This is a genomic window from Variovorax raffinosi, from assembly GCF_051216615.1.
In the GTDB taxonomy this organism is placed as follows: domain Bacteria; phylum Pseudomonadota; class Gammaproteobacteria; order Burkholderiales; family Burkholderiaceae_C; genus Variovorax.
Genome location: NZ_JBPJZR010000011.1, coordinates 1 through 109640, shown reverse-complemented (window position 1 = coordinate 109640; position 109640 = coordinate 1). Strand labels below are relative to the sequence as shown.

The 109640-nt window shown below is 66.9% G+C and carries 111 protein-coding genes and 1 tRNA gene (1 of these 112 running past the window's edge); 55 read left to right on the top strand and 57 right to left on the bottom strand.

The genetic code is table 11. The annotated features are described in order from the left end of the window. The 5 genes from ACSFB7_RS27840 to hemA form a co-directional block, all read right to left on the bottom strand. A protein-coding gene (locus tag ACSFB7_RS27840) for a cupin domain-containing protein (RefSeq protein WP_435475558.1) crosses the window boundary here: on the bottom strand, positions 1 to 105 show its 5' portion. Its footprint begins 408 nt before the window's first position; the window shows 105 of its 513 coding nt (coding positions 1-105); the start codon lies at positions 103 to 105; the stop codon falls past the left edge of the window. Between the two features lie 19 nt (positions 106 to 124). Further along, positions 125 to 451 carry a Grx4 family monothiol glutaredoxin gene (gene grxD / locus ACSFB7_RS27835; protein WP_013543189.1) on the bottom strand — a complete coding sequence of 109 codons (327 nt, stop codon included), beginning with the start codon at positions 449 to 451 and terminating at the stop codon, positions 125 to 127. A 29-nt stretch (positions 452 to 480) separates the two neighbouring features. Beyond that, positions 481 to 1329, bottom strand: a complete 849-nt coding sequence (prmC, locus tag ACSFB7_RS27830; protein WP_435475557.1) for a peptide chain release factor N(5)-glutamine methyltransferase — start codon at positions 1327 to 1329, stop codon at positions 481 to 483. Next, positions 1329 to 2417 (bottom strand): peptide chain release factor 1, encoded by a 1089-nt coding sequence (gene prfA / locus ACSFB7_RS27825; RefSeq protein WP_187111857.1) that lies wholly within the window; start codon positions 2415 to 2417, stop codon positions 1329 to 1331. Before prfA ends, prmC begins: the two co-directional genes overlap by 1 nt. A 99-nt stretch (positions 2418 to 2516) precedes the next feature. Continuing rightward, positions 2517 to 3788 carry a glutamyl-tRNA reductase gene (gene hemA, locus ACSFB7_RS27820; RefSeq protein WP_435475556.1) on the bottom strand — a complete coding sequence of 424 codons (1272 nt, stop codon included), beginning with the start codon at positions 3786 to 3788 and terminating at the stop codon, positions 2517 to 2519. 113 nt (positions 3789 to 3901) lie between these two features. Between hemA and ACSFB7_RS27815 the strand changes: the two genes are divergently transcribed. After that, positions 3902 to 4180 carry a hypothetical protein gene (locus tag ACSFB7_RS27815; RefSeq protein ID WP_435475699.1) on the top strand — a complete coding sequence of 93 codons (279 nt, stop codon included), beginning with the start codon at positions 3902 to 3904 and terminating at the stop codon, positions 4178 to 4180. A gap of 7 nt (positions 4181 to 4187) precedes the next feature. On the opposite strand, the gene ACSFB7_RS27810 is transcribed toward ACSFB7_RS27815, so the two are convergent. The 4 genes from ACSFB7_RS27810 to ACSFB7_RS27795 all read right to left on the bottom strand — a co-directional run bounded on the left by ACSFB7_RS27810 (position 4188) and on the right by ACSFB7_RS27795 (position 7390). Further along, a complete protein-coding gene (locus ACSFB7_RS27810; RefSeq protein WP_435475555.1) occupies positions 4188 to 4700 on the bottom strand; it encodes a GNAT family N-acetyltransferase in 513 nt (170 codons plus the stop codon). Next, positions 4700 to 5494, bottom strand: a complete 795-nt coding sequence (locus tag ACSFB7_RS27805; RefSeq protein ID WP_435475554.1) for an ABC transporter ATP-binding protein — start codon at positions 5492 to 5494, stop codon at positions 4700 to 4702. Before ACSFB7_RS27805 ends, ACSFB7_RS27810 begins: the two co-directional genes overlap by 1 nt. After that, complete coding sequence (locus ACSFB7_RS27800; protein ID WP_435475553.1) at positions 5494 to 6390, bottom strand: ABC transporter permease; 897 nt, start codon at positions 6388 to 6390, stop codon at positions 5494 to 5496. The genes ACSFB7_RS27805 and ACSFB7_RS27800 overlap by 1 nt, the downstream gene beginning before the upstream one ends. A 73-nt stretch (positions 6391 to 6463) precedes the next feature. After that, complete coding sequence (locus tag ACSFB7_RS27795) at positions 6464 to 7390, bottom strand: ABC transporter substrate-binding protein (protein ID WP_435475698.1); 927 nt, start codon at positions 7388 to 7390, stop codon at positions 6464 to 6466. A 264-nt stretch (positions 7391 to 7654) separates the two neighbouring features. On the opposite strand from ACSFB7_RS27795, the gene ACSFB7_RS27790 reads away from it, so the two are divergent. Continuing rightward, positions 7655 to 8125: an Lrp/AsnC family transcriptional regulator gene (locus ACSFB7_RS27790; protein ID WP_435475697.1), complete on the top strand. Its 471-nt coding sequence runs from the start codon at positions 7655 to 7657 to the stop codon at positions 8123 to 8125. A gap of 319 nt (positions 8126 to 8444) precedes the next feature. On the opposite strand, the gene ACSFB7_RS27785 is transcribed toward ACSFB7_RS27790, so the two are convergent. From ACSFB7_RS27785 to ugpB, 6 genes are all read right to left on the bottom strand, one after another. After that, entirely contained in the window at positions 8445 to 10865 is a 2421-nt protein-coding gene (locus ACSFB7_RS27785; protein WP_435475552.1) for a DUF3772 domain-containing protein, read from the bottom strand. 51 nt (positions 10866 to 10916) lie between these two features. Further along, the gene (gene ugpQ, locus ACSFB7_RS27780) at positions 10917 to 11663 is read right to left on the bottom strand and encodes a glycerophosphodiester phosphodiesterase (RefSeq protein WP_435475551.1); all 747 of its coding nucleotides are present in this window, start codon (positions 11661 to 11663) and stop codon (positions 10917 to 10919) included. 3 nt (positions 11664 to 11666) lie between these two features. Then, complete coding sequence (gene ugpC / locus ACSFB7_RS27775; RefSeq protein WP_187111849.1) at positions 11667 to 12674, bottom strand: sn-glycerol-3-phosphate ABC transporter ATP-binding protein UgpC; 1008 nt, start codon at positions 12672 to 12674, stop codon at positions 11667 to 11669. Between the two features lie 3 nt (positions 12675 to 12677). After that, on the bottom strand, positions 12678 to 13529 hold the full coding sequence (gene ugpE / locus ACSFB7_RS27770) for a sn-glycerol-3-phosphate ABC transporter permease UgpE (RefSeq protein ID WP_435475550.1): 852 nt from the start codon (positions 13527 to 13529) through the stop codon (positions 12678 to 12680). Positions 13530 to 13565: 36 nt separating this feature from the next. Then, positions 13566 to 14447, bottom strand: coding sequence for a sn-glycerol-3-phosphate ABC transporter permease UgpA (gene ugpA / locus ACSFB7_RS27765; RefSeq protein WP_435475549.1), 882 nt, complete (start codon positions 14445 to 14447; stop codon positions 13566 to 13568). Between the two features lie 99 nt (positions 14448 to 14546). Next, positions 14547 to 15857 (bottom strand): sn-glycerol-3-phosphate ABC transporter substrate-binding protein UgpB, encoded by a 1311-nt coding sequence (ugpB, locus tag ACSFB7_RS27760; protein ID WP_435475548.1) that lies wholly within the window; start codon positions 15855 to 15857, stop codon positions 14547 to 14549. A gap of 227 nt (positions 15858 to 16084) precedes the next feature. On the opposite strand from ugpB, the gene serA reads away from it, so the two are divergent. The 20 genes from serA to ACSFB7_RS27660 all read left to right on the top strand — a co-directional run bounded on the left by serA (position 16085) and on the right by ACSFB7_RS27660 (position 36435). Continuing rightward, positions 16085 to 17317, top strand: coding sequence for a phosphoglycerate dehydrogenase (gene serA / locus ACSFB7_RS27755; RefSeq protein WP_435475547.1), 1233 nt, complete (start codon positions 16085 to 16087; stop codon positions 17315 to 17317). A gap of 662 nt (positions 17318 to 17979) precedes the next feature. After that, entirely contained in the window at positions 17980 to 21858 is a 3879-nt protein-coding gene (locus tag ACSFB7_RS27750; RefSeq protein WP_435475546.1) for a DUF3683 domain-containing protein, read from the top strand. Beyond that, the gene (locus ACSFB7_RS27745; RefSeq protein ID WP_435475545.1) at positions 21855 to 22292 is read left to right on the top strand and encodes an HIT family protein; all 438 of its coding nucleotides are present in this window, start codon (positions 21855 to 21857) and stop codon (positions 22290 to 22292) included. Before ACSFB7_RS27750 ends, ACSFB7_RS27745 begins: the two co-directional genes overlap by 4 nt. Further along, positions 22292 to 22705: a gamma-butyrobetaine hydroxylase family protein gene (locus ACSFB7_RS27740; protein WP_435475544.1), complete on the top strand. Its 414-nt coding sequence runs from the start codon at positions 22292 to 22294 to the stop codon at positions 22703 to 22705. Before ACSFB7_RS27745 ends, ACSFB7_RS27740 begins: the two co-directional genes overlap by 1 nt. Positions 22706 to 22862: 157 nt before the next feature. Then, a complete protein-coding gene (gene ubiE / locus ACSFB7_RS27735) occupies positions 22863 to 23594 on the top strand; it encodes a bifunctional demethylmenaquinone methyltransferase/2-methoxy-6-polyprenyl-1,4-benzoquinol methylase UbiE (RefSeq protein WP_124463039.1) in 732 nt (243 codons plus the stop codon). A 32-nt stretch (positions 23595 to 23626) separates the two neighbouring features. After that, positions 23627 to 24664 carry a Tim44 domain-containing protein gene (locus tag ACSFB7_RS27730; RefSeq protein ID WP_435475543.1) on the top strand — a complete coding sequence of 346 codons (1038 nt, stop codon included), beginning with the start codon at positions 23627 to 23629 and terminating at the stop codon, positions 24662 to 24664. A gap of 59 nt (positions 24665 to 24723) precedes the next feature. After that, positions 24724 to 25293, top strand: coding sequence for a ubiquinone biosynthesis accessory factor UbiJ (locus ACSFB7_RS27725; RefSeq protein ID WP_435475542.1), 570 nt, complete (start codon positions 24724 to 24726; stop codon positions 25291 to 25293). Continuing rightward, complete coding sequence (gene ubiB, locus ACSFB7_RS27720; protein WP_435475541.1) at positions 25290 to 26855, top strand: ubiquinone biosynthesis regulatory protein kinase UbiB; 1566 nt, start codon at positions 25290 to 25292, stop codon at positions 26853 to 26855. The genes ACSFB7_RS27725 and ubiB overlap by 4 nt, the downstream gene beginning before the upstream one ends. A gap of 13 nt (positions 26856 to 26868) precedes the next feature. Next, positions 26869 to 28317 (top strand): high affinity choline transporter 1, encoded by a 1449-nt coding sequence (locus ACSFB7_RS27715; RefSeq protein ID WP_435475540.1) that lies wholly within the window; start codon positions 26869 to 26871, stop codon positions 28315 to 28317. Positions 28318 to 28421: 104 nt separating this feature from the next. Further along, positions 28422 to 28742 (top strand): FmdB family zinc ribbon protein, encoded by a 321-nt coding sequence (locus ACSFB7_RS27710; protein ID WP_435475539.1) that lies wholly within the window; start codon positions 28422 to 28424, stop codon positions 28740 to 28742. 9 nt (positions 28743 to 28751) lie between these two features. Further along, positions 28752 to 29387 (top strand): DUF502 domain-containing protein, encoded by a 636-nt coding sequence (locus ACSFB7_RS27705; protein WP_435475538.1) that lies wholly within the window; start codon positions 28752 to 28754, stop codon positions 29385 to 29387. 37 nt (positions 29388 to 29424) lie between these two features. After that, positions 29425 to 31233 (top strand): aspartate--tRNA ligase, encoded by a 1809-nt coding sequence (gene aspS / locus ACSFB7_RS27700; protein ID WP_435475537.1) that lies wholly within the window; start codon positions 29425 to 29427, stop codon positions 31231 to 31233. A gap of 7 nt (positions 31234 to 31240) precedes the next feature. Continuing rightward, positions 31241 to 31714: a dihydroneopterin triphosphate diphosphatase gene (gene nudB / locus ACSFB7_RS27695; protein ID WP_435475536.1), complete on the top strand. Its 474-nt coding sequence runs from the start codon at positions 31241 to 31243 to the stop codon at positions 31712 to 31714. After that, positions 31711 to 32466 (top strand): endonuclease/exonuclease/phosphatase family protein, encoded by a 756-nt coding sequence (locus tag ACSFB7_RS27690; protein ID WP_435475535.1) that lies wholly within the window; start codon positions 31711 to 31713, stop codon positions 32464 to 32466. Before nudB ends, ACSFB7_RS27690 begins: the two co-directional genes overlap by 4 nt. A gap of 137 nt (positions 32467 to 32603) precedes the next feature. Beyond that, a complete protein-coding gene (gene folE / locus ACSFB7_RS27685) occupies positions 32604 to 33335 on the top strand; it encodes a GTP cyclohydrolase I (protein ID WP_435475534.1) in 732 nt (243 codons plus the stop codon). A 4-nt stretch (positions 33336 to 33339) separates the two neighbouring features. Beyond that, a complete protein-coding gene (locus ACSFB7_RS27680) occupies positions 33340 to 33762 on the top strand; it encodes a BLUF domain-containing protein (protein ID WP_435475533.1) in 423 nt (140 codons plus the stop codon). A 16-nt stretch (positions 33763 to 33778) separates the two neighbouring features. Next, positions 33779 to 34660 (top strand): EamA family transporter, encoded by an 882-nt coding sequence (locus ACSFB7_RS27675; RefSeq protein ID WP_435475532.1) that lies wholly within the window; start codon positions 33779 to 33781, stop codon positions 34658 to 34660. Between the two features lie 4 nt (positions 34661 to 34664). Further along, complete coding sequence (locus ACSFB7_RS27670; protein ID WP_435475531.1) at positions 34665 to 35486, top strand: DUF429 domain-containing protein; 822 nt, start codon at positions 34665 to 34667, stop codon at positions 35484 to 35486. A 126-nt stretch (positions 35487 to 35612) separates the two neighbouring features. Next, entirely contained in the window at positions 35613 to 35810 is a 198-nt protein-coding gene (locus ACSFB7_RS27665; protein ID WP_394478934.1) for a CsbD family protein, read from the top strand. Between the two features lie 106 nt (positions 35811 to 35916). Next, the gene (locus ACSFB7_RS27660) at positions 35917 to 36435 is read left to right on the top strand and encodes a BON domain-containing protein (protein WP_435475530.1); all 519 of its coding nucleotides are present in this window, start codon (positions 35917 to 35919) and stop codon (positions 36433 to 36435) included. 85 nt (positions 36436 to 36520) lie between these two features. Here the strand turns inward: ACSFB7_RS27660 and ACSFB7_RS27655 are convergent, their stop codons facing one another. From ACSFB7_RS27655 to ACSFB7_RS27635, 5 genes are all read right to left on the bottom strand, one after another. Then, a complete protein-coding gene (locus ACSFB7_RS27655; RefSeq protein ID WP_435475529.1) occupies positions 36521 to 37018 on the bottom strand; it encodes a hypothetical protein in 498 nt (165 codons plus the stop codon). Then, entirely contained in the window at positions 37005 to 37388 is a 384-nt protein-coding gene (locus ACSFB7_RS27650; protein ID WP_435475528.1) for a hypothetical protein, read from the bottom strand. The genes ACSFB7_RS27655 and ACSFB7_RS27650 overlap by 14 nt, the downstream gene beginning before the upstream one ends. A gap of 35 nt (positions 37389 to 37423) precedes the next feature. After that, on the bottom strand, positions 37424 to 37798 hold the full coding sequence (locus ACSFB7_RS27645) for a hypothetical protein (RefSeq protein ID WP_187111819.1): 375 nt from the start codon (positions 37796 to 37798) through the stop codon (positions 37424 to 37426). Positions 37799 to 37852: 54 nt separating this feature from the next. Further along, positions 37853 to 38017, bottom strand: coding sequence for a DUF1328 domain-containing protein (locus ACSFB7_RS27640; RefSeq protein ID WP_013543146.1), 165 nt, complete (start codon positions 38015 to 38017; stop codon positions 37853 to 37855). 186 nt (positions 38018 to 38203) lie between these two features. Next, on the bottom strand, positions 38204 to 39523 hold the full coding sequence (locus ACSFB7_RS27635; protein ID WP_435475527.1) for a CHASE3 domain-containing protein: 1320 nt from the start codon (positions 39521 to 39523) through the stop codon (positions 38204 to 38206). A gap of 131 nt (positions 39524 to 39654) precedes the next feature. Between ACSFB7_RS27635 and ACSFB7_RS27630 the strand changes: the two genes are divergently transcribed. Then, positions 39655 to 40287, top strand: a complete 633-nt coding sequence (locus ACSFB7_RS27630) for a response regulator (protein ID WP_007837167.1) — start codon at positions 39655 to 39657, stop codon at positions 40285 to 40287. 43 nt (positions 40288 to 40330) lie between these two features. Here the strand turns inward: ACSFB7_RS27630 and ACSFB7_RS27625 are convergent, their stop codons facing one another. Then, positions 40331 to 40735, bottom strand: coding sequence for a response regulator (locus tag ACSFB7_RS27625; protein WP_435475526.1), 405 nt, complete (start codon positions 40733 to 40735; stop codon positions 40331 to 40333). 237 nt (positions 40736 to 40972) lie between these two features. Between ACSFB7_RS27625 and ACSFB7_RS27620 the strand changes: the two genes are divergently transcribed. After that, positions 40973 to 42985, top strand: a complete 2013-nt coding sequence (locus ACSFB7_RS27620; RefSeq protein WP_435475525.1) for an AsmA family protein — start codon at positions 40973 to 40975, stop codon at positions 42983 to 42985. A 30-nt stretch (positions 42986 to 43015) separates the two neighbouring features. Here ACSFB7_RS27620 and ACSFB7_RS27615 read toward each other — a convergent pair whose 3' ends face one another. The 3 genes from ACSFB7_RS27615 to gpmA all read right to left on the bottom strand — a co-directional run bounded on the left by ACSFB7_RS27615 (position 43016) and on the right by gpmA (position 46146). Beyond that, positions 43016 to 43774 (bottom strand): HesA/MoeB/ThiF family protein, encoded by a 759-nt coding sequence (locus ACSFB7_RS27615; protein ID WP_435475524.1) that lies wholly within the window; start codon positions 43772 to 43774, stop codon positions 43016 to 43018. An 81-nt stretch (positions 43775 to 43855) separates the two neighbouring features. Next, a complete protein-coding gene (locus tag ACSFB7_RS27610; protein WP_435475696.1) occupies positions 43856 to 45298 on the bottom strand; it encodes a S41 family peptidase in 1443 nt (480 codons plus the stop codon). Between the two features lie 104 nt (positions 45299 to 45402). Beyond that, positions 45403 to 46146, bottom strand: a complete 744-nt coding sequence (gene gpmA, locus ACSFB7_RS27605) for a 2,3-diphosphoglycerate-dependent phosphoglycerate mutase (RefSeq protein WP_435475523.1) — start codon at positions 46144 to 46146, stop codon at positions 45403 to 45405. Positions 46147 to 46252: 106 nt separating this feature from the next. Between gpmA and ACSFB7_RS27600 the strand changes: the two genes are divergently transcribed. The 6 genes from ACSFB7_RS27600 (at position 46253) to nadA (ending at position 50612) form a co-directional block, all read left to right on the top strand. After that, complete coding sequence (locus tag ACSFB7_RS27600; protein WP_435475695.1) at positions 46253 to 46636, top strand: rhodanese-like domain-containing protein; 384 nt, start codon at positions 46253 to 46255, stop codon at positions 46634 to 46636. A gap of 20 nt (positions 46637 to 46656) precedes the next feature. Continuing rightward, entirely contained in the window at positions 46657 to 46917 is a 261-nt protein-coding gene (gene grxC / locus ACSFB7_RS27595) for a glutaredoxin 3 (protein WP_435475522.1), read from the top strand. Between the two features lie 127 nt (positions 46918 to 47044). Then, positions 47045 to 47509: a protein-export chaperone SecB gene (secB, locus tag ACSFB7_RS27590; RefSeq protein WP_435475521.1), complete on the top strand. Its 465-nt coding sequence runs from the start codon at positions 47045 to 47047 to the stop codon at positions 47507 to 47509. A 25-nt stretch (positions 47510 to 47534) separates the two neighbouring features. Next, a complete protein-coding gene (locus ACSFB7_RS27585; protein WP_435475520.1) occupies positions 47535 to 48578 on the top strand; it encodes an NAD(P)H-dependent glycerol-3-phosphate dehydrogenase in 1044 nt (347 codons plus the stop codon). Between the two features lie 26 nt (positions 48579 to 48604). Continuing rightward, positions 48605 to 49483 carry a carboxylating nicotinate-nucleotide diphosphorylase gene (nadC, locus tag ACSFB7_RS27580; protein WP_435475519.1) on the top strand — a complete coding sequence of 293 codons (879 nt, stop codon included), beginning with the start codon at positions 48605 to 48607 and terminating at the stop codon, positions 49481 to 49483. 7 nt (positions 49484 to 49490) lie between these two features. Further along, complete coding sequence (gene nadA / locus ACSFB7_RS27575; RefSeq protein WP_435475518.1) at positions 49491 to 50612, top strand: quinolinate synthase NadA; 1122 nt, start codon at positions 49491 to 49493, stop codon at positions 50610 to 50612. A gap of 124 nt (positions 50613 to 50736) precedes the next feature. Here the strand turns inward: nadA and ACSFB7_RS27570 are convergent, their stop codons facing one another. The 7 genes from ACSFB7_RS27570 to ACSFB7_RS27540 all read right to left on the bottom strand — a co-directional run bounded on the left by ACSFB7_RS27570 (position 50737) and on the right by ACSFB7_RS27540 (position 56308). Beyond that, positions 50737 to 51099: a 6-pyruvoyl trahydropterin synthase family protein gene (locus ACSFB7_RS27570; RefSeq protein ID WP_093198488.1), complete on the bottom strand. Its 363-nt coding sequence runs from the start codon at positions 51097 to 51099 to the stop codon at positions 50737 to 50739. 35 nt (positions 51100 to 51134) lie between these two features. After that, positions 51135 to 51773: a 7-carboxy-7-deazaguanine synthase gene (gene queE, locus ACSFB7_RS27565; RefSeq protein ID WP_435475517.1), complete on the bottom strand. Its 639-nt coding sequence runs from the start codon at positions 51771 to 51773 to the stop codon at positions 51135 to 51137. After that, the gene (panC, locus tag ACSFB7_RS27560) at positions 51770 to 52609 is read right to left on the bottom strand and encodes a pantoate--beta-alanine ligase (RefSeq protein WP_435475516.1); all 840 of its coding nucleotides are present in this window, start codon (positions 52607 to 52609) and stop codon (positions 51770 to 51772) included. The genes queE and panC overlap by 4 nt, the downstream gene beginning before the upstream one ends. Positions 52610 to 52618: 9 nt before the next feature. Beyond that, positions 52619 to 53518 (bottom strand): 3-methyl-2-oxobutanoate hydroxymethyltransferase, encoded by a 900-nt coding sequence (gene panB / locus ACSFB7_RS27555; protein WP_435475515.1) that lies wholly within the window; start codon positions 53516 to 53518, stop codon positions 52619 to 52621. A 73-nt stretch (positions 53519 to 53591) separates the two neighbouring features. Then, positions 53592 to 55163, bottom strand: coding sequence for an L-aspartate oxidase (nadB, locus tag ACSFB7_RS27550; RefSeq protein WP_435475514.1), 1572 nt, complete (start codon positions 55161 to 55163; stop codon positions 53592 to 53594). A gap of 26 nt (positions 55164 to 55189) precedes the next feature. Beyond that, positions 55190 to 56026, bottom strand: coding sequence for a segregation and condensation protein A (locus tag ACSFB7_RS27545; RefSeq protein ID WP_435475513.1), 837 nt, complete (start codon positions 56024 to 56026; stop codon positions 55190 to 55192). Between the two features lie 75 nt (positions 56027 to 56101). Beyond that, the gene (locus tag ACSFB7_RS27540) at positions 56102 to 56308 is read right to left on the bottom strand and encodes a DUF3460 family protein (RefSeq protein WP_435475512.1); all 207 of its coding nucleotides are present in this window, start codon (positions 56306 to 56308) and stop codon (positions 56102 to 56104) included. Positions 56309 to 56377: 69 nt separating this feature from the next. Here ACSFB7_RS27540 and ACSFB7_RS27535 point away from each other — a divergent pair, with 69 nt between their 5' ends. Beyond that, complete coding sequence (locus ACSFB7_RS27535; RefSeq protein ID WP_435475694.1) at positions 56378 to 56854, top strand: outer membrane protein assembly factor BamE; 477 nt, start codon at positions 56378 to 56380, stop codon at positions 56852 to 56854. On the opposite strand, the gene ACSFB7_RS27530 is transcribed toward ACSFB7_RS27535, so the two are convergent. After that, complete coding sequence (locus tag ACSFB7_RS27530) at positions 56851 to 58503, bottom strand: SulP family inorganic anion transporter (RefSeq protein WP_435475511.1); 1653 nt, start codon at positions 58501 to 58503, stop codon at positions 56851 to 56853. The genes ACSFB7_RS27535 and ACSFB7_RS27530 overlap by 4 nt on opposite strands. A 146-nt stretch (positions 58504 to 58649) precedes the next feature. Between ACSFB7_RS27530 and ACSFB7_RS27525 the strand changes: the two genes are divergently transcribed. After that, positions 58650 to 60362, top strand: coding sequence for an enoyl-CoA hydratase-related protein (locus tag ACSFB7_RS27525; protein ID WP_435475510.1), 1713 nt, complete (start codon positions 58650 to 58652; stop codon positions 60360 to 60362). 12 nt (positions 60363 to 60374) lie between these two features. Here the strand turns inward: ACSFB7_RS27525 and ACSFB7_RS27520 are convergent, their stop codons facing one another. Together ACSFB7_RS27520 and metG are read right to left on the bottom strand one after the other, a co-directional pair. Continuing rightward, a complete protein-coding gene (locus ACSFB7_RS27520; RefSeq protein ID WP_435475509.1) occupies positions 60375 to 60590 on the bottom strand; it encodes a hypothetical protein in 216 nt (71 codons plus the stop codon). A gap of 13 nt (positions 60591 to 60603) precedes the next feature. Beyond that, positions 60604 to 62700 (bottom strand): methionine--tRNA ligase, encoded by a 2097-nt coding sequence (metG, locus tag ACSFB7_RS27515; RefSeq protein WP_435475508.1) that lies wholly within the window; start codon positions 62698 to 62700, stop codon positions 60604 to 60606. A gap of 92 nt (positions 62701 to 62792) precedes the next feature. Here metG and ACSFB7_RS27510 point away from each other — a divergent pair, with 92 nt between their 5' ends. The 6 genes from ACSFB7_RS27510 to ACSFB7_RS27485 all read left to right on the top strand — a co-directional run bounded on the left by ACSFB7_RS27510 (position 62793) and on the right by ACSFB7_RS27485 (position 67090). Next, positions 62793 to 63464, top strand: coding sequence for an LbetaH domain-containing protein (locus tag ACSFB7_RS27510; protein ID WP_435475507.1), 672 nt, complete (start codon positions 62793 to 62795; stop codon positions 63462 to 63464). Further along, positions 63461 to 63814 carry a DUF4180 domain-containing protein gene (locus tag ACSFB7_RS27505; RefSeq protein WP_435475506.1) on the top strand — a complete coding sequence of 118 codons (354 nt, stop codon included), beginning with the start codon at positions 63461 to 63463 and terminating at the stop codon, positions 63812 to 63814. Before ACSFB7_RS27510 ends, ACSFB7_RS27505 begins: the two co-directional genes overlap by 4 nt. Before the next feature lie 113 nt (positions 63815 to 63927). Continuing rightward, positions 63928 to 64959: an isocitrate/isopropylmalate dehydrogenase family protein gene (locus ACSFB7_RS27500; RefSeq protein WP_435475505.1), complete on the top strand. Its 1032-nt coding sequence runs from the start codon at positions 63928 to 63930 to the stop codon at positions 64957 to 64959. A gap of 34 nt (positions 64960 to 64993) precedes the next feature. Further along, positions 64994 to 65695, top strand: coding sequence for a phosphodiester glycosidase family protein (locus tag ACSFB7_RS27495; RefSeq protein ID WP_435475504.1), 702 nt, complete (start codon positions 64994 to 64996; stop codon positions 65693 to 65695). Positions 65696 to 65751: 56 nt separating this feature from the next. After that, complete coding sequence (locus ACSFB7_RS27490; protein WP_435475503.1) at positions 65752 to 66438, top strand: YceH family protein; 687 nt, start codon at positions 65752 to 65754, stop codon at positions 66436 to 66438. A 169-nt stretch (positions 66439 to 66607) separates the two neighbouring features. Further along, on the top strand, positions 66608 to 67090 hold the full coding sequence (locus ACSFB7_RS27485; protein ID WP_435475502.1) for a hypothetical protein: 483 nt from the start codon (positions 66608 to 66610) through the stop codon (positions 67088 to 67090). Positions 67091 to 67104: 14 nt separating this feature from the next. Here the strand turns inward: ACSFB7_RS27485 and ACSFB7_RS27480 are convergent, their stop codons facing one another. Further along, positions 67105 to 67695: a TMEM175 family protein gene (locus ACSFB7_RS27480; RefSeq protein WP_435475501.1), complete on the bottom strand. Its 591-nt coding sequence runs from the start codon at positions 67693 to 67695 to the stop codon at positions 67105 to 67107. 114 nt (positions 67696 to 67809) lie between these two features. Here ACSFB7_RS27480 and ACSFB7_RS27475 point away from each other — a divergent pair, with 114 nt between their 5' ends. Next, entirely contained in the window at positions 67810 to 69012 is a 1203-nt protein-coding gene (locus ACSFB7_RS27475; protein WP_435475500.1) for a M20 aminoacylase family protein, read from the top strand. Positions 69013 to 69020: 8 nt separating this feature from the next. Here ACSFB7_RS27475 and ACSFB7_RS27470 read toward each other — a convergent pair whose 3' ends face one another. Then, positions 69021 to 70214, bottom strand: coding sequence for a patatin-like phospholipase family protein (locus tag ACSFB7_RS27470; protein WP_435475499.1), 1194 nt, complete (start codon positions 70212 to 70214; stop codon positions 69021 to 69023). Positions 70215 to 70289: 75 nt separating this feature from the next. Between ACSFB7_RS27470 and apbC the strand changes: the two genes are divergently transcribed. Both apbC and ACSFB7_RS27460 read left to right on the top strand, forming a co-directional pair. Continuing rightward, on the top strand, positions 70290 to 71381 hold the full coding sequence (apbC, locus tag ACSFB7_RS27465) for an iron-sulfur cluster carrier protein ApbC (protein WP_435475498.1): 1092 nt from the start codon (positions 70290 to 70292) through the stop codon (positions 71379 to 71381). 338 nt (positions 71382 to 71719) lie between these two features. Further along, complete coding sequence (locus ACSFB7_RS27460; protein WP_435475497.1) at positions 71720 to 72673, top strand: LysR family transcriptional regulator; 954 nt, start codon at positions 71720 to 71722, stop codon at positions 72671 to 72673. Here ACSFB7_RS27460 and ACSFB7_RS27455 read toward each other — a convergent pair. Next, positions 72670 to 73257, bottom strand: coding sequence for a hypothetical protein (locus tag ACSFB7_RS27455; protein WP_435475496.1), 588 nt, complete (start codon positions 73255 to 73257; stop codon positions 72670 to 72672). The genes ACSFB7_RS27460 and ACSFB7_RS27455 overlap by 4 nt on opposite strands. A gap of 112 nt (positions 73258 to 73369) precedes the next feature. On the opposite strand from ACSFB7_RS27455, the gene ACSFB7_RS27450 reads away from it, so the two are divergent. Then, positions 73370 to 73717 carry a winged helix-turn-helix domain-containing protein gene (locus ACSFB7_RS27450; protein ID WP_187111785.1) on the top strand — a complete coding sequence of 116 codons (348 nt, stop codon included), beginning with the start codon at positions 73370 to 73372 and terminating at the stop codon, positions 73715 to 73717. Beyond that, on the top strand, positions 73714 to 74211 hold the full coding sequence (gene tsaA / locus ACSFB7_RS27445; RefSeq protein ID WP_435475495.1) for a tRNA (N6-threonylcarbamoyladenosine(37)-N6)-methyltransferase TrmO: 498 nt from the start codon (positions 73714 to 73716) through the stop codon (positions 74209 to 74211). The genes ACSFB7_RS27450 and tsaA overlap by 4 nt, the downstream gene beginning before the upstream one ends. Here tsaA and ACSFB7_RS27440 read toward each other — a convergent pair. After that, positions 74172 to 74822, bottom strand: coding sequence for a nitroreductase family protein (locus ACSFB7_RS27440; protein ID WP_435475494.1), 651 nt, complete (start codon positions 74820 to 74822; stop codon positions 74172 to 74174). The two genes, tsaA and ACSFB7_RS27440, sit on opposite strands and share 40 nt — an antisense overlap. Before the next feature lie 17 nt (positions 74823 to 74839). Continuing rightward, entirely contained in the window at positions 74840 to 75079 is a 240-nt protein-coding gene (locus ACSFB7_RS27435) for a hypothetical protein (RefSeq protein WP_435475493.1), read from the bottom strand. A gap of 103 nt (positions 75080 to 75182) precedes the next feature. Here ACSFB7_RS27435 and modB point away from each other — a divergent pair, with 103 nt between their 5' ends. From modB to fdhD, 8 genes are all read left to right on the top strand, one after another. Beyond that, complete coding sequence (gene modB, locus ACSFB7_RS27430; RefSeq protein ID WP_435475492.1) at positions 75183 to 75866, top strand: molybdate ABC transporter permease subunit; 684 nt, start codon at positions 75183 to 75185, stop codon at positions 75864 to 75866. Between the two features lie 37 nt (positions 75867 to 75903). After that, on the top strand, positions 75904 to 76653 hold the full coding sequence (gene modA, locus ACSFB7_RS27425; RefSeq protein ID WP_435475491.1) for a molybdate ABC transporter substrate-binding protein: 750 nt from the start codon (positions 75904 to 75906) through the stop codon (positions 76651 to 76653). Next, a complete protein-coding gene (locus tag ACSFB7_RS27420) occupies positions 76650 to 77438 on the top strand; it encodes an ABC transporter ATP-binding protein (protein WP_435475490.1) in 789 nt (262 codons plus the stop codon). The genes modA and ACSFB7_RS27420 overlap by 4 nt, the downstream gene beginning before the upstream one ends. Positions 77439 to 77476: 38 nt before the next feature. Beyond that, a complete protein-coding gene (locus tag ACSFB7_RS27415; RefSeq protein ID WP_435475489.1) occupies positions 77477 to 77764 on the top strand; it encodes a YlcI/YnfO family protein in 288 nt (95 codons plus the stop codon). Continuing rightward, complete coding sequence (locus ACSFB7_RS27410; protein ID WP_093238154.1) at positions 77761 to 78075, top strand: type II toxin-antitoxin system RelE/ParE family toxin; 315 nt, start codon at positions 77761 to 77763, stop codon at positions 78073 to 78075. Before ACSFB7_RS27415 ends, ACSFB7_RS27410 begins: the two co-directional genes overlap by 4 nt. A gap of 105 nt (positions 78076 to 78180) precedes the next feature. Continuing rightward, positions 78181 to 80529 carry an FdhF/YdeP family oxidoreductase gene (locus ACSFB7_RS27405; protein WP_435475488.1) on the top strand — a complete coding sequence of 783 codons (2349 nt, stop codon included), beginning with the start codon at positions 78181 to 78183 and terminating at the stop codon, positions 80527 to 80529. After that, entirely contained in the window at positions 80526 to 80816 is a 291-nt protein-coding gene (locus ACSFB7_RS27400; protein WP_093238157.1) for a hypothetical protein, read from the top strand. The genes ACSFB7_RS27405 and ACSFB7_RS27400 overlap by 4 nt, the downstream gene beginning before the upstream one ends. Before the next feature lie 19 nt (positions 80817 to 80835). Continuing rightward, positions 80836 to 81747: a formate dehydrogenase accessory sulfurtransferase FdhD gene (gene fdhD, locus ACSFB7_RS27395; protein ID WP_435475487.1), complete on the top strand. Its 912-nt coding sequence runs from the start codon at positions 80836 to 80838 to the stop codon at positions 81745 to 81747. Here fdhD and mnmH read toward each other — a convergent pair. From mnmH to ACSFB7_RS27370, 5 genes are all read right to left on the bottom strand, one after another. Then, complete coding sequence (mnmH, locus tag ACSFB7_RS27390) at positions 81681 to 82751, bottom strand: tRNA 2-selenouridine(34) synthase MnmH (RefSeq protein ID WP_435475486.1); 1071 nt, start codon at positions 82749 to 82751, stop codon at positions 81681 to 81683. The genes fdhD and mnmH overlap by 67 nt on opposite strands. A 37-nt stretch (positions 82752 to 82788) precedes the next feature. Beyond that, a complete protein-coding gene (gene phnE / locus ACSFB7_RS27385) occupies positions 82789 to 83589 on the bottom strand; it encodes a phosphonate ABC transporter, permease protein PhnE (RefSeq protein ID WP_435475485.1) in 801 nt (266 codons plus the stop codon). Continuing rightward, entirely contained in the window at positions 83586 to 84443 is an 858-nt protein-coding gene (locus tag ACSFB7_RS27380; RefSeq protein WP_435475484.1) for a PhnE/PtxC family ABC transporter permease, read from the bottom strand. The genes phnE and ACSFB7_RS27380 overlap by 4 nt, the downstream gene beginning before the upstream one ends. After that, a complete protein-coding gene (locus ACSFB7_RS27375) occupies positions 84440 to 85258 on the bottom strand; it encodes a phosphonate ABC transporter ATP-binding protein (RefSeq protein WP_435475483.1) in 819 nt (272 codons plus the stop codon). Before ACSFB7_RS27375 ends, ACSFB7_RS27380 begins: the two co-directional genes overlap by 4 nt. 142 nt (positions 85259 to 85400) lie before the next feature. Then, the gene (locus ACSFB7_RS27370; RefSeq protein ID WP_435475482.1) at positions 85401 to 86258 is read right to left on the bottom strand and encodes a putative selenate ABC transporter substrate-binding protein; all 858 of its coding nucleotides are present in this window, start codon (positions 86256 to 86258) and stop codon (positions 85401 to 85403) included. A gap of 106 nt (positions 86259 to 86364) precedes the next feature. On the opposite strand from ACSFB7_RS27370, the gene selD reads away from it, so the two are divergent. Next, complete coding sequence (gene selD, locus ACSFB7_RS27365; protein WP_435475481.1) at positions 86365 to 87444, top strand: selenide, water dikinase SelD; 1080 nt, start codon at positions 86365 to 86367, stop codon at positions 87442 to 87444. A gap of 150 nt (positions 87445 to 87594) precedes the next feature. On the opposite strand, the gene ACSFB7_RS27360 is transcribed toward selD, so the two are convergent. The 11 genes from ACSFB7_RS27360 to ACSFB7_RS27310 form a co-directional block, all read right to left on the bottom strand. Further along, positions 87595 to 87687, bottom strand: a tRNA-Sec gene (locus ACSFB7_RS27360). Positions 87688 to 87698: 11 nt separating this feature from the next. Then, a complete protein-coding gene (gene selB / locus ACSFB7_RS27355; protein ID WP_435475480.1) occupies positions 87699 to 89606 on the bottom strand; it encodes a selenocysteine-specific translation elongation factor in 1908 nt (635 codons plus the stop codon). Positions 89607 to 89619: 13 nt separating this feature from the next. Next, complete coding sequence (locus ACSFB7_RS27350) at positions 89620 to 90834, bottom strand: ferritin-like domain-containing protein (protein WP_435475479.1); 1215 nt, start codon at positions 90832 to 90834, stop codon at positions 89620 to 89622. After that, a complete protein-coding gene (locus ACSFB7_RS27345) occupies positions 90800 to 91660 on the bottom strand; it encodes a phosphate/phosphite/phosphonate ABC transporter substrate-binding protein (protein WP_435475478.1) in 861 nt (286 codons plus the stop codon). The genes ACSFB7_RS27350 and ACSFB7_RS27345 overlap by 35 nt, the downstream gene beginning before the upstream one ends. Before the next feature lie 13 nt (positions 91661 to 91673). Then, a complete protein-coding gene (locus ACSFB7_RS27340; RefSeq protein ID WP_435475477.1) occupies positions 91674 to 92789 on the bottom strand; it encodes an acyl-CoA dehydrogenase family protein in 1116 nt (371 codons plus the stop codon). Between the two features lie 33 nt (positions 92790 to 92822). Then, on the bottom strand, positions 92823 to 94271 hold the full coding sequence (selA, locus tag ACSFB7_RS27335) for an L-seryl-tRNA(Sec) selenium transferase (RefSeq protein WP_435475476.1): 1449 nt from the start codon (positions 94269 to 94271) through the stop codon (positions 92823 to 92825). Then, complete coding sequence (gene fdhE, locus ACSFB7_RS27330) at positions 94271 to 95302, bottom strand: formate dehydrogenase accessory protein FdhE (protein WP_435475475.1); 1032 nt, start codon at positions 95300 to 95302, stop codon at positions 94271 to 94273. The genes selA and fdhE overlap by 1 nt, the downstream gene beginning before the upstream one ends. Before the next feature lie 162 nt (positions 95303 to 95464). After that, positions 95465 to 96088: a formate dehydrogenase subunit gamma gene (locus ACSFB7_RS27325; protein WP_394478838.1), complete on the bottom strand. Its 624-nt coding sequence runs from the start codon at positions 96086 to 96088 to the stop codon at positions 95465 to 95467. A gap of 10 nt (positions 96089 to 96098) precedes the next feature. Beyond that, positions 96099 to 97079, bottom strand: a complete 981-nt coding sequence (gene fdxH / locus ACSFB7_RS27320) for a formate dehydrogenase subunit beta (protein ID WP_435475474.1) — start codon at positions 97077 to 97079, stop codon at positions 96099 to 96101. 183 nt (positions 97080 to 97262) lie between these two features. After that, positions 97263 to 100340 (bottom strand): formate dehydrogenase-N subunit alpha, encoded by a 3078-nt coding sequence (gene fdnG, locus ACSFB7_RS27315; RefSeq protein ID WP_435475473.1) that lies wholly within the window; start codon positions 100338 to 100340, stop codon positions 97263 to 97265. An 88-nt stretch (positions 100341 to 100428) separates the two neighbouring features. After that, positions 100429 to 100719: a hypothetical protein gene (locus ACSFB7_RS27310; protein WP_435475472.1), complete on the bottom strand. Its 291-nt coding sequence runs from the start codon at positions 100717 to 100719 to the stop codon at positions 100429 to 100431. 200 nt (positions 100720 to 100919) lie between these two features. Here ACSFB7_RS27310 and ACSFB7_RS27305 point away from each other — a divergent pair, with 200 nt between their 5' ends. After that, the gene (locus ACSFB7_RS27305) at positions 100920 to 103436 is read left to right on the top strand and encodes an ABC transporter permease (protein WP_435475471.1); all 2517 of its coding nucleotides are present in this window, start codon (positions 100920 to 100922) and stop codon (positions 103434 to 103436) included. Positions 103437 to 103528: 92 nt separating this feature from the next. Next, entirely contained in the window at positions 103529 to 105352 is a 1824-nt protein-coding gene (locus ACSFB7_RS27300; protein WP_435475470.1) for an AAA family ATPase, read from the top strand. 25 nt (positions 105353 to 105377) lie between these two features. Here the strand turns inward: ACSFB7_RS27300 and ACSFB7_RS27295 are convergent, their stop codons facing one another. Then, complete coding sequence (locus tag ACSFB7_RS27295; RefSeq protein ID WP_435475469.1) at positions 105378 to 106283, bottom strand: LysR family transcriptional regulator; 906 nt, start codon at positions 106281 to 106283, stop codon at positions 105378 to 105380. A 142-nt stretch (positions 106284 to 106425) separates the two neighbouring features. On the opposite strand from ACSFB7_RS27295, the gene ACSFB7_RS27290 reads away from it, so the two are divergent. Further along, the gene (locus ACSFB7_RS27290) at positions 106426 to 107937 is read left to right on the top strand and encodes an MFS transporter (RefSeq protein WP_435475468.1); all 1512 of its coding nucleotides are present in this window, start codon (positions 106426 to 106428) and stop codon (positions 107935 to 107937) included. Between the two features lie 16 nt (positions 107938 to 107953). Here the strand turns inward: ACSFB7_RS27290 and ACSFB7_RS27285 are convergent. After that, positions 107954 to 109640: DUF2345 domain-containing protein (locus tag ACSFB7_RS27285; protein WP_435475467.1), on the bottom strand; the 1687-nt coding region annotated here is incomplete at its 5' end.

Sequence of the window (109640 nt, the reverse complement as noted above, 5' to 3'; positions counted from 1 at the left end):
GTCGAGCTGATTGGCTGCGACCACGCGCACGCCATCGTGCTTCCAGGCCGCGTCGTCATCGTGCGAATGCGAATGGCCGTGATCTTCTGCGTGATCGTGGCTCATTGCAGGCCTCTTCGTGCAATCAGGCAGGGTTGCCGTTGAGCACTTGCTGCAGTTCGCCCGACTCGTACATCTCCATCATGATGTCCGAGCCGCCGACGAATTCGCCCTTCACGTAGAGCTGCGGAATCGTGGGCCAGTTGCTGTATTCCTTGATGCCCTGGCGGATGCCGTCGTCTTCGAGCACGTTGACGGTCTTGAGCGTCTTGGTGTCGACGCCGACGGCCTTGAGGATCTGGATGGCGCGGCCCGAGAAGCCGCACATCGGAAAGCTTGCATTGCCCTTCATGAAGAGCACGAGTTCGTTGGTTTTGACGAGATCGTCGATGCGTTGTTGAGCGTCGGACATGGGGACTCCTGAAAAGTGGGCTGGGGGGATTATTTCACCGTGCGCCAGATTCCGCCGGAGCAGCGCTGGATGCCGGCCAGGTCTTCCCGGCTTTGGACGTCGGTGAAACCGCGTTCGGCGAGCAACTGGCGCACGGCTTGGGCCTGGTCGTGGCCGTGTTCGAGCAGCAGCCAGCCGCCTTGCGCGAGGTGATCGGGGGCGTTTCGGATGATCTGGCGGATGTCGTCGAGCCCATCGGCGCCGGCGACCAGCGCCGTGGAGGGTTCGTGGCGCAGCGCGGGCAGATGCGGGTCGTTGGCGGCGATGTACGGCGGGTTGCTGGCGATGACTGTGTAGCCGTCGGCGGCGCCATCGAGCCAGTGGGCTTGGGCAAAGCGCACCGGCAGGCCCAGGCGCCGTGCATTGGCCTGAGCGACCGCCAGCGCATCCGCACTGGCATCGACCGCATCGATCTGCGCATCGGCGCGGGCATGTTGCAGCGCCAGCGCGATCGCGCCGCTGCCCGTGCCGAGGTCGAGCGCGCGCGGGGCGGCATGGCCTTCAAGGCACTGCAGGGCCCATTCGACCAGCGTCTCGGTGTCCGGACGCGGCACCAGCACCCGTGCATCCACCTGCAGGCTGAGGCCGTGAAACTCTTTCTCGCCCAGCAGATAGGCGACCGGTTCGTCCGCCAGCCGGCGCGACAACTGCGTCGCGAGCGTGGACCATGCCGCATCCGGCAGCGTATCGGTGTCGTGCGCCAGCAGCCATGCCCGGTCATGGGGCGCGCGGCCCAGCGCGTGCAGCAGCAGCAACTGCGCATCGAGCCGGTCGATGCCCAGCGCGACCGCCGCAGCCAGCGCCTGCGCCACGGTGGAGGGCGTGGTGACTTTGCTCATCACGCCGGCAGGCTCGATTCCAGCTCGGCCAGTTGCTCGGCCTCGCGCGCGGCGCGCAGCGCCTCCAGCACGTCGCCGAGGTCGCCTTCCATGATCGCCAGCAGCTTGTAGAGCGTGAGGTTGATCCGGTGGTCGGTGAGCCGGCCCTGCGGAAAGTTGTAGGTGCGGATGCGGTCCGAGCGGTCGCCGCTGCCGATCAGGCCCTTGCGCATCGCCGCGTCCTTGGCGGCGCGCTCGCTGCGGTCTTTTTCCTGGATGCGCGCCGACAGCACCTGCAGCGCCTTCGCCTTGTTGCGGTGCTGGCTGCGGTCGTCCTGGCACTCGGCCACGATCCCGGTCGGGATGTGCGTGATGCGCACGGCCGAGTCGGTCTTGTTGATGTGCTGCCCGCCGGCGCCGCTCGCGCGGTAGGTATCGATGCGCAGGTCGGCCGGGTTGATCTGCACCGCCACGGTCTCGTCGGGCTCGGCCAGCACGGCGACCGTGCAGGCGCTGGTGTGGATGCGGCCCTGCGTCTCGGTGGCCGGCACGCGCTGCACGCGGTGGCCGCCCGATTCGAAGCGAAGCTTGCCGAAGACGTCGTCGCCGACGATGCGGATCACCACTTCCTTGTAGCCGCCGAGCTCGCTCGCGCTCTCGCTCACGACCTCGCAACGCAGGCCTGCGCGCTCGCAGTAGCGCGTGTACATGCGCAGCAGGTCGCCTGCGAACAGGGCCGATTCGTCGCCGCCCGTGCCCGCGCGGATTTCCATGAAGGCGTTGCGCGCGTCGTCGGGGTCCTTGGGCAGCAGCAGGCGCTGCAGCTCTTCTTCGAGCTGCAGCAGCTCGGCCTCGGCACCGGCGATTTCGTCCCGGGCCATCTCGGCCATGTCGGGGTCGTCGAGCATGTCCTTCGCCCCGGCGATGTCGGCTTCGCGCTGCTTGTAGCGCTCGTAGCGGCCGGCGATCTGGGTGATTTCGGCATGCTCGCGCGAGATGGTGCGGTACTGCGCCATGTCGCTCATGATGTCTTCGCGCGAGAGCAGGAAGTCGAGCTCGCCCAGGCGCTGGGCGTAGCGTTCGAGTTGGTGGCGCAGGAAGGATTTCACGTCGAAAGGGGCTCGGAAAAATGGGAAGAGGGGGCCGCGGTGCAACGGCTGTGCGCGTGGAAGCCGCGGCACGCAGGGCCGGGCCGCTGACCAGCGTCGCTAACGCTCTTTGCGCAGGAACAGGCGCGAAATGGTCTGCGCCGTCTGCTCGCGCGATGCGGCATCGCCCGCATGCAGCTCGGCCATGGCGCCGTGCATCATCTTCTGCGTGAGCCCGCGCGACATGGCTTCGAGCACCGCATCGACCGATTCGCCCTTGGCGAGCAGCTTGCGCGCACGCGCCATCTCGGCGGCGCGCCACTCGTCGGCCTGTGCATTGAGTTGCTGGATAAGCGGCACCGTGCCGCGCTGGCCCAGCCAGTGCATGAAGCTCTGCACGCCGGCGTCGATGATCACCTCGGCCTGCGCCACGGCGGCTTGCCGGTTGGCCTGGCCCTGCTGCACCACTTGCGCGAGGTCATCGACGGTGTAGAGATAGATGTCTTCGAGCGCCTTCACTTCGGGTTCAATGTCGCGTGGCACGGCCAGGTCGACCATGAACATCGGGCGGTGCTTGCGCGCCTTGAGCGCGCGCTCGACGGCACCCAGGCCGATGATCGGCAACGTGCTCGCGGTGCAGCTCACCACGATGTCGAACTCGGCGAGGCGCGCCGGCAGGTCGGCCAGTCGCATCGCCTCGCCGCCGAAGCGCGAGGCCAGCTTCTCGCCGCGTTCGAGCGTGCGGTTGGCAATGGCGATGGACTTCGGGTCCTTGGCTGCAAAGTGCGTCGCGGCCAGGTCGATCATTTCGCCCGCGCCGACGAACAGCACGCGCGTCTGGTGCAGGTCTTCGAAGAGTTGGCCAGCCAGCCGGACGGCCGCGGCGGCCATGCTGATCGAATGCGCGCCGATCTCGGTGGCGGTGCGTACTTCTTTCGCGACCGCGAACGAGCGCTGGAACAACTGGTTGAGCGTGCTGCCGAGCGCACCAGCGGTTTCGGCCGCGCGCACGGCGTCTTTCATCTGGCCGAGGATCTGGGCTTCGCCCAGCACCATCGAGTCGAGCCCGCTGGCCACGCGGAAGGCGTGGCGGGCGGCTTCGTCGTCGTGCAGGGTGTAGGCGTGCGAGCGCAGCAGGGCAGGAGCCACGCCGCCGCTCTGGGCCAGCCAGCCGAAGGTGTGGTCCAGCGCGATGTGCTCGGAGGCGCAGTAGATCTCGGTGCGGTTGCAGGTGGAGATGATCGCGGCTTCGACCTGGGGGTGGCGGCCGGTGGCGAAAGAGCTGCGCAGACTCTGCAGCGTGGGGGCGATCTGATCGAGCGCGAACGCGAAACGACCGCGCAGATCGAGCGGCGCGGTCGTGTGGTTCAAGCCGAGAGCCCAGACTGACATGGCCGTGATTATAAAATCAGCAGCCGCTCCAGGGTTGCCGAGGGACAAATGGCATTCCCTATGACAGCCATAACCTCTGCCGCATGACGCGACGCCTGCGCGTGGCCCACCCGATGGACCTGCTGGACCTCCTCAACCACCTGCTCAATTTCGTCGCACCCGCGGCCTTCATCGCCCTTGTGCTGGCCTTCGCAGGCCGGTACCTGGGAGGGCGGCGCGCCGGCGTTCCGCGTTGGTGGGTGCAGTGGGCGCTGACCTTTGCGGCCGGCGTGGGGGTGTCGCTGGTCGGTCTGGTCGTGTTCGGTCGCGACGGGATGATGGCGACCTATGCGGCGCTGGTGGTGGTCTGCGGCACCGTCCAATGGCTGGCGATGCGCGGCTGGCGCCGCTGAAATCCGGTCAGTCCAGCCGCCGGGCCATGTAGACCGAGGCGCCGGGGTAGGTCGCGAGCCGGGCCTGCTGGTCGGGGCCCGCAGGTTGCACCGCCGCATAACCCTGTCTCTCCCAGAAACCCACCGAGGCCTGCACCGACACCAGCGTCGAATGCCGCCAGCCCGCTTGCGCGGCATGGGCCCAGGCGTGGCGCACCAGCCCTGGCCCCAGGCCCAGCCCCGAAGCCTCGGGATGAACCGCCAGGTCATGCAGGTACAGCGAATCCGGTTCCTGTGCGACCTCGAACTCGCCGTGCAGCGGCGTGAGTTTGCCGGCCATCGACGGATAACCCGCCAGATAGGCCCGCACGCCGCCCGCGTGTTCGGCGACCCAGCCCGTGTGCGGCGCGGTCGCGAGCCGCCGCGCGATCAGTGCGCCGTCTTCCACGAACCCCGCGCCGTAGCAGGCGAGCTGGATCGCGAGCACGGCGTCGAGGTCGTCCGCGCGCATCGCACGCACGAAGACGGCATCCGTCACCATCAGGCCAGCAGCAGCTTGTCGTCGTCGAGCTTTTCGCCGCGCGTCTGCTCGAACATGCGCAGCAGGTCAGGCACATCGAGGCCTGCGCGCTGCGGCCCGGCCACGTCGAGGATCACCTGGCCTTCGTGCAGCATCACCGTGCGCGAACCGTAGTCCAGTGCCTGCCGCATGCTGTGCGTGACCATCATCGCGGTCAGCTGGCTGCCTTCGACGATCTTGGCCGTCAGCTCCAGCACGAAGGCTGCGGTCTTCGGGTCCAGCGCCGCCGTGTGCTCGTCCAGCAGCAGGATGCGCGAGGGCTTGAGCGACGCCATCAGCAGGCTCACCGCCTGCCGCTGCCCGCCCGACAGCAGGCCGATGCGGTCGGCCAGCCGGTTTTCGAGCCCCAGCTTCAGGATCGACAGCTTCTCGCGGAACAGCTCGCGCAGGTTGCGGTTGAGCGAAAAGCCGAAGCCGCGCCGCTCGCCGCGCTTCCATGCCAATGCCATGTTCTCCTCGATGGTCAGCGCCTCGCAGGTGCCGGCCATCGGGTCCTGGAACACGCGGGCCACCATGCCCGAGCGCTGCCAGGCGTTCATGCGGGTCACGTCCTTGCCGTCGATCTCGATGCTGCCCTTGTCGACGATCAGGTCGCCGCTCACCGCATTCAGAAAGGTCGACTTGCCCGCGCCGTTCGAGCCGATCACGGTGACGAACTGGCCGGTGGGAATCTCCAGGCTGAGGCCGCGCAGCACGCGGTTCTCGATCGGCGTGCCCGGGTTGAACGTCATCTCGAGTTGTTGGGCGCGCAACATCAGTTCTTCCCCTTGAAAAGCGCGCCCAGCTTGCGCTTGTAGGCAGGCACCAGCAGCGCGAACGCCACCAGCACGGCCGTGACCAGGTTCAGGTCTTGCGCCTGCAGGCCCATGAAGTCGGTGTTCAGCGCCATCGCGATGAAGAAGCGGTACAGCAGCGCACCCAGCACGCAGGCCAGCGTGGTGATGATCATGCTGCGCGCGGGCAGCAGCGTCTCGCCGATGATCACCGCGGCCAGGCCGATCACGATCGTGCCCACGCCCATCGAGATGTCGGCCGTGCCCTGGCTCTGCGCGAACAGCGCACCAGCCAGCGCCACCAGCGCGTTCGACAGGGCCAGGCCCGCCATCGTGTGAAAGTCGGTCGAAATGCCCTGCGCCCGCGCCATGCGCGCATTGCCGCCGGTGGCGCGCATCGCGAGGCCGGCTTCGGAGGCGAAGAACATGTCGACGACGATCTTGGCCGCGATCACGATCAGCAGAAGCAACAGCGGCTTGGCCCATTGCTCGGGCATGCCGCCGAAGCTGACCATGCTGAACACGGTGGGTTCGGTGATGAGCGCCACGTTGGGCTTGCCCATCACGCGCAGGTTGATGGAGTACAGCGCAATCATCACCAGGATGCTCGCGAGCAACTGCATGATCTTGAGCTTGACGTTGAGCCAGGCGGTGACCCAGCCGGCGGCGGCACCGGCGATGCAGGCCACGACGGTGGCGGGCACCGGGTTCCAGCCGGCGACGATCAGCGTCGCGGCCACGGCGGCGCCCAGCGGAAAGCTGCCGTCCACCGTGAGGTCGGGGAAATTGATGATGCGAAACGACATGAAGACGCCCAGCGCGACCAGTCCGAATATCAGACCGATCTCGATGGCGCCCAGCGATGCAATGAGGGACATGTGGGGGCTTCCGGCGAGGCAGGAACAGGCCGGCCGCCCTCGTTGAAAAGAGGGTGGTCGGCCTGCGCAGGGCTTACTTGGTGCTCACGACCTTCGCCGTCTTCAGCAGCGCGTCGGACAGCGTCACGCCCTGCAGCTTGGCGGCATCGGGGTTCACCACCAGCTCGAAGTTGGTGCTGGTCTGCGAGGCGATCGTGCCGGGCTTTTCGCCCTTGAGGATGCGCACGACGATCTTGCCGGTCTGGCGGCCGATGTCGCTGTAGTTCAGGCCGAGGGCGGCCACGGCGCCGCGCTCGACGGTGGCGGTATCGGCGGCCACCACGGGCAGCTTGGCCTGCTGCGCCACCTTCACGATGCCCTCGAAGGCCGACACCACGTTGTTGTCGGTCGGCGTGTAGATCACGTCGGCCTTGCCCACCAGGCTCTGCGCGGCGGTCGGCACGTCCACGGTGCGGGCGGCAGCGGCTTCGACCACGGTCATGCCCGCGTCGGCGGCGGCCTTCTTCAACGCGGCGACGATGGCCACCGAGTTGGCTTCACCGGGGCTGTAGATCACGCCGATGCGCTTGGCGTTGGGCACCACCTGCTTGATGAGGGCGACGTGCTTTTCGAGCGGCGACAGGTCCGACACGCCGGTCACGTTGGTGCCGGTGGCGTCCCAGTTCTTCACCAGCTTGGCGGCGACCGGGTCGGTGATGGCCGAGTACACGACCGGAATGGTCTTGGTGGCGGCCACCACGGCCTGCGCCGACGGCGTGGCGATGGCAACGATCACGTCGGGTGCATCGCCGATGTACTTGCGGGCGATCTGGGCGGCGGTGCCCACGTTGCCTTGTGCGCTCTGGTAGCTGAACTTGAGGTTCTTGCCTTCTTCGTACCCGGCGGCCTTGAGCTCGGCCTTCACGCCGTCGCGCACGGCATCCAGGGCCGGGTGTTCGACGATGGCGGTCACGGCCACCGACTTGGTGTCGGCCGCGAAGGAAGGCGCGGCGGCCAGCATGCCGAGGGCCAGGGCCACTGCGCTGAAGGGAGTGCGAAGCAAAGCGTTTTTCACGTGAGAGGTCTCCGGATGGGGGTGGATGCGTCTGATGAGGCTGCCGGCGTGGGCCGGGGCCGGGAATTCAGCGGCCTGGAATCGCGGCATGCAATTCCGGCAGCTTCGGAGTCTAGATCGTACTTTGCACAATTAAGGTGCATGAACCCCTCGGGCTTACCCCGCTTTGAGAAATACAATTTCATCAATTGGAGGTTGTGAGAGATGAAATTGCATGAGATTGAACTCGACAGAATCGACCGGAGGATTCTTGAGCACTTGCAGGTGCATGGCCGTGCATCGAACCTGGAATTGTCGGAAGTGGCCAATCTCTCGCCTGCCCAGTGCCTGCGGCGGCATCGGCGACTGGAAGAGCTGGGGTTGATCAGCGGTTATGCGGCGCGGCTGAATGCGCGCCATGTCGGGCTGGGGGTGATCGCCTTCATCCACGTGACGATGGCCCGCGGCCATGTCGATGAGCTGCCCAAGTTCCAGGACCTGATTGCAGACATGAAGCAGATCCTGGAGTGCTATTCGGTGACGGGCGACTTCGACTACGTGCTCAAGGTTGTCGCGCAGGATCTGGAGGCGCTTTCGCAGTTTCTGATGCATACGTTGATGCACATGCCCGGTGTTTCTGCTGTGCGCTCGAGCGTGTGCCTCAATGAGATCAAGTGCACTACTGCGTTGCCGCTGGATTGAATCTCTGGTGCTTTTCAGGCGGGTTCGTTCGGGGCTTGTGCGAATGACACCAGGAGCTCCCCTCCGCGAATGTCCCCCGCTTCGCTCCTCCTTTATTTCGCTGCGGGGAGCACCTGGTGTCATTCGCACAGGGGCACGCTGCTATTGATCCTGCGATCAACGACCGCTCTGCATAGCGCTCACGTCGATACGGGGCTCTTTTTCGCGAAATAAAGGAGGAGCGAAGCGGGGGACATTCGCGAAAAAGAGCACCGTGTCGGCGTGAGCGACGCCCTGAACGAACAGCAGCAACAGCGCCCCAGCCAGCCTGAAGACAAGCTCAGGTCGGCATGCCAGGTATCGGCGAGTTGGAAGTCGCAGGCGCCGGGGCAGCCGCAGCCGGCTCGGTGGGCGCCATCATGAACGTGGTCGGCGTCGCCATCGGCAATGCGGCCTTCTTGAGTTCGTCGAGGATCACGAACAGCAGGTCGCTGCGCACGCCGCCCGCCAGACGGGGGCTCGCCACATAAGCGATCGCCTGAAAGATCAGCAACCCGTTCTCGATGCCTTCGAGCGTGAGCGATGGCGCGGGCGTCTCCAGCACGCCTTCGTGCGAACGGCAGGCCGCAAGGATCAGCTCGCGCACGCGCTGCGCGTCAGTGGTCAGTGGCATCGGCAGGCGGATCAGCACGCGGCCTTCTGCATTGGCCAGCGTCATGTTGCGCACGGTCTTGGTGATGAACTCCGAGTTCGGCACGATCAGCGTGGAGCGATCGCCCAGCTGGATTTCGGTGGCGCGCACGTTGATGCGCCGCACGTCGCCTTCGGCCGTGCCCAGCACCACCCAATCGCCCACCTTCACCGGTTGCTCGGCCAGCAGGATCAGGCCCGAGATGAAGTTCTGCACGATGGCCTGCAAACCGAAACCGATACCCACCGACAGCGCGCTCGCCACCCACGCGATGCGCTCGATGCCGATGCCCAGCGCCGACAGCGTGAACGCGATCACCAGGATGCCGCCGACGTAGCCCAGCAGCGTGGTGATCGAGCTTTGCATGCCCGGTTCGAGCTGCGTGTTGGGCAGGTAGCTGCGTTCGAGCCAGCGCTTGAAGACGCGCAGAACGACAAAACCGATCACCGCCACGGAGATGGCACTGAAGATCGCGCCCGGCACCAACTGGAACTCGCCCACCTTCACGCCGGAGCCGAACTTGCCGCTGCGCTGGAACACCTCGCCGGGGCCGGTGCCCAGCGGGGCGGCCAGTGCGATCAGCATGTAGAAGAACAGCGCGACCCGGCTGATCGCCGAGAGCACCGTCGCGGCCTGGTCCAGCGTCTGCGGCGCGAGGTTGAAGCTCTTCTGCAGCCGCTGGCCGAAGGTGCTGCGCGACGACACAACCGCCATGAACACGTCGTCCGCGAACTTGAACAGCACGTAGAAGGCCGCGGCCACGATGCCGCTCCAGGTGATCTGCGAGGCCAGGAAGCTTGCGAGCGCCACATAGCCGAGCGCGACCAGCACCCAGATCGTGATCATCAGCAAGCCGATCAGCGCGACCAGCAGGCCGACCCACATCGGCCGCTCGGGCAGTCCGGCTTCCGGTGCATCGGCGCGCAGCGGCTTCACCAGATAGAGCACCGAGGCAACCAGCGCCGTGAGCATCAGCGCCGTGAGCACATGCGTGGCGACCACAGCCGCGAAGCTGGCGTCGATCAGCGCATTGACCTCGGCCGGCGTCCACGCCAGCGCCGCCACCAGCGCGACCAGCCAGGGCAGGGCGGCCAGGCGCGTGGCCATGGCATCGGGAATCGGCGGCAGCCGCCACGAAGGCCGGCGCGTGGCCAGCAGCCCGCGGCCCAGCCCGATCACGAAGGCCATGAACACCAGCGCCTGCGCCATCGACTGCAGCGCCTTGCGGGCCTGCGGCTCCCAGGTGGCGTATTCCTTGAGCACTGCGACGAAGCCGTGCGCGGCCACGGCGACCAACAGCACATGGCTCGCGACGATGCCGATCACCAGCACCGAGCGGCGCAGGCGCCCCGCCGGCAGGAAGCGTGCGGCGAGGCGGGTCAGGGCGTGTTCGGCGGCCCAGTTGCCGAGCACGGCGAGCAGCAAGGCGGCAATGAGAGCGGCGATTACCTGCAGGCGGGTTTCGGGCTGGGTGGCGGTCAGCAGGCCGTCGTTGACCGCGGAGGCCATGGCTTTGAAGCGCTCCAGGTCGTCGGGCCAGGCTTCCTTCAGGTCGCTCCAGAACTCGCCGGTCAACGGCGAGGCTGCGCGCTCAGTCAGTTGCGCTTCGAACAGCGCGCGGCGCTGGCTCACCAGGTCGGTGCCGCGCTGCCGCACGTCGACGGACAACAGGCGCGCCAGACGGATGTCTGCGTCCAGTGCGTTGCGCTCCTTGGTCAGGCGCGTGCGCTGGCGTGTGATGTCGGGGTCTTCGGTGGCGCCTGCAGCGGGCGGGTTGCCGAGTTCACCGAGCCGCGCATTCAGGTCGGCCAGCTCGCCGGTGCGCGCGGCGACGAACTTGTCGGCCTGCGTGCCGATGTCGTTGATCTGCGTGAGCAGCTTGCGCGCGTCTTCGTCGGTTTCGGCGGCGGCCGAGATCTTGGTGAACTGTGCGCGCAGCTCGGCCACCGTGGGGGCCGGCGTGGTTGTGACGGCCCCGCTGCTGTTGCTGCTGTCGGGTTGCGCCAGCGCGCCGCCACACATCAGGAGGGCGGTGAAGCAGAAGGTCGCGAGGCGTAGGGTCCAACTCATGGCCGCATCATAGAAGCCGCCATGTCGTAAGCGCCGGTAAGAAATGCAGCGTCAGCCGGCGGGACTGAACAGGTCCACCCTGTCGGTGATGATGCCGTCGGTGCCCAGGTCGATCAGCCGCTGCGCGGCCCAGTCGTCGTTGACGGTGTAGCTCAGCGCGCGCATGCCGGCGCCGTGCACCTTGGCGACCACGGCCGCATCCCACAGCGCATGGTTGCAGACGACGGCCACGCAGCCGAGGTCTTGCGCGGTCTGGAGCCAGTTGCCGCGCAGCGTGTCGAGCAGCAGGCCGCGCGGCAGTTCGGGCTGCACGGCGAGCGCGCCCTTCAGCGACTCGACCTGGAAGGACGTGAGCAGCGGGGGAATGGCCGCGCCCTGCCACAGGCGCGCGGCTTCCTGAGCCACCACTTCGCCGGTCTCGCGCTCGGTGCCGGGCGTCGGCTTGATCTCGATGTTGAGCAGGTACTCGTTGGCCCGGCAGAAGCGCGCGACGTTCTCCAGCGTGGGCAGAGGCTCGCCCGCGAAGCTGCGCGAATGCCAGCCGCCCGCGTCGAGCTGCGACAGCGCGCTCCAGGGCTGCGCGCCACCCGTGCCGTGGCCGCTGGTGGTGCGGTCGAGCGTGGCGTCGTGCATCAGGAAGGGCACGCCGTCCGCGCTGAGCTTGGCATCGCACTCGAACATGCGGTAGCCGTGCGAGGCGCCGAGCTTGAAAGCCGCGAGCGTGTTTTCAGGCGCGAGCTTGCCGGCGCCGCGATGGGCGACCCAGCGGGGGTAGGGCCAGGGTTTCAGCGCCGCCATCGCTCAGTCCGCGCGCTTGCCGGAGCCGGCGTCGAACCAGTGCAGCTTTTCTTCGCGTGCGGCGATCTTCACGGTGTCGCCAGCCACTGGCGGATGGTCGCCTTCGTCGGTGCGCATGATGATCTGCTCTTCGCCGATGCGGCCATAGACCAGGCGCTCGGCGCCCAGCAGTTCGACCTGCTCGACCTGCACCGTCCAGCCGTTTTCGTCGAGCTTCATGTGCTCGGGGCGAATGCCCAGGATCTGGCCCGGGCGCACGCCCGGTGCGTGCTTGAGCAGGTTCATCGGCGGCGAGCCGATGAAGCTGGCCACGAAGGTGGTGGCGGGGCGGTTGTAGACCTCTTCTGGCGTGGCGAACTGGTCCATCACGCCGCCATTCATCACGATGATGCGTTGCGCCAGCGTCATCGCCTCGACCTGGTCGTGCGTGACGAACAGCGAGGTGATGCCGAGTTCGCGGTGCAGCTTCTGGATTTCAAGGCGGGTCTGCGCGCGCAGCTTGGCGTCGAGGTTCGACAGCGGTTCGTCGAACAGAAAGACCTGCGGCTGGCGCACGATCGCGCGGCCCATGGCCACGCGCTGGCGCTGGCCGCCCGAGAGTTCGCGCGGCTTGCGCTCCAGCAGATGGCCGAGTTCGAGGATCTTCGCGGCCTTGTCGACGCGCACCTTGATCTCGGGCACCGGCACCTTGGCGATCTTCAGGCCGTAGGCCATGTTCGCGAACACGCTCATGTGCGGGTAGAGCGCGTAGTTCTGGAACACCATCGCGATGTCGCGCTCGGAGGGTTCGAGTTCGTTCACCACCTTGCCGCCGATGGCGATCTGGCCGGCGGAGATTTCTTCCAGACCGGCCACCATGCGCAACAGCGTGGACTTGCCGCAGCCCGAGGGCCCGACGATCACGATGAATTCATGGTCTGCAATCTCGGCGCTCACGCCGTGGATGACCTGGTTGGCTTTCGGCCCGTGGCCGTAGCGCTTGATGACGTTGCGTAAAGAGAGAGCTGCCATTTTTTATTTCTCGGTATCCACCAGGCCCTTGACGAACCACTTTTGCATCAGGATCACCACCAGCGCGGGCGGCAGCATCGCAAGGATGGCGGTGGCCATCACGACGTTCCATTCGTTCTGTCCGTCGCCGCCGGCAATCATTCGTTTGATGCCGACCACCACGGGGTACATGTCTTCGCTCGTGGTCGCCAGCAGCGGCCACAGGTACTGGTTCCAGCCGTAGATGAACTGGATCACGAACAGCGCCGCAATCGAGGTCTTTGACAGCGGCAGCAGCACGTCGAAGAAAAAGCGCATCGGGCTGGCGCCGTCCATGCGCGAGGCCTCGGTGAGTTCGTCCGGCACCGTGAGGAAGAACTGGCGGAACAGGAAGGTGGCCGTGGCCGACGCGATCAGCGGCACCGTCAGGCCCGCGTACGAGTTCAGCATGTTCAGGTCCGACAGCACCTTGTAGGTGGGCAGGATGCGCACCTCCACCGGCAGCATCAGCGTCACGAAGATGGCCCAGAAGCAGATCTTCTTGAACGGGAAGCGGAAGTAGACGATGGCAAAGGCCGACAGCAGCGAGATCGTGATCTTGCCGATGGCGATCACCATGGCCGTCACGAAGCTCACCCACATCATGTGCGCCACCGGGGCGTTGGAACCGGCGCTGTTCTCGCGGCCGAAGAGCGCGCCCTTGTAGCTGTCGACGATGTTGGCACCGGGCAGGAGCGGCATCGGCGCCTGCACGATCTCTTGCGCGGTGTGCGTGGAGGCCACGAACGCCAGGTAGAGCGGGAAGGCGACGATGAGCACGCCCAGGATCATCACCACATGGGCCAGGATGCCGTGGGTGCCGCGTTTCTCAACCATGGTGCACCCCGCCGAGTTTGTTTTTCTGCTGTTTCATCAGTACTGGACCTTCTTCTCGACGTAGCGGAACTGGATGACCGTGAGTGCCACCACGATCACCATCAGCACGACCGACTGCGCGGCCGAGCCGCCCAGGTCCAGGCTCTTGAAGCCGTCGTGATAGACCTTGTAGACCAGGATGGTCGTGTCCTGGCCCGGGCCGCCCTGGGTGGCCGCATCGACGATCGCGAAGGTGTCGAAGAAGGCGTAGACCACGTTGATCACCAGCAGGAAGAAGGTGGTGGGCGACAGCAGCGGGAACTGCACGGTCCAGAAGCGGCGCCACGGGCGCGCGCCGTCGATGGCCGCGGCCTCGATCAGCGACTTCGGGATCGACTGCAGGCCGGCCAGGAAGAACAGGAAGTTGTAGGAGATCTGCTTCCACACCGAGGCCATCACGATCAGCGTCATGGCGTGGCCCGAGTCGAGCAGGTGGTTCCAGTTGATGCCGATCTTGCCCAGCGCATAGGCCACGACGCCCAGCGAAGGCGAGAACATGAACACCCACAGCACGGCCGCCACGGCGGGCGCCACGGCGTAGGGCACGATCAGCATCGTCTTGTAGAAGGTGCCGCCGCGCGTGATGCGGTCGGCAAACACCGCCAGCATCAGCGACAGGCTGATGCCGATGGTCGCGACCAGCACCGAGAACACGGCCGTGGTCTTGAACGACGCGGCATAGCTCGAGTCGCTCAGCAGGTGCCTGAAGTTGTCGAGCCCGACGAACTCGACCGAGGTGCCGAACGCATCCTGCTGCTGCAGCGACTGCAGGATGGCCTGCCCCGCCGGCCAGAAGAAAAACACGAGGATCACCGCCATCTGCGGTGTCAGCAGCAGCCAGGGCAGCCAGCCCGAGCGAAAGAAAACGCGTTTTTCCATGAACCCTCTACATAAAAAATCCCGCCCGGCTCGCCCTTGGGGAAGGGGGAGCGGGGGCGGGCGATATTAGCCGGACACGGGTGCCCGGAGCTTCAATCGTTAGCTTTTGTTCGCTTTTTGGAAGCGTTCGAGCTGTTCATTGCCGCGCGTCACGATGGCGTCGAGGGCTTCCTTGGCCGTCTTCTTGCCGTTCCAGACCTGTTCGAGCTCTTCGTCCTCGATGGCGCGGATCTGCACGTAGTTGCCCAGGCGGATGCCGCGGCTCTTGTCGGTGACCTTGCGGATCATCTGCGTCACGGCCACGTCGGTGCCCGGGTTCTGCTTGTAGAAGCCCGAGTCTTCGGTGAGCTTGTACGACGCGGTGGTCACGGGCAGGTAGCCCGTGCGCTTGTGGCTGGCGGACTGCACTTCAGGCGTCGAGATGAAGCTGAAGAACTTGGCCACGCCCTTGTATTCGGCGGCCTTCTTGCCCGACATGACCCAGAGGCTGGCGCCGCCGATCACGGTGTTCTGCGGTGCGCCCGGCACGTCCGGGTAGTAGGGCAGGGGAGCCAGGCCGTAGGCGAACTTGGCGTTCTTGGCCACGTTGCCGTAGAAGCCCGACGAGGTGTTGATCATGGCGCACTCGCCCGAGACGAACGAGGCTTCAGGCACGTTGCCGCGGCCCTTGTAGACGAACAGGCCCTGCTTGGCCATGCTGGCCAGGTTCTCGACGTGGCGCTGGTGCAGCGGCGAGTTGACCTTCAGGCGCGTGTCCAGGCCCTGCAGGCCGTTGGCCTTGGTGGCGAACTCCACGTTGTGCCAGGCCGAGAAGCTCTCGAGCTGGGTCCAGTTCTGCCATGCCGTGGTGAACGGGCACTTGTGGCCGCTCGCCTTGAGCTTGGCGGCCGCGGCCACCACTTCGGGCCAGGTCGACGGCGCCTTGTCGGTCGGCAGGCCGGCCGCCTTGAAGGCGTCCTTGTTGAAATAGAAGATGGTGGTCGAGCTGTTGAACGGGAAGCTCAGCATCTGGCCGTTGGGGGCGGTGTAGTAACCGGCCACGGCGGGGATGTAGGCGCTCGGGTCGAACTTCTCGCCCGCGTCCTTCATGACCTGGCCGACCGGAACGATCGCGCCCTTGCTGGCCATCATGGTGGCGGTGCCCACTTCGAACACCTGCAGGATGTGCGGTGCGTTGCCGGCGCGGAAGGCTGCGATGGACGCCGTCATGGATTCGTCGTACGTGCCCTTGAAGGTCGGCACGATCTTGTATTCCTTCTGGCTCTCATTGAACTGCTTGGCCAGGTCGTTGACCCACTCGTTGTTGACGGCGGTCATGGAATGCCACCACTGGATCTCTGTCTGGGCCTGGGCTGCATTGAACAGCGTGGCGGCCAGCGCCGATGCCAGCGCGAGCGTCTTGAATCGCATGAAGACTCCTGAAGGGAAAAATAGTAAGCGCGGATGCTAGGGCATGTGGATGACACAGCCGCGTCACATTGGCGCACGGAGCCGGGGTCTATTCCAGTCGGGGAAACCCCTTTGGCGTCAAGCCCGGCGCGGGCTGCGGCCCTGCATGTTGCGCTGCACCATGCTAGCATCGCCCTCCCTTTTTTGGCCTAGCTTGTCGCCGTGGCCGGGGCTTCCTTGAGTACGTCATGAGCAGCAAAACCTCCCTCGACAAAAGCAGGATCAAGTTCCTTTTGCTCGAGGGCATCCACCCTTCGGCCGTGGAGGTGCTGCGCGCCGCCGGCTACACCAACATCGAGTCGCTGCCGGGTGCCTTGCCCGACGCCGAACTCAAGGCCAAGATCGCCGACGTGCACTTCGTGGGCATTCGCTCGCGGACCCAGCTGACGGCCGAAGTCTTTGCCGCTGCGCACAAGCTGGTGGCAGCCGGGTGCTTCTGCATCGGCACCAACCAGGTCGACCTGGAAGCTGCCCGCGAGCATGGCGTGGCGGTGTTCAACGCACCGTTTTCCAATACCCGCTCGGTGGCCGAGCTGGTGCTGGCCGAAGCCATCCTGCTGCTGCGCGGCGTGCCCGAGAAGAGCGCGGTGGCGCATCGCGGCGGCTGGCTCAAGTCGGCCGACAACGCTTTTGAAATCCGCGGCAAGACGCTGGGCATCGTGGGCTACGGCTCGATCGGCGCGCAGCTGTCGGTGCTGGCCGAGGCGCTGGGCATGCACGTGGCGTTCTTCGACGTGGTCACCAAGCTGCCGCTGGGCAACGCCCGCCAGGTGCGCGATCTGCACCAACTGCTGGCGCAAAGCGACATCGTGACGCTGCACGTGCCCGAGACGCAGGCCACGCAATGGATGATCGGCGCGGCCGAGATTGCGGCGATGAAGCCGGGTTCGATCCTCATCAACGCCTCGCGCGGCACCGTGGTCGCGATCGACGCGCTGGCCGCTGCGCTGAAGGAAAAGAAGCTGCTGGGCGCCGCCATCGACGTGTTCCCGGTGGAGCCGCGCAGCAACAAGGACGAGTTCCTGTCGCCGTTGCGCGGCCTGGACAACGTGATCCTGACCCCGCACATCGGCGGCTCGACGATGGAGGCGCAGGCCAACATCGGGCTGGAAGTCGCCGAGAAGCTGGTGAAGTACAGCGACAACGGGACGTCGACTTCGTCGGTCAACTTCCCCGAGGTGGCGCTGCCTGCGCATCCGGGCAAGCACCGGCTGCTGCACATTCACCGGAACGTGCCGGGCGTGCTGTCCGAGATCAACAAGATCTTTTCGGACAACAACATCAATATCTCCTCGCAGTTCCTGCAGACGAACGAGAAAGTCGGCTACGTGGTGATGGACATCGACGCTGCTTCTTCGGATCTGGCGCTGGAGAAGCTGGCGAAGGTGAACGGGACGATTCGGAGCCGCGTGCTGTTCTGATGTTCTGATTCGTCGGGGGCTCGGCGATGGGCACTGTGCCCTCGGGCGGCCGACGTCACCGGCCGCTTCGCGGCTTCCCTGCGCTGCTCACGACGGGCGGGGTCTCGCAGAACTCGCTTCGCTCAAACAGCTGCGAGCCCTGATCCGCCCGTCGCTGCGCTGCTCGGCGGTGCCTCAACGGCCGCCCAAGGGCACAGCACCCATCGCCGTGGTGACAGCGGTTGTTGATCCCCCCTCTTCGGAGCCCGTTCCCTGTCGTATTACTCCCTCTCCCCCTGGGAGAGGGCTGGGGTGAGGGCAGTCGGCCTCAAAGAAGTGCAGGGTTCTCGCTAACCCCCTGAGCCCGGTACGCGGTGCGGTGTGGTCAGCCCCTCTGGGCCGCCGAGGAGCGCAGCGTTTCGCGGATCAGGGCTCGCAGCTGTTTGAGCGAAGCGAGTTCTGCGAGACCCCGCGAGACGCGAGCACCGCAGGGAAGCCCGAAGGGCCGGCACAGTGGGGCTGACCGCGCCGTACCGCGTACCGGGCGCTCTCCACAAGAAGCGCTCCGCAGCGCCCTTAGCACAAGGGCAACAAAAAACCCACAGGCAAAGCCCCCAAGCCCTGCCCTAAAATCCACCCCCCGGCTACATGGGCGCGCAGCGCCTGGCCAAGGGCCCCACCCGATGAATGCTCCGACCGCGTTGAACGCGTTGTTGTCGCAGGCCGCAGAGCCCGCACGACTTCGCGAGATCCCGTACAACTACACCAGCTTCTCCGACCGAGAGATCGTGATTCGCCTGCTGGGCGAACGCGGCTGGGACCTGCTGCAGACCCTGCGCGCCGAGCGCCGCACCGGCCGATCGGCGCGCATGCTCTACGAAGTGCTGGGCGACACCTGGGTCGTGCAGCGCAACCCCTACCTCGTCGACGATCTGCTGGACAACCCGCGTCGCCGCGGCCAACTGGTCGATGCGCTCAAGCACCGGCTGACCGAGGTGCAGAAGCGCCGCACCCCCGACAGCGACCTGCCGCGCGACCAGCTCGTCGGCGAGCTGACCCACCTCGTGGGCAACGCGGTGTCCAGCTTCGACACCATGTTCAGCAACGTCGCCGCGCTGCGCCGCAAGGCCACCCGCGTGCTGCGCCGGCTCACGGCCAAGGACAACATCAAGTTCGACGGCCTCTCTCGCGTGTCCCACGTGACCGACGCCACCGACTGGCGCGTCGAGTACCCCTTCGTCGTCTTGTGCCCCGACACCGAGACCGAGATGGCGCTGCTGGTCAAGGGCTGCATCGAACTCGGCCTGACCATCATTCCGCGCGGCGGCGGCACCGGCTACACCGGCGGTGCGATTCCGCTGACCTGGAACAGCGTCGTCATCAACACCGAGAAGCTCGAAGCCATGACCGAGGTCGAGCACGTCTCGCTGCCCGGCCTCGAAGCGCCCGTGCCCACCATCTGGACCGAAGCTGGTGTGGTCACACAGCGCGTGGCCGATGCGGCCGAGCGTGCGGGCTTCGTGTTCGCGGTCGATCCGACCTCGGCCGAAGCCTCGTGCGTCGGCGGCAACGTCGCAATGAACGCCGGCGGCAAGAAGGCCGTGCTGTGGGGCACCGCGCTCGACAACCTTGCCTCGTGGCGCATGGTCACGCCGCAGGCCGAATGGCTCGAAGTCACGCGCATCGGCCACAACCTCGGCAAGATCCACGACGCCGAGCGCGCCGTGTTCGAGTTGCAGTACTTCGCGGCCGACGGCAAGACGAAACTGCGCACCGAGCAACTCGACATTCCCGGCAAGACCTTCCGCAAGGAAGGCCTTGGCAAGGACGTGACCGACAAGTTCCTCTCAGGCCTGCCGGGCATCCAGAAAGAAGGCTGCGACGGCCTCATCACCAGTTGCCGCTGGGTCGTGCACCGCATGCCCGCCCACACGCGCACGGTGTGCCTCGAATTCTTCGGCAACGCAAAAGACGCGGTGCCCAGCATCGTCGAGATCAAGGACTTCATGTTCGCCGAGCAGAAGCGCTCGGGCGTGCTGCTGGCCGGCCTCGAACACCTGGACGACCGGTATCTGAAGGCCGTGGGCTACGCGACCAAATCGAAGAAGCACGGCGGCCTGCCGAAGATGGTGCTGTTCGGCGACATCGCGGGCGACGACGCCGATGCGGTGGCGCGCGTCACCTCGGAAGTGGTGCGCATCGCCAACTCGCGCAGCGGCGAAGGCTTCATCGCCATCAGCCCCGAGGCGCGCAAGAAATTCTGGCTCGACCGCAAGCGCACGGCCGCCATCAGCAAACACACCAACGCCTTCAAGATCAATGAAGACGTGGTGATCCCGCTGCCGCGCATGGCCGAGTACAGCGACGGCATCGAGCGCATCAACATCGAGCTGTCGCTGCAGAACAAGCTCGCGCTCACCGACGAACTCGAAGCCTTTCTCACGCGCGGCAACCTGCCGCTGGGCAAGACCGACGATGCGCACGAGATTCCGGCGGCCGAGCTGCTGGAAGACCGCGTGGCGCAGGCGGTGTCGCTGGTACAGGAGACACGTGTGCTGTGGGCCGGCTGGCTGCAGAACGTCGATGCGCTGTTCCCGCAGCTGCAGGACCACAGCCTGCGCGCGAGCTGGAAGACGCAACTTCGCCAACCGCTGCAGGAGATTTTTTCGGGCGGCGAGTTCGCGCCGATCCTGGCCGAGTGCACGGCCATTCACAAGCGCGTGCTCAAGGGCCGCGTGTGGGTCGCGCTGCACATGCACGCGGGCGACGGCAACGTGCACACCAACATCCCCGTCAACAGCGACAACTACGACATGCTGCAGACCGCGCATGCCGCGGTGGTGCGCATCATGGCGCTGGCGCGCAGCCTCGACGGCGTGATCTCGGGTGAGCATGGCATCGGCATCACCAAGCTCGAATTCCTGAGCGACGAAGAGCTGCAACCCTTCACCGACTACAAGAAGCGGGTCGACCCTGAAGGCCGTTTCAACAAGGGCAAGCTGCTGCGCGCACCCGCGGGCGAAGCCGTCACGCTGCATGCCGACCTGACCAACGCCTACACGCCGAGCTTCGGCCTCATGGGCCACGAGTCGCTGATCATGCAGCAGAGCGACATCGGCGCCATTGCCGACAGCGTGAAGGACTGCCTGCGCTGCGGCAAGTGCAAGCCGGTGTGCGCCACGCACGTGCCGCGCGCCAACCTGCTCTACAGCCCGCGCAACAAGATCCTTGCGACCTCGCTGCTGGTGGAGGCCTTCCTCTACGAAGAGCAGACGCGGCGCGGCATCAGCATCAAGCACTGGGAGGAGTTCGAGGACGTGGCCGACCACTGCACCGTGTGCCACAAGTGCCTCACGCCGTGCCCGGTGAAGATCGACTTCGGCGACGTGTCGATGAACATGCGCAACCTGCTGCGCAAGATGGGACAGAAGAGCTTCCGTCCCGGCAACGCGGCCGCGATGTTCTTCCTCAACGCGACCAATCCGCAGACCATCAAGGCGGTGCGCGCGGGCATGGTGGGGGTGGGCTTCAAGGCGCAGCGCCTGGCCAACGACCTGCTGCGTCGCGTTGCGAAGAAGCAGACCGGCGCGCCGCCGGCCACGCTGGGGCCTGCGCCGATCAAGGAGCAGGTGATCCACTTCATCAACAAGAAGATGCCGGGCAACCTGCCGAAGAAGACGGCACGCGCGCTGCTCGACATCGAGGATGCGGACTACGTGCCGATCATCCGCAATCCGAAGTCGACCACCTCGGAAACAGAAGCGGTCTTCTACTTCCCGGGCTGCGGGTCGGAGCGGCTGTTCTCGCAAGTCGGCCTGGCCACGCAGGCGATGCTCTGGCATGCGGGCGTGCAGACGGTATTGCCGCCGGGCTACCTGTGCTGCGGCTATCCGCAGCGCGGCAGCGGCCAGTTCGACAAGGCCGAGAAGATGATCACGGACAACCGCGTGCTCTTCCACCGTGTCGCCAACACGCTCAACTACCTCGACATCAAGACGGTGGTGGTGAGCTGCGGCACCTGCTATGACCAGCTGCAGGGCTACCAGTTCGACAAGATCTTCCCGGGCTGCCGCATCATCGACATTCACGAGTACCTGCTCGAAAAGGGCATCACGCTGGCCGAGGCCGGCGGTGGTGGCTACCTGTACCACGACCCCTGCCATTCGCCGATGAAGCAGCAGGACCCGATGAAGACGGTGAAGGCGCTGGTCGGCGACAACGTGCTCAAGAACGATCGCTGCTGCGGCGAATCGGGCACGCTCGGTGTGTCGCGGCCCGACATCTCCACGCAGATCCGCTTCCGCAAGGAAGAAGAGTTGAAGAAGGGCGAGGCCGCGCTGCGCGAGAGCGGCAACGTGGGCGCGACCGACAACGTGAAGATCCTCACCAGCTGCCCGAGCTGTCTGCAAGGCCTCTCGCGCTACGGCAACGACCTGAACAACGGCCTGCTCGAAGCCGACTACATCGTGGTCGAGATGGCCAACAAGATCCTCGGCGCCGACTGGATGCCGCAATACGTGGCCGCCGCCAATCACGGTGGCATCGAACGGGTGTTGGTATGAAGGTGCAGGGCTGTGTCCTGTGCGAAGGCGCCGGTGGCCGCGTCGTTTTCGAGGGCGCGAAGCTGCGCGTCATTCATGCGGAAGAGGCCGGCTTTCCGGCGTTCTATCGCGTGATCTGGCGCGAGCATGCGGCCGAGTTTTCCGATCTCGAAGCGTCTGACCGCGTGCTGTGCATGGAGGCGGTGACGGTGGCCGAGCAATGCCTGCGCGAGCACCTGAAGCCGGCCAAGATCAATCTTGCCGCGCTCGGCAACATGGTGCCGCACCTGCACTGGCACGTGATCGCGCGCTTTGCGGAGGACAGCCATTTCCCCGGCTCGGTCTGGGCGCCGGTGCAGCGCGAAGTGAATGCTGCGCAGCAGGCGGACATCGCTTCGCGTCTTCCGGCCATCGAGGCTGCGATGATCGAGCGTCTGGGCACAAGGAGTTTCTGATGGCAGGTTTGAAACCGGGCGCACCGACGCCGCAAGCGATCACCGTGCATGGCCAGTCGCGCGTGCTCGAAGTGGGCTTCTCGGATGGCGCGACCTTCCGCATTCCCTTCGAGCTGATGCGCATCTATTCGCCATCGGCCGAAGTGCAGGGCCACGGCCCGGGCCAGGAAGTCCTGCAGACCGGCAAGCGCGAGGTCGAGTTGGCCAACCTGGAGCCGGTCGGCAACTACGCCGTGCAACCGACCTTCAGCGATGGCCACAACACAGGCATCTACTCGTGGGACCTGCTCTACGAACTGGGTGCGAAGCAGGCCGAGCTGTGGGCCGAGTACGAACGGCGCCTTGCCGTGGCGGGCGTCGATCGCGACGCGCCGATGATCGAAGACAGCGGCCACGCCTGCAGCAGCCACTGAAGCCCGAAGTCGGCTTGTGCTATTGAAAAGATAGCCCCGCAGGCAGGGAGGGCGCGCGTTTCGGCGCGTCCGCGTTTGAATAAAAAAGCAACAAATGTCCGCCGTGCGCGCGGGGTCGTCAGCTTGATGTGCAGGCTTCCGGCCTAACATCGGTTGCATGAGCACCACACACTTCGGCTTCGAGAAAGTCGACGAAAGCGAGAAGGCGACACGCGTTCGCGGCGTCTTCGACTCGGTAGCCTCGCGCTACGACATCATGAACGACCTGATGTCGGCCGGCCTGCATCGCGCCTGGAAGGCGTACACCGTGATGGTTGCGAACGTGGGCGAAGGCTCGCGCGTGCTCGACATCGCGGGCGGCACCGGCGACCTGGCCATGGCCTTCGCCAAGAAGGTCGGCGCCACCGGCCAGGTGGTTCACACCGACATCAACGAAGCCATGCTGCGCACCGGACGCGACCGTCTGCTCGACGCCGGCGTGTCGCTGCCCACGATGGTTTGCGACGCAGAAAAACTGCCCTTCCCCGACAACCATTTCGACGTGGTCACGGTGGCCTTCGGCCTGCGCAACATGACGCACAAGGACATCGCGCTCAAGGAAATGAACCGCGTGCTCAAGCCGCGCGGCAAGTTGCTGGTGCTCGAGTTCTCGAAGGTCGCGAAGCCGCTTGCCAAGGTCTACGACTGGTACTCCTTCAACGTGCTGCCGCGTCTTGGCAAGCTCGTGGCGGGTGACGATGCGAGCTATCGCTATCTCGCCGAATCGATCCGGATGCATCCCGCGCAAGAGGAACTCAAGACCCTCATGAAAGAGGGCGGTTTCGGACATGTGGACTATCACAATATGACTGGTGGCGTGGCCGCCCTCCATGTTGGAATCAAGTGTTGATGAAGCGAATCTTTCGCTCAAGAGGAGACGACATGAAGAGTTTGGGTACTTTGTTTTTGGCGGCTGCGATGGTGCTGGGCAGTGTCCAGGCTGAAGCCGCTCGCATGGGTGGTGGCAAGTCCGTGGGGCGTCAGTCGTCCAACGTGACGCAACGCCAGGCCACGCCGCCCGCAGCGCCGGGCGCACCCGCGCAGCAGAACGCGACCAACGCAGCAGCGGCCAAGCCCGCAACGCCGGCCGCGGCCGCCGCACCGAAGCGCCCGTGGGGCGCAATGCTCGGCGGCCTCGCAGCAGGCTTGGGCCTCGCATGGCTTGCGCATTCGCTCGGCCTTGGCGCCGGCTTCGGCAACATCCTGCTGATCGGCCTGCTGGTGCTGGCCGGTGTGGTGGTGTGGCGCATGATCAAGGCGCGCTCGCAGCAAGCCTCGGGTGGCAACAACCAGGGCGGCTTCGCGTTCCAGGGCGCAGGCGCCAGCCCCGCCAACGCCACCGCCCCCGCGCAATACAGCCCGGCCAACGTGGGCAACGATGCATCGGCCCGTCCGTGGGAGCGCAGCGCTACCGCCTTCGACGCCACGCCCGCGGCGGACACAGATCGCCACGGCAGCAGCCTCTCCGCAGCAGGTGCTGCGGCCGGCGGCAGCATGATCGGTTCGGCACTGGTCGGCTCGCAGGCCTGGGGCACGCCCGCAGGTTTCGACGTGGAAGGCTTCCTCGGCGCCGCCAAGCGCAACTTCGTGACGCTGCAGGACGCATGGGACCGCGCCGACGTATCGACGCTGCGTTCGATGATGACCGACAGCATGGTCGACGAGATCCGTACGCAACTGGCCGATCGTGCCGGCCACACCGGTGGTGCCTCGAACAAGACCGAAGTCGTGATGCTCGACGCCAAGCTGCTCGGCATCGAAGAGCTGCCTGATGCCTACATGGCCAGCGTGGAGTTCTCCGGCATGATCCGCGAAGACGCCTCGGCAGGCCCGGGCCCGTTCCGCGAAGTCTGGAACATGACCAAGCCGACCAGCGGCAACAGCGGTTGGCTGGTTGCTGGTGTGCAGGCACTGCAGTAAAGCAAAAAGCTGAAGCGCGCCCGTCGCAGGGCCGCGGCAGTGACGGGATAATGGGGACCATGGCTACACCATCGTCCCCTTTTTCTTTTCTCGGCGACCTTTTCAATCGCATCGGCGAACGTCTCCAGCCTCCGGGCTGGGCGGTCCACGAGATCCAGCACCGCGCGGTCCTGTTCCTGAACCATGTGCTGCAGCAGGAGCCCGAAGCCCAGCAGCGGCTGCTGCGCCAGCAGGGGCGGGTGGTGCGCTTCCAGTGGCGCTTCGTGACGATGGAGCTGGTGGCCACGCCGGCCGGGCTGCTCGACCTGGCCCCTGAAGGCTCGGTCCCCGAACTCACCCTGACCGTGACCGACGACTCTCCCTTCGACATCGCCCGCGCCACGCTGCGCGGCGACAAGCCTTCCGTACAGATCGTGGGCGACGTGCAGCTGGCCGCCGAGGTCAACTGGCTGGTCGATCACGTGCGCTGGGATGTCGAGGACGACCTGGCCCGCGTGATCGGCGATGTGCCTGCGCACACCCTGGGCAATGGCGTGCGGCGTGTCGTGGGCGCGCTGCGCCAGTTCGTCGGCGACCGCACGGCACGCGCCGGCGGTTCGGCGGCCGGCTCGGCGGGCAAGGCCGAATGAGGCGCTTCTACCGCGGCGTGTTCATCGTCTGGATCGCGCTGCGCTACGGCCTCGACGAGCTCGTGCTCACGAGCTTCCAGAAGCCCTGGCTGCGCGTGGTCGCGCGCGTTGTCTCGTTCGGGCGCAAGCTCGATGCGCCGCGCGGCCAGCGGCTGCGCGAAGCCCTCGAGCGGCTCGGCCCCATCTTCGTGAAGTTCGGCCAGGTGCTGTCGACCCGGCGCGACCTGCTGCCACCCGACATCGCCGACGAACTCGCCTTCCTGCAGGACCGCGTGCCGCCGTTCCCTTCGGCGGTGGCCATTGCCACCATCGAGCGCGCGTTCCGCCGTCCCGTGGGCGATGTTTTCGTGCAGTTCGACGAAACCCCGATCGCCAGTGCGTCGATCGCGCAGGTGCACTTTGCCGTCATCCGCACCAAGGAGGGCGAGCTGCGCGATGTCGCCGTCAAGGTGCTGCGGCCCAACATGCGTGGCGTGATCGAGAAAGACCTGGGCTTGATGGCCATGATGGCCGGCTGGGTTGAGAAGCTCTCGCCCGACGGCAAGCGCCTGAAGCCGCGCGAGGTGGTCGGCGAGTTCGACAAGTACCTGCACGACGAGCTCGACCTGGTGCGCGAGGCCGCCAATGCGGCCCAACTGCGCCGCAACATGGTGTCGCTCGAGCTGGTGCTCATTCCCGAGATGTTCTGGGACTTCTGCCATCCCGAAGTCATCGTGATGGAGCGCATGAACGGCGTGCCCATTGCCCAGATGGACCGCCTGCGCGCGGCCGGCGTCGACATTCCCAAGCTGGCGCGTGATGGGGTCACGATCTTCTTCACCCAGGTGTTTCGCGACGGCTTCTTCCATGCCGACATGCACCCGGGCAACATCCAGGTGAGCCTGGAGCCCGAGACCTTCGGGCGCTACATCTCGCTGGACTTCGGCATCATCGGCACGCTGACCGAGTCGGACAAGGAATACCTCGCGCAGAATTTCGTGGCCTTCTTCCGGCGCGACTACAAGCGTGTGGCCGAGCTGCACCTCGAAAGCGGCTGGGTGCCCGAGGGCACGCGCATCGATGAACTCGAAGCCGCGATCCGCACCGTCTGCGAGCCGTACTTCGACCGGCCGTTGAAGGAGATCTCCCTGGGCATGGTGCTGATGCGCCTGTTCCAGACCTCGCGCCGCTTCCATGTCGAGATCCAGCCGCAACTGGTGCTGCTGCAGAAGACGCTGCTCAACATCGAAGGCCTGGGCCGCAGCATCGACCCCGAGCTGGACCTCTGGCACACCGCCAAGCCCTTCCTCGAAAAATGGATGGTCGACCAGATCGGCCCGAAGAAGCTGTTCCAGCAACTGAAGGCCGAGGCGCCGCGCTACGCGAAGTTGCTGCCGCAATTGCCGCGCCTGCTGCACGATTTCCTTGAAAATCGGCCCGCCGACAACCGGCGCGAGCTGCTCGAACTGCTGGCCGAGCAAAAGCGCACCAACCGGTTGCTGCAGACCATCGTCTACGGTGGCATAGGTTTTGTATTGGGGTTGCTCGCCATGCAATTGCTGGTGCGGGTGCGCCTGTTCTAGAGGAGTCTTTGCCGTGTTGTTGACGTTGGTCATCGTCTATCTGCTGGTCACCATCGCCATCGGCCTCTACGCCGCCAAGCGGGTGAAGAACACCACCGACTTCGCCATTGCCGGACGGCACCTGCCGCTCTTCATGATCGTCACGACCACCTTCGCGACCTGGTTCGGGTCCGAAACGGTGCTCGGCATTCCGGCCAAGTTCATCGAGGGCGGGCTGAACGGCGTGGTCGAAGATCCGTTCGGCGCGGGCACCTGCCTGATCCTGGTGGGCCTGTTCTTCGCGGGCAAGCTCTATCGCATGACCCTGCTGACCATCAGCGACTACTACCGCGAGCGCTACGGCCGCGGCGTCGAGGTGGCCTGCTCGCTGATCATCATGCTGAGCTACCTGGGCTGGGTGTCGGCGCAGGTCACGGCGCTGGGTCTGGTGTTCAACCTGTTGTCGGCCGGCGCCATCAGCATCCCGCTGGGCATGGTGATCGGCGTGGTCTCGATCCTGGCCTACACGCTGTTCGGCGGCATGTGGTCGGTGGCGGTGACCGACTTCATGCAGATGATCATTCTCGTGAGCGGTCTCGCGGTCATCGCGGTGTTCGCCGGCAACATGGCGGGCGGTGCCGACAAGGTGGTGGCCTTCGCGGTCAGCAAGGACCTCTTCAAGTTCTGGCCCGAGCCCAACCTGCACGACATGGTGTTCTTCTTCGCGGCCGCCATCACGATGATGCTCGGCTCGATTCCGCAGCAGGACGTGTTCCAGCGCGTGATGTCGGCCAACAGCGTCAAGGCGGCCCAGCGCGGCCCCGTGATCGGCGGCGTGGCGTACATCCTGTTCGCCTTCGTGCCGATGTTCCTGGTGGCCAGCGCGCTGCTGATCATGCCGCAGGAGGTGGCGGTGCTGCTGAAGGAAGATCCGCAGAAGGTGCTGCCCACGCTGGTGCTGCAGAAGATGCCGTTCGTGATGCAGGTGCTGTTCTTCGGTGCGTTGCTGTCGGCCATCAAGTCGACCGCGTCGGCCACCTTGCTGGCGCCCAGCGTCACCTTCACCGAGAACATTTGGCGCCAGTTCCGACCGGCCGGCACCGACCGCGAGAACCTCATGACCATGCGGATCACCGTGCTGCTGTTCAGCGCCGCCGTGCTGGCCTACGCCATCCGCATGCAGGGCACGCCGATCTACGAGCTGGTGTCGGGCGCCTACCAGGTGCCGCTGGTGGGGGCCTTCGTGCCGCTGGTCTGCGGCCTGTACTGGCGCCGCGCCACCACCCAGGGCGCCATCGCCTCGATCGCCCTGGGCATCGGCGTCTGGCTGCTGTTCCTGGCCATGCCCTGGGGGGCGGTCTTCCCGGCCCAGCTTGCGGGCGTGCTGTGCGCGTTCGTCGGCATGGTGGCCGGTTCGCTGCTTCCGCAATGGCTAGTGGACACTCACACGCCGCACCGCCCGCTGGCGACCGAACCCGCCTGAGACAAGGGCTCAGGGCCCTTGCCGGATGGCGATTGGCGGGTGCACCCCTATAATCGAGGGCTTTGCGAGCGGCAGCTGCGCCGCTTTTTTGACCCCCAATCTTCATGCCCATCTACGCCTACAAGTGCAGCGCCTGCGGCTTTGCCAAAGACGCCCTGCAAAAGATGTCCGACGCGCCCCTGACGGTGTGTCCGGCGTGCGGCGCGAGCGCGTTCGAAAAACAGGTCACGGCCGCCGGCTTCCAGCTCAAGGGCTCGGGCTGGTACGTGACCGACTTCCGTGAGGGCGGCGGCAAGAAGGCCGAGCCTGCCACGGCACCCGTTGCGAGCGACGGCGCCAAGTCCGCCGAGTCTTCTTCTTCCGCCGCGCCAAGCCCCGCTCCGGCGCCCGCGGCGCCGGCTGCTGCCGCCAAGAGCGGCGACTGATCGACCGCCATGCTCGCCCTGCGCAAATGGTTGCTGTCCGGCTTGCTGGTCATCGTGCCGCTGGTCATCACGCTCGGCGTGCTGAACTGGATCATCGGCACGCTCGACCAGACGCTCTGGCTGCTGCCCGAGCAGTGGCAGGTCTGGCTCAGCGACCACCGGGTGCGCGGCCTGGGCGTGCTGCTCACGCTGGCCATCCTGCTGGTGGTGGGCGCCACCGCCAGCAATTTCGTCGGCAAGCGCCTGCTCGGCTGGGGCGACGCCGTGGTGCGGCGCATTCCGGTCGTGCGCTCGATCTACTCCAGCGTCAAGCAGGTGTCGGACACGCTGTTCTCCGAGAACGGCAACGCCTTTCGTACCGCGGTGCTGATCCAGTGGCCGCGCGAAAACGTCTGGACCATTGCCTTCGTGACGGGCGCCCCTGGCAATGAGGTCGCGGAACATCTCGGCAGCGAAGAAGAATTCCTCAGTGTCTACGTGCCGACCACGCCCAATCCCACGGGCGGCTACTTCGTGATGCTCAAGCGCAGCGACTGCATCGAACTGAAGATGAGCGTGGACGAAGCGCTCAAGTACATCGTCTCGATGGGGGTGGTTGTTCCAGGCAGCCCCGCCACGGTGGCAACCAAGCCATCCAACTCATAAAAACGAACGCGCCCGAACGGCGCCGGAATTGATCCCTATGGCCATGCGTACTCACTATTGCGGTCTTGTGACCGAAGCCCTGATGGGCCAGACCGTCACCCTTTGCGGCTGGGTCAACCGTCGCCGCGACCACGGCGGCGTGATCTTCATCGACGTGCGTGACCGCGAAGGTTATGTGCAGGTGGTGTGCGATCCCGATCGCGCCTCCACCTTCGGCGTGGCCGAGAACCTGCGCAACGAGTTCTGCGTGCAGATCACGGGCCTGGTGCGCGCGCGCCCCGAAGGCACGACCAACGACAGCCTCAAGAGCGGCAAGATCGAAGTGCTGTGCCACGAGCTGAAGGTGCTCAACCCTTCGGTCACGCCCCCGTTCCTGCTGGACGACGACAACCTGTCGGAAACCACCCGCCTCACGCACCGCGTGCTCGACCTGCGCCGCCCAGCCATGCAACGCAACATGATGCTGCGCTACAAGGTGACGATGGAAACGCGCAAGTTCCTCGATGCCAACGGCTTCATCGACATCGAGACGCCGATGCTCGGCAAGTCCACGCCCGAAGGCGCGCGCGACTACCTCGTGCCCAGCCGCGTGCACGACGGCAGCTTCTTCGCGCTGCCGCAGTCGCCCCAACTGTTCAAGCAGTTGCTGATGGTGGCCGGCTACGACCGCTACTACCAGATCGTCAAGTGCTTCCGCGACGAAGACCTGCGCGCCGACCGCCAGCCTGAATTCACGCAGATCGACATCGAGACCTCGTTCCTCGCCGAAGAAGAAATCCGCGAGATGTTCGAAGGCATGATCCGCAACGTGTTCCGCAACGCCGCGGGCATCGAGCTGCCGGTGTTCCCGACGATGACGTACGGCGATGCCATGTTCAAGTACGGCTCGGACAAGCCCGACCTGCGCGTGAAGCTCGAATTCACCGAACTCACCGAGCTGATGAAGCGCGTCGAGTTCAAGGTGTTCTCGAACGCCGCCACCATGGTGGGCGGCCGTGTCGTGGCGCTGCGCGTGCCGGGCGGCGGTGCCGAAGGCGGCCTGTCGCGCGGTGAAATCGACGCCTATCAAGAGTTCGTCAAGATCTACGGCGCCAAGGGCCTGGCCTACATCAAGGTCAACGACGCAGCCGCCGGCCGCGAAGGCCTGCAAAGCCCGATCGTCAAGAACCTGGACGACAACACGCTGGCTGAGATCATCGCCCGCACGGGTGCCCGCAACGGCGACATCCTGTTCTTCGGCGCCGACAAGGAAAAGGTCGTCAACGACGCCATCGGCGCGCTGCGCGTGAAGATCGGCCACAGCCCCTTCGGCAAGAAGAGCGGCCTGTTCGACGACCGCTGGGCACCGCTGTGGGTGGTCGACTTCCCGATGTTCGAGTTCGACGAGGATGGCCAGCGCTGGTCCGCCGTGCACCACCCGTTCACCGCACCGAAGGACGGCCATGAAGACCTCATGGACACCGCGCCCGAGAAGTGCATTGCCAAGGCCTACGACATGGTGCTCAACGGCATCGAGATGGGCGGCGGCTCGGTGCGTATCCACCGCGAGGAAGTGCAGAGCAAGGTGTTCCGCGCGCTGAAGATCAGCGCCGAAGACGCGCAGCTCAAGTTCGGCTTCCTGCTGGACGCGCTGCAGTACGGCGCGCCGCCGCACGGTGGCATCGCCATCGGCCTGGACCGCCTCGTCATGCTGATGACCGGCGCCGAGTCGATCCGCGACGTGATCGCCTTCCCCAAGACCCAGCGCGCGCAAGACCTGCTGACGCAGGCGCCGAGCCCGGTCGACGAGAAGCAACTGCGCGAGCTGCACATCAAGCTGCGCAACACGCCTCAAGCCGCAGCCTGATGCCGGCATGACGACTGGCACCCGGCCCTGGAAGATCCCGGAGTCGGTGCTTGTCGTGATCCACACGCCGGCACTCGACGTGCTGCTGATCCGGCGCGCCGACGCGGCCGAGTTCTGGCAGTCGGTCACCGGCAGCAAGGACAGCGTCGACGAGCCGCTCGCGCTCACGGCGGCGCGCGAGGTGGCCGAGGAAACCGGCATCCAGTGCGGCCAGGGCAGTGCGCTCGCATCGCAACTGGTCGACTGGCAACTGCGCAACATCTACGAAATCTACCCACGCTGGCGCGCCCGCTACGAGCCGGGCGTCACGCACAACACCGAGCACCTGTTCGGCCTGTGCGTGCCCGAACGCCTGACGCCCACGCTCGATCCGCGCGAGCACACCGACTGGCAATGGCTGTCGTACCGCGAAGCGGCCGACGCCTGTTTTTCCCCGTCGAACGCCGAAGCCATCCTGTTGCTGCCAGAATTTGCGCAATGAACCAGCCGGCAGCACAGACCCTTCGGGTCGCGACCTACAACATCCACAAGGGTGTGCAGGGCATCGGGCCTGCCCGGCGGCTTGAGATCCACAACCTCGGCCATGCCATCGAGCAGCTCGATGCCGACATCGTCTGCCTGCAGGAAGTGCGCAAGATGAACCGGCAGGCCGCTGCCCGTTTCGCGCGCTGGCCCGAGCTGCCCCAGGCCGATTTCCTCGCGCCCGAGGGCTACACCGCCGTCTACGAGACCAATGCCGTCACGCGCCATGGGGAGCACGGCAATGCGCTGCTCACGCGCTGGCCGGTGATCCGCACCAGCCACCAGGACATTTCCGACCACCGCTTCGAGCAGCGCGGGCTGCTGCACGTGGTGATCGAGGTCGAGGGGCAGCCGGTGCATGCCATCGTGGTGCACCTGGGCCTCATCAAGGGCAGCCGCGTGCGGCAGATCGCCCGGCTGCGCGAGTTCATCGACCGGGAAGTGCCCGCCGGCGAAGCCGTGGTGGTGGCGGGCGATTTCAACGACTGGGGCGCGCGCATGCGCTACGCCATGAACGCCATGGGCCTGCGCGACACCAGCGACCTGCGCGGCCCGCGCACGCTCACCTATCCCTCGCGCCTGCCGGTGGCGCAGCTCGACTTCATCTACGGGCGCAAGCTGGAGCCGCTGGCCTGCGCGGTGCCGCGCGGCCCGATCTGGGCCCGCATGTCCGACCACCTGCCGCTGGTGGCTGATTTCTCGTTGACCTGAACTCGCCCCCAGGCTTCGCGCACTGCGTGTCGCTTCTCCAACCCCCTACCGGGGGCAACACCTGCGGCCCGGCGAAGCCGGTTCCGCGGTGTTTCCCTGCAGGGGCGCTGAAAAATGATCGCTGCTACCATGCGCGGATGCTGAGGAAAACCGACGTCGCACCGCTCCCCGATCGAAAAGACGATGACGAGGGCACGCCCGTCTCCGTGAAGATCCGCGAGCGCCTGAACGCAGCGCGCAAGCGCTTCAATGCCAATGACAACATCGCCGAGTTCATCGAACCCGGCGAGCTGGAGGCGCTGCTCGACGAGGTCGAGGTCAAGATGAAGGGCGTGCTCGACAGCCTCGTCATCGACGTCGAGAACGATCACAACACCGGCAACACCGCCCGCCGCGTGGCCAAGATGTACCTGAACGAGGTGTTCCGCGGCCGCTACGTGGCACCGCCCTCGCTCACCGAGTTCCCCAACGCCGAGCACCTGAACGAGCTGATGATCGTCGGCCCGATCACCGTGCGCAGCGCCTGCTCGCACCACTTCTGCCCGATCATCGGCAAGCTCTGGGTCGGCGTGATGCCCAACGAGCACACCAACGTGATCGGCCTGTCGAAGTACGCGCGCCTGGCCGAATGGGTCATGGGCCGTCCGCAGATCCAGGAAGAAGCGATCGTGCAACTGGCCGATCTGATCCAGGAAAAGACCCGGCCCGACGGCCTGGCGCTGGTGATGGAAGCCGAACATTTCTGCATGGCCTGGCGCGGCGTGAAGGAAATGGACAGCAAGATGATCAACTCCGTGATGCGCGGCGTGTTCCTGAAAGACCCGAGCCTGCGCCGCGAATTCCTGTCCCTCTTGCCAAGAAAGAGCTGAAGCCATGCTGGTCCGACTCCTCTACGCCAGCCGTGCCGTCGACACCAGCCCGGCAGCCATCGACGCGATCCTCACGCAATCGCGCTCCCACAACCCGGCCTGCGGCATCACCGGCATCCTTTGCTACGGTGCCGGCACCTTCCTGCAGGCCATCGAGGGTGGGCGCGACGCCATCAGCGATCTCTACGGCCACATCCAGCGCGATGCGCGCCACAAGGACGTGGTGCTGCTGCACTACGAAGAAATCTCCGAGCGCCGTTTCGGCGGTTGGACGATGGGGCAGGTCAACCTGTCGAAGCTCAATGCTTCGACGTTGCTCAAGTATTCGGAGAAGCCCGAACTCGACCCCTACAAGGTCTCGGGCAAGGTCTCGCTGGCGCTGCTCGAAGAGCTGATGGCCACCGCCGCCATCGTCGGCCGCCACTAGTCCTTCTTCTGCCGGGGTGCCGCTCTCTGCCTTTGCGCTGATCCTGCTCGCCGGGGTCATTCACGCCAGCTGGAACATCGCCGCCAAGAAGGCGAACGGTGACGCACGCTTCGCGCTCCAGAGCAGCGTGTTCATGGCCGTGGTGTGGGCGCCCGTGGGCATCGCGCTGGGCTGGAGCGTCGTGCCGACATGGGGCGCGAGGGAATGGGGCTTCATCGTGCTGAGCGGCGTGCTGCACGTCTTCTATTACGTGATCCTGCTGCGCGGCTACCGCAAGTCCGACCTCACCGTGGTCTATCCGCTGGCGCGTGGCTCGGGGCCGTTGCTGTCGTCGCTGGTCGCGATCCTGTTTCTCGGCGAGAAGATCAGCCTGATCGGCGTCGCCGGCATCTTCGGCGTGGTGCTCGGCGTGTTCCTCGTGGCAGGCGGTCCGCGCCTCTTTCACAAGAAGCATGACCCGGCCCAGCGCGAGCGGGTGCAAAAGGGCATCCGCTACGGCGTGCTGACCGGCGCCTTCATTGCGGCCTACACGGTGGCCGACAGCTACGCGGTGAAGTTCCTGGCCATGTCGCCGATCCTGCTCGACTACATGGGCAACTTCGTGCGCCTCGTGCTGCTGTTGCCCGCCGCATTGCAGGACCGCGTCACCACTGCGCGCATGTGGCGCGAGCAGTGGAAGTACGCGCTGCTGGTGGCGGCGATCAGCCCGGTTTCCTATGTGCTCGTGCTCTATGCGGTGCAGCAGGCGCCCATCTCGCACGTGGCGCCCGCGCGCGAGGTGTCGATGCTGTTCGCCGCGCTGATCGGTGGGCATCTGCTGCGTGAGGGCGACCGGCTGCTGCGCCTGATGGGCGCAATGCTCATTGCCGCCGGCGTGGTGGCGCTCGCGTTGGGCTGAGGCCATGCTCTTCGGGTGCGACTTTTCGAGCGCGCCCACGGCACGCAAGCCCATCGTGGTGGCCATTGGCGAGCTGGCCGATGCCGACCGTGTCGTGCTGACCCGGCTGCAGCGCTTTGCAACGCTCAACGCCTGGGGCGAATGGCTGCAGGCCACGCCCGCATGGACTGGTGGCTTCGACTTTCCGTTCAGCCTGCCGCGCGAGCTGGTCGAGCACCTGCGCTGGCCAACGCAATGGGACGCGCTGATGGCCCACTACGCCAGCCTGAGCCGCGCCGAGATACGCGACACCTTCGCTGCGTTCTGCGCCGCGCGCCCGGTCGGCGGCAAGTTCGCGCACCGCGCTGCCGACATGCCCGCCGGCTCCAGTCCGTCGATGAAGTGGGTCAATCCCCCGGTGGCCTACATGCTCCATGCCGGCGTGCCGCGCCTGCTGGTGGCCGGTGCGCGCATTCCCGGCCTGCATGAAGGCAACCACCGCGACCGTGTGGCCCTGGAGGCCTATCCGGGCCTGCTGGCGCGCGAGCTGATCGGGCGACGCAGCTACAAGAGCGACGACCTGCGAAAGCAGACACCGCAGCGCCTGGCTGCGCGCACCGACCTGCTGCTGGCCCTCGAAGCCGGCACCACCCGGCTCGGCCTGCGGCTGGGCATTGCCGCGGGCCAGCGTGACGAGTTGCTGGCCGATGCCAGGGGTGACGACATCGACGCGGTGCTGTGCCTCCTGCAGGCCGCCTGGGGCCTCCAGCGTGCCGAAAGCCCCGGACCCGGACATGGTCTGCCGGCCGGATTCGATGCGCTTGAAGGATGGATCGTCACGGCTTGAGCCTTGTTGTCCTACACCGCTTCGGGCTTCCGGCGGAATTCGTGGCGACCGGGTGGCACCTAGATTGAAGGCAGTGGGTCATACCGGCCCACGTGTTTTCACCACCCTACGCAGGAAGGAATCGAGATGAACAAGGACCAAGTGGCAGGCCGCGTCGAAGAGGCCAAGGGCAAGCTGAAGGAAGTCGCCGGCAAGGTTGTCGGCAACGAGAAGCTCGAGGGCGAAGGCCTTGCAGACCAGGCCGCCGGCAAGGTGCAAAAGACCTACGGCGACGTCAAGGAAAAGGCCAAGGACGCGATCAAGTCGGGCGCCGACAAGCTCTGATCTGACTGCTGACAGGACAGGGTTGCGCGCCCGGTGCGCGCAACCTTTTTTCCGTTTCCCGTATTTCCCGCATTCCCGTTTTTCCGTGAGCGACAGGAGGATTTCAATGAACAAATCAAACCCGATCACCGCCATGCCGCATTCGCGCGTGTGGCTCGCCGTGCTCGTGGCCGGCGCTGCACTGACACTGGCCGCCTGCGACAAGTCGGACAACCGCACCGCCGGTGAAAAGCTCGACAGCGCGGTCGCCAAGACCGAGCAGGCCGCCGACACCGCCGCCGCCAAGACCGAACAGGCGCTCAAGGACGCCAAGGCCAAGGCCGATGCCTCCGGCACCACTGCCGATGTGAAGGAAGGCATGGCCAACGCGAAGGAAGCGATCAAGGACGCCGGCGCAGCCGTGAGCGCGACCGTCGACGACGCCGCCATCACTGCTTCTGTCTCGGCAGGCCTGGCGAAGGACCCGGACCTGAGCGCCATCAAGATCAATGTCGACACCAAAGGTGGCGCCGTGAGCCTGAAGGGCCCCGCACCCTCGGCCGCCGCCAAGGCGCGCGCCGAAGACATCGCCAAGGGCGTGCAGGGCGTGACCTCGGTGGACAACCAGCTCGACGTGAAGAGCTGACCATCCCGGCTCTCGCCGCAGATAGCAAAAAGCCCGGTCACTGACCGGGCTTTTTGTTGGGCACCCCGACGGATCGGAGGCGCCGTCAGGGAGCATCTTTGCGTGGCGGATTGGCGGTCTTCTGCATCAACGTGTTGACGATGTCAGCCACGTCGGATGTCTTCAGCACCGCAGCCAGCACTGCCGTGACAGACAGCAGGCGCCACGGCTTGACGAGCACCAGCACCGCGCCGGTGGCCGCCGCAGCCGCCATCAGCTTGGCCGGCTCCTTGCGCGCGTAATGCTCGAGCAGGGGACGCGCCAATTGGCCCGCCGCATGGGCCGGGTGGCGGCGCCACCAGCGCTGCACCACGCTGCGTGCCACCGAGCCCCAGACATTGCCGCCACGGCCCTGCGCAGGCGCTTCGTAGGCCGCTGTCGTCGGGTGCTCGTGGTGCGCGTATTCCAGATCGTCGTCGGCCTCGCGTGCCGAGTGACGCGCCTCTTCCTCGCCGCCGTTCAGTTGCCGCACCAGCGCACGGCGCGAAATGGCCAGGCGCTGCTGCGGGGTCAGGGGAAGGGGGGAGCGATCAGCGCTGGCCATGGTGGGCTCCGGCGTTGTGAAGGGCCTGCAGGTCGGCGTCGAGCTGCGTGCGCAGGTCGTCGAAGCCATAGCCCGGGTGGGGGCGCATCGCGTACCAGGCGCAGAAGGCGGCGATCAGCACCGCGACGCCCGGCACGATGACCAGCACCCAATGAAAGCTGCCATGCAGCACGCCGAGCAGCACGGCCACGCCGATCAGCCCGAGGGCCAGCACGGCGCTGGCCGCCGCCAGCACACCCGCGACTAGGCGGGCGACGAGGCCGCGCCCCGCCTGTGCAGTTTCCTGCCGGACGAGGGCGGCGTAGTTGGCGACGTGTTCAGCGATAAGTTCCGGATGCCCGAGCACCGTGGAGAAAATCGGATGAAGCATGGTGCGGGGGATCGGTGGAACGAAAGATCAGCGGATCAGTAGTCGTCCCGGCTGCGGCGGCTGGCCAGCACGATGAGCGCCGTGATGGCGGCGCCGGCTGCGGCGGCGAGCAGCACCGAGCGCACGGGCTGGTCCGAGATGTAGCGGCCGGTCACGTCGGCAGCCTTCTCGATGCGGCGCTGCGCACGGGCGCTGGTGGTCGATGCGGCGTCCAGGCCGCGCTGAACGGCCTGCTGCACGCGGGCTGCCAGTTGCTCGACGGCCGGCTCGGCATCGCGGCGCAGGTCGCGGACCTTTTCGCCCGCCGCATTCACCGCGTTCTGTGCATAGGCGCGGGTCGATTCGACCGCGTCGTTGGCGGTCTGGCGCGCATCGTCGGCGAGCTGCGAAGGGGTCTTGGTCGTGTTCATGTGTAAGTCCTTTTCGGAAAGATGAAATGCGGGAGCCTGTGGATCGTAACTACGCTACTTGCGTCGTAGCAAGCCGGCCAGGAAGCTGGCGATGGCAAGCACGGCGAAGATCACGAAAAGGATCTTGGCAATACCAACTGCGCTGGCGGCAATGCCACCGAAGCCAAACAGTGCGGCGATCAGCGCGATGACCAGAAACACCACTGCGTAATGCAACATGCGGAACTCCTTCGAGGCTGCCCTCGTTGTTTTGATAAACAGCGCATCCGTCACCTCGCAAGGAAGAGCCGGATGGCTTGGGAGCAACCTTAATTGGGGCCCTGCGCGGGACCTGTCAGCGGCCGGGGACGGGGTGCGTAGGAGATGGCCGAGTCACCCCGCACCGGGCCGTGAAGGAGTGCCGATTCAGCTCGGCTTGACCACCGGCAGCATGGCGCTCAGGCGCGTGCCCCGGCCGGGCGTCGAGGAAATCGTGAGCTTGCCGCGGGCCGCTTCCACCCGATGGCGCATGCCCGCAAGGCCGTGCGTCGATGGCCGCACGCGCTGCGAATCGAAGCCCTTGCCGTTGTCCGCGACTTCCACGATCACGTGGTTCTCGTAGTTCTTCATCACGATGGTGGCTTCGCTGGCCTCCGCGTACTTGCCGATGTTGGTCAGGCTTTCCTGGACCATGCGGTAGATGGTGAGCTGGCGCGATTCGTCCATCGTCACCGGCTCCAGCGCCATCTCGATCTGCAGGCCCGAGCGTTCGGCGAACTCGCGCCCCAGGATTTCCAGCGACGCGACCAGCCCGAGGTTCGACAGCGAGGACGGCCGCAGGTCTTCGATGATGCGGCGCTTGAGCGCGATGCCGCTGTTGAGCAGTTCGGTCAGATGCTGCAGCCGCTGGATGGCGTCGGGCGCATCCGCCAGCCGCGATTTGAGCCGTGCCACGTCCAGCTTGGCGGCAGTCAGCAGCGAGCCCAACTCGTCGTGCAGTTCGCGCGCCAGGTAGCCGCGCTCGGTTTCCCGTACGTCCTGCAGGTGGGTCGCCAGCTCGGCCAGCGAGGCGGTGCGCTCGCGCACTTCGTCCTCCAGGGCGTTGCGCTCGCGTTGCAGGGCTTCCTGCTGGCGCTCGCCGATGGAGCGCAGCGCATGCGTCTGCCGCAGGTAGAGGAAGAAGGCGATCAGCGCGGCCAGCGCCACGATGGCGGTGCCGATGCGGGCGAGCTGCAGCGACTTGAGCACCTGTACCTGGCTCTCGTGCAGGGTCTTGTTGCTGATCTTGACCAGTTCCCCCGCGGTGGCGCGGATGGCATCCATCTCTTCGCGGCCCACGTCGGTCGTGATGACGAACTTCCAGGCGTCTTCCTTGCCGTCCTGGCGCAGCCGCACGCTCATGTCCATCTCGGCGATCTTGCGCAGCACGTGTTTCGACAGCTCGGTCAGCTGGGCAAGCTCGGCCGGCCGGTCGGCGTACAGGCGGCGCAGGCTCCCCAGGTGGCCGTCGACCTCCTTGACCGCCGAGTCGTAGGGTTGGCGGTAGCTGGTTTCGCCGGTCAGCAGATAGCCCCGCTGGCCGGTTTCGGCATCGAGCATGTTCTGCAGGATCTGGTTGAGCGTGCCGCGAACTTGCTGGGCCTCGTCGATGTCAGACAGGGCACGGCTCGACTGCCGGTAGCCAGCCTCGTTGATGCCGACGAGGGCCAGCGCGGCCAGCGCCGCGAGCAGCAGGCTCACGGCCATTTTTTGAGGGACTAGCCAGTGCATGAAACTTTCAAAGCTGCTTACTACGCAAGTTCGTGAATAATTGACAACAATCAGGGGCCCGGCATGTTGCGGACCGCATGTGCGCAACACAACGACGAAAGTAACAGATGATCAAAATTGGAATTGTGGACGACCACGCCATCGTGCGATCGGGCCTCCGGCAGTTCTTCTCCGAGCACGTGGACCTGCGCGTGGCGGGTGAGGCAGCCAGCGGGCGCGAAGCCATCGAGCTGGTGCGCACCACGGAGCTGGACGTGCTGGTCATGGACCTTTCGATGCCGGGGCAGAGCGGAATCGACGCGCTGGCCATGATCCGCGCCAAGGCGCCGGATGTCGGCATCCTCATCTTGAGCGGCTATCCCGAAGAGCACTACGCGATGAACCTGATCCGCCAGGGCGCGAGCGGCTACCTGAACAAGGAGTGCGATCCGATCGAGATCGTCAACGCCATCCGCACCATCTCGCTGGGCCGCCGCTACATCACGCCCGCCGTGGCCGAACTGCTGGCCCGCCAGCTCGACCGCAAGGACGACGCGGCACCGCACGAGCAACTGTCGGAGCGCGAGTTCCAGGTGTTCCTGAAGCTGGCCAAGGGCGAGACCGCGGGCGACATCGCCAAGACGCTGTCGCTGTCGGTGAAGACGGTGAGCACCTACCGCACGCGCCTGATGGAAAAGATGAACCTCTCGTCCAACAGCGACCTGACGTACTACGCGCTGAAGAACAAGCTGATCGACTGACAGGCGCATGGGGGTGGGGAAGAGGCCGGGTCCGGTTTCTTCTTCAGCCCGCCTCGGGCGCACGGCGCAACGCCTTGGCCTGTGCGAGGCAGAAGTCGACCAATGCGTCGATCTCGTTCGACTTGTCGAACACCGCGTCGACACCGAATTCGGCGCAGCGCCGCCGGATGTCGGGCGTCGCATAGTTGCTGAGCACCACCACCTTCTGCGTCGGCTTGCGTGCCTGGCAGGCCTGCAGCACGCCCAGGCCGCTGCCCTGCTTGAGAAAAAGATCGACGATCGCCAGGTCCCATTCGGGGCCGTGTTCGAGCAGCCATTCGCGTGCGTGGTCTTCGGTCTCGGCAAAGCCGACGACCGTGGTGCAGGTGAGTTCTTCCAGCGTGCCAATGAGGTTTTCACGGATCGTGAGGTTGTCTTCGACGACGTATGTCTGCAATCTGGAATCCATGCCGAGCCACGCTTCCTCTGACGTTGGCAGGTGCACCCGAAGCGCGCCCGCTGAGGGAATGCCTGCACATGGACACTGAGGCTTTTCCGTCGCGCATCATGCAGGGTTCATGGGCCGGGTGTTGTAGGCGTGTTCCGACGCACGCGCTGTCGGCAACGCATTCGTAGGCAATGCCGCACGGTTTGTGCGGTCCAATGCCGACCCGCGGCCCGCCGTCACTGAGGTATCCAACTGAACATGGCAACGCACATCTTTCGCACCCGGCCGGTCTGGCAGAAGCTGCTGGTGTCCTTCGTGCTGCTGCTGGCCGCATTGCTGGTCGCGCTGATCTTCTTTCCGTGGGACGTGCTGCGCGAGCCGGTCAACCGCTACGTGAGCGAGAAGACAGGGCGCAAGTTCGAGATCACGCGGCGGCTCGACGTCGACCTGGGCTGGCGCACGGCCACCGTCAAGTTCGACGGCCTGGAGTTCGCCAACCCCTCATGGGCGCGCGATCCCTACCTGGTGAAGGCCGACCGGGCGGAGTTCGACATCCGCATCTGGCCGCTGATCGCCAGCAGGATCGACATTCCGCGATTGGCGCTTTTCTCGCCCACCGTCGGGCTGCAGATGGAGCAGGATGGGCGCCGCACCTGGGCGCTTGGCAAGGACACCTCCGATTCGGGCACGGTGCCCAGCATCGGGCTCATCCAGGTCGACACCGGGAAGGTCGACTTCCTGGCCAAGCACCTGGGCGTCGACCTGCATGCCGACCTGAGCTACGACACGAGCCGCGGCGAGTTGCCGCTCAACTACCGCATCAAGGGCCGCTACAAGGGGCAACCGCTGACCGCCAACGGCCGCACGGGCAACGTGCTGCAGATCAACGCGGCCGGCGCGCCGCCGTTCCCGCTGGAGATCAACGCCGCGGCCGGGCAGACGCAGCTCAAGGCCAGCGGCACCGTGGCCGAGCTGGCGGGGCTCGACGGCATCGACGCCAAGTTCGAACTCAAGGGACAGACGCTGGGCGCGTTGTTCCCGCTGCTGGGCATCGCGCTGCCGCAGACCTCGCCCTATGCGCTGAGCGGTGACCTGAGCAAGCGCGGCAAGCTGTGGACGGTGGCCGGCCTCAAGGGCAAGCTGGGCCTGTCCGACATTGGCGGTGACATGCGCTTCGACCAGGCCGGCAGCCTGCCTCACCTGGCGGGCGAGTTGCGCTCGAAGGTGATGGACATGGACGACCTCGGGCCACTGATCGGCCTGCCACCTACGGCGCGCACGGCCAACGCGGTGGAAGGCGTCGCGCCGCCGCCGACCATCACGCAGGTCAAGCGCCCGGCGGGTGGCAAGGTGCTGCCCACCGCGCCGCTCGATTTCGAGCGCCTGCGCGCCATGAACGCCGACGTGAAGTACACGGCCGACCGCATCCGCAACGTGCGCGAGATTCCGTTGGACAGCGGCAGCGTGCAGGTCAAGCTGAATGAAGGCGTGCTCACGCTCGATCCGCTCGACCTGGGCGTGGGCGGCGGCAAGCTGGTGGGCGCCATCCGCATCGACGGGGCGAAGAACCCGGCGGACATCCGCGCCTCGCTTGACCTGCGCGGCATGCAACTGGCCCGCCTGTTCCCCAAGCTCGAAACCACGGGCAACAGCGTGGGCCGGCTCGATGGCCGCCTCAACCTTTCGGGGCCGGGCAGCTCGGTGGCCAACTGGCTCGGCGGTGTGTCGGGCGACGTGGCAGTGCTGTCGGGGCGCGGCCAGTTCGGCAACCTGCTGCCCGTGTTCGCGACGCTCGTGGGCGGCGACATCATCAAGTTCCTGCTGCGCGGCGACCGCAATGTCGAGCTGCGCTGCGCGGCTATCGCCTTCGACGTCAACAAGGGACTGATGACCGGGCGCACGCTCGTGGTGGACACGACCAACGCCGTGTTCACCGCCAGCGGGCAGGCCAACCTGGCCAAGGAGACGCTCGATTTCGTGGTCCATCCGGAGCCCAAGAGCAAGAGCATTCTTTCGATCCGCACGCCGCTGGTCGTCAGCGGCACCTTCGGTGACCCGAAGGGCGGTCTCGAGATCGCGCCGCTGGCGGGGCGAGGCCTTGCCGCGCTGGCACTCGGTGCCATCAATCCGTTGCTGGCGCTGGCCGCGACCATCGAGACCGGGCCTGGCGAAGATTCGGATTGCAAGGGCGTGCTGGCGGGTGCGAACCGGCCGACAGCCGGGGCCGCGGCCAATGGCGCCGCGAGGGCGAAGGGTGCCCGGCAGCCCTGATGCCGGCCTGGGCCGGCAGGGTCGAAAAGATCAGGCGGCGGGGCGCTGCGCGCAGACGCTGCAGTGCGGGTCGCGCGCCACACGCAGCGTGTCGAACGCCGTGCTGCGGCCATCGAACATCAGCAGCTTGCCCGCCAGCGACGGGCCGATGCCGGCGAGCAGCTTGAGCGCTTCGCTGGCCTGCAGCGTGCCGATGGTGCCGACCACGGGGCCGAACACGCCGAGCACCGCACAGCGCGTTTCTTCAAAGGCCGCGTCGGGCGGGAACAGGCAGGCGTAACAGGGGGAGGCCGCATCGCGCGTGTCGTACACGCTCAACTGGCCGTCGAAGCGGATCGCCGCGCCAGCCACCAGCGGCTTGGCATGCGCCACGCAGGCGCGGTTGACGGCGTGGCGGGTGGCGAAGTTGTCGCAGCAGTCGACCACCACGTCGGCCGCCGCCACGAGGCGCGACAGCAGCGCCTCATCGGCACGCAGGGCGTGGGTTTCGATGGCGATGTCGGGGTTGATGTCGCGCATGGCCTGCGCAGCGGATTCGACCTTGGGGCTGCCGACACGGGCGTTGGTGTGGACCACCTGCCGCTGGAGATTCGTCAGATCGACTTCGTCGTCGTCCACCAGAGTGATGTGGCCGACACCCGCGGCGGCAAGGTACAGCGCGACGGGAGAACCCAGTCCGCCCGCGCCGATTACCAGAACGCGCCCGGCACTGACGCGCGCTTGCCCGTCGATGCCGAACTCTTCAAGCAGGATATGGCGCGAGTAGCGCAGCAGGTCGTGATCGTCCATGCGCGCTTCGGTTCTCGCGAATGAAGAAACGAAACCGTTGACGGCGCGAGCCACACTGTGCGTGCGGCCCGGTCACCGGCTTCAGTTTTCCTTCTTCTCTTCCTTGTTGTCGACGATCACCTGCGTCTTGCTGACCAGCACCGGCTGGCCCTTCAGGCGGTTGAGCGCCTGCACCAGCGGGAAGTCCTTGTCGGTGCCGAACTCGGGCACCTTGCGGTCCTGCGGCGGCTTCTTGGCTTCTTCCTCGAGGCGCTTGCGGGCTTCGTCGCGGGCCTTTTCGCGCTCAGGGTCCTTGGTCTCGGGGCCCTGGCCGCTGGCCAGATGCTTTTCGAGATCGGCTTCGCGCATGCGCAGGGCGGCGAACGGGCTGCCTTCAGCGCTTTCGTCGACCAGCACGTTGGGCACGATGCCCTTGGCCTGGATCGAGGTGCCGCTGGGCGTGTAGTAGCGCGCCGTGGTGATCTTCAGGCCGGTGTCCGGACCGAGCGGGCGAACCGTCTGCACCGAGCCCTTGCCGAAGGTCTGGCTGCCCATGACGATACCGCGCTTGTGGTCCTGCAGCGCGCCGGCCACGATTTCGCTGGCGGAGGCCGAGCCTTCGTTCACCAGCACCACCAACGGCACCGTCTTCAGGGCTGCAGGCAGGCTGCGCAGCGGGTCGCTGCCGGAGCGGCGCTGGTAGTACTCGGGGGCCGCCTTGTAGACCGACTTGCTTTCGGCAAGCTGGCCGTCGGTGGTCACCACGGTGACGTTCTCGGGCAGGAAGGCCGAAGACACCGCCACGGCCGCGTCGAGCAGGCCGCCCGGGTCGTTGCGCAGGTCGAGCACCAGGCCCTTGAGGTTCGGGTCTTCCTTGTACATCTCGTCGATCTTCTTGACGAAGTCTTCGACGGTGCGTTCCTGGAACTGTGACAGGCGAATCCAGCCGTAGCCCGGCTCCATGATCTTGCCGCGGACCGACTGCGTGCGGATTTCCTCGCGCGTGATCGTGACCGGGAAGGTGCGGCTCTCGTCCTTGCGGAAGATGGTCAGCAGCACCTTGGTGTTGGCTTCGCCGCGCATGCGCTTGACCGCTTCGTTCAGCGACAGGCCGCGCACGGCGGTGTCGTCGATCTTGGTGATCAGGTCATTGGGCTTGAGGCCGGCACGGAAGGCCGGGGAGCCTTCGATGGGCGAGACGACCTTGATGAGGCCGTCTTCCTGCGAAATCTCGATGCCCACGCCGACGAACCGGCCAGTGGTGCCTTCCCGGAATTCCTTGAAGGACTTCTTGTCGAAGTACTGGGAATGCGGGTCGAGCCCGGCGACCATGCCGGAAATTGCATCGGAAATGAGCTTTTTCTCGTCGACCGGTTCGACGTAGTCGCTCTTGACCATGCCGAAGACGGCAGCGAGTTGCTGCAATTCCTCGAGCGGGAGCGGCGCAAGCGATCCGCGTGCGACCGTCTGCAACGAGACGGTGGTCAGGACGCCAGCTACGGCGCCGGCGGCGACCCAGCCGGTGATCTTCAGTTTCTGGCCCATCATGAGTGGTTGTCCTTGTCGGCGGCTGTCGAACCAATATACACAGCTTGGAAGCAATTTGTTTGCCGGGGTTCCACGGGGGAGCCGGCAAGCGGGGTTTTCTTTCAGCCTTTGCCTTGCGAGGCCACCGCTGCGGCGGCCTGTTCGGCTGCGGCGGCGTCGCCGAGGTAGTAGTGCCGCAGGGGCTTGAGGTCGTCGTCTAGTTCGTAGACCAGCGGAATGCCGTTCGGGATATTCAGGCTGACGATGGCGTCGTCCGAGATGCCGTCCAGGTACTTCACCAGCGCCCGGATCGAGTTGCCATGGGCCGCCACCACCAGGCGGCGCCCGGTGCGGATGGCCGGCGCCATCGATTCGTTCCAGAACGGCAGCACGCGCGCCACCGTGTCCTTCAGGCATTCGGTGAGCGGGATCTGCTCGGGCGACAGCTTGGCGTAGCGCACGTCGCCGCGCTCGCTGCGCGGGTCGTCGGCTTCCAGCGGCGGCGGCGGCGTGCCGTAGCTGCGGCGCCAGACCAGCACCTGCTCGTCGCCGTACTTCTTGGCGGTTTCGGCCTTGTTCAGGCCCTGCAGGCCGCCGTAGTGGCGCTCGTTCAGGCGCCAGGAGTGCACCACGGGCAGCCAGGTGCGGTCGAGTTCGTCGAGCGTGTGCCACAGGGTGCGGGTGGCGCGCTTGAGCACGCTGGTGTAGGCGACGTCGAAGTCGTAACCCTCGGCCTTGAGCAGCCGGCCGGCCTGCTTGGCCTGCGCCACGCCGGTCTCGGTCAGGTCGACGTCCGTCCATCCGGTGAAGCGGTTTTCGAGATTCCAGGTCGATTCGCCGTGACGGATCAGTACCAGTTTGTGCATGTGGGAGGCCTTTGGCTGCGCTTGCGAAACCTCGCATTCTAAAATCCCCGGTTTGCCATTCAAGGAACCCCCCGTGAAATTGATCGAATTCGTCACCGCGAACTGGATGCTGATCCTGATCGCGCTCAGCTCCGGTGCCATGCTGGCGTGGCCGCTGGTGCGGGGAGCGGGCGGTGGAACGCTCACGGCCCAGGGCGCCGTGCAGCTCATCAACCGCGAACGCGCCGTGCTGGTCGACGTGCGCGAGGCGGAAGAATTCGCCACCGGCCACATGATCGGCGCGAAGAACGTTCCCCTGAACCAGCTCGAAGAAAAGCTGGCCGGCACGGTCAAGAACAAGACCGTGCCGCTGCTGCTGGTGTGCGCCACCGGTGCCCGCGCCCAGCGCGCCGTGGCCGTGGCCAAGAAGCTCGGCTACGAGCAGGCCCAAGCGGTCGCCGGCGGGCTCAAGGCCTGGAAAGACGCTAACCTGCCTGTTGAAAAGGCCTGAAGCTTCCCAAGGTAAAGAGCATGCAAGCAGTCAAGATGTACACCACCGCCGTTTGCCCCTACTGCACGCGTGCGAAGCAAATCCTCAAGTCCAAGGGCGTCGAGCAGATCGAAGAGATCCGCATCGACACCGACCCCCAGGCCCGCAGCATCATGATGGAGATCACCCAGCGCCGCACGGTGCCGCAGATCTTCATCGGCGACACCCATGTCGGTGGCTGCGACGACCTGGTGGCGCTCGACAGCCGCGGCGGCCTCGTGCCCCTGCTCCAGGGCACCTGAAACACAAAGCAACCGCCGTCACGAAAGTGCTCCGGCGGTAGGGCGATAATCCTTTGCTCATTCATCTGCAGCCCGCTGCGGGAACCTCTCCCCGGCGGGCATTGTTTTGATCCTCGAAAGTTCAGCCATGGCCGACCAGCAAGCCCAAGATCCCGTTTTCCAGATCCAGCGCGTCTACCTCAAGGACCTGTCGCTCGAACAACCCAATTCGCCCGCGATCCTGCTGGAGCAGGAGCAGCCCACCGTCGACATCCAGCTCGGCGTGGACGCCCAGCCCGTGACCGACGGCATCTTCGAGATCACCGTGTCGGCCACCGTGCAGACCAAGATCGGCGACAAGACCGTGTTCCTGGTTGAAGCCAAGCAAGCCGGCATCTTTGAAATCCGCAACCTGCCCGAAGAGCAGATGGGTGCCATCCTCGGCATCGCCTGCCCGCAGATCGTCTATCCGTACCTGCGCGGCAACGTCGCCGACGTGATCCAGCGCGGCGGCTTCCCGCCCGTGCACCTCGCCGAAATCAACTTCCAGGCGATGTACGAGCAGCAGCAGGCACAGGCCGCCGGCCAAGCCTCGCCGACCCTGGCTCAGTAAACCGGGCACAACGCCGCCAACGCCGATGAAGATCTGCGTTCATGGCGCCGGTGCCTGGGGCACGGCAGTCGCCGTCAACGCGGCGACTCGCCACGAGGTCACGCTCTGGGCGCGCGATGCGGCCCAGGCCGATGCCATTTCGAAGGCGCGCGAAAACACCCGCTACCTGCCGGGGCTGGCACTGCCGGCCTCGCTCGCCGTTCGCGCGGGCGACATCCGACAGGCGCAGGCCGGCGCCGACCTCGTCATCGTGGCCACGCCCATGGCCGCCCTGCGCGAACAGCTCATCGCACTGCGCGGCACGACCGCGCCGGTGGCGTGGCTGTGCAAGGGCGTTGAGCCCGCGCTCGACACATCCCCCACATCCTTCGGCCTGCTTGCCCACGAAATATGGGCGCAGGTTGCTCCCGATTTAAGAGCGGGCGTGCTCAGCGGCCCCAGCTTTGCGCAAGAGGTCGCCGAAGGGCGGCCGACTGCGCTGGTGGCCGCCAGCCCGCATGCGGCGGTGCGCGACGCGCTGGTCGATGCCTTCCACGGCCCGGCGTTGCGCGTCTACGCCAACGACGACATCGTGGGCGTGGAAGTCGGCGGCGCGGTCAAGAACGTGCTCGCCATTGCCACGGGCCTGTGCGACGGCCTTGCGCTGGGGCTCAACGCCCGCGCAGCGCTCATCACGCGCGGCCTGGCCGAAATGACGCGCTTCGGCCTTGCGCTCGGTGCGCGGGCCGAGACCTTCATGGGCCTTTCGGGGCTCGGCGACCTCGTGCTGACATCGACCGGCGACCTGTCGCGCAACCGCAAGGTCGGCCTGCTGCTGGCCCAGGGCCACACGCTGGCGCAGGCCGTCGCGTCGCTCGGCCACGTGGCCGAAGGCGTTTATTGCGCGCGCACCGTGGTGCAGCGCGCCCGTGGCCTGGGCATCGAAATGCCCATCGCCGAAGGCGTGGTCGCGCTGCTCGACGGCCGCGTGAGCGCCAAAGACGCCGTCGCCGCGCTGACCGGGCGCGACCCGGTGCCTGAATCGGTTCAGCCCGGCGCAACCGCGGCGAACCCCCGCCATTCCCCCTGACAAGACTGCTGAAGACAAAAAGAGCCATGAGCCTTCGCTTTGATTTTTCTGCGTCGGCCGTGGCCGCGCTGGCCCTGGCCGATGCCACGCGTGCATTGCAGGAAGACGTCGCCGACGGCGACCTCACCGCCTCGCTGGTTGCCCCCGATCGCCGCGCCCGCGCCCGCGTGCTCGCGCGCGAATCCGCCGTGCTGTGCGGCGCGCCCTGGGTCGAGGCCACGCTGCGGCAGCTCGATCCGCAGGCCCGCATCACCTGGCTGTGCGGCGAAGGCGAGCGCTGCGCCGCCGACCAGACCGTGCTGGAGATCGAAGGCGCCGCGCGCGCGTTGCTGACGGCCGAGCGCACCTCGCTTAATTTCCTGCAATTGCTGAGTGCCGTCGCCACCAAGACGGCCATCTATTCCGATGCCATCAAGGGCACCCGCGCCCGCATCGTCGACACCCGCAAGACCCTGCCGGGCCTGCGCCTGGCGCAGAAGTACGCGGTGCGCACCGGCGGTGGGCTGAACCACCGCATCGGCCTCTACGACGCGGTGCTGATCAAAGAGAACCACATCGCCGCAGCCGGCGGCGTGGCTGCGGCCCTGCGCGCGGTGGCGCCGGTGGCCGGACGCGCGGCCTTCGTCGAGGTCGAGGTCGAAACGCTCGCCCAGTTGCACGAGGCGTTGGAAGCCGGCGCGCGCATGGTGCTGCTCGACAACATGGACCTGCCCACGCTGCGCGAGGCGGTTCGCATCAACGACGAAGCGGGCAATGACCGCAAGGCCGTGCTCGAAATCTCGGGCGGCGTCACACTCGACGGCCTGCGCGCCCTGGCCGAGACCGGTGTCGACCGCATCTCGGTCGGCGCGTTGACCAAGGACGTCAAGGCCATCGATTTCTCGATGCGCTTCCAGGAAGGCTGATCCACGCATGGCGTCCTCTCTCGTCATCGATGTCGACTACGAACAGCCCGCGATGCTGCAGGGCGCCGTGTGCGACACGCGCCATGCCTGGGCCCGCGTGCCGCCCGAGCCGTCGCCGGACGAACGCATCGCGCTGAAGGCGCGCATTCGCCGCCTGCTGCGCGAGCGCAATGCGGTGATGGTGTCGCACTTCTACGTGCATCCCGACCTGCAGGACCTGGCCGAGGAAACCGGCGGCATCGTGAGCGACTCGCTTGAAATGGCGCGCTTCGGCCGCGACCATGCGGCGCAGACGCTGGTGGTGTCGGGCGTGCGCTTCATGGGCGAGACCTCGAAGATCCTTTCGCCCGAAAAGCGCGTGCTGATGCCCGACCTGGACGCCAACTGCTCGCTCGATCTGGGCTGCCCGGTCGACGAATTCAGCGCCTTCTGCGACCAGCACCCCGACCGTACCGTGGTCGTCTACGCCAACACCAGCGCGGCCGTGAAGGCGCGCGCCGACTGGCTGGTTACGTCGAGCTGCGCGCTCGACGTGGTGAACGCGCTGCATGCGGCCGGCCAGAAGATCCTCTGGGGCCCCGACCGCCACCTGGGCGACTACATCCAGCGCCAGACCGGCGCCGACATGGTCAGCTGGAACGGCGCCTGCATCGTGCATGACGAGTTCAAGGCACTTGAACTCGAGTTGCTCATGAAGGAGCACCCGAAGGCGAAGGTGCTGGTGCACCCGGAGTCGCCGTCCGACGTGATTGCGCTGGCGGACGCGGTTGGTTCGACCTCCGCCATCCTGAACGCGGCGCAGCGCATGGACGCCACCGAATTCATCGTGGCCACCGACACCGGCATGCTGCACAAGCTGCGCACGTTGAATCCGGGCAAGACTTTCATCGAGGCGCCCACGGCCGGCAATGGCGGCACCTGCAAGAGCTGCGCGCATTGCCCTTGGATGGCGATGAACGGGCTGGTGGAGCTGGCGAATGCGCTTGAGACTGGCGCGGGGGAGATTCACGTCGACCCGGCGCTGGGGCTGCGGGCGCGTGTGCCGATTGACCGAATGCTGGCGTTCACGGCGGGTTTGAAGAGCGGGCAGGCGCCCGGCAGCCTCGTCGCCGGTATCGGCGCGGCCTGACCCTGCCTTCTGTCTTGCTCCTTCCCCCTCTGGGGGAAGGTTGGGATGGGGGCGGGCAGAGCGCTCGATGGGTCCGCTGCTTGCCCCCACCCCAGCCCTCCCCCGGGAGGGGAGGGAGCAAGACCTAGAAATCCACGGTGCAGGAATCGCCCAGCGCCTCGCGCCAGACCCTCACACGCGCCAGCGAAGGCCGCAAATCCGGCAACGCATCCGCAATGAACACACAGAGGTTCTCCAGCGTCGGCGGATGCAACCCCGCCACGTCATCCAGCAGGTGATGGTCAAGCTGCTCGCGCACATCCTCCAACCGCCGACGCAGCAACCCCAGGTCAATCACCATCCCCGTCACCGGATCGCGCTCCCCCGTGAGCCAGACTTCGGCGTGGTACGTATGGCCGTGAATACGGCGGCTACCTTCGACTTCGATCTCGCGCTTCAGCGTGTGAGCGGCGTCGAAGAAAAAGCGTTGGCTGATGGTGAAGCGCATCGTCAAAAAAGAAACTCGAAAATAAAGGCCGTCACTCAGCGGATGCCGGTGATCTTGTGCGTCTGCACGCTGAGCCGCCATGCAGGCTGGCGCATGCATTCGGCAATGCACAGCTCGGTGTTCGCGACCCGGTCGGGTCCGTCCATCGGCTGCAAAAAACGGTGCGTGAACTCGCCGGTGCGCGCCATCGTGTCGAGGTCGAACTCGGTCTGCGGCCACACCAGCTTCAGCTCCTGCCCGCGCTGCTGCAGCCACGGCGCGCCGGCCTTGGGGCTGATGCACAGCCAGTCGATGCCCTCGGGCGCGACGACAGTGCCGTTGCTCTCGACCGCGATGCGAAAGCGCCGTGCATGCAGCGCATCGACCAGCGCCGCATCGACCTGCAGCAGCGGCTCGCCGCCCGTCAGCACCACCAGCCGGTGATCGGCGTCGCCGGCCGGCCATTGCGCGGCGATGGTGTCGGCGAGCAGGTCGGCGTTCTTGAACTTGCCACCCAGCGTGCCGTCGGTGCCAACGAAGTCGGTGTCGCAGAAACGGCAGACGGCATTGGCGCGGTCTTCCTCGCGGCCGGTCCAGAGGTTGCAGCCCGCAAAGCGGCAGAACACGGCCGGCATGCCCGCCTGGCCGCCTTCGCCTTGCAGGGTGTAGAAGATTTCCTTGACGCTGTAAGTCATGAAGCGGGAGAGTCGATTTCCAGGTTGTCGATCAGCCGGGTGCTGCCCAGCCGCGCCGCCGCCAGTGCCACCAGCGGCTCGCCAGCCGAGGGGGCCTGCAGGTCCGAACGGCGCCGCAGCACAAGATAGTCCGGTTGCCAGCCGCGCTGCGTCAGCGTCTGCATTGCCCGCGCTTCGATCGCGGCCAAATCGCGTTCGCCCGCATGCACGGCCGCAGCCATCGCCTTCAACGCCTGCGACAACTGCACGGCCTCGGCGCGTTCGCTCTCGCTCAGGTAGCCATTGCGCGACGACAGCGCAAGCCCATCCTCAGCGCGGAAGGTCTCGCCGCCGACGATCTCGATGGGCAGCGCGAACTGCCGCACCATGTGGCGGATCATCATCAACTGCTGGTAGTCCTTCTTGCCGAACACGGCCACACGCGGCTGCACGCATTGAAAAAGCTTCATCACCACCGTGCACACGCCGATGAAGAAGCCGGGCCGGAAGTGGCCTTCGAGGATGTCGGCCAGCGCCGGGTCCGGGTGCACCTTGCAGGTCTGCGGCTCGGGGTAGAGCGCTTTCTCGTCGGGCGCGAACAGCACGTCGCAGCCGGCGGCGCGCAGCTTCTCGCAGTCGCTGTCCCAGGTGCGCGGATAGGTGTCGAAGTCTTCGTGCGGCAGAAACTGCAGGCGGTTGACGAAGATGCTCGCCACCGTCACGTCGCCCAGCGGCTTGGCCTGCTTCACGAGCGCCAGATGGCCGTCGTGCAGGTTGCCCATGGTCGGCACGAAGGCCGGGCGCTTGAAGGCCGTCAGGTGGTTGCGCAGGTCGGCGATGGTGTGTGCGATGTACATGAACAGTCCTTACCAGGCGTGAAGTTGATCGTCGGGGAAGCTGCCGTCCTTCACCGCATGCACGTAGGCCGCCAGGGCCTGCGCGATGCTCGAGGAATCGGCCATGAAGTTGCGCACGAACTTCGGCATGCGGCCGAGGTTGATGCCCAGCATGTCGTGCAACACCAGCACCTGGCCGGCGGTGGCCTTGCCGGCACCGATGCCGATGGTGGCGCAGTGCGTCAGTTCGGTCGTGAGTTCGGCTGCCAGCGTGGCCGGCACCATCTCGAGCACCAGCATCGTCGCGCCTGCGTCCTGCAGCGCATGGGCCTGCTGCTTGAGCAGGGCCGCGGCTTCATCGCCCTTGCCCTGCACGCGGTAGCCGCCGAGCGCGTGCACGGTCTGCGGCGTGAGGCCCAGGTGCGCGCACACCGGAATGCCGCGCTCAACCAGGAAGCGCACCGTCTCGGTCGTCCAGCCGCCGCCTTCGAGCTTGACCATGTGCGCGCCGGCCTGCATCAGCACCGTCGCGCTGCGCAGGGCCTGCTCCCGCGATTCCTGGTAGCTGCCGAAGGGCAGGTCGGCGATGAGCCAGGCCGTGCCCTGCACGCGGCGCAGGCCGCGCGAGACGCTGTCGGTGTGATAGCGCATGGTGTCCAGGCTCACGCCCACGGTGCTGTGCAGGCCCTGGCAGACCATGCCGAGCGAATCGCCGACCAGCAGGCAGTCGATGCCCGCCGCGTCGGCCATGGCCGCGAAGGTGGCGTCGTAGGCGGTCAGCATCGCGATCTTTTCGCCGCGCGCATGCATGTCGGCCAGGCGCGGCAGGCTCACGGGCTTGCGCGAGGCGGGCGTCGAGGCCGGGGGCAGCGTCCCGTAGGGGGAGGCTGGCGTGGTTTCTGGCGATGGGGTGTGGGTGGTGTTCGACATGGTTGGGTTTCTCCCTGCGGGCGTCGGTGGCCGGGCATCCTTGAGTGAAGAAAAACGCGAAACGGGTGGGTCGTCAGTCCGTCGACGGCACCAATACGGTGGGGCCAGTCGGTTCGGCAAGCGAAGGATAGTCGCGGCTGAAATGCAGCCCGCGGCTTTCGTGGCGTGCCTGGGCCGAGCGCACGATCAGCTCGGCCACCTGCACGAGGTTGCGCAACTCCAGCAGGTCGCGCGTGACGTGGAAGTTCGCATAGAACTCCTGGATCTCGGCCTGCAGCAGCGCAATGCGATGGCTCGCGCGCTCCAGCCGCTTGTTGGTGCGCACGATGCCCACGTAGTCCCACATGAAGCGGCGCAGCTCGTCCCAGTTGTGCGAGATGACGACGGACTCGTCGGCGTCGGTGACGCGGCTGTCGTCCCATGCGGGCAGCGTGGCGGTGCGATGTGCGGGCGCTTCGGCGATGGCCGTTGCGGCGGCGCGCGCGAACACCATGCACTCGACCAGTGAATTGCTGGCCAGCCGGTTGGCGCCGTGCAGGCCGGTGCAGGCGGTTTCGCCGATGGCGTAGAGGCCCGGCACGTCGGTGCGGCCGGCGAGGTCGCTGAGCACGCCGCCGCAGGTGTAGTGCGCGGCCGGCACCACCGGAATCGGCTCGCGCGTGATGTCGATGCCCAGCTCGGCGCAGCGCGCCAGGATGTTGGGAAAGTGCTCTTTCAGGAACGCGGCGGGCTGGTGCGAGATGTCGAGGTACACGCAGTCCAGGCCGTGCTTCTTCATCTCGAAGTCGATGGCGCGCGCGACCACGTCGCGCGGCGCGAGTTCGGCGCGCTCGTCGTGCTTGGGCATGAAGCGCGTCCCATCGGGGAGCTTCAAAAGGCCGCCTTCGCCGCGCACCGCCTCGCTGATCAGGAAGGACTTGGCATGCGGGTGGTACAGGCAGGTCGGGTGGAACTGGATGAACTCCATGTTCGACACCCGGCAGCCGGCGCGCCATGCCGCGGCAATGCCGTCGCCGGTGGCCGTGTCGGGGTTGGTCGTGTACAGGTACACCTTGCCCGCACCGCCCGTCGCCAGGATGGTGTGCGGCGCGCGAAAGCTCAGCACCTCGTCGGTGGCGTCGTCCAGCGCATAGAGGCCCACGCAGGCCGGATCATCCAGGCCGAGCTTGCTGCCGGTGACCAGGTCGACCAGCGTGTGATGCTCGAAGAGGGTGATGTTCGGCGTGCGGCGCACGCGCTCGATCAGCACCTGCTGCACGGCTGCGCCGGTCGCGTCGGTCACGTGCACGATGCGGCGCTGGCTGTGGCCGCCTTCGCGCGTCAGGTGCAGGTCGCCGCCTTCTTCCGAAAACGGCACGCCCAGCTCGCGCAGCCAGCCGATGGCTTCGGGTGCATGCTCGACCACGAAGCGCGTGGCCTCGGGATCGCACAGGCCCGCTCCGGCCACCAGCGTGTCGTCGACGTGCGCGTCGAAGCTGTCGCCCGCCGCCAGCACCGCGGCAATGCCGCCCTGCGCCCAGGCGCTGGAGCCGTCGTTCAGCGCGCGCTTGGTCAGCACGGCCACGCGGTGCGTGGGGGCCAGCAGCAGCGCGGCCGAGAGGCCAGCGAGGCCGCTGCCGACGATGAGGACGTCGAAGTCGTGCACGGCGGAATTCTCGAAGTAGGGGGAGGTCAGGCTGGCGAGTAGGCCAGCCGCACGTAGATGGGGGCGAAGGCCTCGGCCTGCGTGATGTCGATCAGCGTTTCCTTCGCCAGTTCGAGCATCGCGATGAAGGTGACGATCAGCACCGGCGCGCCGCGCGACACGTCGAACAGCTTCTCGAATTCGACGAAGCGCTGCCCCTGCAGGTGGCGCAGCACGATGCTCATGTGCTCGCGCACGTTGAGCTCTTCGCGCGAAATCTTGTGGTGCTGCACGAGCTTGGCGCGCTTCATGATGTCGGCCCAGGCGTCGCGCAGCTCGATCACGTCCACATCGGGAAAGCGCGGCTTGAGCGACTGCTCGATGTAGACCTGCCCCTTCCAGAAGTCGCGGCCGTAGGTCGGCATGGCGCTGATGGCGGCGGCCTGCAGCTTGGTCTGCTCGTATTCGAGCAGGCGGCGAACGAGTTCGGCGCGCGGGTCTTCGGCCTCTTCGCCGTCGGCCACCTTCTTGGGCGGCAGCAGCATGCGCGACTTGATCTCGATCAGCATCGCGGCCATCAGCAGGTACTCGGCCGCGAGTTCGAGGTTCGTCTGGCGGATTTCGTCGACGTAGCTCAGGTACTGCCGCGTGAGCCCGGCCATCGGGATGTCGAGGATGTTGAAGTTCTGCTTGCGGATCAGGTAGAGCAGCAAGTCCAGCGGGCCTTCGAAGGCCTCCAGGAACACCTGCAACGCCTCGGGCGGGATGTACAGGTCCTTCGGCATCGCGAACAGCGGCTCGCCATAGAGCCTCGCGAGCGCGACTTGGTCGACCACATCGGGCATGGCGACCACCAATGCGCCGTTGTCCTCGTCTCCGATCATCGGGCGGTCGCTATCATTTAAATAGCGACGTACGCAATGCGGACGAGCGTCAGATGCCGATTCGGCATTGCCGGATTACTTGGCTTGGGTCTGGTAGACGTACGGCTGCTGCGGCACGCGGGCTTCGCTGTATTCCTCGAGCAGGCCGCGGTCGAGGTGCTTGTCCCACAGCAGGGCGCGGCCGGCGCGCTGTTCGGCTTCCAGCGTCGGCTTCTTTTCTTTCATCTCCTCGATGAAATTGGTGATCTCGGAAGAGTAGTGGGGGCGGTTGAAGATGGACATAGACTGGACCTTTATGGCGCGAATTTTACCGGGGACGGCATGAGGCAACGGCAACTGTGGCAGATCGGCATGGCAACGGGGCTTTTGGCGGCGGTGATCGGCCTGGCGGGCTGCGACCGCAAGAACATCAGCGAGCTTGAAGAAGGCGTGTCGACCGAGGCCGATGTGCGCGCCCGGTTCGGCGAACCCGAGAACGTCTGGGACGCCCCGAACAGGGGTCGCGTGTTCGAGTACAACCGCCAGCCCCAGGGCCAGAAGAACTACATGATCACCATCGGCGCCGACGGCAAGATGAGCGCGCTGCGCCAGGTGCTCACGCCTGAGAACTTCGCCAAGGTGCAGCCCGGCATGCCGATGGAAGACCTGCGCAAGCTGCTCGGCAAGCCCGCGAAGGCCACGCCCTATGCGCTCAAGCGCGAGACCGAATGGGAATGGCGCTGGGTGCAGCCGCCGAATTCGCCGATGGTGTTCACCGCCACGCTGGACGACGACCAGCGCGTGCTGCGCAGTGGCTCTTCGCCCGATCGCGGCACCGAAGCGCCCTAGCTTTCTTCCGCCGGCGGAGCCCCTGGCCGGCTGGCCACCAGCTCCGCCGCAAAGCCTGAGCGCTCGATCACCTCGCGCGGCTGCGGTTGCAGCGACTCGACGCGCAGCAGCCCGTCGCGCGCCAGCACCGCCCGGTGCAACTGCCGCAGCGCATCGATGCCGGTGGCGTCCAGGTAGATGAGGTGCGTGGCGTCCAGCACCACCGTCATGCCGCGAGGCGCGCGCTCGGCCGCGTTCACCGCCTCGTCGAGCTTGGCGGCCGCCCCGAAGAACAGCGCGCCGTAGATGCGGTAGGTGAGCACCGGCGGCTGCAGCGTCACCAGTTCGACGCTGAAGAGGCCGCTCATGCGCCGGATGAACAGCGCGCATGCCAGCACGATGCCCGCCTGCACCGCCACCGTCAGGTCGAACACGACAGTCAGGAAGAAAGTGCCCAGCATCAGCAGCCGGTAGTGCCGGCTGAAGTGGCGCAACTGGCCCGGCGTGAGCTCGCGCCACTCGCCCATGTTCAGCCCCACGAACACCAGGATGCCGGCCAGTACCGCCAGCGGCACATGGCGCGCGAGCGGCGCTGCCAGCAGCACCACGACCAGCAGCGTGAGCGCATGCACGATCCCCGCGATCGGCGAGTTGCCGCCCGAGCGGATGTTGGTCACCGTGCGCGCGATGGTGCCGGTGGCCGGCATGCCGCCGAAGAAGGGCGTGACGATGTTCGCGATGCCCTGTGCCATCAGCTCCTGGTTCGGGTCGTGGCGCGGCTGGCCGCTGATCTGGTCCGCCACGCGCGCGCACAGCAGCGACTCGATGGCGCCGAGCAGCGCGATGGTCAGCGTGGGCGTCACGAGCTGCTTGACCGTCTCCCACGAAAAATCGGGCAGCGCAAAGGCCGGCGCGCCTTCGGGAATGCCGCCGAAGCGCGTGCCGATGGTTTCCACCGGCAGCGCGAAGCCGTAGGACACCAGCGTGAGCGTGACCAGCGCGACGATCGGCCCCGGCAGGCGCATGCCCATCTGCACCGCGCGTGCCTGCAAAAACGGGACTTCCATGCGAGGCAGCCGCCGCCACAGCATCAACCCGGCCACGCAGGCCACGCCGAGCGCGAAGGCATACGGATTGAAGGTGCCGATCTGCAGCGCCATCGCATGCAACTGCGAGAACACGTCCGCCGGCATCTTCGCCACCGACAGCCCCAGCAGGTCCTTGAGTTGCGACAGCAGGATCAGCACCGCGATGCCGTTGGTGAAGCCCACCACGATCGACAGCGGCACGAAGCGCACCAGCCGCCCCATGCCGAACAGTCCCGCCGCGAACAGCAGCACACCCGCGCAGGCGGTCGAGATCAGCAGGTTCGCCAGGCCATAGCGCTCGACGATGCCGTAGACGATCACGATGAAGGCGCCGGCCGGCCCGCCGATCTGCACCGCCGAGCCGCCCAGCAGCGAGATCAGAAAGCCCGCGATGATCGCCGTCCAGATGCCCGCCTCGGGCTTGAGCCCCGACGCGATGGCAAAGGCCATCGCCAGCGGCAGCGCCACGATGCCCACCGTGGCCCCCGCACCCAGGTCCTTGAAAAAGCGTTCGCGGTTGTAACCCGCGAGCGCGTCCATCAGTCGTGGGCGAAAGCGGGTGATGTTCAGCGGCGATTGCATGGGCGGCCATTGTGGCCTGCGCGCCCGAACGGCCCTCTCAGCAAACCTTCATGTGAACTTTCGCCCGACTTATCCGAAAGGGTGGATGCAGATACATTTTTCACACTAATTGACATTTAGACACCAGCATTACCAAGGGCGTCCCGATGCACATCCTGCTTGTCGCAAGCGCGTTCAACAGCCTGACGCAACGGGTGCTGGCCGAACTTCAGGATCGCGGCCACATCGTCGGGGTGGAACTGGCCCTGGGCAACGACGATGCCCTGCGCGAAGCGGTGCGCCGGCATTCGCCGCAACTCATCGTGGCGCCGATGCTGACCACCGCGATCCCCGAGGACATCTGGACCGCCCACACCTGCCTGATCGTGCATCCCGGCCCGCCGGGCGACCGGGGCCCGTCGTCGCTCGACTGGACGCTGCAGGGCGGCGTGGAAAGCTGGGGCGTGACCGTGCTCGAAGCCGTCGCCGAAATGGACGCGGGCGATGTCTGGGCCTGGTCGCCGCTGAAGGTGCCGCCGCTGGCGGGCAAGAGCGACCTCTATCGCGGCGAAGTGGCCGATGCCGCCATCGACGCCGTGCTGCTGGCCGTCGAGCGTTTCGCTTCCGGCAACTACAAGCCCAAGCGGCAGAAGGCGGCCGACCTTGCCGCCGGCTGGCGCCCCTTCCTGAAGCAGGCGCAGCGCCGCATCGACTGGGCCACGCAATCGACCGAATCGGTGCTGCGCCAGTTGCGCGCTGCCGATTCACAACCCGGCGTGCTCGACGAACTGCTGGGCGAGAAGTGGTACCTGCACGGCGGCCACCCCGAGGACGAATTGCGCGGCGTGCCCGGTGAACTGATCGCCTGCCGCGCCGGCGCCATCTGTCGTGCCACCGTCGATGGCGCGGTGTGGATTTCGCAGTTGCGCCCCTGGCGCGAACCCGGCTCGGCGCTCCCGAGCTACAAGCTGTCGGCCGTCGAGGCGCTCGGCGATCTGCTGCCTTTCGAGGTGCCCGAGGTGCCGGTGCCCCTGCAGTTGCCCGCCGGCCGGCGTACCTGGACCGACATCCGCTACAGCGAACACGGCGCGGTCGGCGTGCTGAACTTTTCTTTCCCCGGCGGCGCGATGAGCACCGTGCAATGCCGGCGCCTGCTGGAGGCCTACCGTTTCGCGAAGACGCGGCCGACCTCGGTGCTGGTGCTGGGCGGTGTGCGAGATTTCTTTTCCAACGGCATCCACCTCAACGTGATCGAGGCGGCCGACGATCCGGCCGAGGAATCGTGGGCCAACATCCACGCCATGAACGATCTGGTCGAAGCGGTGCTCACCACCACAGACCGGCTCACCGTGGCCGCGCTCGGCGGCAATGCCGCGGCGGGCGGCGTGATGCTCGCGCTGGCGGCCGACGAGGTCTGGTGCCGCGACGGCGCTGTGCTCAACCCGCACTACACGCTGATGGGCCTGCACGGCTCCGAATACTGGACCTACACGCTGCCGCGCCGCGTGGGCGAAAGCGAGGCGCAGCGCCTCACGCAATCTGCGCTGCCCGTGAGTGCGAAGCGCGCCGTCGAACTCGGCATGGCCGAGCGCGTGTTACAGGCCGCACCGGAAGAGCTGGGCGATGAAGTTGCCCGGCTGGCCGCGCAACTGGCCGCCTCGCCCGACCTGGCCGCACGTATCGAGAGAAAGAAAAAGACACGCGCGCAGGACGAATCGGTGAAGCCGCTGCAGCAGTACCGCGATGAAGAACTGGCGCACATGCGCCGCAATTTCTTCGACGCGAGCGAGCCGCATCGGGCGTTGCGGTCCGCATTCGTGCGCAAGGAAAAGGCGCTGCACACGCCGCCGCACGTCGCCCGGCTGGGTCTGGCGGACTGAGCCTCTGCGGGCTTACTGGCCGTCGGGAATCACCGCATCGGCTGCCGCACCCACGGCCTTGCCGGTGATGCGCACGGTGCCGATGGCCGCATCGGCCGCGAGCCCGGCGGCACTGGCGCCCACGCTCACGGCGGTGCCCGCCACACTCACCACCGCACAGCCGCCGAGCGTTGCCACGGCAAGCGACAGGATCGCGACCAACAGCAGGGGCGAGGAGCGGCGTTGCATCGTGTGACGACGCTCAGCGAACCCGCATGCCCGGTGTTGCACCCGGCCACGGTTCAAGCACGTGAATGCCCGGGTTGGTCTTTTCGTCGCCGTGGCTCGCGGCCAGCACCATGCCTTCGCTGATGCCGAACTTCATCTTGCGCGGCGCAAGGTTCGCGACCAGCACCGTGAGCTTGCCCACGAGTTGTTCGGGCTGGTAGGCCGAGGCGATGCCGCTGAACACGTTGCGGGTCTTGCCTTCACCGGCGTCGAGCGTCAGGCGCAGCAGCTTGGTCGAGCCTTCGACCTTCTCGCAGGCCACGATCTTCGCGATGCGCAGGTCGATCTTCACGAAGTCGTCGATGGTGATGGTGGGCGCGATGGCTTCGCCGCCCGGCAGCGTATCCGCCGTGGCTTCCACGGCAGCGGCGGCCACAGGTTCGGGCGCATCGAACAGCTTGTCGACTACCTTCGCATCGGCGCGCTGCATCAGGTGCTTGTAGTCGCCGATGGCGTGGCCGGCCGGCAGCGCTTGTGCGGCATCCGACCAGACCAGCGGCGAAATCCTCAGGAAGGCTTCGACATTGACAGCCAGCGCCGGCAGCACCGGCTTCAGGTACAGCGTGAGCAGGCGGAAGGCTTCGATGCACACGGTGCACACGTCGTGCAGCCGCGCCTCGGCGCCTTCCTTCTTGGCCAGTTCCCAGGGCTTGTTCTGGTCGACGTATTCGTTCACCTTGTCGGCCAGCGCCATGACCTCGCGCAGTGCGCGGGCGTAGTCGCGGCTGTCGTAGAGCGACTGCACCTGCGGCGCGGCCGCACGCAGCGCCGACAGCAGCGTTTCGCCATCGGCCGACACGGCGCCCAGTTGGCCACCGAAGCGCTTGCCGATGAAGCCCGCCGCGCGGCTGGCGATGTTGATGTACTTGCCCACGAGGTCGCTGTTGACGCGCGCGACGAAGTCCTCGGGGTTGAAGTCGATGTCCTCGTTGCGGCCGTTGAGCTTGGCCGCGATGTAGTAGCGCAGCCATTCAGGATCGAGCCCGATCGACAGGTACTTGAGCGGGTCGATGCCGGTGCCGCGGCTCTTGCTCATCTTCTCGCCGCTCACCGTCAGGTGGCCGTGCACATAGACGGCATCGGGCGCCTTGCGGCCACTGAAATGCAGCATCGCGGGCCAGAACAGCGTGTGGAAGGTGATGATGTCCTTGCCGATGAAGTGCACCTGCTCCAGGTCGGGGTCGGCCATGTACTCGGTGTACGAGATGCCGTCGCCGCCCAGCTCGATGCAGCGCTTGTCCAGCAGGTTCTTGAGCGACGCGAGGTAGCCCACGGGCGCATCGAGCCACACGTAGAAGTACTTGCCGGGCGCATCGGGGATCTCGATGCCGAAGTAGGGCGCGTCGCGGCTGATGTCCCAGTCGCCCAGGCCGCCCTTGCCTTCATCGTCCTTGTAGAGCCATTCGCGGATCTTGTTCTGCACCTCGGACTGCACATGGCCCGGCGCGGCGGTCCATTCCTTCAGGTAGGCCTCGCAGCGCGGGTCCGACAGCTTGAAGAAGAAGTGCTCCGAGCTGCGCAGCTCGGGCTTGGCGCCCGACAGGGCCGAGTAGGGGTTGATCAGCTCGGTGGGCGCGTACACGGCGCCGCACACCTCGCAGTTGTCGCCGTACTGGTCCTTCGAGTGGCAGTTGGGGCACTCGCCCTTGATGAAGCGGTCGGCCAGGAACATGCCCTTTTCAGGGTCGTAGAACTGCTCGACGCTCTTGGTGGAAATCAGGCCGTTGGCACGCAGGTCGCGGTAGATGTCCTGCGCGAGCTGGTGGTTTTCCGGCGCGTCGGTCGAGTGCCAGTTGTCGAACGAGATGTAGTAGCCGTCCAGGTAGGGCTTGCGGCCCGCCGCGATCTCGGCCACGAAGGCCTGCGGCGTCACGCCGGCCTTGTCGGCTGCGATGGTGATGGCCGCGCCGTGCGCGTCGTCGGCGCACACGAAGTTGACGTCGGCGCCATTCATTCGCTGGTTCCGCACCCAGATGTCGGCCTGGATGTATTCCATCATGTGGCCGATATGGAACTTGCCGTTGGCATACGGCAGGGCGGTGGTAACGAAGAGCTTGCGCGGGGCGGACATCGGGGAGGGCGCTTTCGGGAGTGACGGACGGGAGAACCGGGCATTTTAGGTGGCGGCGTTCGTCCGTGGGTTTGGTGGCAGCATCAGCCCCCATGTCCTCAATGCCCCACGCCATCGATCTCCATGCCTATATCGCCGGATTCGCAGCGTCGCCGCTGGCGCGCTGGGGCGGTTGCCTCCCCTGGGAACTGCCGGCGCAGGCGGGTGCGATCGTGCGCGAATTGCTGGCGGCGCTGCCCGCCGACGAATACGCCATCGAAGGCGACATCGCCATCCACCGCAGCGCCCGCATCGAGCCCGGCGCGGTGCTCAAGGGGCCGCTGATCCTCGGTGCCGGCTGTTTCGTGGCCTCGGGCGCCTACCTGCGCGGCGGCAACTGGGTCGATGCGCGCTGCAGCATCGGGCCGGGCGTCGAGCTGAAGTCGTCCTTCGTGTTCGCGGGCACGGCGCTCGCACATTTCAACTTCGTGGGCGATTCGGTGCTGGGCGCTGGCGTCAACCTCGAAGCCGGCAGCATCGTCTGCAATCACCGCAACGAACGGGCCGACAAGAACATCCGCGTGCGAAGCGGCGAGGGCGGCACGTTGCAGCCTGCAGGCTGCGAGAAATTCGGTGCGCTGATGGGCGACGGCGTGCGCATCGGCGCCAATGCGGTCATCGCGCCCGGTGCGCTGCTGGTGCCGGGGCATGTCGTGGGCCGCGCGACGCTGCTCGATCAGGAACAAGACGCCAGCGGGACGTGGGCCGGCAACGCCACACCATGACCCACACACTGCTTCAACTGGGTCCCGTCACCGTCGTCGAATGGACTTCGACGTTGCAGGATGTACGGGAGGCCACGGACCTCGTGGGCGCCTCGATGGAACACGACACCGACCGGCTGCTGCTCGATGCCGGTCTCCTGCCCCCGGCCTTCTTCGTGCTGCGCACGCGCTTCGCGGGCGAGTTTCTCGAGAAGCTGCAGACCTATCGGCTTCAAACCGCCGTCGTGCTGCCGCCCGATGCCGACCACGGCGAGCGCTTCGACGAATACCTGCAGGAAGCCCGGCGCGGGCGTTTTTGCCGCTTCTTCTCTTCGCGCGAAGAAGCCCTGGCGTGGCTGGCGCAGGAATGACCCTTTGGCGTGGTCGCGGCGCCCGTTGAGCGTCAGAGGCCGGCGTTATTCTCCAGCCTTCGCGCCGGACCGGCCGCGACACCTCCTCCATCTGACGACAAGGGCGCATTTCCATGACCACCCCCATTCCCGCAACCCTGATTCCTGGCGATGGCATCGGCCCCGAAATCGTCGACGCCACCCTGGCCGCGCTCGACGCGCTGAAGGCGCCCTTCGTGTGGGACCGCCAGATCGCCGGCCTCGGCGGCGTGGTGGCCGCGGGCGACCCGCTGCCCGCCGCCACGCTGGACAGCATCCGCCGCACCCGCCTGGCCCTGAAGGGCCCGCTGGAGACGCCATCGGGCGGCGGCTACCGCTCGTCGAACGTGCGGCTGCGCGAAGAGTTCCAGCTGTACGCCAACCTGCGCCCCGCGCTCACCATCATTCCCGGCGGCCGCTTCGACAAGATCGACCTCGTGGTCGTGCGCGAAAACCTCGAAGGCCTCTACATCGGCCACGAGCACTACGTGCCCATCGATGGCGACCCGCACGCCGTGGCCATGGCCACCGGCATCAACACCCGCCAGGGCAGCCGCCGCCTGCTCGAATACGCCTTCGAGACGGCCGTGGCCACGGGCCGCAAGAAGGTCACGATCGTGCACAAGGCCAACATCATGAAGGCGCTCACGGGCATCTTCCTGGAGACCGGCCTGGACCTCTACGAGAAGAAGTACAAGGGCAAGTTCGAGCTCGACACGGTCATCATCGACGCCTGCGCGATGAAGCTGGTGCTCAACCCCTGGCAGTTCGACATGCTGGTCACGACCAACCTGTTCGGCGACATCCTGTCCGACCTCGTGGCGGGCCTTGTCGGCGGCCTGGGCATGGCGCCGGGCGCCAACATCGGCGCCGATGCCGCGATCTTCGAGGCCGTGCACGGCTCGGCGCCCGACATCGCCGGCAAGGGCATCGCCAACCCGACTGCATTGCTGTTGGCCGCCGCGCTCATGCTCGACCACGTCAAGCTGCCCGAGCTGGCCAAGCGCCTGCGCACGGCCATCGACGAGACGCTGAACATCGACAAGGTCCGCACCGGCGACCTGGGCGGCACGGCGGGCACGGCGGCTTTCACCAAGGCGCTGGTCAGCCGCATCAACGGCGGCTGACACGAAGAAGAGGCGCAGGGCTCGCACACGCTTCATGAAAAAGCTGCTGCTTGCGCTGGCCGTTCTCTTCGCGAGCCTTTCGTCCGCTGCGGCGGATGCGCGCTACACGGTCGTGAAGGTCGACCTTCGCACCGAGAAGCTGGAGCTGTTCCTGAACGACGAGGCCGGCGTCACGTTCAAGCGCTTCGACCGGCTCGATGCCTGGCTGAAGGCGCAACACCGGCAACTCGGCTTTGCGATGAACGCCGGCATGTACCACGCGGACTTTTCGCCGGTCGGGCTGCTGGTGCGCGACGGCCGCGAAGAGGCGCCGCTCAACCTGGACAGCGGCGCCGGCAACTTCTTCCTCAAGCCCAACGGCGTGTTCCTGGTTTCAGACGCCGGGCCGCGCGTTGTCGAGTCGTCGGAATACCCGGCGCTGGCCAACGGCGTGCGGCTGGCCACGCAATCGGGGCCGCTGCTGCTGCGCAATGGCGTGCTGCATCCGGCGCTCATCCCGCATTCGGACTCGCGCAAGATCCGCAATGGCGTGGGCGTGTCGGGCCATGTGGCGGTCTTCGTCATCAGCGAGACGCCGGTGAATTTCCACGAGTTCGCGCTCTACTTTCGCGATGTGCTCCATTGCCGCGATGCCCTGTACCTCGACGGCACCGTTTCGGCCCTGCATTCGCCCGCATTGCACCGCAACGATTTCGTGCGCGAGCTGGGGCCGATACTGGCCGTGGTGTCGCCTTGAACCCGTCAAGCCCTCGCCTGTCTTTTTGCGTTTTCACTTTCGATCGTCGTTGAGCCATGTCCACACCGCTGCCCATCCTGTCCCTTCTCGAAACCCGTGTCCTCGGCGTGCTGGCGGAAAAGCAGCGCACCGTGCCCGACAGCTATCCGCTCACGCTCAACTCGCTGGTGTCGGGTTGCAACCAGAAGACCAGCCGCAACCCGGTGCTCGAACTCACCGAGTCGCAGGTGCAGGCAGCCATCGACAGCCTGAAGGGCTACAGCCTTGTCGCGGAGACCAGCGGCGGCCGCGCGTTTCGTTATGAGCACAACACCGACCGCGTGCTGCGCATCCCGTCGCAGTCGGTCATCCTGCTCACCGTGCTGATGCTGCGCGGCCCGCAGACGGCCGGCGAGCTGCGCATCGCTTGCGACCGCATGCACAACTTCGCCGACATCTCCTCGGTCGAAGGCTTTCTCGAAGAGCTTGCGGAACGGCCGGCCGGCGCGCTGGTGGTGAAGCTGGCCCGCCTGCCCGGCGCGCGCGAAAGCCGCTGGGCACACCTGCTCAGCGGCGCCCCGGCGGAAGAGGCCGCGGGGCCGGCTGGCGCATCGGGTGATGGGTCTTATGCAGCGCACGATGCGTCGCTCGGCGAGGTGGCCGCACTCAAGGCCAACGTGGCGCGGCTCGAAGCCGAGCTTGCAACGCTGAAGGCGCTCGTCGGGCGCGTGTGTTCGGAGCTGGGGATTTCCGAAGCGGGCTGAAATGGGGTGAGGACGGCGATTTGTCCGGTGGGCGATTGGTCGATCTGATACCGCCCTTCGAAGCCCCAACCGCACGGCATCGGAGCCACTTCACACAGGCTTCACGCTGGCCGCACACGGCGTCCCTAAGGTCGAACCCATTGCAGACATCACCAATGGAGCACTGGCCATGGACAACGGACACATCGCAGCGTGGCGCGACCACATGCCTTTCGACGACATCACCCGGCGTGTGCTGGCAGGGCTGGCCGCATTGGCCGGCATCGCGAGCCTCTATGCGCTGTTCTGGTGGGCCGCGTCGGCGACAGGGTTCTTCCTGTTCGACGGCTATCGCAACACGTGGCTCGGGCTGGGCACGGCGCTCGCGTTCCGGGACATGGACACGGTGTACTACCTGCTGAGCTGGGTCTTCTCGGTCTTCGGCGGACTGTTCGGCTGGGCCGCGCTGACCGGGTTCGCCGTCATGCACCGCCGTGGGTGGGACGCGGTGCCGTCCTGGATCAAGCTCGGCTGCGCGGTCGGCACGGTGGCGGGGCTGGCCTTCGAGCCCGGCCGGCTGTTGGCGCTGGCACCCATCGTCTGCGGGATGGCGTTGTTGCTGCGTTCGATGCTGATACCGGCAGGCACCAGTTCTTCTGCCCAAGGCCGTTAAGGCTTGGGAGGCGTTCAGCCCGCAGGTGCGAAGCGCCGGTACACCCGCACCACCAGCCCCGCGCCGAGATTGAGTGCAAAGGCCCACAGCGCCCGCCCCGGAATCACGAAGCTCAGGGCCATCGTGAGCAGGCATGAAGCCAGCAGCACCAGCAGCGACACGCGCCGGTCCAGCCAGTGCGTGTCGCGCACGGGATCGGGCAGCAGCGACATCAGCAGGAACGCCGTCAGCGCAACGACGCCGATGTTGGCGGCGTAGATCACGGTCGCTGCAATGTGCGACGTGAAGCGCCCCATCAGCACCGTGGAGAACGGGATCAGCGTGACGAGCAGCAGGTAGACAAGGCTCCACTTGGCGTAGGCCTCGCCCACCATCTCGCCGCGCGAGCGGGCCTTGATGAGCGACAGCCAACTGGCGCCCAGCACATAGAAGCTCAGCAGATACGGCAGGAACTTGGGACTCAGCGCCCACAGGGCGCGCAGCAGCGACATCTCGTCCGGGCCCACGGCGGTGTCGTCGGGAATGCGCAGGTCCAGCACGAGGATCGTCATGCCCACGGCGAAGATGCCATCGGTCAGTGCGTCGAGTCGGTTCTTGGGGTACATCGCGTTGGACCTCTGGCCGTTACCGTTACCGTCACCCGGGCGCACGCAAAAACGTTGCGTTGTAGAGGCTGATTTTGCGCGCCCGTACCGCTGCATTGTCCATAGCATCGCGTCATGACACACCTTGACGAACCCTTGCGTGACCAGCTCACCGGCTGGCGGCGACAACTGCACGCCATGCCCGAGACCGGCTTCGAGGAGGCGAAGACCTCGGCCTTCGTGATCGGTGTGCTGAAGGCGCTGGGGCTCGAAGTGCACACGGGCATCGGCGGTACCGGGCTGGTGGCGAACCTGAAGGTCGGGCAGGGCAAGGGCGTGATCGGCCTGCGCGCCGAGATGGATGCGCTCAACATCACCGAGGTGGCGGCGGACCGCGCCTACGCCTCGGGCACGCCCGGCAAGATGCACGCCTGCGGCCATGACGGCCACATGACGATCATCCTTGGCGCCGCGCAACTGCTGCGTGAGCGCAAGGATTTCGACGGCACCGTGCGCTTCATCTTCCAGCCCGCCGAAGAGCATGGCCGCGGTGCCAGGGCCATGATCGACGACGGCCTGTTCGAGCGCTTCCCGGTCGACGAAATCTACGGCCTGCACAACATGCCCGGCCTGCGCGCCGGCACGATCGCCACCCGCGTGGGCGGCCTGATGGCGAGCGAGGACAACTTCGTCATCCACATCAAGGGCCGGGGCACGCACGCCGCGCGGCCGCACATGGGCATCGACCCCATCGTCATCGGCGCGCAGGTCGTGCTGGCGCTGCAGACCATCGTGTCGCGCACGCTCGACCCCGGCGCGCAGGCGGTGGTTTCTTGCACGGAGTTCATCACCGACGGCATCCGCAATGCGATTCCGTCGAACGTCGTCATCAAGGGCGACACGCGCAGTTACGACCCCGAGGTGCAGAAGATGCTGGCCGCGCGCATGCGCGAGATCAGCGAAGGCATCTGCCGCATGCACGGCGCCGAATGCGACTTCAGCTACACGCACGAGTTCGCGCCCACCGTGAACTGGGCCGAGTGCGTGCCGACGGCAGTGGCCGCCGCGACGGCCATCGTGGGTGCGGAGAACGTCGATGCCGACGTGGCACCGATGATGGCTTCCGAAGATTTCGGCGTGTTCCTGAAGGCCGTGCCGGGCGCGTTCGTGTTTTTGGGCAACGGGGCCGAAGGCGAGCCCGGCGGCACGCCGCTGCACAACGGCAGCTACGACTTCAACGACGCAGTGCTTGCGACGGGCGCGCGTTACTTCGCGGAAATCGTGCGCCTGCGGCTTGGTGCGAAGCGCGCGAACGCGCAGGCCGTTTCAGCGGGCTGAAGGCGACCTCACACCGCGTTCCATCCGAAGAAGCGCAGCACCTCGTCGCGCTGCGCCATCGCATCCGAACGCCCGAGCGCCATCAGCTCGCAGGTGTAGCCCGACTCGAACAGCAGGTAGCTGGCGAGCGCGCCGCCCTTCACGTCGGCCGCCACCTTCGACCCCCCCAGCAGATGCCGCACCGCACCGGGCAGGGCGTCGACATGGCGCGCAGCGATCACGTCCAGGCGTTCCGAAGGCGAGATCACCAGCAGGTCGAGCGGGCGCAGTCCGCTGGCCTCGCGCGCTTCCGCCGGAATGAGGCCCAGCGTGTGGTTGACGCGGTGCAGCCGCTCGATGTCGACCGCCAGTGCATCGAGAAAAATGCTCGACAGCGCATGGCCCGCGATCTGCGCCATCGTCGGATAGCCGCTGTGCGTGTTGGGCGCGGGCGTCTCGCGCGGCTCGTGCATGCGGCCCGCGCCGATCACCAGGATGCGCTCCGCGCCCAGGTGGATGGCCGCCGCGATGGGTGCTGATTGGCGCATCGAGCCGTCGCCGAAGTACTCGGTGTGGCTTTGCATCGGCAGCGCTGTCGCCGGAAACACGAAGGGAATGGCGGAAGACGCCAGCAGGTGGGCATGCGTGATGCGGTCGCGCACCGACAGCCGCTGCGAGCGCACCCAGGGCTCCATCGGCACGGCCGCCTCGAAGAAGGTGACGTGCTCGCCCGAGCTGTAGCTCGATGCCGTCACGGCCAGCGCCTTCACATGGCCCTGCTGCATGAGCTGCGGCAGGCGGTCCAGCGGCACCATGCGCTGCAGCAGATCGGCCAGCGGCGCGTTGTCGAGCAGCGACTTCGGCTTGATGCGCATCCAGTTGGCGGCAAAGCGCCCGAGCCCGAGCAGCATGCGCCAGCGCGCGCCGCTGCCGAGCACCGACAGCAAATCGGCCCGGTAGACCTGCTCGGCCCGGAACTGGCTCCACACCTCGGCGATGTGCGCCACCACGTGGTCGAAGTTGTCCGCCCCGCAGGCCAGCGCCGCCGCATTGATGGCGCCGGCCGAGGTGCCGGTGATGACAGGAAAGGGGTTGCCGGTGCCGGCCGCGGGACCGGCGGCACGCCGAATCTCGGCAATGGCTTCGAGCACGCCGACCTGGTAGGCGGCCCGCGCGCCGCCTCCGGTGAGCAGGAGGCCGGTGACGGGGCTTGTCTCTGTCATTTTTGGTTATTGGGGTGCGGTTCGATGAGGGCTTGGAGAGCGCACTAGACTACCCGGCATTCAGGAGTTCGATCAATGGCAATCACCTCAGAAGGGCTCATGGACGCGCTCAAGAGCGTCGCAGACCCTAACACCGGCAAAGAATTCGTGGCGAGCCGGTCGCTCAAAAACCTGCAGGTAGCGGAGGGCGATGTCTCGTTCGACCTCGAACTCGGCTACCCGGCCAAGAGCCAGCATGCGGCCATCCGCAAGGCACTCGTGGCGGCCGCCAAGGCGGTGCCGGGCGTGCAGAACGTGTCGGTCAACATCGTCACCAAGGTCATCAGCCATGCGGTGCAGCGCGGCGTGCAGCTGATGCCCAACGTCAAGAACATCATCGCGGTGGCCTCGGGCAAGGGCGGCGTGGGCAAGAGCACCACGGCGGCCAACCTGGCGCTCGCGCTGGCCGCCGAAGGCGCCACCGTGGGCCTGCTCGATGCCGACATCTACGGCCCGAGCCAGCCCATGATGATGGGCATCGAGGGCCGTCCCGACAGCGCCGACGGCAAGACCATGGAGCCGATGGAGCGCCATGGCGTGCAGGTGATGTCGATCGGTTTCCTGGTCGACCAGGACCAGGCCATGATCTGGCGCGGCCCCATGGCCACGCAGGCGCTGGAGCAGTTGCTGCGCCAGACCAACTGGAAAGACCTGGACTACCTGATCGTCGACATGCCGCCGGGCACCGGCGACATCCAGCTCACGCTGAGCCAGCGCGTGCCGATGACGGGCGCGGTGATCGTCACCACGCCGCAGGACATCGCGCTGCTCGACGCCAAGAAGGGCATCAAGATGTTCGAGAAGGTCGGCGTGCCGATCCTGGGCATCGTCGAGAACATGGCGGTGCACATCTGCTCGAACTGCGGCCATGCCGAGCACATCTTCGGCGCTGATGGCGGCAAGAAGATGGCGGCCGAATACCAGATGGAATACCTCGGTGCGTTGCCGCTGGACATCAAGATTCGTCTGCAGGCCGACAGCGGCGCACCCACGGTGGTGTCCGATCCGGATGGCGATGTGGCTGGTCTCTACAAGGATGTGGCTCGCCGCGTGGCCGTGGGCATTGCGGAGAAGGCCAAGGACTTTTCGTCCAAGTTCCCGACGATTTCGATCAGCAAGAACACGTAGGGGATGGCAGCCTGCGCATCGACTCGATGTGTTGTGCGTGAAGGGCGTCATTCAGGGCGTCGCTCACGCCGACACGGTGCTCTTTTTCGCGAATGTCCCCCGCTTCGCTCCTCCTTTATTTCGCGAAAAAGAGCCCCGTATCGACGTGAGCGCTCAGAGCACTGGTTGATCGGCGATCACCAGCAGCGTGCCCATGTGCGAATGACACCGGGTGCTCCCCGCAGCGAAATAAAGGAGGAGCGAAGCGGGGGACATTCGCGGAGGGGAGCACCCGGTGTCATTCGCACTCGCCCTGAAGAACAGCAGCGCCAAAAACAACAGGCAGCGGAGCCACAAAAATGAACCTGCTCGCCTCGATGCGCTATCTCGTAGCACTCAGCGAGCACAAGCATTTCGGCCGCGCGGCGCAGGCCTGCCACATCACGCAGCCGGCCTTGTCGAACGCATTGCGCGCACTCGAAACCGAGTTCGGCGTGGTCATCGTCAAGCGCGCACGCGTCTACGTTGGGCTCACGCACGAAGGCGAGCGCGTGCTCGCCGCGGGCCAACGCATGCTGCGCGACAACGAGGTGCTGCTGCAGGAACTGCGCAGCGAAGAGGGCAACCCGCAAGGGCGCCTGCGCATGGCGGCCGTGCCGACTGCCATTCCGATGCTCTCGCGCTTTGCCGCGATGCTGCATCAGCGACACCCGGGCCTTGTGCCAGCCGTGCTGTCGATGAGTTCACATGAGCTGGAGACTGGCCTCGAAAGCCTGTCGATCGACCTCGCTCTCGGCTACACCGAACGCATGCACCTGCCGGGCATCAAGCTCACGGCATGGCCGCAGAGCATCGAGCACTACTTCCTGCTGCGCCGTGCGAAGAAGGCCTCGGCCGACCAACTGCGCATCGGCAAACCCATCTCCTGGGCCGATGCGGGCAAGTTGCCGCTGTGCCTGCTCACGCCCGACATGCACAACCGCGCCATCGTCGACCAGGCCTTGCGCGAAGCCGGCGTGCCGGTGGCGCCGGCCATCGAAACCAACTCCGTGCTCACACTGGCGCTGGCCGTGAGCGCGGGCACCGTCAGCAGCGTGCTGCCCGGCGGCATGGTCGCGGCCGTGCGCAGCCACCGCGAACTCGAAGCGCTGCCGCTGGTGGCGCCCGAAGTCCGCACACCGATCGGCTTCATGACGCAGGCCGGCGTGCGGCCCTCACGTGCGCTCGACGCCGCGTTGGCCTTCCTGCAGACGCCGGAGTGGCAGGCCCAAGTGCGGCAACACAGCGGCAACCTGGACGACGCGCCCGGTTAGCGGCTTGACGATGGCTGCGCCGCGAACACTTCGATCGCAGCCAGCCTTGCCACCGACCGGCCCGGCTTCACATCGCCGGCCATCACCAGCCGGGCCATGCCGTTGCGGCCCAGTGGCGCGCCGTTCAGGCTGTAGGCGACCAATGCCGTGCGGTTGCCGGATTCGGGTGCGATCTCCGCGAGCGAGACCACCGCGCGGTAGCCGTCGCTGCCGACCAGCACCACGTACATCGAGAGCAGGGGGTTGCGCACGCCGGTGTCCGGCTTGAGGCCGACCGCGCCGTCGTTCAGCAAGGTCCAGAGGCTTACGCCGGTGTAGCTGTTGGCGCCGACCGTCTGCGTGATGGCAGGCAGGGCCTGGAGCGCCGCGAGGTCGAAGCTGGCGCGCTTTGCGACGGCGCCCGACACCGTGAAGCGAGGCGAGCTGCCTTCGTTGGCGGTAGCGGTGGTTGCCGCTGGGGCCGTCGCGGTGGAAACGGCCATCGGAGCGGTGCCCGCGCAGCCCGCAAGCACAGCCAGCATCACGGCGCCGGTAGCGGCACGGCACAGCCAGCGCGAGGGCAGGAAATGGCTTCGGTCTTTCACGTGGACTCCTCGTTTTCCCGGGGTGGGCGCGTCGTATTCATTCTTGCATAGCGTTCATGGCCCGTCGCAGGCGGACAATGGCGGCCCGCATTGGTTTACGCTTCGCGCCAACATGAAATCCAAAGTCCAGTTCCGTCTGCGCGTCTATCGGGACGACACCATCGCCATCGGCCCCGGCAAGATCGCCGTGCTCGAAGCCGTGGCCGAGACCGGTTCGATTTCCGCGGCCGCCCGGCTGCTGGGCATGTCGTACCGGCGGGCCTGGATGCTGATCGACGAAATGAACCAGTCGCTGGCCTCGCCCGCGGTGAACACCGCCGCCGGCGGTTCGCGCGGTGGCGGCACGGCGCTCACGCAGGTGGGCGAGGACATCGTCAAGCACTACCGCGCGATCGAGAACGCGGCGCGGCTGGCCACGGCGGCCGACATCCGCGCGCTCACGCGGCTGCTGGCGCCATGAGCGGTGAAGAAACCACCAGCGTCGTGTGCCGCCCGGTCGGCATCGTGCGCAGCCGCTTCACCGAAGCCACTGGCATGCCGATCCAGACAGCGGGCGCGCCCGAAGAAACGGGCCGGCTCGAAGTGTTCGCCGAGTTCGCGCCGGGCCTGCGCGACATCGAGGGCTTCGACTACCTGATCCTCATCACCCATCTGCATCAGTGCGCGCACGAGCGGCTGGAGGTGGTGCCTTTTCTGGACAACGCCTCGCACGGCGTCTTCGCCACGCGGGCCCCCGCGCGGCCCAACCGGCTGGGCCTGTCGATCGTGAAGCTCACGGCGGTGGACGGCACGACGCTGCACTTCAGCGGCAACGACATGATGGACGGCACGCCCGTGCTCGACATCAAGCCCTACGTGCCGCGCTTCGATGTGCGCGAGACCGAGCGCGTGGGCTGGTTCGGCACCCGGCTCGATCAGTTGCCGCGCATCCGCTCCGACGACAGGATGGGCTGATCGGCCGGCTCCGGCGATGAAGCCGGCAACGCATCGCCCTGCCAGCACGACCACACGCTTTGCGACAGCGTTTCGCGCGCCTGCGGAGGCGCCTCGCGGATGGTGCCCATGCTGATGAAGCCCGCGAGGTATTCGCCGGGCAGCACGCCCACCTGGCGCGCCAGCGTCTCGTCGTAGCAGCGTTCGCCGCTCAGCACGATGGCGCCGTAGCCTAACTGGTGCGCCGCGCTCAGGATGTTGCCGAGTGCCGCGCCGGCGCTCAGCCACTGCTCGCGTGCCGGCACTTTGCTGCGCTCGCGTGGCGACACCACGAAGCCCAGCAGCACGGGCGGGCGCGTGGCGTGTTCACGCGAACGCTTCAGGTCGGTCGGGCTGGCGAGCGGGTCGCGCCGCAGCTTTTCCTGCTCGAAGCACCATGCCAGCGCCTCGCGGTTCTGCGGACGGAATTCAATGACGCGCCAAGGGTGCAGGCTGCCGTGGTCGGGCGCGCGCAGGCCGGCCTGCAGGATGGCGTCGAGTTCATCGGGATGCGGCCCAGGCTGCTGCAGCCGCCGCGGCGACACCGAGCGCCGCGTCAGCAGGACTTCGAGGATGCGCTCCGCACCCGTCATATGCCGCCACATCTGCGTCACTGCTCCCGGTGGTCGACCCACACCGCCTTGCGGCGCAGGACTTCCCCGATGTCGTTGGCGTCGGCCTGCGCCACGAAGAAGGACTGGCTTTCGCCGCCAGGGGCTGTGATGGAAATGACGAAACCTTCGGAATCCATGGCCTGCTCGATGCGCCATTCCTGCACCTGCGTCGCATGACGAAGCTCCGGCCTGCCGGAGATCGAACGGACAACGGTGTCGTGGGCGAGGGGGCGCATGGGGTTGGCTGACGCTGTATCGCGCAGTATATGAAGACTCATCGGTTTGCGCATCCCCGTGTGAACCTTAGGGCTCACCGTGTAACAATCCCGCCGTATTTTCATGAACACGACGCAATCGCTCATCGCCTCGACGGACTGGTTTCCGCTGACCCTGTCGCTCAAGGTCGCCGCAGTCGCGACCCTGCTGGCGCTGGTCGTGGGCGTGGCCCTGGGTTGGGTGTTCGCGCGCAAGCGCTTCTTCGGCCACAGCGTGCTGGAAGCCATCTTCATGCTGCCGCTGGTGCTGCCGCCCACGGTGATCGGCTACGCCATCCTGGTGGCGGCCGGCCGGCGCAGCCCGCTGGGCGCGTGGCTGCGCGAGCACCTCGACTACACCATCATCTTCAGTTGGCACGGTGCCGTGGTGGCCTCGGCCGTGGTGGCGCTGCCGCTGGTGCTCAAGTCGGCCAGCGCGGCATTCGCGAACGTCGACCGCTCGCTCGAAGCAGCCGCCAGCACGCTGCGCCAGTCGCCGTTCTCGGTGTTCCTGCGCGTCACGCTGCCGCTGGCGTGGCCGGGCATCCTGGCGGGCACGCTGCTGGCCTTTGCGCGGGCCATGGGCGAGTTCGGTGCCTCGCTGATGGTGGCCGGCTCGATCCCCAAGCAGACCCAGACGCTGTCGATGGCCATTTACGACGCAGTGCAGGCAGGGCATGACGACCTCGCGCTGCTGCTGGTGATCGTGACTTCGGTGCTGTCGATCACCGTGCTGGTGCTGTCGAACCGCTTCTTCTCGCTTCGCTGATTTCGTGCTTCATCATTCATTCTTATAAGGAGTTGCCATGCGTTCGTTCCGTCTCTTGTCCCTCGTCGTTGCCCTTGCACTGCCGCTGGCCGCCGCCGCGCAGCAGATCACCGTGTCCGCCGCCGCCAGCCTGACCGACGCGTTCAAGGAGATCGGACCGAAGTTCGAGGCCGCCAAGTCGGGCGCCACGGTGCGCTTCAACTTCGCCGCCTCGGGCGTGCTGCTGCAGCAGATCGGGCAGGGTGCGCCCGTCGACGTGTTCGCCAGCGCCGACCAGGAGACGATGAACCGCGGCGTCGAGCAGAAGGCGATCGACACCGCCACGCGCAAGGACTTCGTGACCAACAGCCTGGTGCTCATCGAACCCACCAAGGACGCCGTCGGCGTGAAGACCCTGCAAGACCTGACCGGCGCCGGCGTGAAGAAGATCGCCGTCGGCAAGACCGCCACCGTGCCGGTCGGCCGCTACACCAAGCAGGTGCTGGACGGCGCCAACCTGTGGACCGTGCTCGAACCCAAGTTCGTGCAGGCCGACAGCGTGCGCCAGGTGCTCGACTACGTGAGCCGTGGCGAGGTCGAGGCCGGTTTTGTCTACCGCACCGATGCGGCCGTGGCCGGCGACAAGGTCAAGATCGCCTTCACCCCCACCGGCCACACGCCCGTGACCTACCCCATCGCCGTGGTGGCCGAGAGCAAGCAGAAGGCGCTGGCCGGCGACTTCATCGCCTTCCTCTCGACGCCTGCCGCGCAGGAAGTGCTCACGCGCTACGGCTTCGGCAAGCCATGATCGACGTCGATCTGAAACTGACGGTGAAGGACGGGGCCCGGCGCTTCGACCTGGCCGTGCGCTTTCAGACCGACGTTCCTTTCGCCGCGCTCTACGGTCCCTCGGGCGCGGGCAAGTCGCTGACCCTGCAGGCCATTGCCGGCCTGCTGCATCCTTCGGCCGGCCACGTGCGGCTGGACGGCCGCACGCTGTATGACTCGGCCCAGCGCATCGACGTGCCCGCCCCGGCGCGGCGCATCGGCTACCTGTTCCAGAACTACGCGCTGTTTCCGCATCTCACGGTGCGCGAGAACGTGGCCTTCGGGCTGACCGCGTGGTATCGCCGCAGCCTGCCGGCCAAGGACGCCGAGCGCGTGCAGGCCCTGCTCGAAAGCTTCGGCCTTGCCGCGCTGGCCGACAGCCGGCCGCAAAAACTGTCGGGCGGGCAGCAGCAGCGCGTGGCCCTGGCGCGCGCGCTGGCCTGCGAGCCGCAGGTGCTGCTGCTCGACGAGCCTTTCGCCGCCCTGAACCCCATGCTGCGCAGCGAACTGCGCAACGAGCTGGCGCAGGTGCGCAAGCAGTGGGGCATTCCGGTGTTGATGATCACGCACGACATCGAGGACGTGCTCGCCCTGGCCGACGTCGCCTTCGTCTACAAGGACGGTCAGGTGGTGCGCGAGATCGATCTGCACAACGCGCAAAGCCGCGACTTCGCCCTGCGCGACGTCGCCGGCGTGCCGGAGGTCGAGGACACGCCGCTGCGCAGCAAGCTGCGCGGGCTGTTGATGCAGGACGCGCGCGGCTGACAGATAATTTTGTATCGCATAAGCGATACAATTTGGCGATGAAAACCGCCACCATCCCCTCCGTGCGTGTCGAGCCCGAGTTTCGGGACGAAGTCGAACAGGTGCTCGGCGCGGGCGAATCCTTGTCTCAATTCGTCGAGGCGGCGGTTCGCGCCTGCGTTCTGCAGCGAAAAAGCCAAGCCGAATTTGTTGCACGCGGCATGGCATCGCTGGCCGATGCGCGCCGCAGCGGCGAGTATGTCGATGCAGGCGAAGTGATGCATCGTCTCAAGAGCAAACTCGAATCGGCGAAGAAGCGTCAGAACGCAAACGTAGCGCGCCGGTGAGTTACACCGTCCGGTTCACCCAACAGGCGGCGGAAGACCTGGAGCGGCTGTACGACTTCGTGCTCGAAAGGGAACTCGCAAGAGGCGGAGATCTGGAACTGGCCTCGCGAGCCCTCGATGCGATTGAACACGGCATTGCCACACTCGGCTTTTCTCCGTTCACTTGCCGCAAGGCAGGCGACAGCCCGTTCATCCGTGAGCTCGTGATTCCGTTCGGCGGCAGCGGCTATGTCGCGTTGTTCGAGATAGAGGCGAACGATTCAATCGTCGTGGCCGCTGTCAGGCATCAACGGGAAGACGACTACCACTGAGCGACGAAAGCCCCATCAGGTGATGGGCGCGGTCATTTCCGTTTTGAATCGCCGCATATCCCGATTCAATTTGACGCCCGCCCCCCGCAGGCCAACACTGCCGTCATGAGCGAGCAGAAGATCGAGTTTTACAAGGGCCCCGCCGGCGGCTGGGGCGCATTGCGCAGCGTGACGAATGCGCTGCTGCGGCAGGACATTCCCATCAAGGGCGCGAAAACGCTGCTCTCGGCCAACCAGCCCGACGGCTTCGACTGCCCCGGCTGTGCGTGGCCCGACCGCAACCATGCCTCGACCTTCGAGTTTTGCGAGAACGGCGTGAAGGCCGTGGCGGCCGAAGCGACCGCGCGCCGCGCAGGTCCTGAGTTGTTCGCGAAGCACACCGTGGCCGAGTTGGCCGCGCAAAGCGACTTCTGGCTTGAAGACCAGGGCCGGCTCACGCACCCGATGGTCTACGACGCGGCCAGCGACAAGTACGTGCCCATCGAATGGGACGATGCCTTCGCGCTCGTCGCGCGTCACCTGAACGCGCTGCCCGATCCGAACCAGGCCATGTTCTACACCTCGGGCAGGGCGAGCAATGAAGCGGCCTTCCTGTACCAGCTGTTCGTGCGCGAGTACGGCACCAACAATTTTCCCGACTGCTCGAACATGTGCCACGAGCCCAGTGGCAGCGGCATGCGCCCGCAGATCGGCGTGGGCAAGGGCACGGTCACGCTCGACGACTTCGAGAAGGCCGACGCCATCTTCATCTTCGGCCAGAACCCCGGAACGAACCACCCGCGCATGCTCGGCGAACTGCGTGCGGCATCGAAGCGCGGCGCGCGCATCGTGAGCTTCAACCCGCTGCGCGAGCGCGGCTTGGAGCGCTTTGCCGATCCGCAGGACAAGCTGGAGATGGCGACCATGGGCTCCACGCCGATCAGCACGCACTACTTCCAGTTGCGCGTGGGCGGCGACTTCTCGGCGGTCAAGGGGATGATGAAGCACGTCATCGAGCGTGAAGACGCGGCCGTGGCGCGCGGCGAGGCTTCGGTGCTCGACCACGCCTTCATCGCCATGCACACCACCGGCTTCGAGACGCTGGCCGACGACCTGCGTGCCGAATCGTGGGACGTGCTGGTGCAGGAGTCGGGTCTCACGCAAGCGCAGATCCGCGCCGCAGCCGATGTGTACCTTGGCGCCAAGAAAGTCATCGCCTGCTGGGGCATGGGCATCACGCAGCATCAGCATTCGGTGGCGACCATCCAGATGATCCTCAACTGGCTCATGCTGTGCGGCCACATGGGGCGCGAAGGCGCGGGTGCCTGCCCGGTGCGCGGCCACAGCAACGTGCAGGGCGACCGCACCATGGGCATCTGGGAAAAGCCGCCGGTGGCGCTGCTCGACCGGCTGCAGCAGGTGTTCGGCTTCGAGCCGCCGCGCCAGAACGGCGTGGACACGGTCGAGGCCATCCAGTTGATGCTCGACGGCAAGGGCAAAGTGTTCTTCGCACTCGGCGGTAACTTCGCGGCCGCCACGCCCGACACCTACCAGACCTGGAAGGGCCTGCAGCAGTGCGACCTGACGGTGCACGTGACCACCAAGCTCAACCGCAGCCACATCGTGCACGGGCGCGAGGCGCTGATCCTGCCCTGCCTGGGCCGCACCGAGATCGACATGCAGGCCCACGGCCCGCAGGGCGTGACGGTGGAAGACTCGATGAGCATGGTCCACATCTCGATGGGCATCAACCCGCCCGCGTCGGAGCACCTGCTGTCCGAGCCCGCCATCGTGGCGCGGCTTGCGGCCGCCACCATCGGTGCGCGCAGCAAGACGCCGTGGCTGTGGCTCGTCGAAGACTACGCGCGCATCCGCGACAAGATCGAAGCGGTGTTCGACGACTTCAAGGACTTCAACACCCGCGTGGCGCACCCCGGCGGCTTTCGCCTGCGCAACACCGCGAGCGAACGGGTGTGGGCCACCGCGTCGAAAAAGGCCGTGTTCTTCACGCACGCCGTGCCGCTGGACACGCCCTCGCACCGGGCCCGCGCGCGCTTTGCGAAGAAGGGTGACACGCTGGTCTTTACGCTGCTCACCACGCGTTCGCACGACCAGTACAACACCACCATCTACGGCATGGACGACCGCTACCGCGGCGTGTTCGGCCAGCGCCGCGTGGTGTTCATTCACAAGGAAGACATCCGCGCGCTGGGCATGAAGGACGGCGACTGGGTCGACATACAGACCGTGTGGAGCGACGGGCAGGAGCGGCGCGCCGACCGGTTCAAGCTGGTGGCGTACGATATTCCGCGCGGCAACCTCGCGGCCTACTACCCCGAGACCAACCCGCTGGTGCCGCTGTCGTCGGTGGCCGAGAACGCGGGCACGCCGACGTCCAAGTCCATTCCGGTGGTGCTGTCGCTGCATGTCGCTCCGGCGCCTGCGCTGGTGGACATCGACGCCGTCGCGGCATGACCGCAGGCGCCTTCGACGCCGATTCCTTTTCCATCGCCATCCTGCGCGCACTCGCCGAGGCGCCGGGCGACGGCGGCATGTCGCTGCCGCGCCTGGGCAAGCGGCTCGGGCAGGGCGCCAGCGTGGTGATGCGCCAGCTCACGCTGATGGGCGATGCCGCCATCGGCGGCGTGCGCGGCCCCGGCTGGGTGCGCGTGGTGCAGCTCGACGACCGCTGGGTCGCGCACCTCACCGACGCCGGGCGCGCGTGGATCGAAGCCTTGCCGGCTGACGAAAACCCCGGCTGAGCGGAGAATGGCCGAGGCCATGCAAGACACCCCTGAATCCGACGACACCCTGCCGCCGCTTTCGCGGCACGCCGTGCATGTGTTCGGCGAGCGCGGCATCGCGCCCGAAGGCGTGGTTCGCGACGACACGCTGGCGGCCGAAGTGCCGGTGGCGCTGGTCTTCAACGGCGTCTCGCATGCGGTGATGATGGCCACGCCGCAAGACCTTGATGTCTTCGCGCTCGGCTTTGCATTGAGCGAAGGCATCCTCGACACCGCCGTCGATTGCCGCGGCATCGACGTGCGAACTGTCGACGCCATCGACGCGGGCCTGCCCGAAGGCATGCCGGGCATCGAGGTGCAGCTCGAGGTTTCCACGCGCAGCTTCGAGCGCCTGAAAGACCGCCGCCGCAGCCTCGCGGGCCGCACCGGCTGCGGCGTGTGCGGCGTCGAGAGCTTCGCGGGGCTGGACCTTGCGCCGCAGCGCGTGCCGCCGCGCGAGTGGATTAAACGCATCGACCTGCCCACCGTGCTGCGCGCCTTCGCCGCCATGCCGCCGCGCCAGACCCTCAACGCCGAAGCCGGTGCGATCCACGCCGCCGCATGGGCCACGGTGGATGGCGAACTCACCGACCTGATGGAAGACGTCGGCCGCCACAACGCGCTCGACAAGCTGCTCGGCAAGCTCGCGCAGGCGGGCCGCCTTGCAGAGCCGGGGTTCGTGCTGATGTCCAGCCGCGGCAGCCATGAACTCGTGCGCAAGTGCGCGCGCCTGGGCATTGCGGCGATGGCGACCATCTCCGCGCCGACCTCGATGGGCGTGCGCATGGCCGAGCTGAGCGGCCTGCGCTTCTGGGGGCTGTGTCGCGCGCCGCGCGGCGTGCTCTATGCCGACGGGCTCTCGGGTTCGTCGAGCGCCAGCACCGCATCGGCCACCGCCTCGATGCCCTGATCCGACAGGTCGGTCGCCGGCACGCTCCGGCGTTGGGTCCAGGCCTTGAAGTGCAGCTCCTGCGACTTCTCGTAGTGCGGGTCGTAGTGCAGCGCCATCAGCTCGCCGAACAGATGGGGCAGGTCGGCTTCGCGTGCCCATTGCTGCCAGCGCGTGACCGTTTCCTTGCCCTGCATTTCCTTGAGCACGCCCATCTTGTCGGCGAGCGCCTCGCGGTCGTCGCCCAGGTAGGCGTAGTCGCGCAGCAGATAGGCCAGCCGCGCCTCGGGCGTGGCGCGCACCTCGATGCACGGCGCCGCGCGCATGCGCGCCACCAGCGACAAGGGCAGAGACAGCCGCCCGATGCGCACGCTCTCGCCCTCGACATACAGCGGGCGCTTCAGGTCGATGGCTTCGAGCACGGCGGCAATGCGCGTCTCGAAGTGCTTCTGCGACGGCTGCGGCACGCCCGGCAGCGAACCGAGCAGCGAGCCCTTGTGGCTGGCGAAGTCTTCCAGGTCGAGCACCTGCGCGCCGCGTTCGGCCAGCGCATGCAGCACGCGCGTCTTGGCGCTGCCGGTGGCGCCGCAGACCACGCGCAGATCGAGCTGCGGGGTCAGCGTGTCGATCTGCGAAATGACGTGGCGGCGAAAGCTCTTGTAGCCGCCCGCGAGCTGTTGCGCGTCCCAGCCGACGAGGCGCAGCCACGTCACCATCGAGCCGCTGCGCATGCCGCCGCGCCAGCAGTAGACCAGCGGCTTCCAGTTCTCGGGCCGGTCGGCCAGCGTGTCGCGCAGATGCCTGGCGATGTTGGCCGCGACCATCGCGCCGCCGATGCGCCGTGCCTCGAAAGCACCGGTCTGCACGTAGACCGTGCCGACGATGCGGCGCTCTTCGTCGTCGAGCACCGGGCAGTTGATGGCACCGGGAATGTGGTCGAGCGCGAACTCGGCCGGCGAGCGGGCGTCGATCAGCGCATCGAAGGCGTGGCGGTCGCCGACCCGCACGGGCTGGCGATGACTCATGGCAGGAACCTCATGCCCCGATTGTCGCCTTTGGGCTTCAGGCGTAGGCGGGTCCGAGTCCTCGGCGCAAGCGAGCGCTCGCAAAGTCCACGAAGGTCACCAGCACGAACATCGCGATCAGCACCGTCATCGCCTGCTGTTGCTGGAAGATCGACAGGTGAAAGTACAGCAACTGGCCCAGCCCGCCGCCGCCCACGAAGCCCAGCACCGCGGCCATGCGGATGTTCATTTCCCAGCGGTAGAGCGTGTAGGCGACCCATTGCGGCAGCACGATCGGCAGGCTGGCGTAGCTGAAGGCCGTGACCGGGCCGGCACCCGCCAGCGTCAGCGCATGTTCGGGCTCGCGCGGCGCGTTTTCCAGCGCTTCGGCGAACAGCCGGCCCAGCACGCCCGTGGTGTGCAGCGACAGCGCCAGCGCACCGGCGAACGGGCCGATGCCGGCGGCCAGCACCATCAGCGCGGCCCAGACCAGCTCGGGTACGCTGCGCAAAAAATTGAGGATGAAGCGCGCCACATGGCGCGGCAGCCCACCCGCGCGGCCCGAGGCGGGCAGCGCGAGCACCGCGCCCGCCAGTGCCGCGAGCACCGTGCCGAGCGCCGACACCGCCAGCGTCTGCAATGCACCGTTGCCCACCTTCGCCAGAAAGTCGGGCGACATGTCGGGCGGGAAGAACTCGGCGATGAACTTGCCCATCAACCGCAGCGACTCGGCCGATCCGAGCGCGCTGTAGTCGATGCCGAGGTAGACGAAGCTCGCGACCACCGCTGCCGCGATCAGCAACACGGCGAACCAGCAGCGCAGGCAGGGGCGCGGACGCGGTGGCAGGTTCATGCTCATGCGAGCAGCCTCCGCAGTGCGTTGCTCAACACGTCGGCCAGCAGCACGAGCGCGAGGAACACCAGCAGGATGCTGCTGGCCTCGCCGCCATTGAGCATCTTCATCGACTGGTCCATCAGTTGCCCCAGCCCGCCCGCGCCGACGAAACCCATCACCACCGAGGCGCGCACCGCGCATTCCCAGCGGTACACGGTGTACGAGGCCAGCTCCTGCGCGGTGTGCGGCAACAGGCCGTAGCACAGCGCCGCCAGCCGGCCGCTGCCGCCTTCGAGCAGCGCGCGTGCGGGGCGCGTGTCGGTCGATTCGAGGATCTCGGCGTAGACCTTGCCCAGCATGCCGCCGTAGGTGATGGCCAGTGCCAGCACGCCGGCCGCCGGGCCAAGGCCGAGCGCGCGCACGAAGAGCAGCGCCCACACGATCTCGGGAATGGCGCGCAGCACCATCAGCAGCCAGCGCGCGGCCTGCCGCACCACGGCGGCCTGCACACGGCCCGGCCCCGGGCCGATGCGCGAGATGGACAGCGCGCGCGTCGTCACGAAACCCAGCGGCGCGCCGATCAGCAACGCGAGCGCGGTGCCCGCCGTGGCCATGGCCAGCGTTTCGAGCGTGGCCTTGGCGAGCAATGCGAGAAAGGCGGGCGAGCCTTCGGGCGGAAAGAAGCCCGCCAGAAAACCGCCGATGACGGCGAGGTTGCCGCTGCCGAACAGCGCCCATGGCTTGAACTCCGACAGCGCCAACATCGGCCACGCGATGACGAGCGCGGCGGCCCAGCCAGCCAGCCGGGGCCATGCCCGCGGGTCGCGCAACGCAAGGTCGGAGCGCGTCGGCACTTGTGGCGATGCGGCGTTGCTCAAGGGCAGTCCGGTCGCTGGAACACCGGCTCCGTCGCAGTGGTGGCCGGTGGCAGCGGCCCTTGCGTGGCCACGCCGCCTTCGCTGGCATAGAGCGTGTCGAGCATCGCGGCCGTGACCTGCGTGGCGGGCAGATCGAACATCACCTGCCCGTTGCGCATGCCGACGACGCGCGGAAACCAGCGCAGCGCCAGGTCCACCGCATGCAGCGAAGCCACCAGCGTGGCACCGGTCGATTCGCTCTGCGCGACCAGTTGGCCGACAGCCGCATCGGCCAGCGTCGGGTCGAGCGCGGACACGGGCTCGTCGGCCAGCAGCAGGGCGGGGCGCTGGTACAGCGCACGCGCAATGCCTACGCGCTGGAGCTGGCCGCCGGAGAGGCGGTCGCAGCGGTCGAACAGGCGGTCTTCCAGAGCCAGCCGCGACAGCACCTCGTGTGCGCCGGCGATGTCGGAGGGATAGAAGAGCGAGCCCAGCGCACGTGCCGCCGACCACTCGCCCAGCCGGCCCGCCAGCACGGCCGTGACCACCCGCAGGCGCGGCGCGATCGGTGGCGCCTGGTGCACGGTGCCGATGCGCGCGCGCAGTTTCTTCAGCGCGCCGGCCTTCAACTGCCAGGGGCTCTCGCCCAGTGCCTGGACTTCGCCTTCACCGGGGCGCAGCGCGGCACCGAGCACCCGCAGCAGCGTGGTCTTGCCGGCGCCCGAGGGGCCGATGACGGCGATGCGCTCGCCGTCGCGCGCGGACAGCGTCACGCCGGCCAGCGCGCGATGGCCGTTGGGGTGGACGACGCCGATGGCCGTGAGGGAGAAGCTCACGCGGTGGGTCTTTCTCGCGCTGCTCCCTCACCCCAACCCTCTCCCGCAAGCGGGAGAGGGAGCCAACAGCCGGAGCCCGCATTGCCCCCTCTCCCGCACGCGGGAGAGGGCTGGGGTGAGGGCGACTCCCTCACGTCCAACCTCACTTGATCAAACCCGCCGACTTCCCCGCCGTCTCGATCCCGTCATAGTTCGACGACTTCGTCGGAATGAACTTGCTCGCGCGCTGCAGCGCCATGATTTCCTTTTGCGCCGGGTTCGCGGGGTCCAGCTTCAGGAACGCATCCGTCAGCTTCTTCTGCAGCGCCGGGTCCATGCCGGGGCGCACCGTCCAGTTGTAGTCGTAGTACGTCGGCGTGGTCGCGAGCACGCGCACCTTGGCGGCGTTGGGGTTCTTCGACTCGACCAGCTTGTCCCACACCGAGGCGTTGAGCACGCCCGCTTCGGCGCGCGATGCGGCCACGAAGGCCACCGTGGCGTCGTGCGCGCCCGAGAACGCGACCGTCTTGAAGTCCTTCTCGGGGTTGATGCCCGCCTGCAGCAGGAAGTAGCGCGGCATCAGGCTGCCCGAGGTGGAAGAGGGCGCACCGAAGGCGAAGGTCTTGCCCTTCAGGTCGGCCAGCGTCTTGGCGGTGCTGTCGATCGGCACGATGAACTTGCTGGTGAACACCTCGTCTTCGGCGCGCTGCACGATCGGCACCGCGCCGCCGTTGGTGCGGATGCGCGCCTGCACGAAGGTGAAGCCGCCGAGCCACGCCAGGTCGATCTTGTTGGTAGCCAGGCCTTCGACCACGGCGGCGTAGTCGGTCACGGGCGTGAACTGCACGTCCATGCCGGTTTCCTTCTTCAGGTAGTCGCCCAGCGGCGTGAACTTGCGCTGCAGCTCGGTGGGCGCCTCGTCGGGAATGGCCGAGACGCGCAGCACGCCCTGGGCAAAGGCGCCGAAGGCCGTGAGGGAGGAAAAGGTCAGCGCAAGCGCCAAGCGGGGAAGCGTCTTCATGAGGGTGCCTCTGGCTGTGGTGAAAAAGGGTTGTGGCCGGTTCGTCGGCAGGGGATGGGCGGGGCTTCGATAATCGCGGCTTGTTTCATTCGACCGAGCCGCCGCCATGACCGATGCCGCAACTTCCAAGCTCCTGAATCCGCTGGCGCCGCTGCGGCTCACCAGCTTCTCGCACGGTGGCGGCTGCGGCTGCAAGATCGCGCCCGGGGTGCTCTCGCAGATTCTCAAGAACCACGCGGGGGGAATGATCCCGCCCGAACTCATGGTGGGCATCGAGACCGCCGACGACGCGGCAGTCTACAGGCTCAACGACACGCAGGCGCTGATCGCCACCACCGACTTCTTCATGCCCATCGTGGACGACCCCTATGAGTTCGGGCGCATCGCGGCCACCAACGCCATCAGCGACGTATATGCCATGGGCGGCCGTCCGATCATGGCGCTGGCGCTGGTTGCCATGCCGATCAACCAGTTGCCGGTCGAAGTGATCGCCGAGATCGTGCGCGGCGGGCAGGACGTGTGCCGCGCGGCCGGCATCCCGATCGCGGGCGGCCACACCATCGATTCGGTCGAACCCATCTACGGCCTCGTCGCGATGGGCCTCGTGCACCCCGACCGCGTGCGGCGCAACGCCGATGCGAAGGCTGGCGACGTGCTGGTGCTGGGCAAGCCGCTGGGGGTGGGCGTGCTGTCGGCGGCGCTCAAGAAGGAGCAGTTGTCCGAGGCGGGCTATCGGCAGTTGATCGAGAACACGACCAAGCTCAATACGCCGGGCATCGCGCTGTCGGCGCTTGATGGCGTGCATGCGCTGACCGATGTGACGGGTTTTGGGCTGGCCGGTCACACGCTTGAACTGGCGCGCGGGGCCAAGCTGACAGCGGTGGTCGAGTGGTCGAAGGTGCCGCTGCTCGATAACGTGGAAGTGATGGCTGCGGAAGGTTTTGTCACCGGCGCATCGGGTCGCAACTGGGCGGGCTATGGGGCTGATGTCGAACTGGCCGAGGGCCTGCCTGCTACTGCGCAGAACCTGCTGAGCGATCCGCAGACTTCTGGCGGCTTGCTCGTGAGTTGCGCGCCTGAGGCGGTCGATGCGGTGCTGGACATCTTCCGCAAGGAAGGCTTTGCGCAAGCGGCTGTCATCGGCCGCGTCGAGGCCGGCAAGTCCGCATTGCGCGTCGTGCCCTGAGTCACGGACCGTCCTACGCCAGCGCGTTGGGTGGGCAGTCGCCGTCGCGAGCGGTTCGAGCTTGCGCCGAGAAGCGCAGACGTACATGGGTACGTCGAGCATCGCAGGCGCGAGATCGAATCGCGCAGCAGGCGAATGCCCGCTCAACGGCGGAAGGGGGAAGGAGTCGAACCTTCCCGGCGACGACTGGCGCCACCCACTGGGTTTGAAGCCCAGCCGCCCCACCAGGGACGATCCCCTCCCATGCGGCCCTGTCACGGGCCGGCTCCGAACAACGACGTATCGGGCCGCAGCAGATGCGTGTCTTTCACCCGCCGCGTGTAGCCCACACGATCAAAGAATTCCAGCAACTGGATCGCGCGCTTGCGCCCCAATCCGGTCGCATCCCGAAAACTCGCGGCCTGCAAACCCTCCGGCCCTGCAATGCAATCGCGCACAAGGCCCGCCAACTGCTCGATGGTCGCCAGCGGATAGTACAAGTCCTTCACCACCTGGAAGGCCTCGCCTTGCCGCGCGAGGCTCGCCAGGGTCTGCCGCACCATCGGCTCGCTCGCCGCGCAGTCCTTGGCGAGGTCGCGCACCCATGGCGGATCGAAGCCGCCATCGGCCAGCCTGGGCAGCAGCTTCTGCGCGAGCTTCTGCTCGGCTTCGTTCAAACGTGCCGCATGGTCCGGCAGGTGCAGCCACGTGCCGCTACGCATCAGCGCGCCATCGGCGGCCAGTGCATCGAGTGCATGGCGCCACAACGCATCGTCGGTGCGCGGGGCGGCCAGTCGCTTGAGCCGGCGCGCATCGGGGCCGACCTCGTCGGGCGCCGCGCGGTGGAAGTCGGCCAGCCGTTCGACGATCTGCGCCTGCAAGGCGTCGAGGTGTTGCCGCGCGATGGCCGTCTGCGCGATGCGCACCGCATCGTCGGGCAGCGCCAGTACATCTTCGTTCGCCAGCGACAGCGCGCGGGCCAGCCGCGCCGTGTCGATGCCGAGCGGCGCGTTGTGCAGCAGCGCCGCCACGCGTGCGGGCCGGTCGTCGATGGCCCAGGCCGCCAGCGTGCGCAGCCGCTCGGGCGTGCGCCGGTAGCGCACGGGCGCAAACGGGTCGAGCACGCGCACGCCGGCCACGGTGCGGGTGGCCGAGGCATCGCGCAGCACGCCGCGATCGCCGTGCCATGCGCCGACCTCATCGCGCAAGACCAGTTGGGCCAGCGCGGTTTCGCCGGGCGCGAGCGCATCGCGATCGAGCAGGGCGACCGAGGCCATCACGTCGCTGGCGCCCAGGTGCGCGTGCACCGTGGCGCCCGAGCGCAGGGGCCTGGCTTCGTCGGGCCACAGCGTGAGCAGCACGTCGATGCGTGCCGTCGTCAGCGCGATGGCCGGGGTGCAGACCCAGTCGCCACGGTGCACTTCGTCCTTCGTCACGCCGGCCAGCGCGAGCGCACAGCGCTGCCCCGCATGCGCCGCATCGGCCTGCCTGTTCTGCGCATGGATGCCGCGCACCCGCACCGGGCGCTCGCCGGGCACGAGCTGCAACTCGTCGCCGATACGCACGGTGCCGCTGAAGACGGTGCCGGTCACGACGGTGCCGACACCCGCCAGCGTGAAGGCGCGGTCCACCGCGAGGCGGAAGGCGAGGTCGTCTTCGCGCGCGCTCTCTTCGCGCGCAACGTCGAGCAGCCGCGTGCGCAGCGCGTCGATGCCTTCGCCCGTGGTGGCGGACACCGCGAGCACCGGCGCGTCGGCCAGCGGCGTGGGTGCGAGCAGGGCGTTGATTTCCGCGCGCACCTCGTCGAGCCGCGCCGCACGCATGGCCGCGTCGATGCGGTCGATCTTGGTGACGGCCACCGTGGCCGCGCGCACACCCAGCAGCGCGACCACGGCCAGGTGCTCGCGCGTCTGCGGCATCACGCCGTCGTCGGCGGCCACCACCAGCAAGGCGTGGTCGATGCCGGTGGCGCCGGCCAGCATGGTGTGCAGCAGACGCTCGTGCCCCGGCACATCGACAAAGCCGAGCGACACGCCATCGGGCGCATGCAGGTACGCATAGCCCAGTTCGATGGAAATGCCGCGCCGCTTCTCCTCGGGCAACCGGTCGGTGTCGACGCCCGTGAGCGCGCGCACCAGCGAGGTCTTGCCGTGGTCGATGTGGCCGGCGGTGCCGATGATCATGGTCGTGGCGGCTTCACATGAAGTTGCGCGTGTGCAGGTCGGACAGCCGCTGCGCCTCGTCGCGCCCGAAGCCCAGCCGCGCCAGGCGCGCACGCCGGCCGGCCGCCATGTCACGCTGCAACTGCTGCACGGCTGCGTGGCCGCGTGCGACGGCATCGGGCGTCAGCTCACCCGCCGCCAGCAGCACCAGCGCATCGAACACTTCCTCGTTGAGCCCTGCCGTAGAGGCCAGCGCGTCGTAGCGCACCTCGATCGCGTTGCGCAATCGCGATTGGTAGTCGGGCTGCACCGAGAGCCGGTATTCGAGGTGCGCCATGCCGAAGGCCACATGGCGCGCCTCGTCGCGCGCGGTGAGCCGCGCGATCTGCCGCGTCACCGGATCGGGCGCATGCGTCTGCAGGAAGTTGAGCAGGTTCACGAAGCTGCCTTCGCCCAGCACGGCGAGCAGGAAGGTGGCGACGGAAAAATCGGGCGCATCGAACAGCGTGCGCAGCGAGGCCTGCCCGCCGGCCGTCGACAGCGCGGGCTCGTGGCCACGCAGCGTGGCGCGCCGGGTGAACACCTCCACATGCCGCGCCTCGTCGGCGCACTGCAGCGCCAGCAGCTGCAGCACCTCGCGGTAATGCGGATGGATCTGCCCGAGGTGGCGCGCGGGCACCAGCAGCGCGGCGTTCTCGTTCTCGATCAGGTAGGTCATGACCTGCACCACGGCGGCTTCGATCGGGGCCGGCAGTTCGAACGGGGCGTCCCAGTCGATGGCCGTGCCCGGGTCCCATTGGGTTGCCGCGGCCTGCCGGTACAGCTCGCCGACGGTCGCGGCCCAGAGTTCGTGGCGCCGGTGCAGGGCGAAGAAAAAATCGGGGCTGCCGGCTTCGACCGTGGCGCCGCGCGCGGCCAACCCCCAGCCGGGTTCGGCATCTTCGGCGGGGGCACCATTGATGTTGCCATGCGCCGTGCCGGTTGCCTGCGCATCGCGCCACCGGCCTTCGGCATGCGGGCCGCGTGTGATGAATGCCAACGGCAACCCGTCGACAGTGTCGAAGCGCAGCGGATGCCCCTGGCTGCGGCACCACGCTTCCAAATGCATCAGCCAATCCGGCGAACGGCCGCGCACCTGCAGCTCGCCACCCACCGGCCGTTCGGCCAGCGCGCGGCGAATGAGCAGCAGGGCGCCCTGGTCCAGGCCCAGCGACTCAATATCGATAGTCGGGGTCGAGGATGGCGCCATCGCGGCTGTAGAAGTTCTCGTCGTCCACCGCGCGTTCGAGCAGCGCGTAGCCGCTGGTGCGGCCGGTGCGCCATTCGCGCAGGCCTTCGAGTTCGAGCAGCGGACGCACCTGCGGGTCGTCCCATCGCATCGCCATCAGCAGCGCGACGAAGCGCTCGATCAACCCGGCGGGCGCGCCGGGGCTGGTGGTGAAGTTGCAGTGGTCGTAAGCGCCGGTGCGCGCAATGACGCGCGTGCTGCCCGAAGGCAGCGTGCCGTCGAGGCCGAAGGCCAGGTGGTTGCCGTCGATGAGGCAGCAGGCATCGACCTCGCCGGCCATCAGCGCCACCGCTGCATCGCGCTCGCCGCCGATGTGGTCGCCATGCTTGCCGCCGAGCACGTCGAAGTAGCGCAGCCCGAAGTCGCGTTGCTTGACCAGTCCTTCGCTGCGCAGATGGTCGAGCGGAATCAGCGTGGCCTGCGGCGAATCGAGCGCGCCCATGCCGACCGTCTTGCCACGCAGGTCGGCCAGCGTCTGCACCGGGCTGTCGGCGCGCACGACGATGGCCGAGCGCAGGTCGCAGTCGGTGTCACGCATGGCGACGGCCTTCACTTGCTGCCCACGGCTGCGCGCGATGCGGTCGGCGCGCACCCAGGCCAGCGGCGAGTTCCAGGCCAGGTGCAGCGTGCCGTCGAACTGCGCCTCGACCTGTTTTTCGTAGTTCGAATACAGCACGTAGTCGAAGGGCAGGCCGTTCTTCACGAAGAAGGCCTTGAAGCCTTCCCAGATGGTGACGACCTTCGGCGCGTAGGCCACGGCGCCCATGATCAATGTGGGTTCAGGCATGGCGGGTGATCTTTCAGAACAGCGGCAGGCCGGTGATGGCCTTGCCGATGAAGTCGTAGAGCACGTCGGACGTGGGCGCCATCACGCTGGAGGCGCGCGCATCGCGGAACAGGCGCTCGATGCCTGCTTCTTTGCGGAAGGCCGCGCCGCCGCACACGCGCATGGCGATGTCGGTCACTTCGAGCGCAGTTTCCGCCGCGGCCGCTTTCACTTCGAGCACGCGCAGCATGGTGTCGGCGCGGCCGGCGCCGATGGCGGCCACGGTGTCGTCGAGCAGCGTCTGCACCATGTCGGTCTTGATGCGCGCGCGGGCCAGGTAGGCGCGGATGGTGGGCAGGTCAGCCAGCGACGAATCGAGGTGCACGTGCCGCGTCTGGCTCACATGGCCGATGGCGCGGCTCAGTGCGCCTTCCATCAGGCCCGCCGAGCAGGCCGCGCTGAGCACCGAGAACCAGGGCAGCACCACGCCCATCATCGTGTCGAAGCCCTTGCCGTCGTCGCCGAGTCGCGCCGTGGCGGCGATGCGCACGCCCTTCGCGGTGATCGGCGTGGAGGCGTTGCCGCGCAGGCCGAGGCCGTCGAAGCGGCCGGGCTGGCTCAATCCATCGGACTTCGCATCGACCAGCCACAGCGTGCTCGCGCCTTCGGCCGCCAGCGGCTTGCTTGACCACACATAGCTGTCGGCCTCGAAGGCGGAGGTGACCCAGCTCTTGCGCGCATCGAGCAGCACGTTCGCGCCGTCGGCACGCGCGGTGCCGGTGGGCGCCCAGAAGTGGCTGCGCGAATCGGCTTCGGAAAAGGCGAGCGTGCTCAGGTGCTTGCCCTCGGCAATCGCGCGGCGCGCGGCCTCGGGGCCGGACTGCTCGATGACGGCGGTGGCGCAGTAGTGCATGCACACCACCATCGCAGTGGAAGGGCAGGTCTGCGCGATGCGGGAGACTACCTGCGCGGCTTCCTTCAGGCCCAGGCCCTGGCCGCCGACCGATGCGGCCGAGACCAGCCCGAGCAGGCCGGCGTTGCCCATCGCGTCGATCACCTCTCGTGGAAAGCGTCCCTCGCTGTCGGTCCTTGGCGCCAATAGCTGGAGCGTTTCAGTGTCGATACCGGCGAGCACGTCGAGGGGGTTCATCGCTTTCTCCTGAGGGGTGGTTGAGGAAAGGAACTACAACAGCCGCTCGCGCAGTTCGCCGAGCTGGGCCGTGAAGGGGGCGCTGTCTTCGAGGCAGCGCAGGTCGAGCAGCAGGCGGTCTTCCGCGATGCGGCCGATCACCGGCAATGGCAGGCTGCGCAATGCGGTGGCCAGCGCATCGAGCGCGGTGCCGGTGCCTTTCTTCGAGGTACCTGCTGGCGAAAGCGCAAGGCCGGCCGAGGGCAGGCGTTCCACCGGCAGCGAGCCTGAGCCGATCTGGCCCAGCAGCGGCACCACCTCGACGGCGAAGCGCGGTGCTACGGCCGCCTGCACGGCAGGCAGAAGCCCCTCAGCCGTCTCGCGGATCGCATCGGCGGGGCGCGTGAGCAGTCGCAGCGTCGGCAGATCTTTTGCGAGCCGTTCAGGCCGCAGATAAAGCGACAGCGTCGCTTCGAGCGCGGCCAGCGGCAGCTTGCTCATGCGCAGCGCGCGCTTCATCGGGAACTTGCGGATGCGGCCCACGGCCTCCTTGCTGCCGACGATGAGCCCGGCCTGCGGGCCGCCCAGCAGCTTGTCGCCCGAGAAGGTGACGACGTCGCAGCCGGCCGCGAGCATCTCCTGCGGCAGCGGCTCGCGCGGCAGGCCGTAGTGCGCCAGGTCGACCAGCGAGCCACTGCCCAGGTCGGTGGCCAGCGGCACGCCGCGCGCATGCGCGATGCCGGCGAGCGTGGCCTCGTCGACGGCGGCGGTGAAGCCCTGCACGGCGTAATTGCTGGTGTGCACCTTCATCACGAGCGCGGTGTGTTCATTGATGGCGCGCTCGTAGTCCTGCGGGTGCGTGCGGTTGGTGGTGCCGACCTCGACCATGCGCGCGCCGGCGCTGGCCATCACGTCGGGCATGCGGAAGGCGCCACCGACCTCGACCAGCTCGCCGCGCGAGACGATGACTTCGCGCTCGCGTGCCAATGCCGCGATGGTCAGCAGCACGGCTGCGGCGTTGTTGTTGACCACTGTCGCGGCTTCGGCGCCGGTGATGCTGCACAGCAGCTCTTCGACCAGCGAGTCGCGGTCGCCGCGGCTGCCGGTGGCCAGGTCGTATTCGAGGTTGTTGGGCGAGGTCATCACCGCCAGCAGCCGCTGCAACGCCGCATCGGCCAGCAGCGCGCGGCCGAGGTTGGTGTGGATGACGGTGCCGGTGAGGTTCAGCACAGCGCGCATGCGCGGTGCGAGGCGGCCTTGCACACGGGCGGCGAGTGCATCGGCCAAAGCTTGGGCCTGTACTTCAGCGGTGGGCAGCTTGCCCGCGACGGCGCGAGCGCGAAGCCCTTCGAGCAGCACACGCGCCTCGCCGACAACAAGGGTGTGGCCATGCGCAGCCAGCAGGGCGCGCGGCGCATCGGCGCGCAGCAGTTGATCGACAGAAGGCAGATCCTGGGGCCTTGCCGTCGAGCCGTGGACCACGGACTCTTCGGGCGACGCCATCAGCCGCCTCCGCCGTCGTCGGGAATTTCTTCAGGATCGCCGAACAGCAGCATCAGGTTGTGGCCGCTGCGCTGGTGGCCGGCTTCGGACACCAGCAGGTCGAGCGTGACGCTGGCGAGGTCGTCGGCCACGGGCTCGACCTCGGGGTCTTTCTCCATCGCGATCTGTTTCAGGTAATGGCCGCAACTGTCGCAGCACTCGGCCTTCACTGCGCCTTCGCGCGCGCCGGTCGCGGGCAGTTCGATGCCCGGTTGCGGCGACAGCGATTCGAAGTGAATGCCCTTGGTGCTTTCGCAGTGCGTGCACTTGATGCGCACGTAGTGCCACTCGGTGCTGCACAGCGAGCAATGGAGGTAGCGAAAACCCGCCTCGTCGGCGCCGATGCGCGTGATGCTCACGGTCGGCACGCTGCCGCAGCAGGGGCATTCATTGCCGGGGTCGGTGCGGCCGAAGATGTTCTCGCCATCGCGTTCGGCCACCTGCAGCACGAGCTGCGTCCAGTAGGCCTGCAGGCCGGCGGCGATCAGCGGTGCCGCTGCAAGGTCGAGCCCGAACATGATGCGGCGCGAGAGCAGGTCGGCCTGCTGCTCGAGCCATGCATCGTCGGCGGCCACCACGCGGTCGAGCGTGTCGCGTGCCGGGCCTTCGGGCAGGCGCGCGCGAAAGAGACCCAGCAGGCGTCGAAGCTCCTGGCGCCACACGGCATCGCGCGACCAGCCGAAGGCGGGCATCGGCGGCTTGAGCGCTTGCGATGCGGCTTCTAGCGCATCGGATGCGGGCAGCGCGACCTTCGGGTAGTCCTGCAGCACCTGATGCTGCGCTTGCGCAAGGTCCGCAATGAAGATGAGGTACTCGCGCATCGGGTGCGAGGCCGCGAGCTGGCGCAGGCGCAACTGCCGGTCGGAGAACACGAGAGACCGAACCGGCAAGCGCAGGAACGGCATCTGCCGCCCGGCCTGCATCGCGATCTGCTCGGGATCGAGAACGCGCGTGGTCCGGATCGGCGGTGGTGTGCCGGTGGGGCTGTTCATTCCGTCCACTCTACAGCGACCCTGCGTTTCCGCATACCTCCTTTCCCCTGCGGGGGAAGGCCGGGATGGGGGCGGTGCCCAGTGAGCGGCTTTGTGGGGTCGAGGCCGTCGTGCCCCCACCCCGGCCCTCCCCCGGGAGGGGAGGGAGAAAGACGGGAGGCGCTACTCACCGCGCGTCATCTTTCGGTGCCACAGGGGATGGTTCAGCTTGGCCCAGCCTTCGGTGACGGTGCCGCGCGTCATCGCGCGCAGCGTGCCCTTGACCCAGATCGCGGCGTAGATGTGCGTGATGACCGACAGGATCAGCACCACGGCCGAGACCGAATGCACGACCACCGCGATGCGCCGCACGAGGATCGGGAAGAAGCCGACGAACCACGGGCTCCAGAACATGAAGCCCGTCACCAGCAACAGCAGCAGGCTGATGCCGAAGGCCCAGAACACCAGCTTCTGGCCGGCGTTGTACTTGCCCACCGGCGGCATGCTCGACTTGTCGCCCTTGAGCATCTTCGGCGCGTTGGCGATCCACTCGCGGTCGACCTTGTCCAGGATGTTCTCGCGCCACATCGTGAAGAACAGGAACACGAAGCCCAGCACCATCAGGAGGCCCATGAAGGGATGCAGGATGCGTGTCCACGGCCCGCCGCCGAACAGCGTGCTCAAAAAGAACAGACTGGGGTGGAAGAAGGCCAGGCCCGAGAGCGCGGCCGCGAAGAACATGATCGCAACGAACCAGTGGTTCATGCGCGTGGCATCGCGGTAGCGGCGAAGGTAGTAGCGTGTCATCGCGGTCTCCTCAGGCGCGGGGTTGTTCGCGCACGGGTTCGGCGGGCCTGGTGGATGCCGTGGTGGGTGGCGCTTCGATCACCACCACGTCGTCCGGCTTGCCGTCGAGGTCGGCATCGGGGTGGTCGTCCTTCGGCTCGATCGGCCCGACCTTCATGTAGTGGAAGAAGCTGCCGACCACCGCGCCGATCATCGCGACCATGGCGAGCGGCTTGGCCACGCCCTTCCACAGCGACACCAGCGGGCTGATGTGCGGGTCTTTCGGCAGGTTGGCGTACAGGCCGGGGCGGTCCGCATGCTGCAGCACGTACATCACATGAGTGCCGCCGACGCCGGCCGGGTCGTACACGCCGGCGTTGGCAAAGCCCCGGTCCTTCAGGTCGACGATGCGTTCCGAGGCGTACTCGTGCATGTCTTCCTTGGTGCCGAAGTGCAATGCGCCGGTGGGGCAGGCCTTGACGCAGGCCGGCTCCAGGCCCACGCCCACGCGGTCGGAGCACAGCGAGCACTTGTAGGCCTTGTTGTCGACCTTGCTGATGCGCGGCACGTCGAAGGGGCAGCCGGTGACGCAGTTGCCGCAGCCCACGCAATGCTCGCTGATGAAATCGACGATGCCGTTGGCGTACTTGACGATCGCGCCCGGCGAGGGGCAGGACTTCAGGCAGCCGGGGTCGTCGCAGTGCATGCAGCCGTCCTTGCGGATCAGCCATTCGAGCTTGCCGGCCTCGGGCTCGACTTCGGAGAACTTCATCACCGTCCATGACGAAGGCGTGAGGTCGACCGGGTTGTCGTAGGTGCCGTGCGTGGTGCCGACTTCGTCGCGCAGGTCGTTCCATTGCATGCACGCGACCTGGCAGGCCTTGCAGCCGATGCAGGTCGACACGTCGATCAGCTTGGCCACCTGCTGCACTTGCGGACGGCTGCGGATCTCGGGCGACGGCGTGGTCGTGGCCGAGCGGGCGGCGATGTCGAGGGTTTGGAGGGAGGACATCAGCGGCTCCGGTTTTCTTCTTGTTCCCTCTCCCTTTGCGGGGAGAGGGTTAGGGTGAGGGAGGCGGCCTTGCAGGCGGCATCGGTCATTCCATCGCCGTCGGCCCTCACCCCAGCCCTCTCCCGCGAGCGGGAGAGGGGGCAAGTCCGGGCGGTATCGTGGTGAAGAGGGCGATGCTTCATCTCATGCCTTCTCGATATTCACCGTGAACGACTTGTACTCCGGCGTCTGCGTATTCGCATCGCCGACAAAAGGCGTCAGCGTGTTCACCAGATACCCCGGCTTCGCAATGCCGACAAAGCCCCAGTGGTTCGGCAACCCCACCGTGTGCACCGTGCGGCCATCGACCTGCAGCCCGATGATGCGCTTGGTCACCAGTGCCACGGCCTTGATGTAGCCGCGCTTGCTCGACACCTTCACCGTGTCGCCGTTGGCGATGCCTTTCTCCTTCGCCAGCTCTTCACCGATCTCGACGAACTGCTGCGGCTGGATGATGGCCGAGGTGCGCACGTTCTTGGTCCAGTAGTGGAAGTGCTCGGTCAGGCGGTAGCTGGTCGCCACGTACGGAAAGTCCTTCGGCACACCCAGGCGCTCGAGGTCGCCCTTGAAGATGCGTGCCGCGGGGTTGGCGCGCGCCTTCTCGTTGTTCGGATGCATCAGGTTGTTGACCAGCGGCGACTCGAAGGGCTCGTAGTGCTCGGGCAGTGGGCCTTCGGCCATGCCGGTGGGCGCGAAGAGCCGCGCCACGCCCTCGGCCGTCATGATGAACGGGCGCACCGCCTCGGCGTCCATCGGGTTCGCATCGGGCCGGATGTCGGGAACGTCGGAGCCGGCCCACTTGGTGCCGTCCCACGCGATCAGCCGGCGCTTGGCGATCCACGGCTTGCCGGTGGTCGGATCGGTCGAGGCGCCGTTGTAGAGAATGCGCCGGTTTGCCGGCCAGGCCCACGCCCAGTTCTGCACCATGCCGATGCCGTACGGGTCGGCGTTGTCGCGCCTTGCCATCTGGTTGCCGGCCTGCGTCCATGCGCCGCTGTAGATCCAGCAGCCCGATGCCGTCGAGCCATCGTCGCGCAGCAGGCCGAAGCCCGAGAGCTGTTCGCCGGCCTTGGCCAGCGGCGGCTTGGTCGGGTCCTTCGGGTCGAGCAGGTCGGTGATGGCGCGGCCGTTGTATTCCATCGCCAGCTCTTGCGCCGAAGGCGAGTGCGGAATCTTGTAGGGCCAGGTCAGCTTGACGATCGGGTCGGGGAAGGCGCCGCCATCCTTGATGTAGGCCTGGCGGATGCGGTTGAAGATGCCCGCCACGATCTCGATGTCGCCCTTGGCTTCGCCCGGCGGCTCCGCGCCCTTCCAGTGCCACTGCAGCCAGCGGCTGGAGTTGGTGAGCGAGCCGTCTTCTTCCGCGAAGCAGGTCGATGGCAGGCGGAACACCGTGGTCTGGATGTCGGTGGTCTTGACATCGTTGAACTCGCCGAAGTTGCGCCAGAACTCGCTGGTCTCGGTGATCAGCGGGTCGATGGTGACGAGGAACTTGAGCTTGGACAGCCCGTCGACGATCTTCTTCTTGTCCGGGAACGAGCCCACCGGGTTGAAGCCCTGGCAGATGTAGCCGTTGAGCTTGCCCTGGTTCATGAGCTCGAAGGCCTGCAGGATGTCGTAGAGCTTGTCGATCTTGGGCAGGTAGTGGAAGGCCCATTCGTTGTCGGCCGTGGCCGCGTCGCCCCACCACGACTTCTGCATGCTGACGAAGAACTTGGGGTAGTTCTGCCAGTAGCTCATCTGGTTGGGACGCAGCGCCTTCAGCGCACGGGTCTTGTAGTAGTCGGGCAGGTTCTGCTCGCTGTCCCGCGCGAGCGACATGTAGCCGGGCAGCGAGTTCGACAGCAGCCCCAGGTCGGTCAGGCCCTGGATGTTGCTGTGGCCGCGGAGCGCGTTCATGCCGCCGCCGGCCACGCCGATGTTGCCCAGCAGCAGCTGCATGATGGCGCCGGTGCGGATCATCTGCGAGCCCTGGCTGTGCTGCGTCCAGCCGAGCGCGTACATCACCGTCATCGTGCGGCCGCTGGTGCTGGTGCTCGCGATGTACTCGCACACCTTCAGGAACTTGTCCTGCGGCGTGCCCGTGATGCGGCTCACCATCTCGGGCGTGTAGCGCGCGTAGTGGCGCTTCATGACCTGCAGCACGCACTGCGGGTCTTGCATGGTCATGTCGACCTTGGCCATGCCGGCTTCGTCGAGCGCGTAGTTCCACGACTTGGGGTCGTAGTTGCGTTTCTCGGCGTTGTAGCCGCTGAAGATGCCGTCCTCGAACTTGTAGTCAGGCCCGACGATGAACGGCGCGTTGGTGTAGTTGCGCACGTACTCGGTCTGGATCTTGTCGTTGCTCAGCAGGTAGTTGAGCACCCCGGCAAGGAATGCGATGTCCGAGCCCGCGCGTATCGGTGCGTAGTAGTCGGCCATGGCGGCCGAGCGCGTGAAGCGCGGATCGACCACGACAAGGCGCGCCTTGTTCTGCTTCTTGGCTTCGATGACCCACTTGAAGCCGCACGGATGCGCCTCCGCGGCATTGCCGCCCATGATCAGCACGACATCCGCGTTCTGGATGTCCTGCCAGTGGTTGGTCATCGCACCGCGTCCGAACGTCGGGGCCAGACTGGCCACCGTAGGTCCGTGTCAAACGCGTGCCTGGTTGTCGAACACCAGCATCCCGGTCGAGCGGAATGCCTTGTGCGTGATGTATCCGGTTTCGTTGGACGAGGCCGAGGCGCAGAGCATGCCCGAGCTGGTCCAGCGGTTGACGGTCTTGCCGTCGGCGTTGGTGGTCTGGAAGTTGGCGTCGCGGTCGGCCTTGAGCAGCTTGGCGATGCGGTTGAGCGCGTCGTCCCAGCCGATGCGCTTCCACTCGGTGCTGCCGGCCTCGCGCACCTCGGGGTACTTCAGGCGGTTGGGGCTGTGCACGAAGTCGAGCAGGCCCGCGCCCTTGGGGCACAGCGTGCCGCGGTTCACCGGGTGGTCGGCATCGCCCTCGATGTGGAGGATGTCGGACACCACGTTCTTGGCCTTGTCGCCCAGGCTGTACATGATGAGCCCGCAGCCCACCGAGCAGTACGGGCAGGTGTTGCGGGTCTCGGTGGTGCGCGCGAGCTTGAAGTTGCGGGCCTCGGCCAGCGCGGCGGTCGGCGAGAAGCCGAGCGCGACGATGCTGGAGCCGACCAGCCCGGCACTGCTGACGCGGAAGAATTGGCGGCGGCTTATGTCCATGACATCACCTCCTGCATCGCTGAAGTGGGTTGTTTCATCGGGGTCTTCTTCTTTGCGTGGAAATCGTGAAGGCGCGAATCGGGCGCCGCTATTTGGGCGCCGTGCCGTCGCCGCCGCTCGGCGCGGGCGCGCCGCCGGAAGAACTGTTGCTGCCGCCGCCGTTCGGGCCGCTCATGCCGCCAATGGCTGCGCCGCCTTCGGACGGGCCTTTGTGGGAGGCGGAGGAATCGATCTTGTCGCCGGACTCGGCCGGAGTGATCCCCGCCGGGCTCGCGCCGCTCGTGGCCTTGGGCGTGGGGGGCTTGGGATCGCAGGCGCTCAACAGCACGCCCAGGGCCAAGCAGAGGCCCATGAGTTGCAAGCGCTGACATCGTGGCATCGAGACTCCTTGGGGAAGGACGGTCTGACTACGGGCTGTTTTTCTTGCACCGCTTGGCGCTGGCCGGACGTGCCCGGTTTGCAACAAAGAGGAGGCGTTTGTCGCATCATGCGACAGCATCCCGCCGCGATCAAGGGCCATGGGGGCGCAATAACCCTTGAACCGGGCCGCGGCCGGGCCCGTCGGCTATCGTTCGCGCCATGAATGCCTCCCTCCGCCTGGGTTGGCGCACGCTCTGGCGCGATCTGCGCGCCGGCGAGTTGCGCCTGTTGATCGTCGCCGTGTTGCTGGCCGTGGCCGCGCTCACGGCGGTCGGCTTCTTTGCCGACCGCTTGCAGGGCGGCCTGCAGCGCGACGCGCGACAACTGCTGGGCGGCGACGCGGTGATCGTCAGCGACAACCCGACACCCGAATCCTTCGTCGCACAGGCGAAGTCGCTGGGCCTCGAAGGCACCGGCACCTACGGCTTTCCGACCATGGCGCGCGCCGAAGACACACAGGGCGGCGCCAGCAAGCTGGTGGCGCTGAAGGCGGTGACCACGGGCTACCCCTTGCGCGGCAGCCTGCAGACCTCGGCCACCATCGACGGGCCGGGCGCGGTCACGCGAGAAATTCCGCCATCGGGCGAGGTCTGGGTCGATGCCTCGCTGCTCGACTCGCTCGGGCTCAAGGTCGGCGACCCGCTGCTGCTGGGCGACACCAGCCTGCGTGTCGGCCGCGTGATCACGCTCGAACCCGACCGTGGGGCCGGCTTCATGAGCTTCTCGCCGCGCGTGATGCTCAACCAGGCCGACGTGGCGCGCACCGCGCTCGTGCAACCGGCCAGCCGCGTGGGCTATCGCTTTGCGGTGGCGGGCGACGATGCGGCGGTGAAGCGCTTCACCGACTGGTCCGATGCCACCATCAAGAAGGGCGACCTGCGCGGCGTGCGGCTCGATTCCTTCGAAGGCGGGCGGCCCGAGATGCGCCAGACGCTGGACCGCGCCGAGAAATTCCTGAGCCTCGTCGCGCTGCTCGCGGCGCTGCTGTCGGCCGTGGCCGTGGCCCTGGCCGCGCGCGGCTTCGCGGCCAGCCACCTTGACGATTGCGCGATGCTGCGCGTGCTCGGCCAGAGCCAGCGCACCATCGCGATGGCCTATGCCTTCGAGTTCGCGGTGATCGGCCTCGTGGCCAGCGCGCTGGGCGTGGCCATCGGCTTCGCGGTGCACTACATCTTCGTGCTGCTGCTGGCCGGGCTGGTCGAAACCGCGCTGCCGGCCGCCACGCTGTGGCCCGTGGCCTTCGGCCTGGGCATGGGCCTGACGCTGCTGTTTGCCTTCGGCCTGCCGCCGGTGCTGCAACTGGCCCGCGTGCCGCCGCTGCGCGTGATCCGGCGCGACGTGGGTGGGCTCAAGCCGGCGTCGCTCGCGGTGCTCGGCATCGGCGTGGCGGGCTTCGCGGCCCTGCTCATGGCGGCCAGCAGCGACATCAAGCTGGGCCTGATCGCGGTCGGCGGCTTCGCGGGTGCGGTGGCGGTGTTCGCATTGCTGAGCTGGCTGGCGGTGAAGGTGCTGCGCCGCAGCGTCAACGAAACCACGGCGCCGCGCTGGCTGGTGCTGGCCACGCGGCAGATTTCGGCGCGGCCGGCCTATGCGGTGGTGCAGGTCAGCGCGCTGGCGGTCGGCCTGCTCGCGCTGGTGCTGCTGGTGCTGCTGCGCACCGACCTCGTCGCGAGCTGGCGCAAGGCCACGCCGCCCGATGCGCCGAACCGCTTCGTCATCAACGTGATGCCCGACCAGAGCGATGCGTTCCAGAAGTCGCTGCGCGATGCGGGCGTGGGCAAGTTCGACTGGTATCCGATGATTCGTGGCCGGCTGATCGCGGTCAACGACAAGCCCGTCACGCCCGACGACTACGCGGAAGACCGCGCCAAGCGGCTGGTCGACCGCGAGTTCAACCTCAGCAATGCCGTGCAGGCGCCCGAGCACAACAGCATCACCGCCGGCAAGTGGACGCCCGGCGCGGCAGGCGAGGTGAGCGTGGAAGAGGGCCTGGCCGAGACGTTGGGCCTGAAGCTCGGCGACAACCTGCGCTTCGACATCGGCGGCATGCAGAACGATGCGCGCATCACCTCGCTGCGCAAGGTCGACTGGGGCTCGCTGCATGCCAACTTCTTCGTGATGTACACGGTGGCCACGCTGCCCGACGTGCCCGTGACCTACATGGGCGCCTTCCGCGCGCCCGAGACGCGCGGCTTCGACAACGCACTGGTGCGCAGCTATCCGAACGTGACCAACGTGGACATGAGCGCGACCATCAACCAGGTGCAGCGCGTGCTCGACCAGGTGATCCGCGCGGTCGAGTTCCTGTTCGGCTTCACGCTCGCGGCGGGGCTGGTGGTGCTGTTCGCCGCGGTGACGGCCACGCGCGAGGAACGGGCGCGCGAGTTCGCCGTGATGCGCGCCGTGGGTGCGCGTGCCAGCCTGCTGCGGCAGGTGCAGCGCGCGGAGCTGGCGGGCGTCGGTTTGCTCGCGGGCTTTCTCGCGAGCATCGTGGCTTCGGTGATCGGCTGGGCGCTGGCGCGCTATGTGTTCGAGTTCACCTGGACCGCGTCGCCGCTCGTGCCCGTGCTGGGCGCGCTCGCCGGCGCGGTGCTGGCGCTGGGCGCGGGCTGGTGGGGCCTGCGCGATGTGCTGCGCCGGCCGGTGGTCGAGACGCTGCGCCGCGCGGCCGAATAAATAATAAATTTTTCTTCCGGCGCGGGCAGGGAAGGGGTGGGGAATGCAATACATTCCCCGACCCTGCATTCATTCGAAGAGAAGCCCCCTACATGCGCTTGGCGTCATTCCAGATCACCAACTTTCGCTCGATCAACGACAGCGGCCCCATCGATTCATCACAGATCACAGCGATCCTCGGTAGAAATGACAGCGGCAAATCGAACCTGCTGCGCGCGCTCCACAGCCTGAACCCGACAGAGGGCCTGGCACCACTGAGTCCGATCAAGGACTTCCCCAGACACCGGCGCCTGGAAGAGTGCGCGGGCGACACGCCCGTCGTGCAAACACGCTGGGCCCTGGACGACGGCGAACAGGCCGCACTGGCCGCCATCTTCCCGCGCGCCACTGGCGTTCGTCACGTCACCGCGAGCCGGGGCTACGACACTGCGCGCTGGGCCGGGTTCGAAGGACTGGCTGACCTGTCGATCGACGTGAGCGACATCAAGGGCAAGGTCCGCAAGATCGTGCCGGCCATCAAGGCGGCCGCCGAAAAGGTCAGCGAAGAGGCCAAGGCCATGCTGGAGCAGGAGGCGGACGCCTTCGACGCCGCGATGATCGCCAGCCCCGACTTCATCAAGTGGTCGGCGGGCGCGGTGAAGGCCACGCAGGCCCTGCGCAAGGCTTTGGCTGCCGCGGATGCCGAACTCAGCGACAAGCAGGAACAGATGCTGGTCGAGCTGGAAGAGCTGTCGCTCTCCATCACCAACGACAAGCCGGCGCTCGACAGGGCGAAGGCCTGGGTCATCGAGAAGCTGCCGCGCTTCATCTACGTCGACGAATACCCGGCACTGCCCGGCCGCCAGAACCTGGCCGACTACCTCGTGCGCAAGGGCTGGGGGCAGGCCACGCCCGAACAGCAGAGCTTCGAGAAGCTGTGCAAGGTCGCGGGGCTCGATGCGCAGCAACTGCAGGACCTGCTGGAAAAGAACGACCAGGCCACGCGCAACCAGCTTGCCAATCGCGCCGGCTCGGTGGTGACGGCCGAGATCCGCCGGCTGTGGAAGGACCGCCCGCTCAAGGTCCGCTTCAACCTCGACGGGCAGCACCTGGACACCATGGTGTCGGACCCGAACGGTGCCTACGAGGTGGAAGTGAACCTCGACGAGCGCAGCCGTGGCTTCCAGTGGTTCTTCTCGTTCTACATCGCCTTCTTCGCGGACACGAAGGGAGGTCGGGCCGAAGACGCAGTCTTGCTGCTGGACGAACCGGGGCTGCACCTGCATCCGCATTCGCAGGCCGATCTGCTGGCGCATTTCGAAAAAGACTTCGGCAACCAGATCGTCTACACCACGCACTCGCCGTTCATGGTGCCGACGCACCGGGTCGACGCGGTGCGCACGGCGAGCCTTGACGAGACGCGCGGCACCACGGTGAGCAACACGGCGGAAGGCGACGAGCGCACGCTGTTCCCGCTGAAGGCCGCGCTGGCCTTGAGCCGGATCGCGGGCGAATCGGTGAAGCCGGAGCCTCTGAAAGCGGTGGCTGCTGTGAGGGCGGAGGTGGCGAAGGCTGCGCCTGCAAAGGCTGTTGCTGCGGAGGGGGCGAAGCCTGCCAAGGCGGTGAAGCCTGTTGAGGTGGTGAAGCCCGTTGAGGTGGTGGCTGTTGCCGAGACGGCACCGGTCGTCGCTTCTGTTTCAGCGCCTGTCGCTGCGCCGCCGCCTGCGAAGCCGGTGGTTGTGGAGAGCGCAGAGCCTGCCGCCGAGGCGACACCTGTTGCCGCAGTCGTGCCAGTCGTTGCAGCCGCCGAAGCCGTGGTCACCGTGCAGCCGGAACCCGTGAAGCCAGTGGTGGTCGCGGAGAGCCCCACGCCCATCGAGGCACCAGCCAGCGCCACGAGCGAGCAGGCGGACAGCGAACTCACGCAGCCCGCATAGAGGCGACGTCAGCGATCGACCGGACTCATGCGGCGACGGTCGGCGCCGCACCTGCGTCGTTGAACATGTGCTCGCTCGCAAAGTCCACGAAGGCCCGCACCTTCGGCGACAACTGTCGGCTCGAAGGCCACAGCGCCGAGAACTGCCCGTTGCGAACAAGGTGCGTGGCCAGCACACGCTGCAGTTCGCCACGGCAAAGCGAATCGCGCGCCAGAAAGTCCGGCATGTAGGCCACGCCGAGACCGGCCACTGCCGCGCCGAGCATGGCTTCCATGTTGTTGCAGATCAGGCCCGGCGGCAGTTGCGTGGGCAGGCCCGGCAGGTCCCAGTCTTCGATCTTTCCGCCAGTCACGAACTTGTAGCGCAGGCAACTGTGCTGCGCGAGATCGGCCGGCACCTGCGGCACGCCGTGGCGCGCGAGGTAGCCGGGCGAGGCCACGAGCACGAAGCTGAACGGGCCGAGCCGGCGCGCCACGAGCTGCGAGTCGACCAGTTCGCCGCTGCGGATCGCCACGTCCACGCCCTCAGCGATCACGTCGACCAGCCGGTCGTTGAAGTCGAGGTCGAGTTCGATCTCGGGGTAGCGTGCCTTGAAGGCCGGCAGCATCGGCAGCAGGAAGCGGTAGCCGATGGTCGGCAGGCTCACGCGCAGGCGGCCGCGCGGTGCCGCGACGGCGTCTTGCATCATCGCGCGCGCATCGTCCAGCTCGTCGAGGATGCGGCGGCAGCGCTCGTGGAACATCGCGCCTTCCTGGGTCAGGCGCACATGCCGCGTGGTGCGGTTGAAGAGCCGCAGGCCGAGCTGCTGTTCGAGCCGCGCCACGTTCTTGCCGACCGCCGATGCCGAAATGCCCAGCAGCCGGCCGGCCTTGGCAAAGCTGAGCAGGTCGGCCGCCCGCACGAAGGATTCGAGTCCGCTGAAGCTGTCCATGGAAGGCCTGATTAGCAACCTTGGGTTGGGAGTGTGAGGATCAATGGCGCCATTTTCATTTCATTGAATCCTTTCTATCTTCTCTTCACGCCCGGCCGCTGTGGCCGATCTGTTTCCCCTTCTGCGTGAAAGCCTTCCTGCGATGTCTTCGTCTTCCACCCACAAGAACTGGCTGCTGGCCGCCGTCTGCCTCGCGGCGCTGGGCATGCCGCTGAGCTTCACGGGGCCTGCGGTGGTACTGCCTGCGATTCGCGATGCGCTGGGTGGCAGTCCGGTGCAACTCAACTGGGTGACCAACGCCTTCATGCTGAGCTTCGGCGCCACGCTGATGGCGGCTGGTGCGCTGGCCGATGCCTACGGGCGCAAGCGCATATTCCTGCTGGGGCTGGCGGTGGTGGCGCTGAGCAGTTCGCTGCTGACGCTTGCGCCGGGCGTCGTCGCGTTCGACCTTGCGCGCGCGTTGCAGGGGCTGGGCTCGGCGGCGGCCTTCGCGGCCGGTACCGCGGCGCTCGCGCAGGTGTTCGATGGCGCGGCCCGCACGCGGGCCTTCAGCCTGATCGGCACCTCGTTCGGCGTGGGCCTGTCGTGCGGCTCGATCCTTTCGGGCTGGCTCGCCGAATCCTTCGGATGGCAGGCGGTGATGCTCAGTCCTGGCGGGGTCAGCCTTGTCGCGCTGTGCATGGCTTCGATGAGCATGCGCGAGTCGCGCAACCCGGATGCGATGGGGCTCGACATGCCAGGCACGCTCAGCTTCACCGCCGCATTGAGTCTGCTGACGCTGGGTGTGCTGCAGGCACCCGACAGCGGCTGGGGCAGCCCGTGGGTGATCGGCGCGCTGACGGGGGCGGTGCTGATGGGCGCGGCCTTCATCGCCATCGAACGGCGCGTGGCGCACCCGATGCTCGACCTGTCGCTGTTCCGCTTTCCGCGCTTCGTCGGCGTGCAACTGCTGGCGGCCGCACCGGCCTATGGCTTCGTCGTGCTGCTGGTACTGCTGCCGATCCGCTTCATCGGGCTCGAAGGGCGCAGCGCGCTGGAGGCGGGCAGCTTCATGTTCGCGCTGTCAGGGCCGATCCTCGTGGTGCCGACGCTGGCGGCGTGGCTCGCGCACCGCTACTCGGCGGGTGCGATCTCGGCGGTGGGGCTGCTGGTGTGCGCGGTGGGGCTGTTCTGGTTGAGCCGCTGTGCGCCGGGCACGCCGCTGCATGACATCGTGTGGGCGCTGTTGCTGATCGGCGCGGGTATCGGCCTGCCTTGGGGGCTGATGGATGGCCTGGCTGTGAGCGTGGTGCCGCGCGAGCGGGCGGGCATGGCGTCGGGCATCTTCAACACCGTGCGGGTGGCGGGGGAGGGGATTGCGCTGGCGCTGGTGGGAGCGGGGCTCACCGCGCTGGTGACGCTGCAACTGGGATCGTCGGAAGCGGCGTCGCAGGCGGCACAACGTGTGACGACGGGGGACTTGTCGCAAGCGCTAGCGCTGTTGCCGGGCATGGACCGCGCGGCGCTGCTGCATGCGTACGGCGCGGCGTTCGGCACGTTGCTGTGCGTGCTGGCGGGGGTGACGGTGTTGACGGCGCTGGTGGTGTTCGTGTTTCTGCGCGGGGAGGTTCAGTCGCACGGCGCAGAGGCTGAGCTGAATTGCTCGACTTCCTGAGTGCGGGCGGCGTCCCTCAATTCAGCTTGATGTTGGAGCCTTCGAGCTTGGCTTGATCTTTGGCAAGACCCTGCACGCTGCTTTCTTTGACCTGTGTGTTGGTGAAGTCGACCGAGCGGGCGATGGTATTGCCGGAAATTTGAAGATTTGCAATACGACCACTCGAAAGATCAAGGCTGTCCAGTTCGCAGCCTTGCAACTGGAGCAATGACGTATTGATGTGATGCACGCTCAAGCGAGGTACCTTGCTACTGCGGATGACGATACCGTCGTTGACGCGAGTACGGACATTTTTCAGATCGGCGCCTGTGCCCCCAGCCACAGTCACCGGCTCGGTCGATAGGCCGCCGCCAAAGATAACCGTATCTATTTCGATGGACTGGATTCCTCCCGCATAGGCTTCGAAGATTTTTTTCCCATTGCCATAGATTTGACTGTTGCGCACGATCAAGCTCTTGTCCACCTTGTAGTTGTTGCCGGTGAGCGCCTGCGCGTAGGTCGGGCCGTAGGCCAGCGTGGCCTCGTAGATGGTCATGTTGTGGTCGGCAGAGATGCCTTCGTTGGGCATGTTGCCGCTCCACTTGCTGGCGCCGTCGAAGTTGCGGTAAGACGTCTCCAGATCCTTGATGTCGAGGTTCTTGTTCTTGTTGACCAGCCTGCGCCCCACATCGGCTTCGGGCCCGACGGTGCGGACCTGCTGTTGCGTGCCACCACGTGGTGCACGGATGGTTCGGGTCGCGGTGAAGGGGCGTTCGCGCCCGTAGCTGTCGCCCAGCGCACTGGTGGTGTCTTCCATCACGCCCATCGACGCCGCCCACTCGTTCAGGCGCGGGCTGATGCCGTAAGGCACCGAGTACGCCTCGTGATTGCCGCTGGTCATGAACACCGGCAGCAGCAGCTCGTTGTAGGCGTAGCGCACAAGGCTGAAGGCCAGCATGTCGTCCTGCCCGCGCGGGTACAGGCCGGGCGTATTGACGTTGTTGAGCACATTGAACTTCTTCCATTGCTCACCGATGCCGTCGGGAACCTGGGCGGGGTCGATATTGCGGTTGAAGTCGATCAGGTCGCCGGTAAGCAGCAAGGCCGTATCGGGCTTCTTGCCGGCACCTATCTTGTCGAAGAGTTCCTTGAGTGCCGTCGCTTCAAGGGCATCGCTTTGCGCTTCGATTCGAATGTCGCCTTCGGAGGCGAAGGCCTTGATGCCGCGCTGGAGCGCGAAGACACGCACGCCTTCCGCCACGCTGGCCAGGATGCGTTTGGCAGCGCTGATGGAGGCATGCCCGCCACTGGTGAACTGGACATGGGCGCCGGTGTGGCCGTGCAGGCTTTCGGTGGCGGTGGCTGCAATGCCCGTGGGGCTGGCGAACACGAGGTGGGGAGCATTCAGCTCCGGGTATTTGCCTTCGGCCTTGTCGCTGCCCTTGCCTGCAAGCGCGTCGTTCTGTTGCTTGATCGCTTGCGCAACGACGCTCTGGTCATCTTGCTTGTCTTGCACCTTGGCAGCCTGTGAGGCTTCGGCAAGTCCTTCGATCTGGTCGCGCGCCTGCGTGAGGCGCTGCACGGTCTCGCCCATGTCTTTGGCGTGGCGAGCCGCTTCGGGCCGCGCCTCTGTGGTGATGAGCATGCCGTCTTGCGCTCTCAGCACCCCATGGCCGTCCGTGCGCAACTCGAAGCCTTCGCCCCGTGGGTCCTTGCGGCCCGCG

Bases quoted from the DNA above. Each gene is read 5' to 3' on its own strand.
- grxC (WP_435475522.1), top strand. From the start codon at position 46,657: ATGCAAGCAGTCAAGATGTACACCACCGCCGTTTGCCCCTACTGCACG.
- tsaA (WP_435475495.1), top strand. From the start codon at position 73,714: ATGAGCGGTGAAGAAACCACCAGCGTCGTGTGCCGCCCGGTCGGCATC.
- modA (WP_435475491.1), top strand. From the start codon at position 75,904: ATGCGTTCGTTCCGTCTCTTGTCCCTCGTCGTTGCCCTTGCACTGCCG.
- ACSFB7_RS27305 (WP_435475471.1), top strand. From the start codon at position 100,920: ATGAATGCCTCCCTCCGCCTGGGTTGGCGCACGCTCTGGCGCGATCTG.
- selD (WP_435475481.1), top strand. From the start codon at position 86,365: ATGACCGATGCCGCAACTTCCAAGCTCCTGAATCCGCTGGCGCCGCTG.
- ACSFB7_RS27405 (WP_435475488.1), top strand. From the start codon at position 78,181: ATGAGCGAGCAGAAGATCGAGTTTTACAAGGGCCCCGCCGGCGGCTGG.
- ACSFB7_RS27615 (WP_435475524.1), bottom strand. From the start codon at position 43,774: ATGGACGATCACGACCTGCTGCGCTACTCGCGCCATATCCTGCTTGAA.
- ACSFB7_RS27530 (WP_435475511.1), bottom strand. From the start codon at position 58,503: ATGCAATCGCCGCTGAACATCACCCGCTTTCGCCCACGACTGATGGAC.
- mnmH (WP_435475486.1), bottom strand. From the start codon at position 82,751: ATGAGTCATCGCCAGCCCGTGCGGGTCGGCGACCGCCACGCCTTCGAT.
- ACSFB7_RS27525 (WP_435475510.1), top strand. From the start codon at position 58,650: ATGCACATCCTGCTTGTCGCAAGCGCGTTCAACAGCCTGACGCAACGG.
- ugpA (WP_435475549.1), bottom strand. From the start codon at position 14,447: ATGGAAAAACGCGTTTTCTTTCGCTCGGGCTGGCTGCCCTGGCTGCTG.
- ACSFB7_RS27630 (WP_007837167.1), top strand. From the start codon at position 39,655: ATGATCAAAATTGGAATTGTGGACGACCACGCCATCGTGCGATCGGGC.
- serA (WP_435475547.1), top strand. From the start codon at position 16,085: ATGAGCAGCAAAACCTCCCTCGACAAAAGCAGGATCAAGTTCCTTTTG.
- ACSFB7_RS27300 (WP_435475470.1), top strand. From the start codon at position 103,529: ATGCGCTTGGCGTCATTCCAGATCACCAACTTTCGCTCGATCAACGAC.
- secB (WP_435475521.1), top strand. From the start codon at position 47,045: ATGGCCGACCAGCAAGCCCAAGATCCCGTTTTCCAGATCCAGCGCGTC.
- ACSFB7_RS27645 (WP_187111819.1), bottom strand. From the start codon at position 37,798: ATGAACACGACCAAGACCCCTTCGCAGCTCGCCGACGATGCGCGCCAG.
- ugpC (WP_187111849.1), bottom strand. From the start codon at position 12,674: ATGGCAGCTCTCTCTTTACGCAACGTCATCAAGCGCTACGGCCACGGG.
- ACSFB7_RS27690 (WP_435475535.1), top strand. From the start codon at position 31,711: ATGAACCAGCCGGCAGCACAGACCCTTCGGGTCGCGACCTACAACATC.
- ACSFB7_RS27400 (WP_093238157.1), top strand. From the start codon at position 80,526: ATGACCGCAGGCGCCTTCGACGCCGATTCCTTTTCCATCGCCATCCTG.
- modB (WP_435475492.1), top strand. From the start codon at position 75,183: ATGAACACGACGCAATCGCTCATCGCCTCGACGGACTGGTTTCCGCTG.
- ACSFB7_RS27440 (WP_435475494.1), bottom strand. From the start codon at position 74,822: ATGACGGGTGCGGAGCGCATCCTCGAAGTCCTGCTGACGCGGCGCTCG.
- ACSFB7_RS27635 (WP_435475527.1), bottom strand. From the start codon at position 39,523: ATGGCCGTGAGCCTGCTGCTCGCGGCGCTGGCCGCGCTGGCCCTCGTC.
- phnE (WP_435475485.1), bottom strand. From the start codon at position 83,589: ATGAGCATGAACCTGCCACCGCGTCCGCGCCCCTGCCTGCGCTGCTGG.
- ACSFB7_RS27800 (WP_435475553.1), bottom strand. From the start codon at position 6,390: ATGTCCCTCATTGCATCGCTGGGCGCCATCGAGATCGGTCTGATATTC.
- ACSFB7_RS27665 (WP_394478934.1), top strand. From the start codon at position 35,613: ATGAACAAGGACCAAGTGGCAGGCCGCGTCGAAGAGGCCAAGGGCAAG.
- nadC (WP_435475519.1), top strand. From the start codon at position 48,605: ATGAGCCTTCGCTTTGATTTTTCTGCGTCGGCCGTGGCCGCGCTGGCC.
- ugpE (WP_435475550.1), bottom strand. From the start codon at position 13,529: ATGGTTGAGAAACGCGGCACCCACGGCATCCTGGCCCATGTGGTGATG.
- ACSFB7_RS27475 (WP_435475500.1), top strand. From the start codon at position 67,810: ATGACACACCTTGACGAACCCTTGCGTGACCAGCTCACCGGCTGGCGG.
- ACSFB7_RS27480 (WP_435475501.1), bottom strand. From the start codon at position 67,695: ATGTACCCCAAGAACCGACTCGACGCACTGACCGATGGCATCTTCGCC.
- ACSFB7_RS27520 (WP_435475509.1), bottom strand. From the start codon at position 60,590: ATGCAACGCCGCTCCTCGCCCCTGCTGTTGGTCGCGATCCTGTCGCTT.
- ugpB (WP_435475548.1), bottom strand. From the start codon at position 15,857: ATGCGATTCAAGACGCTCGCGCTGGCATCGGCGCTGGCCGCCACGCTG.
- ACSFB7_RS27500 (WP_435475505.1), top strand. From the start codon at position 63,928: ATGACCACCCCCATTCCCGCAACCCTGATTCCTGGCGATGGCATCGGC.
- ubiE (WP_124463039.1), top strand. From the start codon at position 22,863: ATGAGCACCACACACTTCGGCTTCGAGAAAGTCGACGAAAGCGAGAAG.
- ACSFB7_RS27705 (WP_435475538.1), top strand. From the start codon at position 28,752: ATGCTCGCCCTGCGCAAATGGTTGCTGTCCGGCTTGCTGGTCATCGTG.
- folE (WP_435475534.1), top strand. From the start codon at position 32,604: ATGCTGAGGAAAACCGACGTCGCACCGCTCCCCGATCGAAAAGACGAT.
- ACSFB7_RS27540 (WP_435475512.1), bottom strand. From the start codon at position 56,308: ATGTCCATCTTCAACCGCCCCCACTACTCTTCCGAGATCACCAATTTC.
- ACSFB7_RS27785 (WP_435475552.1), bottom strand. From the start codon at position 10,865: ATGAGTTGGACCCTACGCCTCGCGACCTTCTGCTTCACCGCCCTCCTG.
- grxD (WP_013543189.1), bottom strand. From the start codon at position 451: ATGTCCGACGCTCAACAACGCATCGACGATCTCGTCAAAACCAACGAA.
- ubiB (WP_435475541.1), top strand. From the start codon at position 25,290: ATGAGGCGCTTCTACCGCGGCGTGTTCATCGTCTGGATCGCGCTGCGC.
- nudB (WP_435475536.1), top strand. From the start codon at position 31,241: ATGACGACTGGCACCCGGCCCTGGAAGATCCCGGAGTCGGTGCTTGTC.
- ACSFB7_RS27370 (WP_435475482.1), bottom strand. From the start codon at position 86,258: ATGAAGACGCTTCCCCGCTTGGCGCTTGCGCTGACCTTTTCCTCCCTC.
- ACSFB7_RS27350 (WP_435475479.1), bottom strand. From the start codon at position 90,834: ATGGCGCCATCCTCGACCCCGACTATCGATATTGAGTCGCTGGGCCTG.
- panB (WP_435475515.1), bottom strand. From the start codon at position 53,518: ATGTCGAACACCACCCACACCCCATCGCCAGAAACCACGCCAGCCTCC.
- ACSFB7_RS27415 (WP_435475489.1), top strand. From the start codon at position 77,477: ATGAAAACCGCCACCATCCCCTCCGTGCGTGTCGAGCCCGAGTTTCGG.
- ACSFB7_RS27805 (WP_435475554.1), bottom strand. From the start codon at position 5,494: ATGTTGCGCGCCCAACAACTCGAGATGACGTTCAACCCGGGCACGCCG.
- ACSFB7_RS27710 (WP_435475539.1), top strand. From the start codon at position 28,422: ATGCCCATCTACGCCTACAAGTGCAGCGCCTGCGGCTTTGCCAAAGAC.
- ACSFB7_RS27650 (WP_435475528.1), bottom strand. From the start codon at position 37,388: ATGCTTCATCCGATTTTCTCCACGGTGCTCGGGCATCCGGAACTTATC.
- fdhD (WP_435475487.1), top strand. From the start codon at position 80,836: ATGCAAGACACCCCTGAATCCGACGACACCCTGCCGCCGCTTTCGCGG.
- ACSFB7_RS27750 (WP_435475546.1), top strand. From the start codon at position 17,980: ATGAATGCTCCGACCGCGTTGAACGCGTTGTTGTCGCAGGCCGCAGAG.
- nadA (WP_435475518.1), top strand. From the start codon at position 49,491: ATGGCGTCCTCTCTCGTCATCGATGTCGACTACGAACAGCCCGCGATG.
- ACSFB7_RS27625 (WP_435475526.1), bottom strand. From the start codon at position 40,735: ATGGATTCCAGATTGCAGACATACGTCGTCGAAGACAACCTCACGATC.
- ACSFB7_RS27485 (WP_435475502.1), top strand. From the start codon at position 66,608: ATGGACAACGGACACATCGCAGCGTGGCGCGACCACATGCCTTTCGAC.
- ACSFB7_RS27325 (WP_394478838.1), bottom strand. From the start codon at position 96,088: ATGACACGCTACTACCTTCGCCGCTACCGCGATGCCACGCGCATGAAC.
- panC (WP_435475516.1), bottom strand. From the start codon at position 52,609: ATGTACATCGCACACACCATCGCCGACCTGCGCAACCACCTGACGGCC.
- queE (WP_435475517.1), bottom strand. From the start codon at position 51,773: ATGACTTACAGCGTCAAGGAAATCTTCTACACCCTGCAAGGCGAAGGC.
- ACSFB7_RS27730 (WP_435475543.1), top strand. From the start codon at position 23,627: ATGAAGAGTTTGGGTACTTTGTTTTTGGCGGCTGCGATGGTGCTGGGC.
- ACSFB7_RS27450 (WP_187111785.1), top strand. From the start codon at position 73,370: ATGAAATCCAAAGTCCAGTTCCGTCTGCGCGTCTATCGGGACGACACC.
- ugpQ (WP_435475551.1), bottom strand. From the start codon at position 11,663: ATGGCGGCGCTGAAACCCTGGCCCTACCCCCGCTGGGTCGCCCATCGC.
- ACSFB7_RS27745 (WP_435475545.1), top strand. From the start codon at position 21,855: ATGAAGGTGCAGGGCTGTGTCCTGTGCGAAGGCGCCGGTGGCCGCGTC.
- ACSFB7_RS27810 (WP_435475555.1), bottom strand. From the start codon at position 4,700: ATGGTGACGGATGCCGTCTTCGTGCGTGCGATGCGCGCGGACGACCTC.
- fdxH (WP_435475474.1), bottom strand. From the start codon at position 97,079: ATGTCCTCCCTCCAAACCCTCGACATCGCCGCCCGCTCGGCCACGACC.
- ACSFB7_RS27610 (WP_435475696.1), bottom strand. From the start codon at position 45,298: ATGGGCCAGAAACTGAAGATCACCGGCTGGGTCGCCGCCGGCGCCGTA.
- ACSFB7_RS27660 (WP_435475530.1), top strand. From the start codon at position 35,917: ATGAACAAATCAAACCCGATCACCGCCATGCCGCATTCGCGCGTGTGG.
- ACSFB7_RS27670 (WP_435475531.1), top strand. From the start codon at position 34,665: ATGCTCTTCGGGTGCGACTTTTCGAGCGCGCCCACGGCACGCAAGCCC.
- ACSFB7_RS27680 (WP_435475533.1), top strand. From the start codon at position 33,340: ATGCTGGTCCGACTCCTCTACGCCAGCCGTGCCGTCGACACCAGCCCG.
- prmC (WP_435475557.1), bottom strand. From the start codon at position 1,329: ATGAGCAAAGTCACCACGCCCTCCACCGTGGCGCAGGCGCTGGCTGCG.
- ACSFB7_RS27460 (WP_435475497.1), top strand. From the start codon at position 71,720: ATGAACCTGCTCGCCTCGATGCGCTATCTCGTAGCACTCAGCGAGCAC.
- ACSFB7_RS27490 (WP_435475503.1), top strand. From the start codon at position 65,752: ATGTCCACACCGCTGCCCATCCTGTCCCTTCTCGAAACCCGTGTCCTC.
- ACSFB7_RS27535 (WP_435475694.1), top strand. From the start codon at position 56,378: ATGGCAACGGGGCTTTTGGCGGCGGTGATCGGCCTGGCGGGCTGCGAC.
- ACSFB7_RS27655 (WP_435475529.1), bottom strand. From the start codon at position 37,018: ATGGCCAGCGCTGATCGCTCCCCCCTTCCCCTGACCCCGCAGCAGCGC.
- ACSFB7_RS27620 (WP_435475525.1), top strand. From the start codon at position 40,973: ATGGCAACGCACATCTTTCGCACCCGGCCGGTCTGGCAGAAGCTGCTG.
- ACSFB7_RS27600 (WP_435475695.1), top strand. From the start codon at position 46,253: ATGCTGATCCTGATCGCGCTCAGCTCCGGTGCCATGCTGGCGTGGCCG.
- ACSFB7_RS27725 (WP_435475542.1), top strand. From the start codon at position 24,724: ATGGCTACACCATCGTCCCCTTTTTCTTTTCTCGGCGACCTTTTCAAT.
- ACSFB7_RS27510 (WP_435475507.1), top strand. From the start codon at position 62,793: ATGTCCTCAATGCCCCACGCCATCGATCTCCATGCCTATATCGCCGGA.
- ACSFB7_RS27585 (WP_435475520.1), top strand. From the start codon at position 47,535: ATGAAGATCTGCGTTCATGGCGCCGGTGCCTGGGGCACGGCAGTCGCC.
- ACSFB7_RS27295 (WP_435475469.1), bottom strand. From the start codon at position 106,283: ATGGACAGCTTCAGCGGACTCGAATCCTTCGTGCGGGCGGCCGACCTG.
- metG (WP_435475508.1), bottom strand. From the start codon at position 62,700: ATGTCCGCCCCGCGCAAGCTCTTCGTTACCACCGCCCTGCCGTATGCC.
- ACSFB7_RS27290 (WP_435475468.1), top strand. From the start codon at position 106,426: ATGTCTTCGTCTTCCACCCACAAGAACTGGCTGCTGGCCGCCGTCTGC.
- apbC (WP_435475498.1), top strand. From the start codon at position 70,290: ATGGCAATCACCTCAGAAGGGCTCATGGACGCGCTCAAGAGCGTCGCA.
- selA (WP_435475476.1), bottom strand. From the start codon at position 94,271: ATGGCGTCGCCCGAAGAGTCCGTGGTCCACGGCTCGACGGCAAGGCCC.
- ACSFB7_RS27345 (WP_435475478.1), bottom strand. From the start codon at position 91,660: ATGCCTGAACCCACATTGATCATGGGCGCCGTGGCCTACGCGCCGAAG.
- ACSFB7_RS27340 (WP_435475477.1), bottom strand. From the start codon at position 92,789: ATGAACCCCCTCGACGTGCTCGCCGGTATCGACACTGAAACGCTCCAG.
- selB (WP_435475480.1), bottom strand. From the start codon at position 89,606: ATGATCATCGGCACCGCCGGCCACATCGACCACGGCAAGACCTCGCTG.
- ACSFB7_RS27310 (WP_435475472.1), bottom strand. From the start codon at position 100,719: ATGCCACGATGTCAGCGCTTGCAACTCATGGGCCTCTGCTTGGCCCTG.
- ACSFB7_RS27470 (WP_435475499.1), bottom strand. From the start codon at position 70,214: ATGACAGAGACAAGCCCCGTCACCGGCCTCCTGCTCACCGGAGGCGGC.
- ACSFB7_RS27740 (WP_435475544.1), top strand. From the start codon at position 22,292: ATGGCAGGTTTGAAACCGGGCGCACCGACGCCGCAAGCGATCACCGTG.
- gpmA (WP_435475523.1), bottom strand. From the start codon at position 46,146: ATGCACAAACTGGTACTGATCCGTCACGGCGAATCGACCTGGAATCTC.
- ACSFB7_RS27495 (WP_435475504.1), top strand. From the start codon at position 64,994: ATGAAAAAGCTGCTGCTTGCGCTGGCCGTTCTCTTCGCGAGCCTTTCG.
- aspS (WP_435475537.1), top strand. From the start codon at position 29,425: ATGGCCATGCGTACTCACTATTGCGGTCTTGTGACCGAAGCCCTGATG.
- ACSFB7_RS27640 (WP_013543146.1), bottom strand. From the start codon at position 38,017: ATGTTGCATTACGCAGTGGTGTTTCTGGTCATCGCGCTGATCGCCGCA.
- fdhE (WP_435475475.1), bottom strand. From the start codon at position 95,302: ATGAACAGCCCCACCGGCACACCACCGCCGATCCGGACCACGCGCGTT.
- ACSFB7_RS27435 (WP_435475493.1), bottom strand. From the start codon at position 75,079: ATGCGCCCCCTCGCCCACGACACCGTTGTCCGTTCGATCTCCGGCAGG.
- ACSFB7_RS27570 (WP_093198488.1), bottom strand. From the start codon at position 51,099: ATGCGCTTCACCATCAGCCAACGCTTTTTCTTCGACGCCGCTCACACG.
- hemA (WP_435475556.1), bottom strand. From the start codon at position 3,788: ATGTCAGTCTGGGCTCTCGGCTTGAACCACACGACCGCGCCGCTCGAT.
- ACSFB7_RS27815 (WP_435475699.1), top strand. From the start codon at position 3,902: ATGGACCTGCTGGACCTCCTCAACCACCTGCTCAATTTCGTCGCACCC.
- ACSFB7_RS27505 (WP_435475506.1), top strand. From the start codon at position 63,461: ATGACCCACACACTGCTTCAACTGGGTCCCGTCACCGTCGTCGAATGG.
- ACSFB7_RS27795 (WP_435475698.1), bottom strand. From the start codon at position 7,390: ATGCTGGCCGCCGCGCCTTCCTTCGCGGCCGACACCAAGTCGGTGGCC.
- ACSFB7_RS27545 (WP_435475513.1), bottom strand. From the start codon at position 56,026: ATGATCGGAGACGAGGACAACGGCGCATTGGTGGTCGCCATGCCCGAT.
- ACSFB7_RS27420 (WP_435475490.1), top strand. From the start codon at position 76,650: ATGATCGACGTCGATCTGAAACTGACGGTGAAGGACGGGGCCCGGCGC.